Consider the following 91882-nt stretch of genomic DNA (forward strand, 5'->3'; position numbering starts at 1 on the left):
ACCGCGATCTGGCACAACTGGCACACCGGAGCCACAGTCAAACGCTCACTCATCGCCTACGACCACTGAAAACATCGGACTCATTCATCTAGGGGACAGCGGCGCCACCCTGAGCGTCCCGATCCATGTCAGGGGCAAGGAATTCGGCCACCTCCACCTGACCGGCAAGGAGCAGCGGGAGACGCAGGAGCAGCAGGGGAAGCAGGGGAAGCGGGCCGGGAAGAGGAACGACGGGAGGGGGAACGGCGTGGTGGGCGCCGAACGTTTCACCGCCGAGGACGCGCAGGTGCTGCACGTGCTCGCCGCCCAGGCCGGTATCGCCATCGGCAACGCCCGCCTGTACGAGGCGGCCCGGCAGCGGGAGCGCTGGATCGAGGGCGCCGCCGCCGTCACCAACGCGCTGTTGACCGGCGAGCGTGCCGCCGACGCCCTGACGACGGTCGCCGAACAGGCCCGCATCCTCGCCGACGCGGCGGCGGGCGTCATCCTCCAGCCCACCCCCGAGGGCGGCATGGAGATCGTGACCGCGTCCACGCCCGACGACCCGGACACCGTCGTCGGCGCGACCATCCGGCCCGGCAGCCCGGTGCTCGTCCAACTCCTGGGCGGCGAAGCGGTGTTCATCGACGACTCGGCGACCGACCCCCGGATGACCACCCCGGTACGGCACCGTTTCGGGCCGAGCATGATGCTGCCGTTGCAGACGGAGGGCCGGCTCATCGGCACCCTCGCCCTGCCCCGCCGTCGCGGCGACCGCCCCTACACCGACGTCGAACGGCTGCTGGCGGCGCAGTTCGCCTCGCAAGCCGCGCTCGCCCTGGTGCTGGCGGACGCGCAGCGCGGCCGGGAACGGCTCGCGGTGTTCGAGGACCGCGACCGCATCGCCCGCGACCTGCACGATCTGGTCATCCAACGGCTGTTCGCCACCGGGATGATGCTGGAGTCGACGCGGCGCGGGGCCCCCGTGGACGAGGTGCACGAGACGCTCGGCCGGGCCGTCGACGAACTCCAGTCGACGATCCAGGAGGTCCGCACCACGATCGTCGCCCTCCAGCAGCCGCCCGCCGAGGCGCCGACGACGTTCCGGGGCCGGGTGCTGCGGGAGGCGGCGGGCGCGGCCGCGCGGCTCGGTTTCGCGCCGTCGACCCACTTCACCGGCCCGCTCGAACACCGCGTCCCGGACCGCACCGCCGGTCATCTCCTGGCCGCCCTGCGCCGTGCCCTCGCCTCCACCACCCGTCGCCCGGGCGTCACCCGCGTCGAGATCACCGTCGACGCGACGGCCACCCTCCCCGACGGCCGCGCCGGCCTCCGCCTGACCGTCCACGACAACGGCCACACCACGGACGACGGCACTGGCGACGGCACTGGCGACGCCCCTGACGACGACGGGGCCGGGACCCCTAGGGGAAGCGGGAACGGGAGCGGGACAACGGTGGTGTGGCAGGCGCCCCTCCAGAGGTGACCCCCCGACCCGTAGGGGTAGCAGGGGCAGTTCCCCGGCAGGGACCGTCCCCCCTGAAGAGGTAGCCCTGCGGAAGTAGGCCAAGCAGCCGGAGTACCCCGGAGAAATCGCCGTTCCCCTCGGCGGCCGAAACGGCACCCCGGGGCGCCGCCTGGCCGAGGGGCGAGGTGTACCCGGGCGGGCGGCGGGCAACTGGAGGTCGAGGTCGCCAGGACCGGCGGGCGGGGGGACGTCCCGCGGAGTCCGGCGGGGCAGCCACGCGCCCTTCCTCCACCGCTCCCGTTCCTTCCGACCGCACCCTTCCTTTCCTTCCACTTCGCACTTCCGGGGACGCAACGTCATGACCACTGTCGGGCACCGACGAGAAGAGGACCCGCCCAGACCGTCCCGTACGTCCCTGGTGGGACGACTGGACACCCTGACCATCGAGGGCCGCAGCCATGCCGACCGAGCCGTGCTCATCCCGCGCGGTGAACTGGTCCAGGGCAGTACGGACACCGTCGCCAGAACCCTCGACGCGCTGCCGGACAGCACCGGCCGGGTCGATCTGGACATGGCGGGCGTGGTCTTCATGGACACGGCCGGGCTCCAGGTCCTCGACCTGCTGGACGCCTACGGGCGGCTGCGCCGCATCCCGGTGACGGCGACCCGCTGGAGCGGACAGCCGCGCCGGGTACTGGAGTTGACGGGCCTGGACACGACGGACCCGCTCCGTACGCAGGCCCACCGGCTGAGCGAGGCGGCGACGTCGACGGTGCCGGTCCCGTCCCCGGTCTCCAGGGAGCGGGCGGAGGAGTTGAGCCTCCTGCGGGCGGAGGTCGAGCAGTTGCGCAGGGCGATCACCACGCGCCCGGTGATCGACCAGGCGCGCGGGGTCCTGATGGCCACGCACTCCTGCACGTCCGAGCAGGCGTGGGAGATCCTGCGGGAGGCCTCACAGCGCTCGAACACGAAGCTGCACACGCTCGCCGCGGTCGTCACGGCGGGCGTCGAGACGGACGGCCCGACGCCGCCACCGGAACTCCGCCAGGCCTTGCGCACAGCGGTCGAACACTGCCTGCGCTGAGCGGACACCCCGCCGGGCCGGAAAAGCCCATCAGGGAAACCCCTGTCAGGGATACCCGCCCAGGGATGCCCCCTACGGACGCCCGTCTACGAACGCCGATCAGGGGTACCCGTAGGTCTCAGTAAGGGAGCATCAGTAAGGGAGCAGACGCCCCGAAGGGGTCCTGCGGTCGATGCCGGTGTCCCGCGTGTCGCGGGACACGGTGGTGGGCCGACGGGTGACACGGACGCGGGTCTGGCGGTTCATGGCGCCCTCCTCGGGTCTCGGGCCGGCTGGGCCGGTGTGAGCCGGTTGGCCGGGATGAACCAGCCTGGTCCACGCCCTGCTCAGCGACATCGTGCCCACGGAGGGTCCCGCCATGCCTCCACAGCAGGTTCTTGCACACACGTTCTCCTACGGGAGACCTACCCTTGGCGACGGACAGACGACGCTCACGTGTCCGAAGAGACGGCCCGAGGTCGGATCTAGGACGGCCCGAGGACGGCCGAAGGACGGCCTGCGGGACGGCCGCGTGTCACGTCAGGTCGTAGCTGAACTCCGATTCCCCGTCGCCCAGCGCCCGGTGATCGGCCCCAAGTCCCCGCATCAGCTTGCACATCCGGGTGTTGGTCACCCCGACCCACGCGAAGACGGTGTCCAGCCCGTCCGCCCTGCACCATTCCAGCGTCTGCCGCGCGAGCCCCGTGCCCACTCCCCGGGACTGCCAGGCGTCCTCCACGAGAAAGGCGATCTCGGCGTGGCCCGCGGTGTCGAGGTAGAGGATGTTCGCCATGGCCACGATGGCATCGCCGTCCTGCGCGACGACGGTGACGCCGCGTTCCGGTTCGGCGAGGGCATGCCAGTTGGTGCGGGAGAATTCCGGCTGGCTGGTCCAGTAACGCCGGGTACGGCTCTCGGCACTGCACCTGCCGTGCATGTCCCGCACCGCCTCAAAATCCTCAACGTCGGCGGCGCGCATGCGAAGTTCCGGAATCGGGAAAGAGTCGTTTCTCACGACAGGAGAAGATAGCGACGCTCCCGGTGAGAAACATATTCGTGACACGAGCCGGTGCCGGCCACGCCAGAACGGCATGACCGGCACCGGCATATCAGCGAGGCCTCAGAGCCTCGTCGTCCGACGCCGCTCGGCGTCAGAGGATCTCGATGTCCTTGATCTTCGGCGGGCGGTTCGGGTACTTGATGTCGGTCCACCGGGGGATCTTCACCGAGTCGCCGTTGGCGTCGTAATAGATGAGGTCATTGTTGCCGGTGGAGATCCGGTCGACCCACCAGCCGCCGAAGGAGGTCCGCCCACGGTTCGCGTAGCAGTCCACGCTCTGCCGCGAACCGCTGTGCGACCAGATCTTCAGGAAGCTCTCGCCGCCACGGCATTCGACATGGTCGATGGCGAAAGCGGGGCTGGTCGACGCGACCATCGTGAACGCGGCGGCAGCGGCGAACGTCACGGCCGCGGCTCGCGCCACCTTCTTCGTTTTCGAGAGCACAAGTTTCCCCTTACTGCGCATACCGAATGGGACGTCACTTCGCAACCACCGCAGGCGGTGTCGCGCCGACCAACCATATCGACGCCCCTCAAAATCCGGCACCCGTTTTCACCGCATCTCACACGTACGATGACAATCCACTAAAACCACTTCAGGAGATAATCCGCTTACCATTCATTGGCCGAAATTCTCCACCCCTGAAAGGGAGTCACAGACATGGCACCTCGACAAGTGACACGGAACCAACTGGCCGACGAGCGAGAGCGACGACGACATCAGGTGTCCCTTGTCCCCCGGCGTCGGCCTCGACCTCTTCGAGGCCGCTCACGCCCGGCTGGGCGCGCTGGGCCTGCGGGAACGCGACCCGCACGGGGCGGCGGCGTCGGTGGTACGCCTCGCCGACGCCCTCACGGCGATGGCGGGGCACCGGGGGCCGACGTTCGGCAAGGTCGCCCTGGTCGACGGCGGCGGAACCTCGCGGGGAACGTCCTGCGAGGCAGCGGCGTTCGACTTCGCTCGGCGGTGCCTGACGGAGGCGGCTGCCCGGGACCGGCGGATCGCGGACGCCCACGACCGCCTGGACCAACGGCTGCGCGAACTCCTCGCGGCCGTCCGGCCTCGTGCCGAATACGCCGTTGTGCACGGGGAGTTGGGGTTCGATCATGTCCTGCTGGACCGGGACGGCAACCCCGTGCTGATCGACGTCGAGGACCTGATGTGCTTCGACGTCGAGTGGGAGCACGTCTTCCTGCGGCTGCGTCATCCCGCCGAGTACTACCGGCCGTTGGCGGTCGAGGGTCTCGACGAGGACCGGCTCGCGCTCTACACCCTCACGCAGCGGCTGTCGTTGACGGCAGGACCGCTCCGGCTGCTCGAAGGGGACTTCGCCGACCGGGAGTTCATGCGGGCCGTCGCCGCGCACCACTCGGCCGAGGCGCTGACCCTGGTCGCGACGGACTGACGCCCGCCCGCCGCGACCCACGGGAACCGAGGCAGACGGCTCAGCAACCGCCCGCGATCTCACGGAAGTTGGTGTAGTGGTCGTCGGAGTACCACATCCGGTCGTCGGCCTGGTCGCGGACGAGGCGTTCCGCGTCCCGGTGCGTGGAGGCGGTGGGGCGGGGGTTGACGTCGTACTCGCGGTAGGTGTCCTGGTGCGGCAGATCCCCGCTGCGGTTGCCGTACGGGTTGCCGCCCCGGATGTACTGGGCGTCGGGGGCCCGGTAGTCCTTCGCCTTGCGCGATCCCGGCCAGCCGAGCCCGTCCCAGATCTCACAGGCCCGGGCGACCTGCGCCGGGAACTTCTCCAACGGCCAGGCAGGCGTGAGCACATCGGCCGGAACGGCGGCGGCACGCGAGGGCGCCCCATGGACGGGCGCGGCTGCGGCGGGCAGCGCCGCAGCCGTCAGACAGGCGGCGAGCGACCCGGCGGCGAGCCAGCGCGCCGCGCGCCGACCGTGGGAACCCCAGCTCATGACGGTGGAAACTCCGGTGCGCACAGCGCCTCCCAGACGGTGAGTACGGACGGACCAACTACCCGCCCATGACACCCACCCCCGCCGCCCGTCCCCGGGTATTCACCCCACCGACGGCGCGCCCCCCTCCCCAACCTCACCGACGGTCACCGAGGCACTCCGGTGAAGCCCACGGCAGTCCAAGGAAGCCCTGGCCGGACACCGTTGGACCGCCCCGCCCTCGCCCGGCGCCGGTGTCACGACAGCTCGCTCCGGGCCCGGGACGCCGCGCCCACCGCCACCGCGTGGGGGCCCAGTTGGGAGCGGAGGACCTTCAACTCGCGGCCGGAGACGGGGGGTTCGGCGGACAGGGCTGAGGTGATCGCCGGTTGGAGCAGGTGCCAGGCGCGGCTGACCCCGCCGCCGATCACGGTCGTCGTGATGTCCAGGACACCTGCCGTGATCAGCAGCGCGCGGGCGATCGCCGTGCCCGCGGCCCGGAACACCTCGACGGCGTCCAGGTCGCCGCCATCGGCCGCCTCGGCGACCTCAAGTGCCGTGCGGACACGGCCCGTTCGCTCCGTATAGCGGGCGGCGACGGAGCGGCCCGACGCGACCGTCTCCAGGTGGCCCCGGCCGCCGCAGGTGCACGGGAGCGAGCCGAAGCCGGGGACGTGGCCGATCTCGCCCGCCGCGCCGTGCGGGCCGTCGAACAGCGCGCCGTCCAGCCACAGCGCCCCGCCCACACCGGTGCCCAACGTCATGCCGAGCACGTACGGTTCGCCCGTGACGGCGCCGCCGGTCACCTCGCCGCGCAGGAACGCGTTGACGTCGTTGTCCAGGAAGACCGGCACGTCGAGCGCGGCCCGCAGGGTCGCCGTGACCGGGAAGCCCGCCCAGTCGGTGAACGAGTCGCTGGCCACGAGTATCCGGCCCGTGTCCGTGTCCACCAGGCCGGCCGCCCCCACGCCCACCCCGAGCAGGCGGGGCGTGTCCGGTGCGAGCAGGGCGGCCAGCGCGCCCAGCGCCGCCCGCACCATCGCCGTTCCGCCTGCGGCCGCCGGTGTGGGCACCTCCAGGGCGGCGACGACGGTGAGTCGGGCCGGGTCGCAGAGGACGACCTGGGTGGTGGTGCCGCCGATGTCGACCCCGGCGTAGACCGCCGGGGCCTGGTCGGGTGTGCTCACGCGGCGCCCTCCGCCGTCGCGGGCGTCGCGGTCCGGTCGGCACGGCGGCGGCGTTGCAGGACCGGGTCCGGCACGGGGACTGCGGCGATGAGCCGACGGGTGTACTCGGTCTCCGGGTGCAGCAGGGTCGTCGCGGTGGCGCCCTCCTCCTCGATCCGTCCGGCCCGCATGACGACCACCCGCTGGGCGAACCGCTGGACCACGGCGAGGTCGTGGGAGACGAACAGGCAGGCGAAGCCCAGCTCGTCCTGGAGTTCGCCGATCACCTCCAACACCGTCTGCTGCACGCTGACATCGAGTGCGCTGGTCGGCTCGTCCGCCACCAGCAGCCGGGGCTGGAGCACCAGGGCACGCGCGAGGCTCACCCGTTGGCGCTGCCCGCCGGACAGTTCACGCGGGCCGCGGTTCGCCAACTCCCTCGGCAGCCGCACCCGTTCGAGCAACTCGGCGACCCGCTCCCGGCGTTCGGCCGCCGTCATGGACCGGCGGTGCACCCGCAGCGGCTCGGCGACGCACTCGGCGACGCTCATCCGCGCGTCCAGCGAGGCCACCGGGTCCTGGAGCACCACACCGATCCCGGCGAGGAGTTCGCGCCGGGACCGGCCGCGCGCCGTGCGCAGATCGGTGCCGAAGAGCGACACCGATCCGGTGGTGGGCGCGATCAGCCCGAGGGCGACCCGGGCCGCCGTCGACTTGCCCGACCCCGACTCCCCCACCAGGCCCAGGGTTTCACCGGGCCGCAGCGAGAACGACACCTCGTCCAGCGCGTGGACGGAACGGCGGCCGCGCCCGAAGTGGACGGCCACGTCCCGGAGTTCGACCACCGGGGCCACCTCGGCCGCGGCCGGGGTGAGGTCGGTCTCCGTCACCGTGGACGGCGTGCCCGGCGTCGGAGCCGTTGCCCCGGCCTGCGCGACCGCGAGCCGGGGAACGGCAGCCAACAGCCTTCTGGTGTACGCGTGTTGGGGGCGCAGCAGGACGTCTTCCACGGTCCCCGTCTCCACGATCTCCCCCTGGAACATCACCGCGACCCGGTCCGCGAAGTCGGCCACGACGCCCATGTTGTGGGTCACGAGCAGGACGCCGGTGCCGGAGTCGGCCGCCAACGCCCGCAGCAGGTCGAGGATGTCGGCCTGCACGGTGACGTCGAGGGCGGTGGTCGGCTCGTCCGCGATCAGCAGGCCGGGCGCGTTGGCGATGGCCATGGCGATGACCACCCGTTGCCGTTGCCCGCCGGACAGCTGGAACGGGAACGCCGACGCCCGCTTCTCCGGCTCCGGAATGCCCACCCTGCGCAGGAGTTGGACCGCTTCCTCGGCGGCCTGCGCGCGGGACAGCGGGCGGTGGTTGCGGATGACCTCGCTGATCTGCGCGCCGACCCGGGTGAGCGGGTCGAGGGCGGTCGCGGGCTCCTGGAACACCATGGACGCCGTCCGGCCGCGCAGCGAGGCGAGGTGCGGTTCGGTGGCGCCGGTGATCTCGGTGCCGTCGATCGAAACCCGGCCCGTGGTACGGGCGTTGCCCGGCAGCAGGCCCAACGCGGCAAGGGCCACGGTGGACTTGCCGGAGCCGGACTCACCGACCAGGGCCAGGGTCTCGCCGGGGCGGACGCGCAGGGACACGCCCCGCACGGCGGCCACGTCACCGTTCTCGGTGCCGAACGCCACGCCCAGGGCGTCGACGTGGAGGACGTTCCGCTGATCGTCGTTCGCCCCGGAGCCGGTCGCCCCGGGGTGTGTCGCGTTGCTCATCCTCGTCCCTTCACGTCGAACGCGTCCCGCAGCCCGTCACCGATCGCGTTGAACGCGCAGACGACGAGGATGATCGCGAGGCCCGGCGGCGCGATCAGCCACCAGCGGTCGGAGTACGCGGCCGTGAGCCCGGCCGAGAGCATGCCGCCCCAGTCGGTGGCCGGCGGCTGCACGCCGAGGCCGAGGTACGACACGTACGCGACGAGCAGGATCGCGTCGGCGACCTGGAAGGTGGCCGCGACCACGATCGTGGACACCGAGTTGGGCAGGATGTGCCGGGCGATGGCCCGGCCGTGGCCGCCGCCGATGGCGCGCAGGGTGAGTACGTAGTCGCGGTTCTTGAGGGTGAGGGTCTCCGCCCGCACCAGGCGGGACGGCACCAGCCACGACACCAGGCCGAGGATCATGATGAGTCCGGCCAGGCCCGGGGTGGTGATCGCGGAGACGACGAGCAGGATGAACAGGGCGGGGATGGCGATGCCCGCGTCCACCACCCGCATCATCCCCGCGTCGACCCAGCCCCCGGCGTATCCGGCGACCGCGCCCCACGCCGTGCCGATGACGGTGGCGAGCAGCCCGGCGCAGAGCCCGACGAGCAGCGACACCTTGCCGCCGTACATCAGCCGCCCCAGCTCGTCGTGGCCGACGGCGTCGGTGCCCAGCCAGTGGGAGCCGTTCGGCGCGAGGTTCACCTCGGTGAGGTGGGTGTGGGTCTGGTCGGTGGCGTACAGGAGCGGTCCCGCGAAGCAGAACAGCAGGAACACGACGACCAGGACGAGCCCGGCGACCGCGAGCCGATTGCGGCGGAAGCGCCGCAGGGCCAGCCGGTAGCCGGTGACTTCCTTGCGCGGTACGGGAGTTGAGGAGAGTTCTGCGGTGGTCATGCGGTCTCACCGGCCTTCACCCGGGGGTCGACGAGCCGTTGGACGACGTCCGCGAGCAGGGTGCCGATCACGGTCGCCACCGAGATGACGAGCACGCAGCCGAGCAGCACCGGATAGTCGGACGACTGTGCGGCGGACCAGAACAACAGCCCCATCCCCGGGAAGTTGAAGAGTTGCTCGACGACGATCGCGCCGCCGAAGAGCACCGGCACGTAGTAGCCGAGCATGGCGATCACCGAGGTCAGCGAGTTGCGGAAGACGTGCCGGAACAGGATCGCCGTGGGCCGTGAGCCGCCCGCCCGCGCGGTGCGGACGTAGTCCTCGGAGAGGTTCTCCAGGGTGGCGGCCCGCATGTAGCGGCTGAACACGGCGACCATGGTGGCCGCGCCTGCCACCACCGGCAGCACCAGGGCGTTCGGCTGGGCGAAGACCTGGCCGAGGGTGTCGCCCTGGGGTGCCTGCGAGGGGAACCAGGGCAGCCACTGGGTGAACACCAGCACCAGCACAAGTCCCAAGAAATACACGGGAGTCGAGTACGCCACGAAGCTCAGCGCGGTGATGACGTAGTCGGCGGGCCGGTTGCGCCGCACCGCCTGCCACATGCCCAGCGGGATCGCGAGAAACAGTCCCACGAGCGCGGAGAGCAGACTCAACACCAGGGTTTTCGGGAGGCGTTGGCCGATCAGCGAGGAGACGGACTCGTTCAGCGTGTACGAGGTGCCGAGGTCGCCGTGCAGCAGGGTGTTCAGGTAGTGCAGGTACTGCACGGGCAACGGGCGGTCCAGGCCCTGTTCGTGGTTGAAGTCGGCGATCTGCTGGGCGCTGGCCTGCGGTCCGAGGATGCCGCGTGCGGGCCCCCCGGGCAGGGCGTGCAGCAGACCGAAGACGACGACCGTCACGAGCAGGACGACGATCAGGGCCTGGAGGGTCCGCCGGGCCAGGTAGGCGAAGGTGTCCATGAGTTGGCCTCAGCCGGTCCTCGGTCGGGGGTGGCGTGCGGGTGCCGGGCGGGTCATCAGCTGGTCCACTTCCACTGGGCCGGGTGGAAGTTGGCGAGGGAGTCCTGCGAGAAGCCGCCGAGGCCCTTCTTGATGACGGAGATCTGGTAGTCGGGCTCCGGCAGCCAGATCACCGGCAGGTCCTTGGCGAGGGCCGCGCTGTAGTCCTGGATGGCCTGCGTCGACTTCGACGTGGTGGACGCGGAGATCAGCCGGTCGACGCCCGCGTCGGAGTAACTCCCGAAGTTCGAGCCGCCGTTGCTCTGGAAGAGCGAGTCGCCGGTCGGGAAGGCGGAGAAGTACCAGCTGCCCATGGTGCCGAAGAAGGACAGCTGCCACTGGCAGACCGACTGTCCGGCCTTGCACTGCGGGGTCTGCGAGAGCACCGAGTTGACGGGCGCGGTCTTGATGGAGAACTTGATGCCGGTCTGCCCGAAGGACGACTGGAGCGCGCTCATCAGGTTGTCCGTCACGGTCGACCCGGACTGCGAGAGGACCTTCATCTCGAACTTCGTGCCCTTGGCGACGCCCGCGCCGCACTGGGCCGCGCCGGTCCCGGCGTCCGTGCAGACCATGACGCCGTTCTGCTCGCTCCAGCCGTGCCCGGTCAGCAACGTACGGGCGGCCGAGGTGGAGAACGGGTACGGGTTGTGGGCCTGCGTCGACGACACGAAGTCGGAGGTCTGGGCCTGCGGGACGGGGCCGTAGCCGGGCACCGCGGTGCCGTTGAAGATGACCTTGGAGAGGCTGGCCTGGTCGACGCTGCGCTGGATCGCCTGGCGGGCGTAGAGCTGCTTGAACACCGCGCCCATCGCCGGGTTGTCGAAGTTGTAGGGCATGTAGGTGATGGCCCAGCCGGTCCACGGCTTCACGGTGTAGCCCTGGTTGGTGAAGCTGGCCTTCTGGTCGAGGTCGGTGGCCTCGATGTAGCCGTAGTCGACGCTCCCTGAGCGCAGCGCGTTCTTCTCCGCGTCCGCCGTGGTGAACGGCAGCAGGTTCACCGTGGGGATGCCGGGCTTCTCGCCGCCGTCGTACTTCTTGTTGGCGGCGAGGACGACCTTGCCGGAGGTGGAGAACGACTTGATCGCGTACGGGCCGCTGATCGTCTTCCACATCGCGTCCGACTGGTAGCCGGAGATGTCGCGGGCGGCGGTGTTGAGGTACGTCCACACCTTCTTGGCGCCCGCCGTCGTGCGGTCCGCGTCGGACACGGGCGCCGAGGCGCCGGTCCTGTCCCACACGTGCTGCGGCAGCGGCGTGATGGAGCTCAGCTCATTGGCCAGCATCCACTGGGAGTTGTAGGCCTTGTCGAAGGTGATCGTGAAGTGGGTGGCGTCGACCGTCTTGAACGACGTCCAGTTGTCCGGCGCCTTGCCGGGGCTGTACCCCGCCCACAGGGACTTGTTGGCCTTGATCACGTCGAACCAGAACTCGACGTCCCGGGAGGTGACCGGCTTGCCGTCGCTCCAGTGCCGGTTGCCGAGTGTGATCGTCACGCTCTTGTCGTCGGCGGCGAAGTCGGCGGCGGTGGCGACCGAACCCGCCTTGTTCCAGGCGACCTTGCCGGTGGAACCGTCGTAGGCGATGAGGGGTTCCCACAGCGTGTTGGCTATGGAGATGTTGTTGGAGTTCAGGTGCGCCGCCGTGCCGATGGGCAGAATCCAGTTCGGCGTGAAGTTCGCGGGCAGCGCGTAGTTGATCGCGTCGTGCGACGCGGCCGACGAACCGCCCGAGGACCCGGAGCAGCCCGCGAGCAGCAACGTGCCCGCCGAGACCACGGCACCGGCGACCAGCGTCGTGCGTGCAAGGGACATGACTCTCTTCTCCTCAAGGAGTGATTTCCGGCCAGCGCTCCGCAGGGGGGCGCTCCGTGGTGGAGCGGAAAGCGGTGACTTCAGCCAGTGAACGTCCGGAAAGTTCGAAGAAACAGACGGTTGGCTGTAAAAAGACTGTTTCTGCCGATCTGAAAAAAGTACAGAGCGGGCGTCTGGGGCATACTGTCGAGCCCTCAAGCCCTCACTCCTTGCTGCGAAAGCCTTTTTCGCCCATGACCGAAAAAAGTCCAGGCCCGCACCGGCGGACCGCCCCCGGCGGCTCCGAGCTGGCCGAACGCGTCCTCGAACTCCTCGCCTCCGGACAGGCCACGACCCGTACCGAGCTGGCCGGGCTGCTCGGCGCCGCGCCCTCCACGATCTCCTCCACGGTGAGCCGGCTGGTCGCCGACGGCCTGGTGGCCGAGCACGGCACCCGGTCCTCCAGCGGCGGCCGCCCGCGCAAGGTGCTGCGGCTCGGCGGCACCGAGGGCTTCGCGGTCGCGGCGGACATAGGCGGCCGGCACGTCCGGGTCGGCGTCGTCCACCCCGGCGGCGCCCTCACCGACGTCACCACGGTCCCGTTCGCCACCGCCGACGGCCCCGACGCCGCCCTGCCCGCACTGGCGCGCACGGTGGAGGAGCTGGCCGAACGGCACGGGCGGGCGCAGCTGCGCGGGGTGGGCCTGTGTCTGCCGGGCCCGGTCGACGTCGACTCCGGCGTGGTCACGCTGCCGTCCCGGATGCCCGGCTGGAACCGCTTCCCGGTCCGGGGCTGGCTGGAGGAACGGTTCGCGCTCCCGGCGGCGATCGAGAACGACGCCAACTGCATGGCCGTCGGCGAGCACAGCGTGCGGCCCACCGAGCACCGGCAGTCGATCATGGTGAAGGTGGGCTCCGCGATCGGCGCCGGGGTCATCGCCGACGGGCGGCTCTACCGGGGCGCCGGCGGAGCGGCCGGCGAGATCACCCACGTCCGGGTCGAGGCCGCCCAGGAGATCCCGTGCTCCTGCGGCAACACCGGCTGTCTGGAGACCGTCGCCTCCGGTGCCGCGCTGGTGCGCATCCTGAGCGAGCGGGGGCTCGCCGTCTCCTCGGTCGACGACGTCGTACGGCTGGCGGTCGACGCGGACCCGGAGGCCACCCGGGCGGTCCGGCAGGCCGGGCGGTATCTGGGCATGGTGCTTTCGGCCAACGTCAACTTCTTCAACCCGGACGCCGTCTACCTCGGCGGGAGCCTGTCCACCCTGGAGCCGTTCGTGGCGGCGGTGCGCAGCCAGCTGTACGAGGGCTGCCATCCCCTGGTCACCCGGGGTCTGGTGATCGAGCGGGCGTCCCTGGGCGCCGACGCGGGTGTGGTCGGCGCCGGCCTGTTCGCCCTGCAACGGGCCGTCGCCCTCAGCCTGGAGGGCCGCAGGTAGCTTTCCGGCCACGTCCCGCGCGCCGGGAGGAAGAGGTGGCCATCCGCAGAAATGTGTCAGCAGGACCCTCTGGAGAGTCACCGTGTCCAAGAACCGTTCCCCGATCCCCCGCCCGCGCATCGCCATCGCGGGCCTGGGCATCGAGTCGTCCACCTTCTCGCCCGCCCGCACCGAGGCCCCCGCCTTCCACCCGCTGCGCGGCGCCGACGTGCTGTCCCGCTACGCCTTCCTCGCCCCCGGCACGGACCTCGCGGACGCCGCCGACTGGCTCGGCACCCTGGTCGGCAAGGCGCTGCCCGGCGGCACGGTGACCGCCCGCGCCTTCGCCGAACTCTCCGACGACCTGATCGCCCGGCTGACCGCCCTGGGCCCCGTCGACGGGCTCTGGTACGACATCCACGGCGCCATGACCGTCGAGGGCCTCGACGACGCGGAGGCCGTCCTGCTCGGGCGCATCCGGGACGTCGTCGGACCCGATGTGCTCGTCTCCACCTCCATGGACCTGCACGGCAACGTCTCCCGCGAACTGGCCCACCTCAGCGACCTGATCACCTGCTACCGCACCGCCCCGCACATCGACGTGGCCGAGACCAAGGAACGCGCCGTGCGCAACCTCCTCGACCTCCTCGTCAACGGGGCTCCCCGGCCGTTCAAGGCCTGGGTCCCGGTCCCGGTACTGCTGGCCGGGGAGCAGACGTCGACCCGTATCGAACCGGCTCGCGGGGTGTACGCCGCCGTGGACGAGGTGGTGGCGGTGGACGGGGTCACCGACGCCGCGATCTGGGTCGGCTACGCGTGGGCCGACGAGCCGCGCAACCGGGCCGCCGTGGTGGTCACCGGGCCGGACCGGGACGCGGTGGGGGCCGGTGCCGAGCGGCTGGCCCGGGGGTTCTGGGAGGCCCGGCACGACTTCGACTTCGTCGCGCCGACCGACACCCTGGACGCCTGCCTCGACGAGGCGCTCGCCTCGCCCCTGCGCCCCTACTTCATCAGCGACACCGGGGACAACCCGACGGCGGGCGCGTCGGGCGACATGACGTGGGGCCTCCAACAGGTCCTGGCCCGCCCCGAGTTCAGGTGTGCGGACGGCCCGACCGTCATCTACGCCTCCGTGCCGGGTCCCGCCGCCGTCGACACGGCCGTGGCCGCGGGTGTCGGGGCCGTCGTCACCGTCACCGCGGGCGCGGAGGTCGACGACCGGCACGCCGGGCCGCTCACCCTCACCGGGGAGGTGCGGGCGATCCGGCACGGCGACCGGGACGCCGGCACCGAGGTGGTCCTGCGGGTCGGGAGCGTGCACGTGATCCTCACCCGGCTGCGCAAGCCGTACCACCACGAACACGACTTCACCGACCTGGAGTTGAGGCCTCGCGCCGCCGATGTCGTCGTCGTCAAGATCGGCTATCTGGAGCCGGAGCTGTTCGACATGGCCGCCGACTGGAAGATGGCGCTCACCCCCGGCGGCGTCGACCAGAACCTGATCCGCCTCGGCCACCGCCGGGTCCGCCGCCCCCTGTTCCCCTTCGACCCCACCATGCCCACCCCGAACCTCACCCCCCGCTTCCTCCCCACCCCGACCGAGCCCCTGACCGGGCGGGACGAGTAGCGGGGCCACCTCGCAGAGCCCACCCAGGCACGGCTGTTGCCTGGGACGTGGCGGCCGGACAGACCCTGGGCGCGTCGAGATCCAGGACCAGCAGGTCGACATCCTGGGAGAACTCGGCCACGGTGGCAGCGTCGATGACAGGTCGATGACAGAGGGCCCTTCACAGTGAGGTGCTCCTCTGCTCGTCCTGGCGGCTCGGGGCCTCGGGGCGGCGAGGCAGCGCGACGTAGGTCACCACGGCGACGACCAGGAACCCGACGGCCGCCACGTCCAGCGCGAGACCGTAGCCCGCCACGCGCCCCGCACCCGTGTCGGTGGCATCACCGCCCAGCGCGGTCGTCCGCGACGAGGCGATCGAGACGAGGGCGACGAACCCGGCCGTCGGGCCCAGTTCCGTCGCGGCGCCGAGCAGGCCACCGGCGATCCCGGCGCGTTCCCGGGGAACCCCGGACAGTGCCACCACCGCAGCTCCGGCGAACGTCAGGAGGGCCCCGGAGGGGAAGACCACCATCCCCGGCAGGATCGGGCTGAGGTACGGGCGGTCGTCCCCGAGCCGGCCGAGGAAGTACGGCCGACCGTGCCGAGGACCAGACCGGACAGCATCGTGGTGCGTGGCCCCCACCGAGGGGCGAAGAGCCGGCGCCAGGAGGCCAGTTCGACGAGCGGCCCGGCGAGCAGCAGTCCCCGCGTGCCCCCGGTCATCGGCAGCCCGCCCCACAGCGCCGGCGCTCGGTCGTGGCGGGAGCGCTCGGTGAACGGGGTGCCGGTGCCGTTCCCCTGCGCCGTCCGAACCCGTCGGTAGATCCCTCGCCTGCCTCGCATCCGACGCGGCACCGCGAGCACGGCCCCCCGCCCGACCACCTGCGACCCCCGACGCCGGACCCTGGACACAGCGCCCTTCCCCGGACGCCGTCACACCTCACGTAGCAGGGCGACCGTCGCCGCCTACGCCCGAGCAGCCGCAGCCGCAGCCGCCGTCTCCGCCGCCGTCTCCGCCGCCGTCTCCGCCTCCGTCGCCGGGGCGTCGCGCAGGCCGAGGCGTAGGTGTTCGACGTGGTAGAGGGCCTGGTCCAGGAGTTCGGCGACGTGGTTGTCGTAGAGGGCGTAGACGATGGAACGGCCCCGGCGTTCCCCGGTGACGAGCCCGAGGTTGCGCAGCAGGCGGAGTTGGTGGGAGCAGGCGGAGGGCTCCATGCCCACGGCTTCGGCGAGGTCGCCGACCGCGCAGGGGCCTTCCTGGAGGCGGGCCAGGATGTACAGCCGCGACGGGGTCGCCAGGGCCTGGAGGGTGGCGGCGACATCGGTGGCCCCCGCCGCGTCCAGACGTTCGCGGGAGGTGGCGTGGTTCCTGCCGTCGGCTCCGTGACCCATGCCGCCCATCCTATCCACCACACATGAATACCTGTTCAGATGTTCCTGTACGGTGGAGATGTCGCCGTTCTCCGCCCTGAAGGGGTTGCCCCGTCATGCCCTCCGACCTGCTCCAACGGCCCGAACGGGCAGCTCAGGCCGCCTCGCGCACGGCACCGAGGCGACGCACCCGGGTGTTCGCCCTGACCGAGGCGCGCTGGGCCGCCGTTGCGCTGCTGCTGTTCCTGACCGCGCTGCCGCTCCAGTTGACCGGCGTCGGCGCCTGGTCGTGGGGCCCGCTCTACGCCGCCGCCTATGTCACCGGCGGCTGGGAACCGGCCTGGGCGGGGCTGACGGCGCTGCGGGAGAAGACCCTGGACGTCGACCTGCTGATGATCGTGGCCGCGATCGGGGCGGCGTCGATCGGACAGGTGATGGACGGCGCCCTGCTGATCGTCATCTTCGCGACCTCCGGCGCCCTGGAGGCGCTGGCGACCGCCCGCACCCAGGACGCGGTGCGCGGCCTGCTCGACCTGGCCCCCACCACGGCCACCCAACTGGCCGACGACGGGAGCGAGTTGACGGTCCCCACCGAGGAACTGGTCGTCGGCGACACGATCCTGGTCCGCCCCGGCGAGCGGGTCGGCGCGGACGGCCGTGTCCTGACCGGGGCGAGCGAGGTCGACCAGGCCACCATCACCGGCGAGCCGCTGCCGGTCGCGAAGGAACCCGGGGACGAGGTCTTCGCCGGCACCCTCAACGGCACCGGCGCGCTGCGGGTGAGGGTCGAGCGGGACGCCTCGGACTCGGTGATCGCCCGGATCGTGGCCATGGTCGAGGAGGCTTCGGGGACGAAGGCGCCGACCCAGCTGTTCATCGAGAAGGTCGAGCAGCGCTACAGCCTGGGCATGGTCGCCGCGACCCTGGCGGTCTTCCTGGTCCCCCTCGCGTTCGGCGCGGACCTGACCGGGGCGCTGCTGCGGGCGATGACCTTCATGATCGTGGCCTCGCCGTGCGCGGTCGTCCTGGCGACGATGCCCCCGCTGCTCTCCGCGATCGCCAACGCCGGGCGGCACGGCGTCCTGGTGAAGTCCGCCGTGGTCATGGAGCGGCTCGGGCAGGTCGACGCGGTCGCCCTCGACAAGACCGGCACCCTCACCGAGGGCACCCCCCGCGTCACCGACGTCCGCCCCCTGGACGGCTCCGGCCTGGGCGAGGACGCCCTGCTGGCGCTGGCGGCCGCCGCCGAGCACCCCAGCGAACACCCCCTCGCCCGCGCCGTCGTCGACGCCGCCCGCACCCGCCGCCTGACCGTCGCCGGCACCCGGGACTTCGCCTCGGCTCCCGGCGTCGGCGTCACCGCCACCGTCGACGGCCGCACGGTCGCGGTCGGCGCACCGGCCCGCCTCCTCAACGGCGTCGACGCCACCGGCGCGGCGCGCGCGGCCGAGGTCGCGGCCGACCTGGAGAACGGCGGCCGCACCGCCGTCGTGATCCTGCGCGACGGCGTCCCCGTCGGGGTGCTGGGCATCGCCGACCGGCCGCGCCCCGACGCCGCCGCGACCGTCGCCGCCCTGACCGCCCTCACCGGCGCCGCCCCGACGCTGCTGACCGGGGACAACCCGCGCGCCGCCGCCCACCTGGCCGCCGAGGCCGGCCTCAACGGCGACGACGTCCACGCCGGCCTGCTGCCCCAGGACAAGGTCGACGCCGTTCGGCGCCTTCAGGCCCGGGGCCGCAAGGTGCTGGTGATCGGCGACGGTGTCAACGACGCCCCCGCCCTGGCCGCCGCCCACACCGGCATCGCGATGGGCCGCGCGGGTTCCGACCTCGCCCTGGAGACCGCCGACGCCGTCATCGTCCGCGACGAACTCGCCACCGTCCCCGCCGTGATCGCCCTGTCGCGGACGGCCCGGCGCCTGGTGGTGCAGAACCTGATCGTCGCCGCCGTGTTCATCTCCGGCCTGGTCGTCTGGGACCTGGCGGGCACCCTGCCGCTGCCGCTCGGCGTCCTCGGCCACGAGGGCTCGACCGTCATCGTCGGCCTCAACGGACTGCGGCTGCTGCGCGACGCCGCCTGGAACCGCGCCGCACAGGACGTGCGCTGAGTTGAGCCGCCGCACCGAACAAGGCCCCCGCACCGGGCGCACCAGATACTAAGGCAGGTTGATAAGGTAGCCTTAGTATATGCATGACGACCCCGACCCCGACGAAGTCGCCTCGGTCCTGCTGGCAGGTATCGGCACGCTGATACGACGGGTGCGTCACGTACCCGTCGACGGCGGACTCACCATGCCCGAGCGGACCGCGCTGTCGCACCTGGAACGCTCGGGCCCCACCACCTCCTCGGAGTTGGCCCGCCAGGTGCAGATCTCGGCGCAGGCCATGGGGGCGACCCTCAGCGCGCTGAGGGCCCGCGGGCTGGCCGAACGCCGCCCGGACCCGAACGACGGCAGACGCATGGTGCTGTCCGTGACCGACGCCGGTCTACAGGCGCTGAAGGACAAGCGCAGCGCGCGCGCCGAACTCATCGCCCGGTCCCTGACCAGCGGCGCGTTCACCCCTGCCGAACTGGAACAACTCGCCACGGCCGCACCGCTCCTCGAACGGCTGGCCCAGCACATCTGACGGCTCCCCCCAGACGACCCTGACCGGACGTCAACTCACTCCACGATCCCGGCAACTGGCCGATATCCGCAGGAGAAACCCCCATGGCTCTGACCACCGTCGACCCCACACCCGCACTCGTCGTGATCGACCTGCAAAAGGGCATCGTCGCCGCCCACCCCGACAGCCGGACGGCCGCCGCCGTCGAGCAGGCGACGCGTCTGACGACCGAGTTCCGCAGGCACGGCCTGACCGTGGTCCTGGTCAACGTCACCGGCCGCGCCCCGGGACGCACCGAGACCCAGCGCTTCGCGAGCAGCGCCGCGCCGCCACCCGGCTGGGCCGACCTCATCGACGAACTCGACGTCCGGCCGACCGACCACCTGATCACCAAACGACGGCGCAGCGCGTTCCACGACACCGGGCTCGACACCCTCCTGCGGGACGTGGGCGTCACCCAAGTCGTGCTCGCCGGAATCGCGACCAGTTCGGGCGTGGAATCGACCGCGCGCTCGGCCGCCGACCACGGCTACCACGTCGTCCTGGCCACCGACGCCATGAACGACCCTGACGCCGATGCCCACCGCCACAGCACCGAACGCGTCTTCCCGAAACTCGGCGAGACCGCCACCGTCCCTGAAATCATCGACATGATCGAGGCAACGCGATGACCCTGCTCGGCCGCATCCTCCACAACCGCAGAGCGGGCGAGGCCCACACGGCGTGGAATCTGCCCTCTCTGCACAGTGCCGAGGCGCTGACCCTCACCAGTCGGGACTTCGGCGACGGAGAGCCCATGCCGTTGGAGCACTGCCTGAAGAACATCGGCGGCGCCAACCTCTCCCCCCACCTCGCCTGGACCCCGCCGCCGGCCGGTACCGCCCAACTCCTCCTGGTCATGGAGGACATCGACGTCCCCCTGGCCAAGCCCGCCGTGCACTGCGTCGCCCTGATCGACCCGGCAGCCCGGCACCTGGAACCCGGTGCCCTGGACGCACGGCAGCCGGCCGCCGGGGTGCAGGTGCTGCGCTCCACCATCGGTCGCGGGTACCACGGCCCCGGCCCCATCAAAGGCCACGGGCCGCACCACTACGTCTTCCAGCTGTTCGCCCTCGCCGCCCGCCTGGACAGCACCCCCGGCACCGCGCGACCGGACCGGGCCCGCCCCCGCGCCCTCCTGTCCGCCATCACCACACCCGTCCTCGCCCGCGCCCGCCTAACCGCCACCTTCGAACGCTGACCCCGCCCCGGCCCACACCCCAACGGACCCCCACACTCACGCCCACCCCGACGCCCGTTACCACCCATGGCCGTTGACGAGGTCGCGGAGACGTTCGCCGTCACTTCGTCGTCGTAGGTGTCTCGTGACGAGCGCCCCGCCAGGCAGCCGTCAGCCCGCCACGAGACGGAGTAGGAGGAGTTTCAGGAGAGGCGTGGGTTCGCTCTTGGTGTACGCGATAGGGCGTCGTTTCATTGAGGCCGGTGGCGATCGCAGTGAAGGCGGCGAGCCAGGACCTGGAAGTGCAGCCCGCGCTGCCGGGTGTAGCCGAAGGCGGCACCCGGCTCGGCGTAGCCGTGGACCTGTTTCACCTTCGAGTCGATGTCCAGGAACACCAGCTGGTCCGCGCCGGACCAGGTTCGCCGTGAACGCCCCGGTGGTGGACTCCAGTTGACGCACGTGGCCCCAGGTGAAGGCGTGCAGGAACGTGCCGAGCGTGGAGCGGGCGCATATCCCGGAGAACGCGCGGGACATCGCTCCGTGCCGCAGCACATCCACATCGTCGATACTGTCCGCGCCGGCGAGCATGCCCGCCACCAGCGACATCACCTTCGTGTCCAGCGCTGTGCCCGCACCGTTCGCGGCTCCGGTGAGGCGGACCCTGTCATGGACCAGCCCGGGCAGGCCTCACCGCTCAGCCAGCCTCACCCCGGCCGACAGGCCGCCGTACGCGATCAGATTCGAGTCGTCGGCCGCCGCGAACGTCGCCGCGGCCGCGTGGGAGGATTTCACTTACGAAGTGCCTTGCTGATCGTGCGTGCTGGAAGCCTGAAGAACTCCCATCATCACAGGTCACAAGGAACTTCCCCGTTCTGGACCCCAGTCGCAGACGGCGATAACGCGGCAGATCCAGGCTCAGACCATCTCCGAACCCGAAGAGGAATGCACGGAGGGCGTGGAACCCCCGCACCTCAAAAGTCCGGAATCAGGGTCACTTTTGGCCACGCCCGACAAGAAATCCTTATTCTGGCCCGCACGGCATGATTCTGTGGCGCTGGACATCGAGGGCGTGCCACCCAGCAAAGCCACGGCGTCGCGACGCGCCGGGAGCGTCACAGCGGAAGGCGACGTGTGCAGGGCGGACAGAAGAACCGGATCATCCGAGGAGGCGTCGCGGCTTTCCTCCCGGAGGAGGGCGATCAGCCGCGCCTCCGCACGACGCCGGACTTTGCAGGCCGCATTCGGAGTGATCCGGCACTGAGCGGCCCATTCGGCGATCGAGACGTCTTCGAGGCGGGTCGTGCCGATCAGGTCCGCCTCCACCCGGGCCAGGACCGACTCCCGCACCGTATCCAGAGGGAGATCACTGTTCGGACCAGGAGCGGCACGGTCCCACCCGCGACGATGGGCAACCATGACCAGACGCCTCCTCGGGCACATCTGACCGTCAAATGCCCAATCCGGGCGGGGTGGTTGATCCATGTACACCTCTTGGAGTAGTTCATGCACGCCAGCGGCGAGTGGCACGGGCGGGAACTTCGTTCCGTTCGCGTCACCCACGACCCTGGTCGACACCGCTACCGGTGTCGGTCTGGGAACCTCCCTCGCGGGAGGCACCACATACGGCTTCCATGTGCTCGGGCTGGACGGTGTCCCCTCATCGGGGGGGGGCAGCGCAGTCTCGGTCGACGTGCAGGCGGTCAAACCCGAGTGCCGCCACCTGGCTGGAGCTGTGGCCGAGCGGTACGGCCCAGCCCTCGCCGGGCTTGGTTCTGGACGTCTCCGCCGGTCAGAACGCGGACAACTCCCAGATCGTCGCGGTGGGCGCGGGCAGCAAGATCGACGCCTTCAACCACGCCGGGGCCAGCGGCCTCAAGATCACGGTGAACGGTTACTTCACCACCGGCTACGTGCCGATCGCCCCGGCCCGCGTCCTCGACACGCGGACCGGCAGCCCGCTCACAGCCTCGGGCGGTCACACCTCCGTCTCCTCGGGCACCGTGGGTGTCTCGGTGAGCGGAACCCTGGAGGTCTCCACCCACGCCCTCTTCATCTACAGCAACTGCCAGACCACCCCGCACAAGAACGTGGTGAGCGATCAGCCCTTCCAGGTCGGCTGGTTCACATCGGCCAGCTGACACCCCACCACGTCCCGGCCGCCTGTCTCATCGCAGCCGTGACTGTGCTGAGCCTCAGCGCCTGCTCCGGCTCCCACCCGGCACCGTGGCCGTCCAGGCCGCCCGCAAAGGGACCGGAACCCTCAAGGTCTCGATCGGTTCGCTGACCGAGTACACCCTCCAGTGCCACCCGGTACCGGACGGCAGCTACAACGAGATCGCGATCGCCTCTCCCAAGCCCCGGGTCCTGATCAAGGCCGAGATCACGGGTTCCGTCCGATGGTCCCTCGCCGTCGGCTGGAAAGCGGGCATCGACAAACAGCCGTAGTCCCTGCCCCTCAACGCACGGCGGTTGTGGTCCCGGATCACCGGGACCGCAGCCGCCGTCGCAGTCCTACTTCAGGTAGACGATTCCGTCGGTGGTGACGGCGGGCCGCCCGGCGGTCCCCTTCACCACGATTTTGAGGGTGTGCTTCGCGCTGGTCGTCCAGGTCTTGGTCCAGATCGCGTTGCGGTAGGCGGTGGTGGCGGACTTGAGGTCGACGGTGGTGACCTTCTTGCCGTCGATGTAGATGTCGGCCTGCCCGGAGGTCGCAGCGCGGGAGACGACCCAGGCGACGGAGCGGCCGGTGAAGGTCCAGGTCAGCGAGGCGTTCTTGGCGCTGCTGGAGAGGGACTTGCCGCCGAGGTAACTGGTGGACGACTTCGCCGTCCAGGTCCCGGCCTTCGCGGCGGAGGTCTCCTGAAGGATCACCGGAGTGCCCGCGACCGAGGCGGCGGCGGAGTTGCCGACGGTGTCGTACGCGCGCAGCGACCAGGCCGTTGCGACACCGGACTTCGCGGTGTGCGCGGCGGTGGTGACCGCCGGCCCGTACGTCTTCGCGAGCGGGGCGGTGAGGCGGGCCTCCTTCAGGGAGACGTTGTCGGTGGCCTTCCAGCCGAGGGTCAGCGGGACGGCCGCGGTGGCGACGGTGCCGGTGCGCAGCGCGAGGTTCGGCTTCGTGGTGAACGTCGGTGCCGTGGTCTCGGCGACGACGGTCCGCGCCGCGCTGGTGACGGTCTTCCTGGACTGGTGGACGGCCTTGACCTGGACCTGGTGCGTGCCCGGGGCCAGGGTCAGCTTCGCGGACGTCGCCGTGCCCGAGGCGGTGGCGGCCGTCTTGCCGTCGACGAGGACCTCGTACGACGAGATGAGGGACGTCGGGGTCATGGCGGACCAGGTCACGGTGAGCGGGCCGTTGGTGTACGGGGTGGTGCCGACCACGCTCGTGCCGGTGACCGTGCCCAGCGTGAGGCCGGTGACCGGACCGGCCGCGAGAGCGCGGACGGTGGCGAGCGCGGGGTAGAAGGCGTCACCGGGGCACAGAGTGTTGTAGCCGTCGCGGTGGCCGTGGATCGCGGAGACCGTCATCTGCTCACCGGGACCCCAGCTCTTGCCGGCGAGGTTCTGGCCGCTGACGGCGGTGGTGAGGGTGACGTTCGAGTCGGGATCGACGCCGTACTGGCCCAGCTTCCACGCGGCGAGGCGGGCGACCGAGGTCATCGCCTCAGTAGAGGGTGCGGCGTCCATATAGGTGCCGATGACCGCGATTCCGGTGGTCTGCGAGTTGAAGCCGTACGCGTGCGCGCCGACGACCGGGAGTCCGACGCCGCCCTTGCGACCCTCGTAGATCGTCCCGCACTTGTCGACGAGGAAGTTGTAGCCGATGTCCTTCCAGCCCAGCGTCCTCACATCGTACGTGTAGATCGCGTTGATCATCGAGGGGGCTTCGGCGCAGGTGTAGTCGTTGACCGAGGCCGTGTGGTGGACGACGGTCGCCCTGACCTTCCCCGCGATGTACGACGGCTCCTCCGGGCTGATCGATTCGTCCGCGCCCCACCCCGAGCGGGCGGTGATCGGCGGCTGGGGAACCGTGGACGACAGAGGCGTGGGCGTGGTCCCCGAGGGAGACGGCGACGCCGAATCGGACGGGAACTCGCTGGATGTGGCGCTCTCGGAGACCGAGGGCGACGCCGGAACGGACTCCGACTCCGAGGGCGACGGCTCGGTGGTGCCGGGATCAGTCGGCGACGGTTCCGCCGTCGTGCCGTCGGTCGCATCCGACGACGGGGACTCGGAGGCCGCCGGCGGCTCCGGCCCGTCCATACGGAACGCCGCGGGCTCGATGTCGTTCCCTGTACCCGTGCGCTTCCCGCCGGAGGCGACCATGTCCAGGCGCAGCCCCTCGGGCAGCGCCGACGTCACCTTCCCGTCGATCCGCGCCTCGACCCCGTCGGACAGCCCGACCCACGCCGGCTCGGTACCGCCCCGGGATGCGTTCTGCTCACCTGTCCCCGGGTCACTGTCCAGGGTCAGCCACCCCGACCACTTCCCTGACGCGACGGCCCGGGTCCGCACCTCCACCTTGCCCGCCAACCTGGAGAAAGGTTTCTCCCAGGTGACTCCGACCAGGCTGAACGGCTCGACATCCTGCCGGGCGAAGGACGCGGACTTCCCGTCGCCGCCGACCTTCAACGCTGCCGACCGCACCTGATCGCGGACAGGCGCAGCCTTGCCCTCAGTCTTCTTGTCACCGTCGGAGCCCCCACCGACTGCCTGTACCACCAACGTCCCGCACACGGCCGCCGCAACGACCGCGCCCGTCCCCCACCAACGATGTGCTCTCATACCGGACCGCACGCCCCCTGCCCTGCATCCCAGGGCCTCCATCACTCCCCCGCTCACGTAAGGGAGTTGTAAGGAAAAAGCCAAGATCGAGCCAACTGTATCTGAGGTGATCGCGTCACTTGATAAGTGGACCGTGTGGGCTTGCATACTTTCCGTCACATCGGATCGAGTCGCCCGATGCCGATGACGGGTTCCAGTCATGACCGGCAGCAAATTTTTCGGGAGGGTCCAGCAAAGGTCGATCGAACGCGAGAGTCCGGTCGCCGATCCTCGGCGGCCGGACTCTTTTGCGTGTTTTACCTACTTCTTCCTGACCTTGGCCAGCGATCTACCCGCACCGGCCAGCGCCAGGACTATGCCTGTTGCGGTCAACACGATGGGAAAGCCGCCGTGGGTGTAAGCGAGTGAAGCCGCCATCACCCCAGCTATGAGCAGGAAAAGAATTGCACCCGCTATCTCACGTTCACGCACTCACTTGCACCCTTGCTTCTTCTTGCTGTACTGGCCCGGGATCAGGCCAGGGAAGGCAATAGGCCACTTCAGCTGCACGCAGCGTCCGTAGTCGTACGCCTGCTTGGCGTGCCAGGCAATGGTCGCGGCGTTGAGGGCAACCCACTTGACCACGATGGAGCCGACTCCGAGAACTGCAAGCCCTCCGGCTATAACGGCGGGCGCCTCGGCAGCGGACTTCATCTTCTTCGTTTCCCGCTTGTTGAAGTAGATGGTTCCGCTGACAATGCCCCATGTGACCCGGTACATGCCGTTCAGGTCATACATGTTGACCGGATCGGCCGGATAAATATAACCGTTGTCATTGCCCCCCGGAACAGGGTCGATGGACAGGAATCGCCCGGTTTCGGGGTTGTAGAGGCGAACGCCCATCAGCACGGCTCCCGAGGGGGTCTCCGCAGAGCGTTGCTTGTTCCCGAGCCAGCCGTAACGGGTCTTCGTCGTCTTGGGATTGCCGTACTCGTCGGCGTCAAGGACAACGGGCGCCTGGGACTGGTCCAGTGGCAGGGTCAGCGCGGTGTCGCCATGGCGGTTGGTGACTTGAAGGACAACGCCGCCGTCCTTGCCCGTCACCGCTGCCAGATTGCCGCTGGCCGATTGCACGTTCCGGCTGATCGCCCCTGTCGTGGTGTTGTCCACGATCCACCGAGGGCTGTCACAGGAGCAGCTGTAGTGGTTGACGGCAGTGATGGTAGCGGTCCAGCTGCCGGAGACATTCCGCTCGGACGTCCAGTTGCGGAAGCGGAGCGACGAGTCCAGACCCCAGGTCTGCCGTTCAGTTCCCGTCGTCTGCTGACGCACCAGGTCGTTGGCGTAGTAGGACATGCTGCTGCCGGGAAGAGCAGTGGTCCGGCCGAAAGCGTCGTAGGTGTAACCGGATGCGATCAGCCGGTCGGCGCTGTCGTAGGAGTAGGACGTGTTCGTGGCTCCGTCAGAAGAGCACTCTGCGCCTGGAACAACTGTGGCGGTCGTCAGCGAGCTCCTGTTCGAACGCTGGTCGAGGCCGTAAACGCGACGGGTGCAGGTGTTTGCCGTGGTGTCGTCCACGCCGGTGAGACGGCCGGTGTCGTCGTAGCTGTACCGGTGCTCGGACCAGCTGGAGTTGCCGCTGATCTGTCCGTGCACAGTCTCAGTGTTCGTGTCGGAGTAGACGACGGCACTGTCGCTGTTGCGGGTGTAGATGCGATCGATGACGGAACCGGCACTGTTGGACTTCTGCGTCACGGTGTAGCCGCCGGGCAGGCCCTCCTTCGCGACGGTTCCGTTCTCGTCGTAGGAGGCGGTGAACGCACCCGCGACGGAGTCGGTGATTTTTGTGGCGAGACCCCGAGGTTCGGCGGCGTCATCGTAGGTGTAGGTCACCGAGGACGGGACGTTGTCCTTGACCTGGACCGGCCGGTCCAGGTAGTCGTACGTCGTGGTGGTCGTACCTCCGTCGGCATCCGTGTAGGAGATGACCCGACCGAGCTTGTCGTACGAGGCGACGATAGTGCCTCCCGTGGAGGAAGCGGTCTTCACCAGCTGCCCCGTCGTGGAGTCGTAAGTGGTTGTGACCTCCGGAACTGCGGTTCCTACGCCACCGGTCACGGTGGTCACCGTGGGCCGGCCGGCCGCGTCGAACTGGTAGGAGGTCGTGCGGGTCGAACCGTTGGCCGTGTCGGTCTTCTTCGCGACCTGGCCGAGGTACCCGTACTCGCTCGTCGAACCAGGCAACTCGGACGGCTGGCTTCCGCCTCCCGTGATCGTTCCACCGGGGCCGGACCAGCATTCGAGACCAGCCCACTCCGGACGGCCCTTGCACTGGCCACTGCCGTCAGCCGCCCAGTACCTAGTGGTGCGCGTGGCGGCCTCAGACCCAGTACCGCCGGGCGGGACCACGCTGGTGATGCGTCCTTGAGCGTCGTAGCCGTACTTCGTGGTCAGGTCAAGGCCGCCCGAATCCTTGGTCTCGGCCCTGGGCATGCCCTTGACCCAGTCGTATTGGGTTTCGACACGCCGCTCGTCACCGGCCGCCACAGAATGATCACGAACGAGGGCACCGACAACTGCGGAGGTCACCTGGTTCTTGATACCTGCGGTGCCGTCCGTAGGACGGCCCTTGTCGTACTCGAAGACCGTCCACTGGCGGGCGGGTACCGAAGTGCCCGCGGAGACCAGGGTGGTGGTCCCGTTCTTAAGGTCCTTCGCCAGATCGATGCGACGGATCGGCCCGAAGGTTTCCAACTGTCGCTGACCCTGGGAATCGAAGGCCGCCTCGTTGGAGAGCATCCGGGCTCGTTCCCCAGACGCAAGGCCGTCGATACCCAGGGTGGCCAGTTCCGTGCGCTGAGCCGCGGTCGTGCCCAGGGCGAGCGCGCGGTTGCTCGCGGTGAGACTTCGGATGACGTTGCCGAAGCGGTCGTAGTCGGTGCTGTTGATGTGGGCGCCCGGTGCCGCGGTGTTGACGAGACGGCCAGAGGCGTCCAGGTACTGCACGGCGGCACGACGGTAGTCGGCAGCCGCCAGGGTTGAACCGGAATGTGACGACGGGACGGAATCAGCCGGAAGGATCGCGGTGGCGTCGGTGGGCTGGCTCTCCTGCCCCCAGCCGGATACGTCGGAGGCACCCATGGCGTACGGAGCTCGCGTGCCGGTCAGCGGCACACCGTAGACCACGGAGGTGACAGCCTGTCCGTCCGTCTCGGAGGCGCTGCCTTCCTTGAGCCTCGGCCGGGAGACCTTCAGAAGCATCCCTTCACCGGAAGCGGAGCCTGCGCTGGGGTTGCCGTAGGTGAACGTGTACGGCAGTTGTCCCGCCGGTTCGTAACTGACGATCCGGCCCGCGTCGTAGGAGTACTGGACCTGGGCCTGACGGCCTACTCGCGGATTCCAGGACTGCCGGAGGCTGCCGTTGTCGTCGTAGCGGTAACCCGCTACTGCGGTAGAGGTGGCAGCAGTCGCTCCGGGCGCGGTCGCCCAGAGACGGATCTCCTTGACCTGGCCTTCGAAGTCACCGAATTCCGCGTCGGTGCCGGTCCCCGTGGCCGTGGTCGAAGTCGCGTAGATGAACTCCAGCGTCCGGCATCCCCGAGTCGCCGGAGTCGTCCGGCAGGTAGCTGTCGAGACCGCTTCGTTGGGCGCGACCAGCAGCTTCGGGCGAGCCAGTACCTTGCCTGACACCGTGACGGTGTCGGAGACGACCGTGGAGGTGGAGTCCGCAGTACCGCTCTTCTCGATCGTGCTCGTCTGCCAGGTGGTGGCTGTCGCCGTAGGCTTTGCGAAGGTGGTCTTGGTGCCCTCGGTGTCGACGAGGGTGAAGGTCCCGGAGAACGCACCGGTCAGGGTGAGGTCTTCGAAGCCCGGAGCCGGAATCCAGCCGGTCCGGTCGGAGTTGGCGGTGAAGCTGATCGCCGTTCCGTCGTCCTGGACCACGTCGAGCGCGGTGTCGGACACCTTTCGGATGTTGCTGAAGCTGACTTGCAGCGCCTCCGCGACCGTGCCGGAGACCCATTCCTTACCGAAGATCGGGAACTGCCCTGCTTGCGTGCTGCCGGCGTTCGGCTTACGCGAGGAGGCGGTACGAGACACCGTCAGCCCGAAGAAGGAAGCATCGGTGGTGTTCAGCGTGAAATCGCCTGTCAGAAGGTTCACAGAGCCCGGCCCGACGTTCTCGGTGCTGGCTCCGTCCGCATTGCGGTCCACCACGGCGATCAGCGGTTCCGTACTCCCCGACGCGTTGTTCGGGCCGGTGAAGTCAGCCTTGATCTGAATGGCGCCATCGGGGTTGACGGTGTCCGTGGCATTCCACGTCAACGCGGCGTTCTTGCCGTTGGCCAGCCCGACGGGCCACGCCGTGAGCGCGGTACCGCCGACGCTGACGTCTGCTACGGGAATCGCAGTCCAGCTGTCAGCCTCGGAACGCCTCCAGAGGAAGGATGCCTTGTCGTACTTCCCCGCCTCGACCTCTACCTGGAGAGCCAGACGTCGGGCCGTGCGAGCACCGTCGAGCGGCTGGAGGAAGCCACCTGGTCCGGCGTGGAAGGTGTACTGCGTGGCCTCGGACTTGTTGTCCGCCTTGTCCGCGGACCGCACCGACAGGGAGTGGGTGCCGTTCTTCGGCGGGGTGACGTTGATGGTCTTGTTCGTGCCTGCTCCACCGGTCTCCACCTTGTTCCAGGTGACGCCGTCCAGTGACCACTCCAGCCATTGGTGGTCCATGCCGGACGGAGGTGTGATGGTGAACGTGCCGGCCTGGCCCTCGCCCTTGACCCACTTGTCGCTCGGGTAGTCCGTCGAGACGATCTTCGACGGGGCCGATGGCGCGGTGGTGTCGACGGTGAACGTCTTCCATGCCGACCAGGCGAGGTTGAAGTCCGCCCCGTCGTACGGCGAGGTACGGAACTTGTAGGTCTTGCCGTTGGTCAGCAGACCCGACGGCACCTTCACCGACGCGGGGGAACCGGACGCCGTGAACTCGGAGGTGAGGATCTCACCGACCTGAGAACCGGTGGCGGAGTCAGCAATCTGGAACGTGCCGATCACGGAGTCGCCGTTGACGTCGACGAAGGTGTCCCGCAGCGTCGGCGTCACGGTGTTGACCGTGTAGTCACCCCCGTAGGAGAAGAACGGCGGGCCGGCCTCACGGTTCGTGCCTGTCTTCGGGCGGAAGTTGTACGTCACCGTCAGCTTCGGCGGGTTGGCCGCCGCGTTCGCAGAGTTGACCTGCTTCCACTGGGTCGTGGAAGCCGACGGGGCGCGCAGGCCCATGTGGGAGCGGGTGTTCTTCGCCGACGCCCAGACCTGGACCAGGCTGGTGACGTCCGCGTTGATCCAGCCGTCGCCGCCGCAGTTGTCACGACCCGCGGTCTCCGTGGAGGAGGCATACTGCTCCACCCACTCCGGCTGGTTGGACCACCGCGACGCGGTCGATGCCGCACCCGTCGCCCATACCGTCCATTCCGCCGGCGCGCAGTCGGCGTTGCCGGAGTGGAAGTTGTACAGGCTGAGCTTCGCATTCTTCACCAAGGAGTCCCGTACGGGAGTGGTGTCCCAGGTGATGAAGGAGCGTGCGGAGCGCGGCGTACCGTCGGCGTTGAGCGTGCCGGGGTTGCCGAGGTCCAGTTCGGTGTCGTTGGACCAGTCGACCGTCTCGCCCTGCTGGACGTAGGTGTCGAAGACGTTGGCCAGTGCGGAGGTGGACGGGTCGACGGTGACGGGGTACTTGGTCTTCGCGTCCGTGAGGAACTTCGCGTCCGGAGTGACTACCAGGTCGACCGAGGAGGAGCCCTTCTTCACCACCTTCATTGCCACCGGCACCCGGCGCGTGTGCTCACCGGAGACCGGATCGACTGTCGCATCCCACATGACTGGCGCGGGCATGACAGCCTGTTTCTTGTTCTTCTTGTCGGTGAACTGCACACTGCCGCCCGGCAGTTGCTTCACCGACAGCCCCTCAGCCTGGAGAGGCAGAGTGTAGGAGAAACCTTTCTTCTCCTGCGGTTGCTGCTTGATCTCGACGTACTGCTCGAAGCCGGTACGCGTCGCCTCGACGACCACATCAGCGCCCGGCACGGCGTTGACGTACTCCGCCCGGGTCCCGTCCAGCTTCGGCGCGGGCAGCCCGCCCTTCCACTGGAGGGTGATCCGCTGGTACCCCTCGCCCAGCGTCACCAGGTCGACGGCCTTCGACTCCTGCGCTGCCTCCAGTGACTTCGCCGGCGTACCCGTCTTGCCGGCCAGCATCAGGCCGGCGGGGTGTGCGACCGGTTCAACACCGCTTCCGGACACCCGCAGGTTCACATCGACGTCGACCCACGCGCCGTCGCGCTCGAAACGGACCGGTCCTGCCGACAGTTCAGTCGTGAGACTGCCGTCCTTGTTGACCCAGGTCGTCGATGTTTCCGTGCGCTCCGACAGAGCCTCCACCCGCTTGCCTGACAGGCGGGCCGCCACCGTCGCCGACGCGATGTCCGCGGCCTGGGTGACAGTCGGCTTCTTGGGGGCATCGACCGCCCCAGGTGAAGCGGCGATCGCCGCGCTCGCGCCGTCGACAAGGCTGATGGCCATAGCCAGAGCGAGCCCGCCGGCGACATACCGGAGCCGCCGGTCTTGCCAGGGTCTTCTGTGTTGACTTTTTGGAGATGTGCGAGCTGTTGCCACTGTTCTCCCCCCTCGACATTCAGTGGATCACTTATGTGATCTTCAAGTGAAGGTATCGCGCTAGTAAAGGGGAGGAAGGAGGCGGTAATGGACAAATAAGGTCACGTGCGAGGTAAACATTCAGTGGCGTATGTCATGGTGGAGCTTTTGGCGCATACCGTTGATTGCGCACAGTTCGCAACTGGTCCACGTTTCGTCACTCTCCGAATCCGGCCGGGGAGGCGAGGTGCACTTCTGCTGCGTGCCGCCTTGTTGAAGGCGGCTCAGCCAGTGCCGGTGTTCCGCCGTTGGCGATCGAGGGGATGCCGCCGCTGGTTCCAGCATTGGTCAGGAGAAATTTCCGCGCCTGGTGGGTGAGAGGAAGCGCAGGGCACCTCTTATTCACTCGTCCGCTTCTCCCTCTTCATGTGAGACCGCTTGGTTCGAGGGACCTTCCTCCTCAGTGGGAATGCGGCCCTTCCACCGCGTGAATCCTGATCGGGTTTGCTGGTCAGTTTTCGGAGGGTTGTCCGGTTTCAGGTGGGGGTGGGTGTCGGATGGCCGGTCCGGTGACGGGGTCTCCGTGGTCCTTCGGGTCGTGGGTGGGCAGTCGGTCCGACGGGTCAGGTGCGCAGGCGGAGACCGACGGCCGTCCACAAGTGCTCCAGTGCCTCCAGCCAGGGCCATCGGTTCGGGAAGTGCCAGGTCAGGGTGCGTGCACCCGTGGCAAGGCGGGCGGGGACGGCACTCAGGTGGCGGCGGACGGTGCCGGGCGGGCTCTGGCGTGGAAGGCGGAGGCCAGGGTGCCGAGCGCGCGGGTGAGATTGTGGGCGAGGGCGGCGAGGGTAAGCCATGCGGCGTTCGCGGTGAACAACTCGCCCTGTCCCTAGGGGATACGGGTCTGGCCGAGGCGTCTGACGCGGCGGACTAGGCACTGTCCGGCGGATCATGCTTCAGGGTCAAGGATCGATCCGGAGGTCGTAGAGGTAGGAGCGATCGCCTTTGAAGCTGCGCCAGACGGTGGCCGGGAGTTCGGGTTCGTCAGCGTGGCTATTGAGGGGATGGGCGGTGACGAGGCCGTCAGCGATCTCGCAGTGCCAGCCGTCGGTCGGCGACCAGACACACCGCACGTTCCCGTCCGTTCGGCGGTAGGCAGGACGGCCATTGTGCTCGCCGTCGCGTTCGAAGTGGTAACGGAGCCCGTCTATGTGGCGCACGAAGGTGAAGGATGAAAGTGCCGTCATACCTTCGGCATTGTATGAGCAACGCTGCTGGCGGCTAAGCAGTTCTGGGCGTAACCAGATGCAGGGCGCATCTCACGGGCGGAGCCAGAGCCGGATTGCGGCGACGGTGAGGGTGCCCTGGAAGACGTAGACCCTCTTGTCGTAGCGGGTGGCGACAGCCCGGGAGTTCTTGAGCCGATTGATCATTCGCTCGGCCTCGTTGCGGCGCTTGCAGATCTCGCTGTTGAAGCCGGCGGGCCGACCGCCACTGCTTCCGCGTCTTGTGCGATTGGCCCGCTGCTCCTTCGGTTCGGGGATGGTGTGTTTGATCTGGCGTCTTCGCAGGTAACGGCGGTTGCGGCGTGAGCTGTATGCCTTGTCACCGCCGAGGTGGTCCGGCCGGGTGCGCGGCCGTCCGCCCTGCGGTCGGGGAACGGCGACGCGTTCGAGGACCTCAATCATCTGCGGCGCGTCGCCCCACTGGCCCGGCGTGAGCAGGAAGGCCATGGGCCGGCATCCGCCCTCACCGGCGAGGTGGATCTTGCAGGTCAAACCGCCCCGGGACCGTCCGAGTCCTTCGCCGGGGCGGTGGTGCCGGGGCGTCCTCCTTTTTTGGGACGCGCGGCTTCTCCTTCCGGGCTCCGGCCGCATGCTGATGAGCATGGCATGACGTCGAATCGACGCTGACCATGCTCCAGTCGACCCGGCCCGTGAGGTCGGCGTCCGCCTGGACAGCACGCAGAATCCGGTCCCATGTGCCGTCCGCCGACCAACGCCGGTGCCGCTCGCAGACGGTCTTCCAGGTGCCGAAACGCTCCGGAAGATCCCGCCATGGTACGCCCGTTCACACCCGGAACAAGATCCCGTTGATCACCCTGCGGTGATCGCTCCCTCGGCCACCACGCCGCCCCGACGCCGGCAAGTGCGGCTCCAACCGGCCCCACTCGGTATTCGTCAGATCACCCCGCCCCATGCCGGGAACAACGAGCCACCAATCCGACAGTCACATGATCCGCCGGACAGTGCCTAGGAGCCGGACTGTGGCGTAGTACTTCTTCGACTTGCCGGTGAAGGCGGTGTATTAAGGTCTCGGCGACCTCGGCGTCGGAGACCCACCGCTGCTCGTCCTCGTCGAAGACCGCGTCCGTGTACTTGATCGCCTTCGATGCGGTGTCGTCGATGGCGGCGATGCGCTCACGGATCTTCTTGCCCTGGGCGATCGTGAAGGAGAAGCGCACCCCCAGGCGGCGGCAGGCGGTCACGGTCTTGTGCGAGCAGAACGCGGAGTCGCCGCGCGATGATCTGGCCCGTCGCGCCCATGGCGCGGACCGTGTTCACGGCCTCGGCGATCAGATGGGCGGCGCCCTTGGCGGAGCCGGCCGAGACCTTGCGCAGCCGCGAGGCCACGATGACCGGCGGAGCGATCGGGGTGGAGGCGGTCACGATCTGGAAGTGCAGCCCGCGCTGCCGGGTGTAGCCGAAGGCGGCACCCTGCTCGGCGTAGCCGTGGACCTGCACGCCCGGTTCCCCGCCGGGGACCGTGACAGGCTCAGCGCCTCGATCACCGCCGGCCTCGGACGCACCGGGCCACGCCCCGAGCGCCGGATCGTGGTCGCGACCCAGGTCGTCGAGCAATCCCTCGACCTGGATGCCGACATCGTGATCAGCGACCTGGCGCCGCCGGCCCTGCTCCTCCAGTGGGCGGGCCGTTGCTGGCGGCACGAGACGTGGTGGGCGGCCGCCTTCGCCCACACGCTCACGCACCTCCGGCCTGGGCGAAACAGGCCCGGCTCGTCGTACTCGACCCGCTGGCCGAAGGCGGGACCGTGCCGGTGCAGTGAGGTGAGGTGTACGCGCCGTCCCCACTGTCCGCGACCTCCGAGGTCCCGGATCGGCAGGGCGGTACACCGATCGCCGTTCCCGAAGACGTCCAGCCCCTGGTCGAGGAGGTCACAGGGACCCCGCGGACCGGTTCGACTGGAACGACCCGGCCAGGTCCGCCGCCTACACCGCCTACCGCGGCAAGGAACTCGCCGAACGCAGCGTCGGCGACATCATGGTCACCCCCACGCGGGCAGCGTGGCCGGGCTGCACAACCTCCTTCACCTCAGTGGGGCCGAGGACGGGCTCACGGCCGCTGACGTCCGGGCCGTGATGGCACGGACCAGCCCGGTCAACGCCACCTGGTTCAAAGGGGAGTTGGAACACCATCGAGTCCCCGACGCGTGGGCCGAGCATCCGCTCCTCGGGGACCTGGTGACGCTGCGGCAGCCCCCGGCCGACGGACAGGCTCAGGCCGTGCACGTCGGCGGCACGATCCTGTACCTGTACCCGGAACTCGGACTCGTGCGCACCTGACGGCACGGTCACCGGACCAACCACTTCTTCGTCCCACATCGAGACGCACGGGTCCGCCTCGACGACGAGGGACCTGTCCCTGCTCGCAGGCCACGACATCAAGGTGGTCCAGGAGAAGTTGGGGCTCCTCGCGCCAGATCACCTCCGACACCTACACCAGCGTGCTCCCCGAGATGATGCGGGCCGAGGCCGAGTCGGTCATGGCCGTCGTTCCCCGCGACATCCCCTTCGAGGTGCGCACCCCACTGGAACTCCCCGGCACCATCTGGCAGGACGGCCCACTGTCCTCTTCGCCCACGGCGCACGACAGCCCGACGACACCTGGGCCGTCGGCACACACCCCCGGCCGGACATCGACCTCCTGGGCACGGTCACGCTCGTCGGCCGGGGCCAGGAGGACGCCGCCAACACAGCCGTGCGACCTGGAGTTGGTCCGGGTCGAGAACTTCAACGACCTCTATACAGAGCAACAGCGGTCGGACTTCTCGTTCACGCGATTCACCGTCAGCCGTGCGGAGAACCCGGGCCCGGACGGCTGGGAGCTGCCAACAGGCCTGCCAACCAGGGCGGCCGAGCCCGCCCGCACGGTCCCCGACAGGCGCTGGAAGGCCACCTGACGACCCCTGCGTCCCCTGATCCGTCCCCGTGTCCACTGCGTGTCCACTGGATCTTGGTCTCAACAGCTGAACGGGCGTCAGCACGTTCGAGTGATGGCACTCGTCCCGACGTTTCCGCAGGTGGAAACGGTTCTGCTGGAGGAAACAAGGGTGGGGCGGGTGGGACTCGAACCCACGGCCGACGGATTATGAGTCCGCTGCTCTAACCGGCTGAGCTACCGCCCCATAGCGGCGTGTCGCGTACACGTGTGCGCGCCGTCTGCCGCAGCATAGCCGCTCATACGATCTCCTGCCTCGTACGGTCGACTTCGCATGCCCTTGAGGACTCCGCCGTGACCTGCGCGGTTCCCCGGCACATGAAAAAGGACCCCATCGGGGCCCTCGTTCAGCATGCTCCCCCGACTGGACTCGAACCAGTAACCTGCCGGTTAACAGCCGGCTGCTCTGCCAATTGAGCTACAGGGGACCGAGCTCCCCCGACTGGACTCGAACCAGTAACCTGCCGGTTAACAGCCGGCTGCTCTGCCAATTGAGCTACAGGGGAATGCCTCGTTTGCTTCGAACGTAGCCCCCTGGGTATTCGCCGGGAAGCGGTCGTTCGCTGCGACACATACATTAGCGCAAGCAGGGGGGTGCTCCGCCAATCGGTTCTCCCCGGCACCGACACGAGGGAAGGGCAGCCACCATGCGGTACAAGCTCACGTTCGTCTCCGGCCTGGCGTTGGGCTACGTGCTGGGCAGTCGTGCCGGGCGCGAGCGGTACGAGCAGTTGAAGAAGTCGGCGCGGCAGGTCGCGCAGAACCCGGCGGTCCGCAACACCGCGGAGTCGGCGGCGCTCCAGGGCCGTCAGTTCGCCGGGAAGGCGTGCCACGCGCTGAGCGAGAAGGTCGGCGACCGGCTGCCCGACTCGGTCGCCCAGCGGGTCCGCTCGCTGCGCGGCACGAACACCGCGACCGGGGACGACTGGGGCACCAGCAACACGTGACATCAGTTGTTCACACCCCGCGTCCCGCTGTCCTGGGGGCGCGGGGGCCGTCGCGACCAGCCACAACGCGCCCGCGCACGCTCCGCCGCCGGTGCCTGAGCACCGTTCGTGGCCCGAGCAGGCGTGGCGGTACGGCAGAATTTTGGACATGGGGATAGTCGCCGGGCTGGACAGTTCACCGGATTTCACGCGCATCGTCGTCTGCGACACGGACACCGGTGCCGTACTCAGGCAGGGCTATGCGCCGCATCCGGTCGAGGGCGCCGAGGGGCGGCCCTCCGACCTCGACCCGCAGGCCTGGCTGCTGTCCCTCGGTGAGGCCGCCGGGGGCGGGCTCCTTGAGGGCGTGCAGGCGATCGGGGTGTCGGCGCAGCAGAACGCGCTCGTGCCGTTGGACGCGCAGGGCAACACCGTGCGCCCGGCGATGGTCGGCGGTGACAAGCGGGCGCAGGTCGCGGCGGCCGATCTGATCGACGCGATCGGCGGCCGCGAGGCGTGGGCGCAGGCCGTGGGGAGTGTGCCGCAGGCCGCGCATCCGGTGACGAAGCTGCGCTGGCTGGCGAAGAGCGAACCGGACGCGGCCCAGCGCACCGCCGTTCTGTTGCAGGCGCACGACTGGCTGGTGTGGCAGCTGCTGGGGCGTCCGGCGCGCCGGACGACGGACCGGGGCGGTGCGTCGGGGACCGGCTACTGGTCGGCGGCGACCGGCGCCTACCGGCCCGATCTGGTGGAGCTGGCACTCGGTCACCAGGCGCTGCTGCCCGACGTGATCGGTCCAGCCGAGGCGGCGGGAACGACGCCGGAGGGGCTGTTGATCTCGGCGGGCACCGGCGAGACCATGGCCGCCGCGTTCGGGCTCGGGATCGGGCTCGGGGACGCGGTGGTGTCGCTCGGCGCCTCCGGGTCCGTGATGGCCGTGCACCCCGAGGCGCTGGTCGACCAGAGCGGGATGATCACGTCCCTGGCCGACGCGACCGGCATGCATCTGCCCGTCGTCACCACTCTGAACGCCGTGCGGACCCTGCGCGGGGCCGCGGAGTTGCTCGGGGTCGGGGATCTGGAGGGGCTCTCCGAGCTGGCGATGAAGTCGACGCCGGGGTCGCACGGGCTGGTGATGCTGCCCTACCTGGAGGGTGAGCGGACGCCGAATCTGCCGCACACCGCGGGCACGCTGGCCGGGCTGCGCCGGGAGTCGATGCGGCCCGAGCATCTGGCGCGGGCGGCGTTCGAGGGGATGCTGTGCGGGCTCGGCGACGCGCTGGACGTGCTGCGCGGCCGGGGTGTCGACGTGCGGCGGATCTTCCTGCTGGGGGCGGCGGCCGAACTGCCCGCCGTGCAGGCGGCGGCGCCGGCGCTCTTCGGCGTCCAGGTCGTCGTACCGCAGCCCGCGGACTACGCGGCGATCGGGGCCGCCCGGCAGGCCGCGTGGGCGCTCGGGACGTCGCAGGGGACGCTGGACGCCCACAATCCGCCGGCCTGGCAGGGGGCTGCGGCCCAGGTGCTTGAGCCCGGTGACGAGCTGGCCGTCGGGCAGGCGGTGCGGCAGCAGTACGTGTCGGTGCGGGAGCAGACGCATCCCGGGGCGTTCCGGGGCTGACCCCCATGGAAGGGCATGTTCCGCCCATAAGGTCGTATGAAGAAGCGCCGTCGGCTTAATCGGTTGGGGTAACGCGGGGGGAGTGCCCGACGATAGGAGCCTCGGGCACCAAAGCCCGTCCTGCCGACGACTGCGAGAGACGTAGCGTGCTCATACGACTACTGCGGACCTATCTCAGGCCCTACCGAAAACCCATCGCGCTCCTGGTGCTGCTCCAGCTTCTCCAGACCTGCGCCACCCTCTGGCTGCCCACCCTGAACGCCGACATCATCGACAACGGCGTCGTCAAGGGCGACACCGGCTACATCTTCTCCTTCGGCGCCCTGATGATCGGCATCTCGCTGGTCCAGGTCGCGTGCAACATCGGCGCCGTCTACCACGGCGCCCGTACCGCGTCCGCGCTGGGCCGGGACGTGCGGGCGGCCGTCTTCGACCGGGTGCAGTCCTTCTCTGCCCGGGAGGTCGGCCAGTTCGGGGCGCCCTCCCTGATCACGCGCACCACCAACGACGTGCAGCAGGTCCAGATGCTGGCCCTGATGACGTTCACGCTGATGGTGTCGGCGCCGATCATGTGTGTCGGCGGGGTCGTGCTGGCGCTCGGCCTCGACGTGCCGCTGTCGGGCGTGCTGGTGGCGGTGGTGCCGACGCTGGGTGTCTGCGTGACGTTGATCGTGCGCCGGTTGCGGCCGTTGTTCCGGTCGATGCAGGGCCGGCTGGACACCGTGAACCGGGTGCTGCGTGAGCAGATCACCGGCAACCGCGTCATCCGGGCGTTCGTCCGCGACGCGTACGAGGCCGAGCGGTTCCAGAAGGCCAACGCCGACCTCACCGAGATGTCGTTGAAGACCGGCAATCTGCTCGCGCTGATGTTCCCGGTGGTGATGACGACGGTGAACCTGTCGTCGATCGCGGTGGTCTGGTTCGGCGCCCACCGGATCGACAGCGGGGGCATGCAGATCGGTGATCTGACCGCGTTCCTCGCCTATCTCATGCAGATCGTCATGTCCGTGATGATGGCCACCTTCATGTTCATGATGGTGCCGCGCGCGGAGGTGTGCGCCGAGCGCATCCAGGAGGTCCTGGGCACCTCCTCCAGCGTGGTGCCGCCGACCGACCCGGTGACCGAGCTGCCCCGGCACGGGCATCTGGAGCTTCGGGGTGCCGGGTTCCGTTATCCGGGGGCGGAGGAGTCGGTGCTGAAGTCGGTCGATCTGGTGGCGAGGCCGGGTGAGACGACCGCTGTGATCGGTTCGACGGGCAGTGGCAAGTCCACGCTGCTGGGGCTGATCCCTCGGCTGTTCGACGCGACCGACGGCGAGATCCTCGTCGACGGCACCGAGGTCGCGGCCATCGAGCCGAGGCTCCTCGCGCAGACGGTGAGTCTGGTGCCGCAGAAGCCGTACCTGTTCGCCGGAACCGTCGCCACCAACCTGCGCTACGGCAAGCCGGACGCGAGCGACGAGGAGCTGTGGCACGCGCTGAAGGTGGCGCAGGCCGAGGACTTCGTACGGAAGCTGGAGGGCGGCCTGGAGGCGCCGATCGCGCAGGGCGGCACCAACGTCTCCGGCGGCCAGCGCCAGCGTCTGGCCATCGCGCGCACGCTGGTGCAGCGCCCGGAGATCTACCTGTTCGACGACTCGTTCTCCGCGCTGGACTACGCGACGGACGCGGCGTTGCGGGCGGCGCTGGGGCGGGAGACCGCCGGGGCGACCGTCGTCATCGTCGCGCAGCGGGTGGCGACCATCCGCGACGCCGACCAGATCGTCGTCCTCGACGAGGGCCGGGTCGTCGGCGCCGGCCGCCATCACGAACTGATGGCCGGCAACGACACCTACCGGGAGATCGTCCTCTCCCAGCTCACGGAAGCGGAGGCTGCCTGATGGCCGGTCCGATGGGGCGGATGATGGCCGGGGCGGGACCCGACCAGCACTCGATGAACTTCAAGGTGTCGGTCAAGCGCCTGCTGGGGCACTTCAAACCGGAACGGCTGACCATCTCCGCGCTGCTGCTCTGTGTGGTCGTCAGCGTGGGCCTGAACGTCGTCGGCCCGAAGATCCTCGGCAACGCCACCGACCTGGTGTTCGCCGGGATCGTCGGCAAGCAGCTGCCGGCCGGGGCGACCAAGGCGGAGGTCCTCGCGTCGATGCGGGCGCGCGGTGAGGGCGCGCTGGCCGACGTGCTGCGCTCCACCGACTTCACGCCGGGCAAGGGCATCGACTTCGGTGCGGTGGGGAACGTTCTCCTGCTGGCCCTCGGTGTGTTCCTGGTCGCCGGGCTGCTGATGGCGGTCGCGACGAGGCTGGTCAACCGGGCCGTCAACCGGACGATGTACCGGCTGCGCGAGTCCGTGCAGGGCAAGCTGTCGCGGCTGCCGCTGTCCTACTTCGACCGGCGTCAGCGCGGTGAGGTGCTGAGCCGGGCGACCAACGACATCGACAACATCGGCCAGACCCTCCAGCAGTCCATGGGCCAGCTGATCAACTCGCTGCTCACCATCATCGGGGTGCTCGCGATGATGTTCTGGGTGTCGTGGATTCTGGCGCTGGTGGCGTTGGTGACGGTGCCGTTGTCGTTCCTCATCGCGACCCGGGTGGGCAAGCGGTCGCAGCCGCACTTCGTCCAGCAGTGGCGCTCCACCGGCAAGCTGAACGCCCACGTCGAGGAGATGTACACCGGGCACACCCTGGTCAAGGTGTTCGGGCGGCACGAGGAGTCCGCCAAGCAGTTCGCCGAGCAGAACGACGCCCTGTACGAGGCGGGATTCCGCGCCCAGTTCAACAGCGGGATCATGCAGCCGCTGATGATGTTCGTGTCCAACCTGAACTATGTGCTGGTCGCCGTCGTCGGCGGGCTGCGGGTGGCCTCCGGGTCCCTGTCCATCGGGGATGTGCAGGCGTTCATCCAGTACTCGCGGCAGTTCTCCATGCCGTTGACGCAGGTCGCGTCGATGGCGAACCTGGTCCAGTCCGGCGTCGCCTCCGCCGAGCGGATCTTCGAACTCCTCGACGCCGACGAACAGGACGCCGACCCGGTCCCCGGCGTACGCCCCGACGAACTGCGCGGACGCGTCGCCCTGGAGAACGTCTCCTTCCGCTACGACCCCGACAAACCCCTCATCGAAGACCTCTCCCTGAAGGTCGAGCCGGGCCAGACCGTCGCCATCGTCGGGCCGACCGGGGCGGGGAAGACCACCCTGGTCAACCTTTTGATGCGGTTCTACGAGGTCTCCGGCGGACGCATCACCCTCGACGGCGTCGACATCGCCCGGATGTCCCGCGACGAACTCCGCGCCGGCATCGGCATGGTCCTCCAGGACACCTGGCTCTTCGGCGGCACCATCGCCGAGAACATCGCCTACGGAGCCTCCCGCGACGTCACCCAGGGCGAGATCGAAGAAGCCGCCCGCGCCGCACACGCCGACCGGTTCGTACGCACCCTGCCCGACGGCTACGACACCGTCATCGACGACGAAGGCACCGGCGTCAGCGCCGGAGAGAAACAACTCATCACCATCGCCCGCGCCTTCCTCTCCGACCCCGTCATCCTCGTCCTCGACGAAGCCACCAGCTCCGTCGACACCCGCACCGAAGTACTCATCCAGAAGGCCATGGCCAAACTCGCCGACGGACGCACCTCGTTCGTCATCGCCCACCGCCTCTCCACCATCCGCGACGCGGACACCATCCTCGTCATGGAGAACGGCTCCCTCGTCGAACAAGGCACCCACAGCGAACTGTTGGGAGCCGAGGGAGCATATGCCCGGCTGTACCAGGCACAGTTCGCACAGGCCGTCGCCGAGGTGGACTAGAGGGGGCGCCGTCGGACGGGGGGCGTGGCGTCAAGTGGGGTGACGTCAGGGGGAGTTGCCGTCGGAGGGGGTGCCGCCGCACCCCCTCCCCCCGTCGCCCCCGCTGCCCGAGCCGCCCCCAACTGGGCCCGAACGGCGGTCAGTCCAGGTAGCCGCGCAGTTGGTCGGCGAAGGCGTGGTCGCGGAGTTTGTTGAGGGTCTTGGACTCGATCTGGCGTATGCGTTCCCGGGTGACGCCGAAGATGCGGCCGATCTCCTCCAGGGTGCGGGGGCGGCCGTCGGCCAGGCCGTAGCGGAGCTGGACGACCTTGCGTTCCCGCTCCCCCAGCGTCGACAGCACCGCCTCCAGGTGCTCGCGCAGCAGCAGGAACGCGGCCGACTCGACGGGTGAGGCGGCGTCGCCGTCCTCGATGAGGTCGCCGAGCGCGACGTCGTCCTCCTCGCCCACCGGCGCGTGCAGCGACACCGGTTCCTGGGCCAACCGCAGGACCTCGCCGACCCGTTCGGGCGCCAGGTCGAGGTGGGCGGCGACCTCCTCGGCGGTGGGTTCGCAGCCGCGTTCCTGGAGCATGCGGCGCTGGACACGGACGACGCGGTTGATGAGTTCGACGACGTGGACGGGGACCCGGATGGTGCGGGCCTGGTCGGCGAGGGCGCGGGACATGGCCTGCCGAATCCACCAGGTCGCGTACGTCGAGAACTTGTAGCCACGGGCGTAGTCGAACTTCTCGACCGCCCTGATCAGCCCGAGGTTGCCCTCCTGGACCAGGTCGAGCATGGTCAGGCCGCGGCCGACGTACCGCTTGGCGACGGAGACCACCAGACGCAGGTTCGCCTCGATCAGCCGGCGTTTGGCCATCCGGCCCATGACGACCAACCGGTCGAGATCCAGGGTGAGTTGGTCATCCAGGACGGTGCCGGTGCCGAGCCGTTCCTCGGCGAACAGACCGGCCTCGACGCGGCGCGCGAGGTCGACCTCCTCGGCCGCCGTGAGCAGCGGAATCCGGCCGATCTCCCGCAGGTACTGACGGAACAGGTCGGAGGAAGGGCCACTGGTGTCGGCGCGGGCGCGCGGCGGCTCGGGCGCGTCGTCGGCCGGTTCGGTGGCCACCTCCAGCGCCTCGGCGGGCGGCTCCGCGGGCTCGGACTCGGGGTGGTGCGCGGCGAGGCCCTGCGGGGGGACCGCGACGAGCACGCCGGTCTCCCCGTCGGGCGGCGTGCCGTCCACCGCGACGTCGGTCTGGGTGAGGGTCTGGGTCTGCACGCGGGCGACCTCCAGGATGATCGCTGCCGACGTGGGCGACAGCGGTACTTCGGGGGCGGAGTCGACGGCCACGCCGCGGTCCGTCCCGTACGCGAGGGGCGTGGCCGAAGGGGTGGGTCACCCCGCTGGGACGGTTCGGTCGCGCTCCGAGGACTCAGGCACCGGACCCCAGTGTGGGGGACGACACATCGCCGCCACGAGGGGCGTGCGATGACTTTTTGCGTCCGGTCCGTGACCGCACGGTGACCCGCACGCGGGCCCACGCCCGGCGCACCCACCCCGAGCTGCCGCGATCCTCGCCCTTCGAGGGGGCGTCGCAGGAGGTCAGAGGGCGGTGGGGCCGTGCTCTCTGAGGGCCTGGTCGTACTGCTGGAGCACCCACAGTTCGTTCTGAACGGCGGCGAGCTGGGCGGGGTCGCCGCCCGAGGAGAGCCGGGTCATCTGGGACTGGACGTCGCGCACCCGGCGTTCCACCGCGCGGCGGCGGACCTGGACCAGGACGTTGCCCGCGTAGATCTCGTCGACGGCGCGGCGCATGATCGGCTCGACGGCCAGCTCGGTGACCATCGCGCGGACGCTGTCGTCGGGGGCGGCCTCGCGGACCCGCAGCACGTACTCGTGGCCGTCCTTGACGCCGTACTCGGCGCCGCCCGCGTCCATGATCGCCTGGCGGACGGCGGCGTAGGGGGCGGCGGTGAACTCGTCGACGCCGTACGCGTCGACCGCCGGGGAGACCAGCTCGGGGCGCTGGAGGGCGAGCTTCAGCAGCTCGCGTTCGGTGGCGTAGACGGGGTTGCGCAGGGTGAGGGCGGGGCCTGAGACGGTCGGGTGGGCGGCGGCCTCGTACTGCTGGGGGCCGCGTCCGGGGGCGGGCGCCGGGCCGCGGCCACCCCGGTCCCGGGCCCAACGGGCCAGCTGGGCAACGCGTTTGACCACGAACTGGGTGTCGAGGATGCCGAGCATCCCGGCGAGCTGGACGGCGACCTCGTGCTGGGCGCCGGTGTTCTTGATGCGGGCGACGATGGGCGCCGCCTCGTCCAGGGCGCCCGCGCGGCCGGCCGGGGTGTCGAGGTCGTAGCGGACGACGATCTGGCGCAGCGCGAATTCGAACAGCGGGGTGCGGGGTTCGGCGAGGTCGGCGACCGCCTCGTCGCCCTTGGCGAGCCGCAGCTCACAGGGGTCCATGCCGTCGGGCGCGATGGCGATATAGGTCTCGGCGGCGAACTTCTGGTCGTCCTCGAAGGCCCGCAGGGCCGCCTTCTGGCCGGCCGCGTCGCCGTCGAAGGTGAAGATCACGCGGGCCGAGCCGTTGTCCATGAGGAGGCGGCGCAGGATCTTGATGTGGTCGCCGCCGAACGCGGTGCCGCAGGTGGCGATGGCCGTGGTCACCCCGGCGAGGTGGCAGGCCATGACGTCGGTGTAGCCCTCGACCACGACCGCGCGGCTGACCTTGGCGATGTCCTTCTTCGCGAGGTCGATGCCGTAGAGGACCTGGGACTTCTTGTAGATCGCGGTGTCGGGGGTGTTGAGGTACTTCGGGCCGTTGTCCGCCTCGTAGAGCTTGCGGGCGCCGAAGCCGACGACCTCGCCGCCGATGTCCCGGATGGGCCACATCAGGCGCCCCCGGAACCGGTCGATGGGCCCCCGGCGCCCCTCCTGGGAGAGGCCCGACAGCAGCAGCTCCTTGTCGGTGAAGCCCTTGCCGCGCAGATAGCGGGTGAGGTGGTCCCAGCCCTGGGGGCTGTAGCCGACGCCGAAGTGGGCGGCGGCGGCCTGGTCGAAGCCGCGCTCCGCGAGGAACGTCCGGCCCGTGTCCGCCTCGGGGTGGGTGTCGAGCTGCTCCTTGTACCACTGGGCGGCGATCTTGTGGGCCTCGACCAGCCTGATCCGCTCGCCGCGCTGGTGGGCCGGGTTGTAGCCGCCCTCCTCGTAGCGCAGCGTGATGCCGGCCTGGGCGGCGAGCCGCTCGACGGCCTCCGAGAAGGAGAGGTGGTCGACCTTCATGACGAAGGTGAGGGTGTCGCCGCCCTCCTGGCAGCCGAAGCAGTGGAAGAGCCCCTTGCTCGGGCTGACCTGGAAGGACGGCGACTTCTCGTCGTGGAAGGGGCACAGGCCCTTGAGGTTGCCGCCGCCCGCGTTGCGCAGCTGGAGGTACTCGGACACCACGGCGTCGATCGGGACCGCGTCCCGAACCGCCTTCACGTCCTCGTCGTTGATCCGTCCAGCCACACACGAATTCTACGGTGGCCCACCGACACTATGAGCCGAGGCTTTCCAGCGGCACCTGCGGGTTCGCCAACGCCTCGGTGTCCACCGGGGACTTCGAGCGGATCAACCGCTGGATCGGCTCTGTGACATCCCACACGTTGACGTTCATCCCGGCCAGCACGCGGCCCTCCGTCACCCAGAAGGCGATGAACTCGCGCTTGCCCGCGTCGCCCCTGATCACCACCTGGTCGTAGGTGCCCGGCGGCGCCCAGCCGGAGTACTCCATCCCGAGGTCGTACTGGTCGGAGAAGAAGTAGGGCACCCGGTCGTAGGTGACGTCCTGGCCGAGCATGGCGCGGGCCGCCGCCGGGCCGCCGTCCAGGGCGTTGGCCCAGTGCTCCACGCGCAGCCGGGTGTCGAAGAGCGCGTGGTGGAACGCCGCCACGTCACCGGCCGCGTAGATGTCGGGGTCGGAGGTGCACAGGCGGCCGTCGACGGCGATCCCGGCGCCGTGTTCGCGGTCGGTCAGCTCCAGTCCCGCCGCCTCGGCGAGGCCGGTGCGCGGGGCCGCGCCGATCGCCGCGAGCACCGCGTGCGCCGGGTGCTCCTCGCCGTCGTCGGTGCGGGCGGCGAGGACGACGCCGTCCTGGCCGACGATCTCGGCGAGGCTCGCGCCGAAGTGGAAGCGGACGCCGTGCTCGCGGTGCAGGTCGGCGAAGAGGCCGCCCAGTTCGGGGCCGAGCACGCCGTGCAGGGGGGTCGGGTCGGGTTCGACGACGGTGACCTCGGCGCCGTACTCGCGGGCCGCCGCCGCGACCTCCAGGCCGATCCAGCCGGCGCCGGCCACCACGAGGTGTCCGTTGTCCCGGCCGAGGGAGGCGAGGACGCCCTTGAGGCGTTCGGCGTGGGCGAGGCGGCGCAGATGGTGGACGCCGGCCAGGTCGGTGCCCGGGATGTCCAGGCGGCGGGGTTCGGCGCCGGTGGCCAGGAGCAGCTTGTCGTAACGGACCACGGTGCCGTCCTCGCCGAAGCGGACGGTCTTCGCGGTGCGGTCGACGGCGTCGACGGTCTGGCCGAGGTGCAGCTCGATGTCGTGCTGCGCGTACCAGGCGGGTTCGTGCACGAAGACGGTGCCGCGCTCGTCCTTGCCGAGCAGATAGCCCTTGGAGAGCGGGGGACGCTCGTAAGGGTGGTCACGTTCGTCGCAGATCAGTATCACGCGGCCGGTGAAGCCCTCCGCTCGGAGCGTCTCGGCCGCCTTCGCGCCGGCGAGTCCGCCACCGACGATGACGAATGTCTGGTCCGCGTCGACCACTTGATGCCTCCTCGTAAGGGTGCCGCCACATGCGAGCGTCCCGCACGGAGCGTGATGGGGGAAGAGGGAGTGGCCCGATCAGGCCACGGAGGGTCACCTTCGGGCGCGTCTCCCGTCACGCCCGCACCCGTCGTCTCATGCGTACCCGGTCAGACTCGTGTGCAACGAACGCGCCGACGCGTCCGTCAGCGAGGCGATCTGATCGACGATCACCCGCTTGCGGGCGCGGTCGTCGCCCGCCTCGTCGAACAGTGCCCGGAACTGTGGGTCGAGGCCGTCCGGCGCGCGCACGGTGAGCGCCCGCGCCAGCTCGGCGACGACGACCCGCTGGTCGGCTCTCAGCAGTTCCTGCTCGACCCGCTGCATCACGTACCGGTCGGCGACGGCCTTGAGGACCGCGCACTCCATGCGCGTGGGCCGCGGAACGACGAGTTCGGCGCCGTAGCGCGTGAGTATGCCGGTGCCGTAGGTCGCGCGCGTGGCGGTCTCGGCGGCCGTGCAGAAGCGGCCGATGAGCTGGCTGGTGGCGTCCTTGAGGCGGGACTGTGCCACCGCCGTGCCGTCGTAGCCGTGCGGCCACCACTCCTCGTCGAGCAGCCGGTCGAGCGCCTCGGCCAGCTCGGCGGGGTCGGTGTCCACGGGCACGTACCGGCCGACGGCGACCGCGAACACCGCGTCCCGTTCGGGCTCGGCGTGCAGGCAGTTGGGGTCGATGTGACCGGCGTGCAGGCCGTCCTCGACGTCGTGCACCGAGTAGGCGACGTCGTCCGCCCAGTCCATGACCTGCGTCTCGAAGGTGGTCCGGGTGCCCGGGGCGCCCTCGCGGACCCACTCGAAGACCGGCTGGTCGTCCTCGTAGACGCCGAACTTCGGGGACGCGGGGTCGGTGGGGTGGGCGCCGCGCGGCCACGGGTACTTGGTGGCCGCGTCCAGGGTGGCGCGGGTGAGGTTGAGGCCGACGGAGCCCTCGGGGGTGAAGCGTTTGGGCTCGATGCGGGTGAGCAGGCGCAGCGACTGGGCGTTGCCCTCGAAGCCGCCGCAGTCCTCCGCGAATTCGTTGAGCGCCTGTTCGCCGTTGTGCCCGAAGGGCGGGTGGCCGAGGTCGTGGGCGAGGCAGGCGGCCTCCACGAGGTCCGGGTCGCAGCCCAGGGCCGCGCCCAGTTCGCGGCCGACCTGGGCGCACTCCAGGGAGTGGGTCAGTCGGGTGCGGGGGCTGGCGTCCCACACCCGGTTGCGGGTGCCCGGGGTGACGACCTGGGTCTTGCCCGCGAGCCTGCGCAGCGCGGAGCTGTGCAGGATGCGGGCGCGGTCGCGTTGGAACGCGGTGCGGCCGGGGCGTTTGTCGGGCTCGGGAGCCCAGCGCTCGGTGGCGGAGGGGTCGTATCCGGCGGGGGGTGCGGGTGCCATGGTTCGACAGTAAGCGGCGGGACTGACAATGCGGGCGTTTGGGGTGTGGGGCGGCCCGGTGGGGCGGGGGGGTCGTTGGTCCAGTGCGGCCCGGTGGGGGCTGGTCGCGCCGTTCCCCGCGCCCCTTTTGCGGCGTTGCCGGGGCGTTGGTCAGGACGTGCCCGGGGTGGAGACAGGTTGTCGGGCCAGTGCGGCCCGGTGGGGGCTGGTCGCGCAGTTCCCCGCGCCCCTTTTGCGGCGATGCCCAGCCGTTGGTCAGGACGTGCCCGGGGTGGAGACAGGTTGTCGGGCCAGTGCGGCCCGGTGGGGGCTGGTCGCGCCCGCGCGGCGGAGCCGCAGATTGATACAGCCCCGCGCCCCTTTTGCGGCGATGCCCAGGCGGTGGCCAGGACGTGCCCGGGGTGGGAATGGGTTGTTGGGGCTTGGTGTGGTGTTTTCTGCGTTCCCGTTGGTCAGGGGGTTTTGGGGTGGGGTGCGTTGTAGTGGTGTAGGAGGAGGTGGGCTATGGATGGGTGGTTGCCCAGGGGGGACGAGGCGAGCCAAGGGGTGTGGGTGGCTGATTCTGTGGCGAAGCGGCCTGGGGCTGTGAAGTAGGACGCGACCGCGACCCGGTGCCGGCCTCGGGACGTCAACGCGCGGACGGCGTCCGGGACCGTGGGGCTCGCGGTGGTGGCGTAGCCGGGCAGCACCGGGACGCCGAGGCGGGCGGCGAGGAGGCGGGCCGTGCGCTCGGTGTCGACGCGGGAGTCCGGGTCGCGGGAACCGGCGGCGGCCAGCACGATCGCGCCGGTGCGGCGCAGGGTCGCGTCCGGCTCGCGGGGCCAGCCCGCCTGGAGGAGACGGTCGTGCAGGGCGTCGACGAGGAGCGGGTGCGGGCCGAGGGCTGCGGCCACGCGCGCGTGCCCGGGAGCGGCGGCGGCCATCTCGGGGAGGTCGCGCTTGACGTGGTAGCCACGGCTGAGCAGCAGCGGGACCAGCACGGCGGTCCGGTCGCCGAGGGCGGCGAGGGTCTCCGGGAGCAGGGGCTCGTTCAGTTCGATGTGGCCCAGGTGGACGGGCAGGTCGGGGCGCAGGGCGCGGACGCGGTGCAGGAGGGCCTGAACGGTGCTCAACGCGCGCGGGTCGCGGCTGCCGTGGGCGACGACGACCAGCGCGGGCGGCCGTGGGTGGAGTCCGGCGGCGCGTTCGACGCTGGTCCGGTTCATGAGGTGCGCCGTCCTGTCGAGGGGGAAGTGCGGGGCTCGTCGCGCGGGGGTTCTACGGCGTCATGGGGTGAGGGTGGCGGGTCCGGGTTGCCGCGCTGTTGCCCAAGGATGACGGGGTTTTTCGGGGGATTCACCTAGGGGCCCTGGGGCGTGTGAGCCGACGTGACCTGCGTTTTCACTCACGGGAGTGAAGCTGCTCACGTGCCGGTTGACGAACCGTACGGCCCGGCGGGACGTCTCTGACTGTCACCAGGGGGCCGAGGGGCCGACCAGGAGGGGGACCGTCCGATGCGTCGACCGAGGCTGCCCAAGACGAGGTCGCGCGCGGCGGCGTGGTGGCCGCCGCGACCTCCCCGCACGCGGGCGGGTCAACGGCGGCTGGTGCGGGCCGTGATGGCGGTGTGCGTGCTGGCGTTGCTGCCGTCGACGTGGATGTACGTCGTCACCGGAGACCGGCTGCGGACCACGGCGGACGTGCCGCGCACCGACGTCGCCGTGGTCTTCGGGGCGGGGCTGTGGGACGGGGAGCCGTCGCCGTATCTCGCCCATCGCCTCGACGCGGCGGCCGAGTTGTACCGGGCGGGGCGGATCAAGGTGGTGCTGGTCACCGGCGACAACAGCCGCGAGGACTACGACGAGCCCGACGCCATGCGCGCGTATCTGACCCGGCACGGCGTGCCGGGCGCGCGGATCGTCAGCGACTACGCCGGTTTTGACACCTGGGACTCCTGCGTCCGCGCCAAGAAGGTCTTCGGCGTCGATCGCGCGGTCCTGATCAGCCAGGGGTTCCACATCCGGCGCGCGGTCGCCCTGTGCCAGGCGGCGGGCGTCACGTCGTACGGCGTCGGCGTGGCCGCCACACATGACGTGACCTGGTACTACGGGGGTACCCGCGAGGTCTTCGCGGCGGGCAAGGCGGCCCTGGACGCGGCGTTCCAGCCGGACCCGCACTTCCTGGGGCGGAAGGAGACGGGGGTACGGCAGGCGTTGGCGGGGGCGGGGGTGGGGAGCAGAGCAGGGGGGAGGTGAGTGTGAGGGGGCTGGGGCGCGGGGCGGCCAGGGAGGGCACTCCGTAACGTTCCGGGGTGGTCACGGGTACTACGGGGGCTACGGGTACCGGCCCCCGGCTCGGCTTCGACGTGGGCTGTGCTTGTTCTCGCCGTCAGCGGGGGCGGACCTCACCTCTTTCGCCAATCGCCGCTCTCGATCAACTTCCCCCGGGTGCGCAGCCGTTGGGCTACTCGTGGCGCTGCCAGGTAGACCCACGCGCGGATCAGCTCCCCGTCGGTGTCGCGGATCACCTCGCGTTGGACGCGTTCGTAGAGGCTGGCGGAGTCGCCCGGGGTGAACACCTCCAGGTGGTCCAGGGCGGCGAGGAGGGCGTCGTGCTCGGTGGGTCGGGGGGTCATCAACTCGCCCTGGATCACGCCCTGTCGGGCCTCGACGGCGTACGGGTAGCCGGGGCCGTCGTAGAGAACGGCGCCGACCAGGCGGGCCGGTTCTTCGGCGGACGTGCGGCCGCGCAGGAACACGTCGTGGTTGGGCCCGCCGGGGCGGAGGGTGCCGTAGACGAAGAACGGGAGGGAGGGGGACGGGAGTTGGGGCGGGCGTGGGTGTGAGGGTGGGGGTGGGCCGAGGGTCACGTCCGTGATTCTCTCCCCCGCGCCCCGCAGTCGCCCCATGCCCCCGCCCCTCGGCCCCATGCCCCTCGCCCCCTCGGCCGCCCGTGTCCGAACTGCCCGCACCGCCACCGAGGCGGTATGGACATGACACAACGGGCCCCCTTAAATCTCAGGGAACATCCGCGCCGCCCCGCGTCTTGAGGCGACTCCCCTAGGAGACCCATGAGCCGGACGACCCCGCATTCCCGCGCTTCCCGTCTCGCCACGGCCGGCATCGCCGCCACCACCGCCACCCTGCTGGCGGTCGCCCTCTCCCCCGCCGCCCACGCCGACCCCAGACCCACCCGCGCCGGTGCCGTCGAGAACGCGGCCTCGGCGCTCGTGGCGCATGCCGCGGCCCTGGGACTCACCTCGGCGCAGGACACCGAGGTCCGTGACGTCATCGTCGACAACGACGGTACCCAGCACGTCCGTTACGACCGCACCTACCGCCAACTCCCGTTGCTGGGGGGTGACTTCGTCGTCCACCTCGCGTCCGACGGCGACTATCGCGGCGCCGACCGCGCCACGCGCAAGGCGATATCCCTGGCGACGGTCACGCCCTCGGTGTCCGCGCCCAGGGCCGCCGACCTCGCCTCGAACGCGCTGCGCGCCGCCCACCCGGGCACGACCCTGAAGAAGGTCACCGCCAAGCCCCAGCTGGTGGTCGACGCCCTGCACGGCACGCCCCAACTGGCCTGGCGGACCAACGCCGTTGCCCTGGACTCGCTCGGCAACCCGGTCGCCCGCACGGTGCTGACGAACGCGCGGACCGGCGCGCAGATCGACGCGTGGGACACCATCGAGACGGTGACCGGTGACGGGCAGTCGCTGTACAGCGGGACGGTCGCGTTGGAGTCGACGGCGTCGGGATCGACGTTCCAGCTCACGGACCCGACGCGCGGGAACACGTACACCGGTGACGCGGCGAACCAGACCGACCTGTGCATCTTCGGCATCTGCATCATCCGGGCGCCCTCGACGGTGTTCACGGACACCGACAACCACTGGGGAACGGGGGCGACTTCGGACCGCGCGTCGGCGGCGGTGGACGCGCAGTACGGCACCAACGAGACGTGGGACTACTACAAGAACGTCCACGGCCGCAACGGCATCGGCAACGACGGCAAGGGCTCCTACAACCGCGTCCACTACGGCAACAGCTACAACAACGCCTTCTGGGACGACAGTTGCTTCTGCATGACGTACGGCGACGGTGACGGGACGACGTTCGGGCCGCTGGTGGCGTTGGACGTGGCGGGCCATGAGATGACGCACGGGGTGACGTCGAAGACGGCCGCGCTGACGTACTCGGGCGAGTCCGGCGGGCTGAACGAGGCCACCTCCGACATCCTCGGCACGATGGTCGAGTGGTACGCGAACAACTCCGCCGACCAGGGCGACTACCTGATCGGCGAGAAGATCGTGCGGCCGGGCTTCGGCAAGGCGACCCTGCGGTTCATGGACAAGCCGTCGCGGGACGGCAACTCCGCCGACTCCTGGAGCAGTTCGGTCGGCAACCTCGATGTCCACTACTCGTCGGGCGTCGCCAACCACTTCGCCTATCTGCTCGCCGAGGGCAGCGGCGCGAAGACCATCAACGGCGTCTCCTACGACTCCCCGACCTCCAACGGCTCGACGGTGACGGGCATCGGCCGCGACAAGGTCGGCACGATCTGGTACCGGGCCCTGACGGTCTACATGACGTCGTCGACGAAGTACGCCGGTGCCCGGACCGCCACCCTCAACGCGGCGAGGGACCTGTACGGCGCGAGCAGCGCGGAGTACGGCGCGGTGGCGGCGGCCTGGAGCGCCGTGAACGTCAACTGACCAACTAGCCTGCGTACGGCCGTCGTTGCCTTGCCTCCTTCAACGCACGTCCCCACCAGACCAGTTGATCCAGCATCGTCTTCGCCGCCGCGTCCGGGGCGGTCGGGTCGATGAGGTGGCCGTCGGTGAAGGAGGCTCCCGCGTTGTGGAAGGAGACGGTGTCCCGGACGGTGACGGCGTGCAGTTCGGCGAAGATCTGACGGAGGTGTTCGACCGCGCGCAGGCCGCCCGCGAGGCCGCCGTAGGAGACGAGGGCGACGGGCTTGGCGCGCCACTCGGCGTAGTGCCAGTCGATGAGGTTCTTCAGCCCCGCCGGGACCGAGTGGTTGTACTCGGGGGTGAGGACGACGAACGCGTCCGCCGCCGCCAGTCCCGGGGTCACGGTGGCCAGCGTCGCCCGCGTCTCAGGGTTCTGTTCGAGCGTCATGGGCAGCGGCGTCTCCGCCACGTCCACCACCTCCACCGTCAGGTCAGGGTGGCCGCGCAGGTGGGTGAGGAGCCAGTCGGCGACCACCGGGCCGAAGCGGCCGTGCCGGTTGCTGCCGATGACGAGGGTGACGGCGAGGGGGGTGCCGGCGGCCGGGGCGGCCTCGGCTCGGGTGTCGTTGGTTCGGATGCCATCGGTTCGGATGGCCTCGGTTCGGATGGCGTCGGTCCGGATGGTGTCGGTTCGGGTGTCGTTGGTCTGCATGCGCCCACTCTCGTACCTGGACTTTGGTTGAGGTCAAGCCCGTCGACGGGGGTGCGGGTCACCCGTTCACACGTGTGCCGCAGGCGATTCCGGTTCTCTTCCGGGGGACCCGGTCGCGCGTCTCTGACCTGCTGAAACTTTCCCCTCCCGGGTTATCTGGACGCTCCGCTGACACCCATTCACCGTATTTCTGACGTGCGCTCAGGAAGCGCGTTCGCGTCCGTGGCCCTTTCCTCGGAGAGGCAGGAGACACCGAAGCTCAGAGGGAGCACTGATGCGACGTTCAGCCCGTGTGCTGACCGGTACCGCGCTGGCCGTCGCCACCGCCGCGCTGGCCGCCGCGCCCGCCTTCGCGGCCGACGGCGGCGGCCTGGAGGTGTACCCCTCGGCGGTGACGCCGGGCGCGCAGGTCACCGTCAACACGGCGACCTGTCGCGACGGCGGGGCCGCCGAGGGTGACGCCAGTGCGGTGGGCGCGGGCCGGTTCACGCTGGCACCGAGTGCCCACAAGGGTGACGCGATCGGGCAGTTCCGGGTGCCGCCGAGTGCGCAGCCGGGGACCTACGAGATCGTCGCCAGGTGCGCCGTCGGCGGCAAACGGATCTCCGGCGACCTGGTGGTGGACCTGACCGTGCCTCGCGGACAGGAACCCCGGGGCAGTGTGAAGACGGGGGTCGGCGGTGCCCTGGGCCCCGACCCCGTGCAGACCGCGGCCGGCGTGGCGGCTCTCGCCGTCGCCGCCGCGGGCGGTACCTGGCTCCTGCATCGCCGGGCGAGAGGCGACGGGATCTGACGGACACCCTCCGCTGTCCGTCCGCCGGTACCGCATGTCCCACCCCCTCCGGGCCCGACGCCCCTCGCGGCCCGGAGGGGGGCCGGGTCCCGCTGGCAGGAGGTTCGCGTGCGCAGGATCAGCAACGTCGCGATAGGGGCCGTCACCGCCGTCGCGCTCTGTACCGGAACGTGGCTGCTGGCCGGGGCGGGGGCACAGGCGCCGCCTCAGCCGTCGGCTGCGCAGGCGGGTGCGGGTATTACGGGTACTACGGGTTCCGGTGATCTGCCGGGTGCGGCCGCTCTGGCGCCCTCCCCTCCCGACCGGATCGTCGTGCCGTCCATCAAGGTCGACGCGCCGCTCATGGGGCTCGGGCTCACCTCCTCCGGCAGCCTCGATGTGCCGCCTGCCACGAAGAAGAATCTCGCCGGGTGGTACGAGTCCGGGACCACGCCCGGGGAACGGGGGACCGCCATCGTCGCCGGGCATGTCGACAACTCCGAGGGGCCTGCGGTGTTCTACGACCTCGGGGCGGTGAAGAAGGGTGCCTCCATCGACGTCGAGCGGCGGGACGGGAGTGTCGCCGAGTTCACCGTGGACGCGGTGGAGGTGTATCGGGCGGCGGATTTTCCCGACGCGAAGGTGTACGGGGCGGGTGAGCGGGCCGAGCTGCGGGTCATCACCTGCGGTGGGGGCTACTCCCGGGGTACGGGTTACCAGGGCAACGTCGTCGTCTTCGCCCACTTGACGGGAAGCAGGTGAGGCGGGGTGCCGGGCGGGTGGGGGGTCGTTGGTCGGGTGCGGCCCGGTGGGGCGGGGACGGTTGTCGGTCGGGTGCGGCCCGGTGGGGGCTTGGCGCGCAGTTCCCCGCGCCCCTTAGCGGCGATGCCGAGCCGTCGGCCAGGAGGAACCCGGGGCGGGAACAGGTCGCCGGGCGGGTGCGGGCCGGTGGGGGCTTGGCGCGCAGTTCCCCGCGCCCCTTAAGGGCGTTGCCCAGCCGTGTGGTCAGTAGTGACGCGCCTGTGCTGCTGACGCCGGGGAGCCGCCCCACCCCAGGGGCGCGGGGAACTGCGCGACCAGCCACCACGGCGCCGCACCCGAACACGCGAGCTGGCCCACCCCAGGGGCGCGGGGAACTGCGCGAACGGCCACGACGGTGCCGCACCCGACGACGAACCCCCAAGGCACGGAGCCCCTCCCGGTACGCGAGCTGGTCCGCCCAAGGGCGCGGGGAACTGGGCGAGCGGGTGTGACGGCGGCGTAGGTGTTCTCAGCTCAGCCATTGTTGGTAGGCCAGGTTGGCTATGAGGGCGAAGACCACGGTGAGGAGGATTGCTCGGACGAAACCGCTGCCTCGTTTCAGGGCCGTCCGGGCCCCCAGCGTGCCGCCGGTGAAGTTGAAGACGGCCAGCAGCGCGGCGAGTTGCCACAGCACCGTGCCCTGCCAGGCGAACATCGCGAGCGCACCGGCGTTGGTGCAGCAGTTCACGATCTTTGCGGTAGCGGAGGCGGTCACGAGGTCGAGGTGGAGCACCGCGGTGAGCGCGAGCACCAGGAACGTCCCGGTGCCGGGGCCGATGAGACCGTCGTAGAAGCCGATGCCCAGGCCGGCGAGGCCGATCGCGGCGAGGACGCGGCGGGGCCCCGCCGGGCCGGTGGCGGGGGCGGTGCCGAAGGACGGGCGCAGGATCACGAACCCGGCGACCGCGAGCAGCACCACCATGATCACCGGCTTCAGCACCTCGGTGCTCATGCCCGCCGCGAAGAACGCGCCCGCCGACGACCCCGCGAGGGCGGCGAGGCCGATGCGAACGGCGGTGGCCACGTCCACGGGTGCCCGGCGGGCGTACGTCACCGCGGCGGCCGACGTCCCGACGATCGCGACGGCCTTGTTGGTGCCGAGCGCGAACGCCGCCGGTGTTCCGGCGGGCAGGCCGAGCAGCAGGGCCGGCAGGAGCAGCAGCCCGCCGCCGCCCACGACCGCGTCGATCCAGCCGGCCGCGAGCGAGGCCACGCAGAGGAGCGCGAGGACGGCCAGGGGGATGTCGGGCATATGCAGATCCGCGGGTATGGATAGGGACATGGACATGGACGTGGACGTGGGCATGCGCATGACCTTATGACAGGGGTCTGTCCAGGTGATCACCCCTGGGGGCACCTAGGGGAGCACCCCTGGGGAACGTCCCCTCACACTTGCCCTTCTCCCCCGCTGAGGGCAGCGTTCCGGGTGGGTAACCGGTGGGATGTCGGGGGGTAACACCGGCGGCGGAGGGTCGTCGGTATGACCTCCACCGTGTCTTCCGTCGGTTCCGGACCGCTGCTTCCGACCCTGGTGCTCGTCGGCCACGGGATGGTCGGGCAGCGGTTCCTGGAGGCGCTCGCCGAGCGCGGGGTGACCGCGACGCACCGGATCGTCGTGCTGTGCGAGGAGCCGCGTCCCGCCTACGACCGGGTCCACCTCACCTCGTACTTCTCTGGCCGTACCCCCGAGGAACTGTCCCTGACCGACCCGGCGTTCCTCGCCGGGCACGGCATCGAACTGCGGGTCGGCGACCCGGCCGAGTCGATCGACCGCAACGCCCGTACCGTGACCGCCCGTTCGGGGCTGGTCGTCGGGTACGACGTGCTGGTGCTGGCGACCGGGTCGGCGCCGTTCGTGCCGCCGGTGCCGCACCGGGACGCCGAGGGCTGTTTCGTGTACCGGACGATCGAGGACCTCCTCGCGATCGAGGCGTACGCGAAAGCGGGCGCGCGCACGGGCGCCGTGGTCGGCGGCGGACTGCTCGGCCTGGAGGCGGCGGGTGCGCTGAAGGGGCTCGGACTCGCCCCGCACATCGTGGAGTTCGCGCCCCGGCTGATGCCCGCGCAGGTCGACGAGGGGGGCGGCGCGGCGCTGCTGCGCACCGTCGAGGAGCTGGGCCTGACCGTGCACACGGGCGTCGGCACCCAGGAGATCACCGTCGACGCGGCCGGGGCCGTCACCGGCATGAAACTGTCCGACGGCCGTGAACTCGCCGCCGATCTCGTGGTGTTCAGCGCCGGTGTCCGCCCGCGCGACCAACTCGCCCGGGACTGTGGCCTGGTGGTGGGTGAGCGCGGCGGCGTCGCGGTGGACGAGCGGTGCCGGAGCGTCGAGGACCCGCAGGTGTTCGCGATCGGGGAGTGCGCGCTCGCGGCGGACGGCCGGGTGTACGGGCTGGTGGCGCCGGGGTACGAGCAGGCGGAGACGGCGGCGGCGACCATCGCCGCCGCCGAAGCCGCCTTCACCGGCGCCGACCTGTCGACGAAGCTGAAGCTGCTCGGCGTGGACGTGGCGTCGTTCGGCGACGCGCACGGCAGCGCCGGGGACTGTCTCGACGTCGTCTACTCGGACGCCCGCGCGGGCCTCTACAAGAAGCTGGTGATCGGCCGGGACGGCACGCTGCTCGGCGGCATCCTGGTCGGCGACGCGGAGGCCTACGGCACGCTGCGCGCGTTCACCGGCTCGGTCCCGCCGGTGGCGCCGGAGTCGTTGGTGCTGCCCGCCGGGGCGTCGGTGCGGCTCGGCCCGGGCGCGCTGCCCGACGAGGCGGTGATCTGCTCCTGCCACCACGTCACCAAGGACGCGATCCGGGACGCCGTGACCGCGCACGCCTGTGCCACCGTGCCGGAGGTGAAGAAGTGCACCAAGGCCGGTTCCGGGTGCGGGAGTTGCGTCAAGGTGCTGGGCCAGCTGGTCAGCGCCGAACTGACGGCGAACGGCGTCGAGGTCGACCCGGGCCTGTGCGGCTGCTTCGCGCGAACCCGCGAGGAGCTGTACGAGATCGTCCGCGCCCTGCGCCTGACCACCTACCAGGATCTCCTGGACCGCTACGGCCGCGAGGGCGCCCGGGGCGGCGACGGCTGCGAGATCTGCAAGCCGACCGTCGGCTCGATCATCGCCTCCCTCGCCCCGGTGATCGGCGCCAGCGGCTATGTCCTGGACGACGAGCAGGCCGCCCTCCAGGACAGCAACGACCATTTCCTCGCCAACATCCAGAAGAACGGCTCCTATTCGGTGGTCCCGCGCATCCCGGGCGGCGAGATCACCCCCGAGGGTCTCATCGTGATCGGCGAGATCGCCCGGGACTTCGGCCTCTACACGAAGATCACCGGCGCCCAGCGCATCGACATGTTCGGCGCCCGCGTCGAGCAACTCCCGCTGATCTGGACCCGGTTGGTGGACGCCGGTTTTGAGTCCGGGCACGCGTACGGCAAGGCGCTGCGCACGGTGAAGTCCTGCGTGGGCCAGACCTGGTGCCGCTACGGCGTCCAGGACTCGGTCCGGATGGCGATCGAACTGGAGCTGCGCTACCGGGGGTTGAGGTCGCCGCACAAGCTCAAGTCGGCGGTCTCCGGGTGTGCCCGCGAGTGCGCCGAGGCCCGGTCGAAGGACTTCGGCGTGATCGCCACGGCCACCGGCTGGAACCTGTACGTGGGCGGCAACGGCGGCGCCACCCCGCGCCACGCCGACCTCCTCGCGCAGGATCTCTCCGACGCCGAACTGGTCCGGCTCATCGACCGGTTCCTGATGTTCTACATCCGCACCGCCGACCGGCTGGAACGCACCTCGACCTGGCTGGAGCGGCTGCCCGGCGGCCTGGACCACGTCCGGGACGTCGTCGTGGACAACTCCCTGGGAATCGCCGAGGAGTTGGAGGAGCTGATGGCCGCGCACGTCGCCCACTACCGGGACGAGTGGGCGACCACCCTCGACGATCCGGAGAAGCTGGCCCGCTTCGTGTCGTTCGTGAACGCCCCCGACACCCCCGACCCGGTCGTCGGGTTCGTTCCCGAGCGCGACCAGATCAAGCCCGATCTGCCGCTGCTGACCATCGGCCACCGCCCCCTGGAAGGAAGCGCGCGATGACCCTGGCCCCCGGGACCACCGGCCTCAAGGTCCAACTCGCCCTGGACGACGGCTGGTTCACCGTCTGCGAGCTGCGCGTGCTGCTGCCCGGGCGGGGTGTCGCCGCCCTGCTGCCCGACGGCCGTCAGGTGGCCCTGTTCCGGGACCGCGCGGGCGCGCTGTACGCGGTCGACAACCGTGACCCGTTCACCGGGGCCGCGGTCCTCTCGCGCGGTCTCACCGGCACCCACCAGGGCCGCCCGTTCGTGGCGTCACCGCTCCTGAAGCAGCGGTTCGACCTGCTCACCGGGGTATGCCTGGACGACCGTTCGGTGCGGGTGGCGACGTATTCCGTGCGGGCCCGCTGACCCGTCGGCACGGGGCGTCTCCGCACGGGGCGTCTCGGCGCGGGCCGACGGCAGCCGGACGATCGCGTCGAGGCCACCGAGCGGCGCGACGCCGAGCCGTGCCTCGCCGCCGCTCGCGTGGGCGAGCCGCTGCACCAGGGCGAGGCCGAGACCGGTGCCGCCCTTGGGGGCGTCCGGGGCGCGCCAGAACCGGTCGAAGGCGCGCCGGCGCTGCTCCTCGGTCATGCCGGGGCCCTCGTCCATGACGTGCAGTTCGGCGAAGGCGGGCGTCACGGGGCGGTGCGCGAAGCGGCGTTCGTGCGGCAGCCGCAGGCGTACGTCCATGGTGACGGTGGTGCCCGGGGGTGCCACCCGCAGGGCGTTGGAGAGCAGGTTGTCCAGGATCTGTTCGAGGGCGCCGGGCAGCGCGAGCACCTCGCCCGCGTAGTCGCCGACCAGCGTGAGCCGCACCCGGTACTGGTCGAACAACGGCCCCCAGGCGTGGTGCCGTTCGGCGCACACCTGGTCCAGGTCGATCCGCTCGCGGGCGGCGGCGCTCTCGTCGAGGCGGGCCATCGCGAGCAGCCCCTCGACCATCCGGGCCAGCCGGTCGGTCTCGGTCATCGCCGCGTCCAGGCTGCCGCGGGCGTGCAGCGCGATGTCGTTCTCCAGGTTCTCAAGTCGCAGGCGCAGCGCGGACAGTGGCGTCTTCAGCTGGTGCGAGGCCTCTCCGGCGAACGCCCGCTGGGCGGCGAGGAGATGTTCCAGGCGGGCGGCGGTGCGGTTGAACGTGTCGGCGAGGCTGCGCACTTCGGGCGGGCCCTCGGTGATCGCGACCGGGGTGGTGCTGCCCGCTTCCGCCAACTCCTTGGTGGCCTGCTCCAGTTCGCGGATCGGGCGGCCGGTCCAGCGGGCGATGGCGAACCCGAGGACGGCCACCGCGGCGAGCACGGCGAGGCCGCCGAGCGCGAGCAACGCCCAGACGTGGTGCACCCGTTCATGGACGGTCCGGGTCGGCAGGGTGAGCCGGACCGCGCCCTGCCGTTCGGCGCCGTGCAGGATCGGGGCGGCCACCGCGAGGGACTGCACCCCGCCGATCGTGGAGGTGCGGACGTCGGTGGTGGCGGTGCCGCGCAGGGCGTCGGCGACCCCGGACTCGGCGGTGAGGCCGCGCTGTTCGTCCTCGGACAGCGCGCGCGAGGAGGCCAGCAGGTCACCGGCCGCGTCGACGATCACCACCTCGCCGCCGATGCGGGCGGCGCAGTGGGCCACCCGGTCGGGCAGGTCCCGGGCCGCGCGCCCGGCGGAGAGGGAGAGCGAGGCGTACGCGGACACCGACTCCGCCTCGTCCTTGGCCGCGTTGATCACCCGGTCCCGTTCGCCCCGCGAGTAGACGAAGCCGAGCGGGATCTCCAGGCAGAGCAGGACCAGCGTGGCGAGCGTGAGGTAGCTGAGCAGCAGCCGTCGGGTCATCGCCGGTCCGCCGACCAGTCGGCGGCGGGCGCGGCGTACGCCGGGGGCGCGGGCGTCGGCCGGGTGTGTACGGCGAGCCGGAAACCGACGCCGCGCAGCGTCTGAATCCAGGCCGGGTTGCCCAACTTCCGTCGCAGGGTGGCCACATGGACGTCGAGTGTCTTGGTCGGCCCCTCGTAGTGCGGGTCCCAGACCCGGTCGAGGATCTGTTGCCGTGAGTACACCGCGCCCGGGTCCTCGCAGAGCAGCGCCAGCAGGTCGAACTCCTTCGGCGTCAGCGCCACGGCCCCCTCCCCCACCCACACCTGCCGGGTCCGCCGGTCCACGACCAGCGGCGGAACGGCACCGCCCCGCGGCTCACCCCGCCCCTGACCGGCGTAGGCGTCGGCGTAGGGACCGGCGTAGGGATCGGCACGGGCATCGTCATAGGCGTCGGGAACGGCGGTCCCGGCGCCGGACGGCTGCTGGAAGTAACCGCCGGATTCGGCACCCACCGGCTCACGGGGCGGTGCGCCGAACTCCCGTTCCGCCGGGGCCTGTTGCTGCGGCCGGGGAGGCGCGTACCGCTGGTCCGGGTGCTGGTGGTCCGGGTGCTGGTGGTCCGAGTACGGGGGGTACGGGTGGTCCGGGTGCTGCTGGCCTGGGTGCGGCCGGCCCCTATCGGGTGCGGCGCCGAACTCCCCTGCCCCGCCCCCGCGTTGAGACCTGCGGGTCACCGCCCTTACCCGGGCGACGAGTTCACGCATGCTGAACGGCTTGGCGAGGTAGTCGTCCGCGCCCAGCTCCAGACCCAGGACCCGGTCGGCCTCCTCGCCCCGGGCGCTGAGGATGATGATGGGCACCTCGGAGGTCTGCCGGATGCCGCGGCACACGTCGATCCCGTCCACGTCGGGCAGCCCCAGATCGAGCAGGACGACATCGCCGTAGGGCCCTCTGAGCCCCTCCGTGCCGGTGCGGACATGGTCGACGACCAGCCCGAAGTGCCGCAGACCCTCGACGAGCGGTTCGGCGATGGTCTGATCGTCCTCGATGAGCAGCGCTCGTACGCCCATGCGTTCTCGTCACTCCTGTGTCTGCCGTGCACCGAATTCGCGCATTCCGCGTTCCGTCACGCTACAAGAACAGTCAACGTCATGTCACTCGCCCGTCGAAAATGTGAGCCGAGGCGCGCAACAGGCCAAGAAATTCCCTTCGACTATCCGGGCATTAGTGTTCCTCTAACCTTCCACTAGCCCCGCCACGGTTACGGTTTGAGCAGGTCAGAAGCTTCCCCTCGGGAGGAAACATGAAGGCACTGCTGGACCGCGCCCGCGCTTTCAAGCGGCACTGCGAGTTCGAGAGCGACGCATATCGGAAATTGGCCGACGGCCAATATCCCGAGGTCCTGTTCATCACCTGCTCGGACTCCCGGGTGATTCCCGCACTGATCACCGGAGCGCGCCCCGGCGAGATATTCGAGCTGCGGAACGCGGGCAATATCGTCCCGCCGCACGGGCAGCAGGGCGCCTCGGGCGAGGCCGCCACCATCGAATACGCGCTGGAGGTGCTCGGCGTTCAGGACATCGTCGTGTGCGGTCACTCGTACTGCGGCGCGATGGGTGCCCTGAAGTCCGGGGACGACCTGTCCGGGCTGCCGGGGGTCGACGCGTGGCTCGGGCTGGCCCGGCCGCGCCTCGCACCCGTCCTCGGCGCCGGTGCCGACGCCCCGCCGCTGTCGGACATCGTGCAGCTGAACGTCGTCAACCAGCTTGCGGTGCTGCGGAGTTACCCGGTGGCGCGGCGGCGGCTCGACGAGGGGCGGCTGCGGCTGCACGGCTGGTACTACGAGGTGGACACCGGTCAGGTGCAGGAGTTGGACGCGGACGGTTCGTTCCGGGTGCACGCGGCATGAGCGGCACCCACGCCCGGCACGCGCGGGCCCGCGAGGAGGCGCCGGGGGTGGACTGGACGGAGAGCGGGCGGTGGCTGTTCGACGAGCCCGCGCCCGCGCCGCCCCCGATGCCGCCGATGCCACCTAGGCCGCCGGAGCCGCCCAGGGCCGCGTCATCGCCGTTCCGCCCCCTGGCCTCCAAGAACCTCAAGGGTCCCAAGGGTCCCAAGGCCGATCTGGCCACCGAGATCACCGCGTCCCTCGTCGTCTTCCTGGTCGCGCTGCCGCTGTGCATCGGCGTGGCCGTGGCGTCCGGGGTGCCGGCCGAACTCGGCATCATCTCGGGCGTGATCGGCGGCCTCGTCGTCGGCGCGGCCCGGGGTTCCACGCTCCAGGTCAGCGGTCCGGCCGCCGGGCTCGCGGCGCTGGTGGCGGAGACGGTGGTGGAGCACGGCGTGGCGATGCTCGGGATCGTCGTGCTCTTCTCGGGGCTGTTGCAGATCGTGCTCGGGCTGATCCGGTTCGGCCGGTTCTTCCAGGCGATCTCGCTGGCCGTGGTGCAGGGCATGCTGGCCGGGATCGGGCTGCCGTTGATGTTCAGCCAGGCCTACCCGGCGGCGGACGCGAAGGCGCCGGGCACGCCGTTGGAGAACATGGCCGGTTTCCCCGGGCTGCTCGCGGACACGTTCGCCGATCCGCAGGCGCTGATCGCGGCCGGGCTCGGCACGGCCACCGTCGTGCTGAGCTTCCTGTGGAAGAAGGTGCCCGCGCCGCTGAACAAGGCGCCGGCCGCGCTGGTCGCCGTGGTGATCGGCATGGCCGTCGCCGCGCTGCCCGGCGTCGAGGTGCGCACCCTCCAGGTCGGCAACCTCCTCGCGTCGGTGTCGTTGCCGGGTCCCGCGCAGTTCGCGGGGCTCGCGGACGCCGGCATCATCACCGCGATCCTCACGTTCACGGTGATCGCGTCCGCCGAGTCGCTGTTCACCGCGGCCGCCGTGGACCGGATGCACGACGGCCCGCGCACCCGCTACAACCCCGAACTCGTCGCGCAGGGCGCCGGGAACGCCCTCGCCGGACTGCTCGGCGCGCTGCCCATCACCGCGGTGGTGGCCCGCAGTTCGGCCAACGTCCAGGCGGGCGCGAAGACGCGGCTCTCGCGCACCCTGCACGGGCTGTGGCTGCTGGCGTTCGCGATGCTGCTCCCCCAGGTGCTGGCGCTCATCCCGATCTCGGTGCTCGCGGGTGTGCTGGTGCACAGCGGCTGGAAGCTGTTCGCGCCGGGCGAGTTCCCGAAGATGTGGCGGCAGGACCGGGGCGAGTTCGCGGTGATGGCCCTCACCACGGGGGTGATCGTGGCGACCGCGCTCCTGGAGGGCGTGCTGGTCGGGCTCGCGGCGGGCATCGTGCTCGCGGCCCTGCGCATGTCCCGGACCGTGGTGCGCCAGCACCTCGACGACGACACCGCGAAAGTCGTGATGGCCGGGAACGCCACCTTCCTGCGACTGCCGCAGCTCATCGAGGCGTTGGAGGCCGCCGCCGAGTCGGGGCGCCCGCGCATCCGCCTCGACCTCACCGGCGTCACCCACCTAGACCACGCCTGCCGCACCCAGGTCGACGAGTTCGTCGCCCAGCAACGCGCCAAGGACATCCGCGTGGAGCTGCTGATGCCGCTCCCGGCCCGACCGGAGGACGCCCCCGCGTCCGAGGGCGCGCGCTTCGAGAACGGCGGGAACGGCGAGGCCATCGAGTACGGCGAGGCCATCGAGTACGGGGCGAACGGTGAGCACGTCACCCACGCCGCCGACGGGACGCCGTTGCCCCGCCGGGGCGGGCCGCGTCCCCGGCCCGAGGCCTCCCCCGGGCCCACCGCCGAGTGGTTCTATCTGGACACCCGCCCGGTACCGGACGACTTCTTCGCGAAAGCTCCACAAAATACGATATGAATCACACACCGGGCCGCTATCACGACAATGTCGTACACGGCACTCTGTTCGAGAGAAGCGGAAGATCTTTCCCGCGGCGTGAACGGCAGAACAGAGAGGCAGTTCGGCACGTGAAGCTCGACATGTTCAGCGAGATCCAGGACCCGCGCCCGTGGGCGACCGAGGACCACGAACACCGGCGGATCACGGAGACGCTGGAACAGGCCGCGTTGGCGGACGAGTTGGGGTACGACTGCTGGTGGCAGGTGGAGCACCACGGCGCCGAGGAGTTCAGCCTCAGTTCGGCACCCGAGCTGCTGCTCGCGGCGTTGTCGCAGCGTACCTCCCGCATCCGGCTCGGCCACGCCGCGGTGCTGGCCCCGGCCGAGATCAACCACCCGCGCCGGGTCGCCGAACGCGCCGCGTGGCTCGACCAGTTGAGCGGCGGCCGGGTCGAACTGGGCCTGACCCGCTCGACCGCGCCCGAGTGGCGGATGTTCGGCGTCGACCCGGCGACCGCGCGGGCGCAGACGCAGCACGCCTTCGACGAGATACCCCGCCTGTGGGCGGGCGAGGGTGAACGGCCCGTCGTGCCGGGCCCGTTGCAGCAGCCGCACCCCGCGCTGTGGCAGGCGGCCTCCAGTCCGGCGTCGTTCGAGGAGGCCGGGCGGCGCGGGGTGGGTGTGCTCGGCACCACGCTGTGGGAGCCGCTCACCCGGGTGGCCCGGCTGGTGGAGCTGTACCGGGAGGCGGCGGCGAACTGTCAGAAGCCGGCCGGGGCGTTCGTCAACGACCAGGTCGCGTTCTTCACGTTCGTGCACTGTGCGGAGACCGACGAGGAGGCGTTGCGGTCGGGCGCGGCGACCGCTGCCGCGTGGTACACGGCTCGGGCGCTGACCTTCTTCGAGGCGGCCGAGGCGTTCGTCGAGAACATGAAGATCGAGCAGGGGATTCTCGCCGATCCGGCGGGTGGGGGGTTGACCGGGGCGTTCCTTCGGGGCGAGTCGGGGGCGGCGCCCAATGCCGCGCAGATCGCCATCGGGCGGATTCTTCAGGGGGAGACGGTTCCCGAGGACGAGTTGTTCGAGGCGCTGATGGCTCAGGACTCGTTGATCGTCGGTAGTCCCGAGACGTGCCGGCGCAAGTTGCGGGCGTATGCGGACGCGGGGATCGATCGGTTGATGTGCTTCCAGCAGGTCGGGGGGATTTCGCATCCGCGGGTCATGGAGAGTATTCGGCGGGTCGGGGAGCTGATACCCGAGTTCGCGTGAGGCGGGATGGGGCGGGGAGTGCGGATGTGGCTGACGGCGCGTCGTAGCTGGTCGCGCCCACGCGACGGAGCCACACATCGACACAGCCCTGCGCCCCCAAATGCCTTGAGGGAGCGGGGCGTTGGCTCAGTTGCCGCTCACGTTGCCCTTGTTGCCGTCCACTTGGTCGCTGTCAGTTGTTCTGAGGTGTGCCAGAGGTGGTGGGCTGTTGTGTCGTTCCTGGTTCGGGCGGCTTGCCAGGAGGGGGCTGGGGCTCCTCGCCACATGAGGAAGGAGGGGCCCCAGAAGGTGCCGGGGCGGATGTCGGGGGCCGTGGCCGCGTAGAGGGTGGGGAGGGCACCGGCCTCCGCCGACTGGGCCACCACCCGGTTGCCGATCTCCACCACGCGTTCGACCGCTCGGCGTCCCTCCGCCCGGGGGCCCGCCGTCTGGAGGTTGGTGGCCGCGTAACCGGGGTGCGCGGCGACCGCGATCGGGCCGTCCGTGCCGGCCTGACGGGCCAACTCGTGGGTGAACAGCAGGTTGGCGGTCTTGGAGCGGCCGTAGGCGATCCAACGCCGGTAGCCGCGCTCGCTGTTGAGGTCGGCGAAGTCCAGGTCGGCCAGCGCGTGCATCATGCTGGACACGGTCACCACCCGGGCGCCGGGCGCGGCCCGCAGGTGGGGCAGGAGCAGCCCGGTGAGGGCGAAGTGGCCCAGATGGTTGACGCCGAACTGCGTCTCGAACCCGTCCGCCGTGGTGCCGTACGGCGGGGCCATCACCCCGGCGTTGTTGACGAGCAGGTCGAGCCGCTCGGGCCCGAACCCGGCGGCGAACTCCCTTACGGATCGCAGGTTCCCGAGGTCGAGGTGGCCGAACTCGACGTGCGCGTCCGGGACTTCGTCGCGGAGGCGGCCGACAGCGTCGTTGCCCCGGGTCTCGTCGCGGCAGGCGAGGATCACGTGGGCGCCCTTGCGGGCCAACTCCCGTGCGGTGACGTATCCGAGGCCGCTGTTGGCGCCGGTGACGACGGCGGTGCGGCCGGTCTGGTCGGGGATGTCGCCGACGTTCCAACGGCTCATGAGGGGGGGCGCCCTTCTGGTGGGGGTGGGGCGGCCAGGCTACGGGCGGGCGCAGGACGCCGGAAGGGCGACACCCCCGCACAGGGTGCCGCCCCTCGGCGTTTCCGGTGGAGTGTCTAGCGGTGGTCGCTGCCCGTCGACACCGTCGCCGCCCGGCCCGCCTCCAGGCGCGCGACCGGGATGCGGAACGGGGAGCAGGAGACGTAGTCGAGGCCCACCTCGTGGAAGAAGTGGACGGACTCGGGGTCGCCGCCGTGCTCGCCGCAGACGCCGAGTTTGAGGTCGGGGCGGGTCGCGCGACCCGCCTCCACCGCCAGCTTGACGAGCGCGCCGACGCCGTCCCGGTCGATGGTCTCGAACGGGCTGACGCCGAAGATGCCCTTCTCCAGGTAGGCGGTGAAGAAGCTGGCCTCGACGTCGTCGCGGCTGAAGCCCCACACCGTCTGGGTGAGGTCGTTCGTGCCGAACGAGAAGAACTCCGCCGCCTCCGCGATCTGGCCGGCGGTGAGCGCGGCGCGCGGCAGCTCGATCATCGTGCCGATGGCCAGCGTGAGTTCGCTGCCGGTGGCCTCGCTGACCTCGGCGACGACGCGGTCGGCCTCCTCGCGGACGATCTCCAGTTCCTGGACCGTGCCGACGAGCGGGATCATGATCTCGGCGCGCGGGTCGCCCTTGGCCTCGCGGCGTTCGGCCACCGCCTCCGCGATCGCCCGCACCTGCATGGTGAACAGGCCCGGGATCACCAGTCCGAGGCGGACCCCGCGCAGGCCGAGCATCGGGTTCTGCTCGTGCAGGCGGTGCACGGCCTGGAGGAGCCGCAGGTCGTTCTCGTGCGACTCCTGGCGGGACTCCGCGAGGGCGACCCGGACGGAGAGTTCGGTGATGTCGGGCAGGAACTCGTGCAGCGGCGGGTCGAGGAGGCGGACGGTGACGGGCAGGCCGTCCATCGCCTCGAACAGTTCGACGAAGTCCTTCTTCTGGAGCGGCAGCAGCGCCTTGAGGGACTCCTCGCGCTCGGTGTCGGTGTCCGCGAGGATCAGCCGTTCGACCAGTTCACGGCGGTCGCCGAGGAACATGTGCTCGGTGCGGCACAGGCCGATGCCCTGGGCACCGAAACGGCGGGCGCGCAACGCGTCCTCGGCGTTGTCGGCGTTGGCCCGCACCCGCAGCCGGCGCTTGCGGTCGGCGAACGCCATGATCCGGTGGACGGCCTCGACGAGTTCGTCGGCGTCGTCCGCGCCGGCGTGCATGCGGCCCTCGAAGTACTCGACGACCGGCGACGGCACGACCGGCACCTCACCGAGGTAGACCTTGCCGCTGGAGCCGTCGATGGAGATGAGGTCGCCCTCCTCGACGAGCTGCCCGCCCGGCACGGTCATCCGCCGCCGCTTGGTGTCGACCTCCAGCTCCTCCGCGCCGCACACACAGGTCTTGCCCATGCCGCGCGCGACGACGGCCGCGTGGGAGGTCTTGCCGCCCCGGCTGGTGAGGATGCCCTCGGCGGCGATCATGCCGTCGAGGTCGTCGGGGTTGGTCTCCCGTCGCACCAGGATGACCTTCTCGCCGGAGCGGGACCATTTGACGGCGGTGTAGGAGTCGAACACCGCCTTGCCGACGGCCGCTCCCGGGGAGGCCGCGATGCCGCGTCCGACCGGCTTCGTCTTGGCGTGCTCGTCGAAGCGCGGGAACATCAGCTGGGCGAGCTGGGCGCCGGTGACGCGTTGCAGGGCCTCGGTCTCGTCGATGAGGCCCTGGTCCACCAGTTGGGTGGCGATGCGGAAGGCGGCCCCCGCGGTGCGCTTGCCGACCCGGGTCTGGAGCATCCACAACTGGCCGCGCTCGATGGTGAATTCGATGTCGCAGAGGTCCTTGTAGTGGTTCTCCAGGGTCGCCATGATCTGCATCAGTTCGGCGTACGACTTCTGGTCGAGCCGTTCCAGTTCGGCGAGCGGAACGGTGTTGCGGATGCCGGCGACGACGTCCTCGCCCTGCGCGTTCTGGAGGTAGTCGCCGTAGACGCCCTGGTGGCCGGAGGCGGGGTCGCGGGTGAAGGCGACGCCGGTGCCGGAGTCGGGGCCGAGGTTGCCGAAGACCATCGAGCAGACGTTGACGGCGGTGCCGAGGTCGTGCGGGATGCGTTCCTGACGGCGGTAGAGCTTGGCGCGGTCGGTGTTCCAGGAGTCGAAGACCGCGTGGATCGCGAGGTCCATCTGCTCACGCGGGTCCTGCGGGAAGTCCCGGCCGGCCTCCTTCTTCACGATCTTCTTGAAGGCGGTGACCAGTTTCTTGAGGTCGGCCGCCTCCAACTCGGTGTCGACCGCGACCTTCTTGGCCGACTTGGCCTTCTCCAACGCCTCCTCGAACAGCTCGCCGTCGACGCCGAGGACCGTCTTGCCGAACATCTGGATGAGGCGGCGGTAGGAGTCCCACGCGAACCGGTCGTCGCCGGCCTGCCGGGCCAGGCCCTGCACGGACTGGTCGGACAGACCGATGTTGAGAACGGTGTCCATCATGCCCGGCATCGAAAACTTCGCCCCCGACCGCACCGACACCAGCAGCGGGTCGTCGGCCTGGCCGAGCTTCTTGGCCATCCTGGCCTCAAGGGCGTCGAGGTGCGCACTCACCTCGGCACGCAGTGCCGCCGGCTCCTGGCCGCTGTCGAGGTACACCTTGCAGGCGTCGGTGGTGATCGTGAACCCCGGCGGGACGGGGAGGCCCAGGTTGGTCATCTCGGCGAGGTTGGCGCCCTTGCCACCCAGGAGGTCCTTGAGGTCCTTGTTGCCTTCGGTGAAGTCATAAACGAACTTCGGCCCCTGGGGCGCCGCTGTCGTTACGGGACTGACCGGGGGTTCTTTGATTTCCGACACGGGTCTCGACTCCTCGGGACGCGGTGGGCTGCCCTGACGGCGAGGAACATACCCAGATCGAAGGCGTCTGGGTACGGCCACTTGCGTGTCATACGCCTGTAACCCGCCCTCCGCCAGCGGATCGAAAGTCACGGGGCGGGGGGTGGGGGGCCGCCGTTGCGTTCACCTCTTGAACGCGAGATCGGGTGCGGGCGGGCACAGGTCGGACTTTCCGCTCAGTTGAGCATCTTCACCGCCCGTTTGATTTTGATCGATGAACGATCACCCGATGGCACCGAGTGCCACCCCTTGGAGAAGTGCAGCCGCCTCAAGATCGCTCACATGAGCGCCACCCCCATCAGGGGTGCTCCCAAGGTGGCGAGAATCACGCTAGTAGGGGGAGCCGGATTTCACCATGCGAACGGGCCCCTGCGCGGGGTGGTGGGCGGCTGGGGGTGAGGTGAGGTGGGGTTGCCTGCCGGGTGCGGGTGCGTGGGGGCTGGCCGCGCAGTTCCCCGCGCCCGTGGCGGCGTTGGGGCTCGGGGCGTCCAGCGACGGGCGTGGGCCAACCGGCGTTGGCAAAGTGCCGCCGGCCATCAGCCGAGGTCGGGGCGGCAGGCCGGGCTGTTCTCACACCCCCAGTGCGACCAAGCGTTCCTCTGCTCGTTCTGGGGTGTAGAGGTATTCGACCACCTGGGCTGCTGCTCCTATGAGGGCTGCTCGTTCGCCTAGGTGGGCTGTTACTACGTCCAGGTGGGCTGTGGAGCGGGGGAGGGCTCGTTGGTAGAGGAGTTCTCGGACGCCGGTGAGGAAGGGGGTGCCGGCCAGGTCGCCGGCGATCATCAGGACGCCGGGGTTCAAGAGGGTCACCACCGTGGCCAGGACGTCGCCCACCTGACGGCCCGCCTCGCGGGCCAGGGCGAGCGCCTCCGGGTGTCCCGCGGCCAGCAGCTCCCGTACGTCGGAGCCCGACCCGGCCGGAACCCCCGCCTCCGTCAGCCGTCGGGCGACGGCGCCACCGCTCGCGACGGCGGCGAGGCAGCCGTGGGAGCCGCACCGGCACAGCGCGTCGGCGCCGACCCGGATGTGGCCGATGTCGCCGGCGCCGCCGTCGATGCCGCGGTAGACGCTGCCGTCGACGACGACCCCGGCGCCGATGCCGGTGGAGACCTTGACGAGGACGAACGCCGAGCAGTCGGGGTGGCCCACGCGCTGCTCGCCGTAGGCCATGAGGTTGGCGTCGTTGTCGACGAGGACCGGGACGGTCGGGGCGCCGGCGCGTTCGGTGAAGGCGCGGGCCAGGCGGCCCCTTATGTCGTAGCCGTCCCAGCCCGGCATCATCGGGGGCTGCACGACCCGGCCGGTCTCGCTGTCGACGGGGCCCGGCACGGCGAGGCCGATGCCGCAGACCGCGCGGGCGGGGCGGCCGGCCTCCTTCAGCAGGTCGGCGAACCAGTCACCGAGGGTGCCGAGCACCACCTCGGGGCCGTCGTCGACGGCGAGCGGACCGGAGCGCTCCGCGTGTATCTCGCCGGTGAGGGAGAGCAGGGCGGCGCGGGCGTGCCGGGTGTCGAGGTCGGCGGCGAGGACGACGGCGTGTTCGTCGTCGAACTCCAGGGTGATGGAGGGGCGCCCGCCCAGGGGTGAGTCGACCGGGCCGCCGGCGCCCTCGCGCAGCCAGCCCGCACGGAACAGCCGTTCGAGACGTTGGCCGACGGTGGCGCGGGACAGTCCGGTGGCCTGCTGGAGGGCACCGCGTGTGGTGGCTCGCCCGCTTCGCACCAGTTCGAGCAGGTCTCCGGCGCTCGTCTGTCCCCGACCGGTCATGCGCACCCCCTTGTGTTTCTCAACTCTGCATTACATATTGAGTTGTGCGTGTTAAATAGACGTAACCCTACGGTAGCCAAGACCGAACCCGGTCGGCAGGACGTCTTTCGGGGAGCCCCGAGTGGATCGCACCGCACTCTTCACCAGCCGTTTCACGGAACACGCCGTTGCATACGATCCGCCGCCCGCGGACCCGCTGCACGTCGGAGCCGTCCGCGTGCTGGAGGCGAACTGGACGGGCACCTCCACGGTGCCCTCGCGCGGGCTGTATCCGCACCAGTGGTCATGGGACTCGGCGTTCATCGCGATCGGCCTGCGGCATCTGTCGCCGCTGCGGGCGCAGACGGAGCTGGAGACGCTGCTGACCGCGCAGTGGGCGGACGGGCGGATTCCGCACATCGTGTTCAACCCCTCCGTCCCGCTCGACGCGTACTTCCCGAGCCCCGACTTCTGGCGCTCCTCCACCGCCGGGCGCGCCGCGGGCGCCCCGCGCACGGTACAGACCTCGGGCATCGTGCAGCCACCGGTGCACGCGCTGGCCGCGTGGCTGGTGCACCAGGCCGACCCCGGGCTGTCGCGGGCGCGCGGCTTCCTCACCCGCATCTACCCGCGCCTGGCGGCCTGGCACCGCTATCTGCTGCACCGGCGTGACCTCGGCGGCGCCGGGCTCGCGTCCGTCGTGCACCCCTGGGAACAGGGCATGGACAACAGCCCCTGCTGGGACGCCCCGCTCGCCCGTATCACCCCGGCCCCGGCCCGCTCCTTCCGCCGCGCCGACCTCGACCACGGCGCCCCCGAGGACCGCCCGACGGACACGGACTACGGCCGGTACGTGCGGCTCGCGACGGAGTACCGGGACGGCGGGTACAACGACGGTGACGGCGCCCAATTCGCCGTCGAGGACCCGGCGTTCAACGCCCTGCTGATCGCCTCCGAGCACGCCCTCGCCCGGATCGCGGCGGAGTTGGGGGCCACCGGCACGGCGCGGCACGCGCGGGCCGAACGGCTGACCCGGGTGCTGCGGGAGCGGCTGTGGGACCCGGCGGCCGGGATGTTCCTGTGCCGGGACGTGCGCGGCGGCGGGCTGATCCCCGAGCGCAGCGTGTCGGGGCTGGTGCCGCTGCTCCTGCCCGACCTGCCCCGGGAGACGGTCGCCGCGCTGGTCCGCACGGCGTACGGGCCGCACTTCGGGCTCGGCGGTGCCACCCGGCTGGCGCCCAGTTACGACCTGCTCGGTGAGGAGTTCGACCCGCACCGGTACTGGCGGGGCCCGGCCTGGTTCAACACCAGCTGGCTGCTGGAACGGGGCCTGCGCACGCACGGCGAACTGGACCGGGCCGACGCCCTGCGCCGCGCCTTCCTCGACATCGCCCAAACGTCCCGATTCGCCGAGTACGTCGACCCGTTCACCGGCGAGGCCTGCGGGGCCACCGGCTTCGGCTGGACGGCCGCGCTCACGCTGGACCTGCTCCACACCCGCCCCGGCGACCAGGTGTCGACGGCGGGCTCGCGCACGTTCGAGATGAGTGACAAGGGAGGGGACGACGCATGACGGACCGGCATCATCTGCTCGTGCACGGCGGGACGTTCGCGTGTGTGGGTGACGGCGGAGACATCAGCGGCGTGCGCAACTCCGGTTCGCCGGACGGGTTGTTCGTGCGGGACGCCCGGCATCTGAGCCGTTGGCAGCTGACGGCCGACGGCGCGGTGCCGGAGTCGCTCACGCCGGTCGCGGACGGGGAGACGGCGCGCTGTGTGCTGGTGCCGCGCGGGGGTCGGCAGGAGCCGCCCGCGTACACGATCTTCCGTGAACAGGCCGTCGGCGAAGGGGCGTTCGTCGAGACGCTGCGGCTGACCAGCAACCGTCCGGTGCCGACGACGGTGCGGCTCGCGCTCACCGTGGACGCCGACTTCACCGACCAGTTCGAGCTGCGCTCCGACCACCGCACCTATGTCAAGGTCGGCGCCACCCGCTCCCGTCAAGTCCTCGACGACGGCGTGGAGTTCAGCTACCAGCGGGGTGACTGGCGCTCTTCGACGACGGTGACGGCCGCGCCCGCGCCGGACGGCGTCGAGGAGACCGGTACCGGGGCCCGTCGGCTGGTCTGGAGCCTCGACCTCGCCGCGCACGGCGCCGCCGAACTGTCGTTGCGGGTCGCCGCCCGTCCGCACGGCGCGGCCCAGGAACCCCGGGTGCCCGCCTCGCCGGTCGCCGCGGGTGAGCAACTGCGGGCGTTGGAGGCGGAGTTCGTGGAGGGCGTGGCCTTCCCGACCGGCTGGCCCGAGCTGTCGACGGCGTGTGCGCGCGGCCTCGCCGACCTCGCCGCGCTCCAGGTGCCGGCGACCGGGCCGGACGGTGAGGAGCTGCGGGTGCCGGCCGGGGGCGCGCCCTGGTTCCTGACGCTGCTCGGCCGGGACGCGCTGCTGACCTCGTTGTTCGCGCTCCCCTACCTTCCGCAGCTGGCGGCGGCGACGTTGCCCGCGCTCGCCGCCGTCCAGGCCACCGAGACCGGGCCTGCGGCCGTCTCGCAGCCGGGGAAGATCGTGCACGAGGTGCGGCACGGGGAGTTGGCGCACTTCGGGCAGGTGCCGTTCGGGCGGTACTACGGGTCGGTGGACGCGACACCGTTGTTCCTGGTGCTGCTGGGGGCGTACGTCGAGCGGACCGGGGACACGGGGCTGGCCCGGCGTCTTGAGCCGCACGCGCGGGCGGCGATCGGCTGGATGCTCGACCACGGCGGGCTCACCTCGCGCGGGTACCTGGTCTACCGCGCCGACCAGGGCGGCCTCGCCAACCAGAACTGGAAGGACTCCCCCGGCGCGATCTGCTCCGCCGACGGCACCCGGACGAGCGGGCCGGTGCTGGCGGCGGGGGCGCAGGGGTACGCGTACGACGCGCTGCGCCGCACCGCGCACCTCGCGCGCACGGTCTGGGACGACGAGGTGTACGCGGCGCTCCTCGAACAGGCGGCGGGGGATCTCCGGGACCGTTTCCAACGGGACTTCTGGATGCGGGAGCAGGAGTTTCCGGCGCTCGCGCTGGACGGGGAGGGGCGGCAGGTGGACGCGCTCGCCTCCGACGCGGGGCATCTGCTGTGGTCGGGGCTGCTGGACAAGGAGTACGGGGAGGCGGTCGGGCGGCGGCTGCTCGCGCCGGACTTCTTCTCCGGGTGGGGGGTGCGGACGGTGGCCTCCGGGCAGGGGGCGTATCACCCGTTGTCGTATCACCGGGGGTCGGTGTGGCCTCATGACAACGCGTTGATCGCGCTCGGGTTGGCTCGGTACGGGTTGCATGACGAGGCTCGGTCCGTGGCCCACGCGTTGGTGGACGCGGCGTCCGCGACGGGGCATCGGTTGCCGGAGGTTCTCGCCGGCTACGACAGGGGGGCCTGTCCGACGCCGGTCCCGTATCCCCACGCGTGCGTACGGGAGTCCCGGTCGGCGGCGGCCCCCCTGGCCCTGCTCACAGCAGTAGGCGGCGTCTGAGGGCCCCCTCGGGGGGGCGGTTGTTCGACGGGCGCGGGTGCGCGGGGGCTGGCCGCGCAGTTCCCCGCGCCCCTTTAACGACGTCCAGTCCCGCCGACCAGAAAGTTGGCCGGGGCCAATCAACCGACGGCGGGTGCGGCGCCATCGTGGCTGAGCGCGCAGTTCCCCGCGCCCCTTTAGCGGCATACGGTCACGCCAACCAGGCAACCTCCGGGGAGGGCCGAGCCGTTCTCGGGTGCGGCGCCGTGGGGGCAGGCCGCGCAGTTCCCCGCGCCCCCTCACCGGCATCCAGTCCCGCCAACCAGGCAGCCGCCCCGCGTCGCGGGGGGACCTGCCCGGCCAAGGCCACCACACACCCCCCAGGGGCGCGGGGAACTGCGCGACCAGCCACGACGCACCCGCACCCGAAAACCGTCCAGGGCCCCCCGGCCAGCCACCCGGCCAAGGTGGCCGCACACCCCCCAGGGGCGCGGGGAACTGCGCGGCCAGCCCCCACGTACCCGCGCCCGAGGCCCCTTCAGGGATTTGCTCGGTGTTTAGGTCGGGTTTCTGAACGGCCCCGGGTGGGGTCGCGTACGTGTGGGCGGACGGGCTCGGGCCCGTTTGTCGCACGTACGGAAGGACCAACGGGTGCCTGAGTCCACGCGCATTCGCCAGCAACCCGCCCCCCACGCGCCGGCTTGGCGACTCGGCGTCAAGTGGGCGCTCAGCACGCTCGCCGCCACCCTCGTGCTGGCCGCGCTCCTGCTGCCGGACACGGGCGGCGCGTTGCAGCCGGACCGGTTCAGCAGGCTGCCGGTGGAGGCGATCGTCGGAGCCGCGCTGGTACTGGCGTTGCCGCGCCGGGGCCGGATCGTGGCCGGGGCGGCGGGCGGGCTGGTCCTCGGCACCCTGACCGTGCTGAACCTGCTGGACATGGGGTTCACGGAGTATCTGGGGCGGCCGTTCAACCCGGTGCTGGACTGGGGCCTGCTGCCCGACGCCCAGGCGTACGTCGCGGACGCGATGGGCAAGCCGGTGGCCATCGGCGCGACCCTCGCCGCCGCCGCCCTGATCGCCGCCCTGCTCGGCGTGATGGCCCTGGCCGTCGTCCACCTCGCGCACCTCCTCGCCCGGCACCGGCGTGCCGCGACCCGGGGCACGCTGGGCGCCACCGTCGTCTGGGTGCTGTGCTCGGCGTTGAGCCTCCAGATCTCCGGCGTGCCGATCGCCGCCGACCGGGCCGCGTCGGCGCTGGCGATCCAGACCCGGGGCGTGCGGGACACCCTGCGCGACGAGGCGGACTTCCGGAAGATCGCCAAGGTCGACGCGTTCGGGAACACCCCGGCCGACCAGTTGGTGCCCGATCTGCGGGGCAAGGACATGGTGTTCACGTTCATCGAGAGCTACGGGCGCAGCGCGATCGAGGACCCGATCATGGCCCCCGGCGTCGACAGGACGCTGGACGCCCGCACCAAGGCCCTGGCCAAGTCCGGCTTCCACGCGAAGAGCGGCTGGCTGACGTCGGCGACGTACGGCGGCAGCAGTTGGCTCGGCCACTCGACGACGTTGTCGGGGCTGTGGATCGACAACCAGCAGCGGTACCGGACGGCGATGGCGAGCGACCATCTGAGTCTGACCAAGGCGTTCCAGAAGACGGGTGCCTGGGACACCGTCGGGATCATGCCGGGTGTGCAGAAGGCGTGGCCCGAGCAGAGGTTCTACGGCCTGGACAGCGTCCGCAACGCCTTCCAACTCGGGTACAAGGGACCGAAGTTCAGCTGGTCGACGATGCCGGACCAGTACGCCCTGGAGGCGTTCCAGCGGCTGGAGCACGGCAAGAAGCGCACGAAGCCGCTGATGTCGGAGGTCATCCTCACCTCAAGTCACCAGCCGTGGGCGCCGATCCCGACGATGGTCGACTGGGACCGGGTGGGCGACGGCTCGGTCTTCGACGCCGTGGAGAAGTCCGGCAAGAAGGCCTCGGACATCATCACCAGCCCGTCCAGGTCCCGTGCGGAGTACGGCAGGTCGATCCAGTACTCGGTGACCGCGCTGACGGAGTGGCTCCAGCGCTACGGCACCGACGACACCGTTCTCGTCTTCCTCGGCGACCATCAGCCGATCGCCCGGGTCAGCGGCGAGCACGCCAGCCGTGACGTCCCGATCTCGATCGTCGCCAAGGACCCCAAGGTTCTTGAGAAGGTGGCGAGTTGGGGATGGACGGACGGACTGCGGCCCGCCCACGACGCACCGGTGTGGAACATGAGCGCCTTCCGCGACCGCTTCCTGACCGCCTACGGATCGACTCCCCACCCCAAGAAGGGATGACCCCAGGACGGGGTGAGTTCAGGACGGGCTGAAGCACCCCGGCCCCCGGACTGATCCCCCTCAGCCCCCCGACGTGTCCAGTTCCGCGTCCTCCGTCACGCCCGCGCAGTCGTACGGGTCCTTCAGCCAACCGTCCGGCAGGACCACCCTGTTGTTGCCCGACGTGCGGCCGCGCGGACCGTCGGCGCCGGTCGGCCAGGACTGGTCGAGGTCCAACTCGTCGAGCCCTGAACGGAGTTCGGCCAGGGACGAGGTGATGGCGAGCCGCTTGCGCATCTCCGAGCCGACCGCGAAGCCCTTGAGGTACCAGGCGACGTGCTTGCGGAAGTCGATGACGCCCCGCGACTCGTCGCCGATCCACTCGCCGAGCAGCGTGGCGTGCCGGACCATCACGTCGGCGACCTCCCGCAGCGACGGCCGGGCGACGGCCTCGGGGCGCCCCTCGAACGCGGCGACCAGGTCCGCGAAGAGCCACGGGCGGCCCAGGCAGCCCCGGCCGACGACGACGCCGTCGCAGCCGGTCTCGCGGACCATCCGCAGCGCGTCGTCGGCCGACCAGATGTCGCCGTTGCCGAGCACCGGGATCTCCGGGACGTGTTCCTTGAGGCGGGCGATGGCCTCCCAGTCGGCAGTGCCGCCGTAGTGCTGGGCGGCGGTGCGGCCGTGCAGGGCGATGGCGGTGACGCCCTCCTCGACGGCGATGCGGCCCGCGTCGAGGTAGGTGAGGTGGTCGTCGTTGATGCCCTTGCGCATTTTCATGGTGACCGGCAGGTCGCCCGCGCCGGTCACCGCCTCGCGCAGGATCGCGCGCAGCAGGGGCCGCTTGTAGGGGAGGGCGGAGCCGCCGCCCTTACGGGTCACCTTGGGGACGGGGCAGCCGAAGTTCAGGTCGATGTGGTCGGCGAGGCCCTCCTCCGCGATCATGCGGACGGCCTTGCCGACGGTGGCCGGGTCGACGCCGTACAGCTGGATCGAGCGCGGCTTCTCGGTCGCGTCGAAGTGGATCAGCTGCATCGTCTTCTCGTTGCGCTCGACCAGCGCCCTGGTCGTGATCATCTCGCTGACGAACAGGCCCTTGCCGCCGCTGAACTCCCTGCACAACGTGCGGAAAGGGGCGTTGGTGATCCCGGCCATCGGGGCCAGGACGACGGGCGGCACCACGGTGTGCGGGCCGATCTGCAAGGGGGCGGCGGCTGAGGGCACGGACTCGGACATGGCCCCATTGTCGCGCACCGGCCACCTCCCCCGGTCCCGGGCCGGATATCGGCGCCGCCCCGCACGGCCATCTCCGTGTAGGGGTAATTAGTTAGACACACTATTGAACGACAGCGTACGATTATCGGCATGCCCGAGCTCACCGCGCGCCGCCGCATGCTGGTTCTCGCCATCTGCTGCATGAGCCTCCTGATCGTCAGCCTCGACGTCACCGTCCTGAACGTCGCCCTCCCCTCGATGCAGAGAGAACTCCACGCGAGCACCTCCGGGCTCCAGTGGACGATCGACGCCTACACCCTCGTTCTCGCCTCGTTGCTGATGCTCGCGGGCTCCACCGCCGACCGGATCGGCCGCAAACGGGTCTTCCTGGCCGGACTCGTGGTGTTCGGCGTCGGCTCGCTGCTGTGCTCGCTGGCGCCGAATCTCGACGCGTTGATCGCGTTCCGCATGATCCAGGCGGTCGGCGGTTCGATGCTCAACCCGGTCGCCATGTCGATCATCACCAACACCTTCACCGACCCGCGCGAACGGGCCCGGGCGATCGGTGTGTGGGGCGCGGTCGTCGGCATATCCATGGCGGCGGGTCCGCTGGTCGGCGGGTTGCTGGTGGACTCGGTCGGCTGGCGCTCGATCTTCTGGATCAACCTCCCGGTCGCCCTCGCGGCCCTGCTGCTGACCCTGCGCCACGTCCCCGAGTCCCGCGCCCCCAGGGCCCGCCGCCCCGACCCGGTCGGCCAGGCCCTGGTGATCGCCCTGTTCGGTTCGCTGACGTACGCGATCATCGAGGCGCCGGACAAGGGCCTGACCACGGTGCTGCCCTTCGGGACCGTCGCGTTGGCGGCCCTGATCGCCCTCCTGTGGTACGAGCCCCGGCGCGACGAACCCCTCATCGACCTGCGGTTCTTCCGCTCGGTGCCGTTCAGCGGGGCGACGGTGATCGCGATCGCGGCGTTCGCCGGGCTCGGCGGCTTCCTGTTCCTGTCGACGCTGTACCTCCAGAACGTCCGGGGCCTGGACGCCCTGCACGCCGGGCTGTGGATGCTGCCGCTGGCGGTGCCGACGTTCCTGTTCGCGCCCGTCTCCGGACGGCTGGTCGGCAGCCGGGGGCCCCGGCCGTCGTTGCTGATCGCGGGAACGGCGATGACGGCAAGCGCGCTGCTGTTCGCCGCGTTCGACGCGGAGACGAACGACGTGCTGCTCATGCTGGGCTACGCCCTGTTCGGCATCGGCTTCGGGTTCGTGAACGCGCCGATCACCAACACGGCCGTGTCCGGGATGCCGAGGACCCAGGCGGGCGTCGCGGCGGCCGTCGCCTCCACCAGCCGCCAACTCGGGCAGACGCTGGGCGTCGCGGTGGTCGGCGCGATCCTCGCGTCGGGCGTGGGCGCGTCGTCGTACAGGGACACGTTCGTCGCGGCGGCGAATCCGGGCTGGTGGATTCTGACCGGCTGCGGTGTGCTGGTGCTGGTCCTCGGCGCCCTGACCAGCGGGCGCTGGGCGCGCGGCACGGCGGAGCGGACGGCCAGGCGCCTGGAGTCGCCCGAGGTGCGCGAGGCGGCGAGCGTCGGAGGCATCGGCGGGAGGTGACCGGGCACGTTCACGTCGACGACATTCCCCGGGCGGCCACCGGCGGATTGCCCAACGGGCCGTGCGCACCTCCCCGTTGGTGCCGTTCGTGCCGCACACTCCTGGCCGGAGGCGATCCATATGACGGACATCAGCACGAGCAAGGTGAGCCGCTGGGACCAGCACGGGCAACAGCACGTCGTCCAGGTCCGGCGCCACGGCCCGCAGCGCACGATCCACTGCGACACCTGCGGCTGGCAGAAGGGGGCGCAGTTCCTGCCCTGGCTGAAGGCAGAGGAACATCTGGCGCGGGAGCATCAGGCGACGGTGGACCCGTCGGCACCGGAGTGAGGGGGCGGCGGGGCACGCGATGACTTACGGGGCGCCGGGGAGTCGTATGAGTGACACGCCCTGCTCCCCCGGAGGCCGCCATGACCACTCAGCCCACTCCCCTGCGCACCACGCTGCAACGACATGTCGACAACGGCGCTGTGCCCGGCGCGGTCGGCCTGGTCGCCCGGGGTGCGGAGTCCGAGGTGGTGGCCGTCGGCTCGATGGACGTCGAGGGCACCGCCCCGATGACCCCGGACACGATTTTCCGGATCGCCTCGCTGACCAAACCGATCACGGCGGCGGCGGTCCTGGCGCTGGTGGAGGACGGCCGTGTCGCCCTGGACGCGCCGGTGTCCCGGTGGCTGCCGGAGCTGGCGGCGCCGGTCGTGGTCCGCACCCCGGACAGCCCCGTCGACGACGTCGTCCCGGCCGAGCGCCCGATCACCGTCGAGGACCTGCTGACGTTCCGGGTCGGCTGGGGCTTCCCGGCGGACTTCCGACTCCCCGCTGTCCAGGCCCTGTTCCATGTCCACGCCAACGGCCTCGCCCCCTACGCCATGCCCGACGCGGACGCCTGGCTGGCCCGCCTCGCCGAGGTGCCGTTGCTGCGGCAGCCGGGCTCGGCGTGGCTCTACAACACCGGCTCCGACCTCCAGGGCGTCCTGGTGGCCCGCGCCTCGGGCCGGAGCCTCCCCGACTTCCTGGCCGAACGGATCTTCGAGCCGCTGGGCATGACGGACACGGCCTTCGAGGTGCCGGTCGCGAAACGGGACCGGTTCCCCAGCTCCTACGCGCCGGACGCGCAGGGCGGCCTGCGGCTCCTGGACACCCCGGACGGCGGTTTCGGCCGGGCTCCGGTCTTCGCCTCGGGCGCGGGCGGCCTCGTCTCGACGGCGGCGGACTGGCTGTCGTTCGCCCGGATGCTCCTGAACGGCGGCGGGGCCCCGGACGGCCGCCGCGTGCTGTCCCCCGAGTCGGTGACCCGCATGACCACCGACCACCTCACCGCCGCCGAACGCGACGCCTCCACCCTGTTCCTGGAGGGGCAGGGCTGGGGCTACGGCGGTCAGGTCGACGTCGTCCGGGTCGCGCCCTGGAACATCCCCGGCCGCTACGGCTGGACCGGCGGTTCCGGCACGGCGGCCCATCTCGTCCCGTCGACCGGTCTGGTCACGATCCTGCTCACCCAGGTGGCCATGACCGGCCCGACCCCTACGGGTCTGATGCGGGAGTTCTGGGGGGTGGCGGGGGTGTGAGGAGAGAGACCTCGGACAAGCCGGCGACGGAGCTGGTGCTGGGGTTCGTCAACACCCGGCCGACCGGCAACGGCGATCCCGAGCGCCTGGGCGACGCGCGGGCGCTGCGGCTGTGGGCCGAGGCGGCCGGACTCGGGGCGGTGAGGAGCTGCGGGTCACCGACGCGGACGCGGCCGTCGCCCGGGAGCCGCGCGACGCGCTGGCGGTGCTGCTGCTCTCCCACGTGGGCGTCGAGGAGGACCCGGGGCGCGCCGGCCGACGCAGAGGACCGTCTGAGGCGGGTCGCGGAGCTGTATCCGCTGGTCACGGTCGTCACCGCGAGCGGCTGCGCCCTGGTGCCCTCGCAGCGCGGGATGCCCGGCGTGTTCGGTTCGCTCTTCCGCTCGCGTTCGCGGCGTGGGGGGCCGAGGCTGGCGGGAGAGCGGTGCCGCCCTCGGCGCCGTCCGCGCCGCAGCCCAGGAAGCAGAGTCGAGGAGACGTCATGAGTGCCACGATGAAGGCCGTCCGCATCCCGGAGATCAACGGTTCGCTGAGCGTGGTGGACCTGCCCGTGCCGCAGCCGGGCCCCGGCCAGGTCCGTATCGCGGTCGAGGCGTGCGGGGTGTGCCACACCGACCACAACATCGTGCGCGGCGACATGGGCGACGGCCCGTTCCCGCTCACGCCCGGGCACGAGGTCGCCGGGCGGATCAGCGCCGTCGGCGAGGGCGTGGCCGACTGGTCCGTGGGCGACCGGGTGGCGGTGGGCTGGTTCGGCGGCAACTGCGGCCACTGCCTGGCATGCCGTGAGGGCGACGCGATCAACTGCGCCAACGGCCAGGTCCCCGGCGTCGCCTACCCCGGCGGCTACGCCGAGGCCCTGGTGGTCCCGGTCAGCGCGCTGGCCCGCATCCCCGACACCCTGACGGCGGCGGAGGCCGCGCCGATGGGCTGCGCCGGGGTGACCGTGTTCAACGCCCTGCGCCGCAGCTCCGCGCTCCCCGGCGACCTGGTCGCGATCCTGGGGCTCGGCGGCCTCGGGCACCTCGGGGTGCAGTTCGCGCGGGCGATGGGCTTCGAGACCGTGGCCGTCGCCCGGGGCTCCGAAAAGGCGCCCCTGGCCAAGGAGTTGGGCGCCCACCACTACATCGACAGCACCGCGGGTGACGTCGCCCAGGCACTCCGGGCGCTGGGCGGCGCCAAGGTGGTGCTGGCCACCGTCACCGTGCCGAGTGCGATGACGGCGGCCATCGACGGACTGCGCGCCCGGGGCGAGTTGGTCGTCGTCGGCGCCTCTCCGGAGAAGATCGAGGTGAGCCCCTACCAGCTCATCTCGGGGCAGAAGAAGGTGCAGGGCCACGCCTCGGGCACCTCCCGCGAGGTCGAGGAGACCTTGCGTTTCGCGGCCCTGTCCGGGGTACGCGCGATGATCGAGGAGGTCCCCCTCGACGAGGCCCCCGCCGCCTACGCCAAGATGCTCGCCGGAGACGCCCGCTTCCGCATGGTCCTGACCACAAGCGGCTGAGCCGAGCCAACGCCTCTTCGCCTCTTCGCCCCTTCGCCTCTTCAACGGCCTTGAGGTGCTGGCCAGTTGCCCCGCCGACCCCGGCCGCCGCGACCGTCGACGGCCACCCGGCAGGGAGGCTCGCGACTGCCGCCCCCCCTTGCCGCATACGGGAGTTGTCCGCAGCGCTGCCCGAACTCCTCCCGCCTCTCCAGGAGTCGGTCAGGCCCGTAGGCCCCTCAGCAGCAGATCCAGTACCGCGTCCAACTCGGCCCGTACTCCCGGGTTCGCCCACTCCCGCACATGGCCCGGGTCATGGAAGGCGCCGGTGGCCAGGAAGAGGACGTGGGCGGTACCGGCCGGGTCCCCGGTGACGAAGACGCCCGCCTCGACCCCGGCGCGGACAACGTCCGTGAGCTGGCCATTGAGTTCGGCGAGATGGGCGCTGACGGCGTCGTCGGCGTCGGTCAACTCCATGTAGGTGGCGAAGAGTTCGGGATCGGCGCCCGCCTTGTCGCGCTTGACCTCGAAGAGGGTGACGAACCACTCCCGCAGTCGCGCCTCCGGATCACCGCCGCGCGCCACGATCCCGGCGAGCAACCGCTCCGTCGGGTCCAGCCAGCGCCGGGTCACCGCCTGCCGCAGCGCCGCCTTGGTGCGGAAGTGGCGGTACACGCTGCCGTGGCTGACACCGAGCGCACGGGCCACGTCGACCACGGTGGCCTTGGCGGGGCCATGGCGGCGCAACACCTCCTCGGTCGCTTCGAGGATGCGCTCGGCGGTCAGGGGCGGAGAACTCGGGGCCATGCCCAAAACCGTACCCGGCGTGGTCAGCGTTCCAGGTCGGCCATCATGGCCGTCGGATAACGGTCACCGGCGGCCGCGCCCTCGGGGATCGCCGCCTCGATCGCCGCGAGGTCGGCCGCGTCCAGGGTGACGTCCAGCGCGCCCAGCGACTCGGTGAGTCGCTCGCGGGTGCGGGCGCCGATCACCGGCACGATGTCCGCGCCGCGCGAGAGGGCCCAGGCGATGGCGGTCTGGGCGAGGGTGATGCCCTTGTCGGCGGCGATGGCGCGCAGGGCGCCCGCGAGGTCGAGGTTGCGCCGCAGGTTGTCGCCCTGGAAACGGGGCGTGTGGGCGCGGAAGTCGTCCGGCGTCAGGGTGCGGCCGGGGCCGAAGTGGTCGGAGATCAGACCGTGGGCGAGGACACCGTAGGCCGTGACGGCGATGCCCAACTCCCGGACGGTGGGCAGGATCTCGGCCTCGATGGAGCGCGAGAGCAGCGAGTACTCGAATTGCAGGTCCGCGATGGGCGCGGTGGCGGCGGCCCGCCTGATCGTCCCGGCGCCGACCTCGCTGAGGCCGATGTGCCGGACGTAGCCCTGCTCGACGAGTTCCGCGACGGCGCCGACCGTCTCCTCGATCGGGACCTGCGGGTCGAGGCGGGAGATGCGGTAGACGTCGATGTGGTCGACGCCGAGGCGCTGGAGGGAGTAGGCGGCGAAGTTCTTGACGGCGGCCGGGCGGCCGTCCTGGCCCGAGAAGGCGCCGTCCGGGCCGCGCATGCTGCCGAACTTCACGCTGAGCAGGGCCTGTTCGCGGCGGGCGGCGGGGGCGGTGCGCAGGGCCTCACCGATCAGCAGCTCGTTGTGGCCCATGCCGTAGAAGTCGCCGGTGTCGAGGAGGGTGACGCCCGCTTCCAGGGCGGCGTGGAGGGTGGCGATCGACTCGGCACGGTCACCTGCGGCGCCGTACGCCGGGGACATGCCCATACAGCCGAGGCCGAGGGCACCGACCTCGGGCCCGGTGGCACCGAGGCGGCGGGTGGGAGTGGGGGTGGCCGGGGACGTCGGGTGCGTCTGCGCGGCCGTCTGTGTCTGCGGGTGATGGGTCATGCCTCCACCTTCGCATGACGACTGACAGATTTCAATATCTGTCACCCCATCTTCCAACCTTCCAACCCTCCCCTGACCCCCAACCCCCCTGACCTCCAGCCCTCGCCCCAGCCCCAGCCCTCGCCCCCCCCCAGCCCCAGCCCCAGGGCAGCAAAAACGCCCGCCCCCCGCCGACCGGAGTCGGTGAGGGGCGGGCGTTCTGGTGCGGGTGGCCGCTGGGGCCGGGGATCAGCTGCCGATCAGGCGGCTGGCGAGGTAGCCCTCGATCTGGTCCAGCGAGATGCGCTCCTGCTTCATGGTGTCGCGCTCACGCACCGTGACGGCGTTGTCCTCAAGGGTGTCGAAGTCGACGGTGACGCAGTACGGGGTGCCGATCTCGTCCTGGCGGCGGTAACGGCGGCCGATGGCGCCGGCGTCGTCGAACTCGATGTTCCAGTTCTGCCGCAGGGCCTGGGCGAGACCCTTGGCCTTCGGGGACAGCTCGGGGTTGCGGGAGAGCGGCAGCACCGCGACCTTGACCGGGGCGAGCCGGTGGTCGAGGCGCAGCACCGTGCGCTTCTCCAGCTTGCCCTTGGCGTTGGGCGCCTCGTCCTCGACGTAGGCGTCCAGGAGGAACGCCAGCATCGCGCGGCCGACACCGGCGGCCGGCTCGATGACGTACGGCGTCCAGCGCTCCTGGGCCTCCTGGTCGAAGTAGGAGAGGTCCTGGCCGGAGGCCTTGGCGTGGGCGCCGAGGTCGTAGTCGGTGCGGTTGGCGACGCCCTCCAGCTCACCCCACTCGTTGCCGCCGAACTGGAAGCGGTACTCGATGTCGGCGGTGCGCTTGGAGTAGTGGGAGAGCTTCTCCTTGGGGTGGTCGTACCACCGCATGTTCTCCTCGCGCATGCCCAGGCCGGTGTACCAGTTCCAGCGCTGCTCCATCCAGTACTCCTGCCACTTCTCGTCCTCGCCCGGCTTGACGAAGAACTCCATCTCCATCTGCTCGAACTCGCGGGTGCGGAAGATGAAGTTGCCGGGCGTGATCTCGTTGCGGAAGGACTTGCCCATCTGCGCGATGCCGAACGGCGGCTTGCGGCGCGAAGTGGTCTGCACCTGGGCGAAGTTGGTGAAGATGCCCTGCGCGGTCTCGGGGCGCAGATAGGCGACCGAGCCGGTGTCCTGGGTGGGACCGAGGTGCGTGGAGAGCAGGCCGGAGAACTGCTTGGGCTCGGTGAACTGGCCCTTGTTGCCGCAGTTGGGGCAGTTGACGTCGGCCAGGCCGTTCTCCGGGAGGCGCTTGTGCTTGGCCTCGTAGGCCTCCTCCAGGTGGTCAGCGCGGAACCGCTTGTGACAGGCGGTGCACTCGGTCAACGGGTCCGAGAACGTGGCGACATGGCCGGAGGCGACCCACACCTCGGGGGCCAGGATGACGGACGAGTCGATGCCGACCACGTCCTCGCGCGACGTCACCATGTAACGCCACCACTGGCGCTTCAGGTTCTCCTTCAGCTCGACACCAAGGGGTCCGTAGTCCCAGGCGGCCTTCTGGCCTCCGTAGATCTCACTACAGGGGAATACGAAGCCACGGCGCTTGCTCAGGCTGACGATGGTGTCGATCTTGTCGGCGGCCACGGTGCTCTCTTCATTACGACGACGGGCGACGAAGCGAGTTGCTTCAGAGCGAATGCTTCAGGTTACCGGCGGGGCCTCCCCCTCAATCAAATCGGTTCGGTCTTCGGCCAGCTCAGCGGGCTTGTTGACAATCGTTTCCAGATTTGTTGAAAATGACTGTCATGAACGAACGACGACGTCGCCCCCTGATACCCGTGGTACCCGTGATACCCGTGCTGGCGACGACCGCGGCCACCGCCCTCGCGCTCGCCACCCTCTCCGCCTGCTCGACCAGCACGGCGGCCGACGGCGCCGCGGGGAAGTTCGACGTCGTCGCGTCGTTCTACCCGATGGCGTTCCTCGCCGAGCAGATCGGCGGCTCCCATGTCCACGTCACCAGCCTCACCACCCCGGGTCAGGAACCGCACGACCTGGAGATCAGCGCCAAGCAGATCGTCGACATCGAGAAGTCCGACGCGGTGCTCTACCTCAAGAACCTCCAGCCCTCCGTCGACACCGCCGTGAGCCAGTCCGGGGTCAGGACGAAGATCGACGCGGCCTCCCTGACGTCGATGGAGGAGCACGGCAACGAGGTCGGCGGTCACGCGGCCACCCACGACACCTCGAAGAACACCGAGTCCACCGGTCTCGACCCGCACATCTGGCTCGACCCGGTGCGCTACGCGCAGGTCGCCGCGGGCGTCGGCAAGGCCTTCGAGAAGGCCGACCCGGACCACGCGGCCGACTACAAGAAGAACACCGCCGCCCTGGTCAAGAGGCTCGGCGCGTTGAACACCCAGTTCAAGGAGGGGCTCGCGGACACCAGGACCAAGGTGTTCATCACCACGCACGCCGCCTTCGGCTACCTCGCCGAGCGCTACGGCCTCACCGAGGAGGCCATCAACGGCCTCGACCCCGAGTCGGAGCCGAGTGCCGCCCGCGTCAAGGAACTTGAGACGATGGCGAAGGCCGACGGCGTCTCCACGGTGTTCTACGAGACCCTCGTCAGCGACAAGACCGCGAAGACCATCGCCGGGGACGCGGGCCTGAAGACCGACGTCCTGGACCCGATCGAGGGCATCACCAAGAAGTCCCGGGGCACCGACTACTTCGCCGTCCAGGAAGCCAACCTCAAGGCCCTGCGCACGGCTCTGGGCAGCAAGTGACCGACACGGAGGACGACATGGGCGAGCCCGTCATATCACTGCGCGGTGTCGATGCCGAGCTGGGCTCACGCCCCGTCCTGCGCGGCATCGACCTCACCGTGCGGCGCGGCGAGGTCGTCGCGCTGCTCGGCGCCAACGGCTCGGGCAAGTCCACCGCGATCCGCGCGATCATCGGCCAGGTGCCGGTCGGCGCGGGCGCGATCGAGCTGTTCGGCACGCCCCGCGCGCGGTTCCGGCAGTGGGCGCGGGTCGGCTATGTGCCGCAGCGCACCACGGCGGCCGGCGGGGTGCCCGCCACCGTCACCGAGATCGTCTCCTCCGGACGGCTGTCCCGGGCCCGTTTCGGCGTGCTGCGCAAGGCCGACCACGCGGCCGTGCGGCGCGCCCTGGAGCACGTCGGCATGGCCGACCGCGCCAAGGACTCCGTGGACGCCCTCTCCGGCGGCCAGCATCAACGAGTGCTGATAGCCCGCGCGTTGGCGGCCGAACCCGAGCTGCTGATCATGGACGAGCCGATGGCGGGTGTCGACCTCGCCAGCCAGGAGGTACTGGCCGCCACCCTGCGCGAGCAGGTCGCCGCCGGCGCCACCGTCCTGCTCGTCCTGCACGAGCTGGGCCCGCTCGAACCCCTCATCGACCGGGCGGTCGTCCTGCGCGACGGCCGCGTCCTGCACGACGGCCCACCCCCGCGCACCCCGGCCGGCACTCCCCCGGTCTCGGCTTCGCTCGACCACGTCCACCCGCACGCCCCCACGGGCGCCGGACCGATCCGTACGGGACTGCTGAGCTGATGGACATCCTCGACTACGCCTTCATGCAGCGGGCGCTGCTCGCCGCCGTCCTGGTCGGCATCACCGCGCCCGCCATCGGCATCTACCTCGTCCAGCGCCGCCAGGCCCTGCTGGGCGACGGCATCGGCCATGTCGCGATGACCGGCGTCGGCCTCGGCTTCCTGCTGAACAGTTCGCCGGTGTGGATGGCCACCGTCGTCTCCGTGCTCGGCGCGGTCCTCATGGAGCTGATCCGCTGGTACGGCCGCACCCGTGGCGACATCGCCCTCTCCATGCTCTTCTACGGCGGTATGGCCGGCGGTGTGATGCTCATCAGCCTCGCGCCGGGCGGTTCCAACGCCAACCTGATGTCGTACCTGTTCGGCTCGCTGTCGACGGTGTCGCCCTCCGATGTGACGGCGATCTGTCTGCTGGCCGGCTTCGTGGTGCTGGTCACCCTCGGCCTACGCCGCCAGCTCTTCGCCGTCAGCCAGGACGAGGAGTTCGCCCGGGTCACGGGCCTGCCGGTACGCGCGCTGAACCTGCTCACGGCGGTCACGGCGGCCGTCACGGTGACCGTCGCGATGCGCGTGGTGGGCCTGCTTCTGGTGTCCGCGCTGATGGTCGTGCCGGTCGCGGCGGCCCAGCAGCTGACCCGGAGCTTCGCGGCGACGTTCGCCCTCGCGGTCGCGATCGGCGTGACGGTGACGATCGGGGGGACGGCCACGTCGTTCTACCGGGACGTGCCGCCCGGCGCGACGATCGTGCTGCTGGCCATCGCCGCGTTCCTCGCGCTGACCGCGCTCGCGGCGCCGCTGGCCCGTCGGCGCGCCCGCGCGGCGGATGAAGCGCGCCCTGCCGGGGAAGCTACGGAGTGTGTGATTCCGGCCGGGCGGGCGGCCGGGGACGAAGTCGGCGTCTGACTCCGGTCGGGCCGGGCTGGCACAATGGCCCCGCAGGCCGCAGACGTGAAGGAGGCAACCGTGGTGACCGCTGGACCGCCGGTGAAGGGTCGCGCCACCCGGCAGCGTGCCGCCGTGGCGGCGGCGCTCGACGAGGTCGACGAGTTCCGCAGTGCGCAGGACCTCCACGACATGCTCAAGCACAAAGGTGACTCGGTCGGCCTCACCACGGTGTACCGGACCCTCCAGAACCTCGCCGACGCCGGTGAGGTCGACGTTCTGCGCACCTCCGACGGCGAGTCGGTGTACCGGCGGTGCTCCACCGGTGAGCACCACCATCACCTGGTGTGCCGGGTGTGCGGCAAGGCCGTCGAGGTGGAGGGGCCCGCGGTGGAGTCGTGGGCGGAGGCGATCGCGGCGGAGCACGGGTATGTGAACGTGGCGCATACGGTGGAGATCTTCGGCACCTGCGCGGAATGCTCCGCAGGTTGAACGGCTCCCCCCACCTCGGCTGAGCCGAAGCCCCTCGGGCCACCCCCGTCCCCGCCCCCTGGGGCCGGGGCGGCAGCACGTTCCGGGATCACGTAGGGCACATCGCCCGTGCGGGAACTCTCCGGCTCCGGTCGGGCGTGAATCCTAGGAGTGCCGGGGTGAGCGATCCCACACGCTATGACGAGTTGGCCGAACGGGCGGGTCTGGGCAGCCGCGAGACCCTCTACCGATGCCATCGCCCCTGGAAACAGAGCGAGTTGATGCTCGCACCGCCTGTCCGTAGGCAAGTTCGAGGACGCCCCCCGTCACCCCGCCGGGTCCCGGCCGGGCCGTTTCCGGCGGGGAACGTCCCAGTCGTCGAGGCGTTCGGTGATCCAGACGGGGTTGACCTGGTATTCGCGGGCGAGGGTGGTGATGGAGGTTCCGGCGAGGTAGCGGGCGGTGACGTCGGCACGGTCGCCGGTGAACTGGGCCTGGGCTGCCCGTACTTCGGCGGTGGAACGGCGCCGGGTGCGGCCTCGGAAGACGTGCCCGGCGGGTCGGCGCAGTGCGTGGGCCTCGTGCCGGTGACGCCGGGGCACGCCCCACTCGGCGAGGCGCAGGCCGAGCCAGTTGGGGGTGACGTGGTAGTCGGCGGCGATGCGGGAGACGGGTTCGTGGGCCTGGTAGCGCCGGATGATGGTGTCGCTGTCGGCGCGGGCGGCGTCGCGGGCGGCGGTCTTTTCGGCGGGAGTGACGGGGGCAACGGCCTTGGGGCGGGCGGGAGTTGTCACGGTGACGTCCATGGGTCCTCCGGCGCGAGGACGTAGAGGGGGTGGGCGAGCCCCCCGACCCGATGCCACACCGGCAACGGGGCGGGCGCGGGGGCGGGGGTGTAACTGTCGTGCGGGGCACGGGAGTTCACCGGCCACACCGTGAGGGTGTAGGTGCAGTCGTCGTCGTCCGTGAAGGTCACGTAGAGCGGGTAGCCGCGTTTGATGTGGGTGCGGGCGGCGCGCAGTTCGTCGGTGTCGGCGGCCCAGGCGCGGAGTTCGCCGGAACAGCCGGGGTCGGGCAGCCGGAAGGCGTGCATCAGCGGGGACACCCACGGGGTGCCGGTCGGGCGGGGGGTCAGCCGGTCCGCGACCCGCACCGCCTCTCCGGCCAGCCAGCGCAGTATCAGCTTCGGGGAGATCGACTGGACCGTCCCGAGCACCAGCCACTTCGGTTCACCGGTGCCGGGGGCGGACCACTCGGCGCGGACCTCGGCCCGGTAGCTCGACGGCTCCAGGGCCGGGC

General features: G+C 70.7%; 71 protein-coding genes, 3 tRNA genes and 3 pseudogenes. 39 read left to right on the forward strand and 38 right to left on the reverse strand.

Going from position 1 to position 91882, the window contains the following annotated elements; all coding sequences use genetic code 11:
- Nucleotides 1-1465: GAF domain-containing protein (locus ACIQOU_RS35220; protein ID WP_401544174.1), on the forward strand; the 1465-nt coding region annotated here is incomplete at its 5' end.
- Nucleotides 1466-1805: 340 nt separating this feature from the next.
- Nucleotides 1806-2531, forward strand: a complete 726-nt coding sequence (locus ACIQOU_RS35225) for an ANTAR domain-containing protein (RefSeq protein WP_401544177.1) — start codon at nucleotides 1806-1808, stop codon at nucleotides 2529-2531.
- A 514-nt stretch (nucleotides 2532-3045) separates the two neighbouring features.
- Here the strand turns inward: ACIQOU_RS35225 and ACIQOU_RS35230 are convergent.
- The gene (locus tag ACIQOU_RS35230; RefSeq protein ID WP_401544180.1) at nucleotides 3046-3489 is read right to left on the reverse strand and encodes a GNAT family N-acetyltransferase; all 444 of its coding nucleotides are present in this window, start codon (nucleotides 3487-3489) and stop codon (nucleotides 3046-3048) included.
- 172 nt (nucleotides 3490-3661) lie between these two features.
- The gene (locus ACIQOU_RS35235; protein WP_401544182.1) at nucleotides 3662-4015 is read right to left on the reverse strand and encodes a beta/gamma crystallin domain-containing protein; all 354 of its coding nucleotides are present in this window, start codon (nucleotides 4013-4015) and stop codon (nucleotides 3662-3664) included.
- 286 nt (nucleotides 4016-4301) lie between these two features.
- On the opposite strand from ACIQOU_RS35235, the gene ACIQOU_RS35240 reads away from it, so the two are divergent.
- On the forward strand, nucleotides 4302-4976 hold the full coding sequence (locus tag ACIQOU_RS35240; RefSeq protein ID WP_401544184.1) for a phosphotransferase: 675 nt from the start codon (nucleotides 4302-4304) through the stop codon (nucleotides 4974-4976).
- A 40-nt stretch (nucleotides 4977-5016) separates the two neighbouring features.
- On the opposite strand, the gene ACIQOU_RS35245 is transcribed toward ACIQOU_RS35240, so the two are convergent.
- From ACIQOU_RS35245 to ACIQOU_RS35270, 6 genes are all read right to left on the reverse strand, one after another.
- Nucleotides 5017-5490, reverse strand: coding sequence for a ribonuclease domain-containing protein (locus ACIQOU_RS35245; RefSeq protein WP_401544187.1), 474 nt, complete (start codon nucleotides 5488-5490; stop codon nucleotides 5017-5019).
- Between the two features lie 236 nt (nucleotides 5491-5726).
- Nucleotides 5727-6656, reverse strand: coding sequence for an ROK family protein (locus tag ACIQOU_RS35250; protein ID WP_401544189.1), 930 nt, complete (start codon nucleotides 6654-6656; stop codon nucleotides 5727-5729).
- Nucleotides 6653-8407 (reverse strand): dipeptide ABC transporter ATP-binding protein, encoded by a 1755-nt coding sequence (locus tag ACIQOU_RS35255; protein WP_401544192.1) that lies wholly within the window; start codon nucleotides 8405-8407, stop codon nucleotides 6653-6655. The genes ACIQOU_RS35250 and ACIQOU_RS35255 overlap by 4 nt, the downstream gene beginning before the upstream one ends.
- Nucleotides 8404-9291 carry an ABC transporter permease gene (locus ACIQOU_RS35260; RefSeq protein ID WP_401544195.1) on the reverse strand — a complete coding sequence of 296 codons (888 nt, stop codon included), beginning with the start codon at nucleotides 9289-9291 and terminating at the stop codon, nucleotides 8404-8406. The genes ACIQOU_RS35255 and ACIQOU_RS35260 overlap by 4 nt, the downstream gene beginning before the upstream one ends.
- Complete coding sequence (locus tag ACIQOU_RS35265) at nucleotides 9288-10250, reverse strand: ABC transporter permease (RefSeq protein ID WP_401544197.1); 963 nt, start codon at nucleotides 10248-10250, stop codon at nucleotides 9288-9290. The genes ACIQOU_RS35260 and ACIQOU_RS35265 overlap by 4 nt, the downstream gene beginning before the upstream one ends.
- Nucleotides 10251-10306: 56 nt before the next feature.
- Nucleotides 10307-12103, reverse strand: coding sequence for a peptide ABC transporter substrate-binding protein (locus ACIQOU_RS35270; RefSeq protein ID WP_401544200.1), 1797 nt, complete (start codon nucleotides 12101-12103; stop codon nucleotides 10307-10309).
- Nucleotides 12104-12336: 233 nt separating this feature from the next.
- On the opposite strand from ACIQOU_RS35270, the gene ACIQOU_RS35275 reads away from it, so the two are divergent.
- Entirely contained in the window at nucleotides 12337-13521 is a 1185-nt protein-coding gene (locus tag ACIQOU_RS35275) for an ROK family protein (RefSeq protein ID WP_401544203.1), read from the forward strand.
- Nucleotides 13522-13603: 82 nt separating this feature from the next.
- Nucleotides 13604-15127: a M81 family metallopeptidase gene (locus tag ACIQOU_RS35280; protein ID WP_401544206.1), complete on the forward strand. Its 1524-nt coding sequence runs from the start codon at nucleotides 13604-13606 to the stop codon at nucleotides 15125-15127.
- Nucleotides 15128-15287: 160 nt separating this feature from the next.
- Here ACIQOU_RS35280 and ACIQOU_RS35285 read toward each other — a convergent pair whose 3' ends face one another.
- On the reverse strand, nucleotides 15288-15638 hold the full coding sequence (locus ACIQOU_RS35285) for a hypothetical protein (protein ID WP_401544209.1): 351 nt from the start codon (nucleotides 15636-15638) through the stop codon (nucleotides 15288-15290).
- 434 nt (nucleotides 15639-16072) lie between these two features.
- Nucleotides 16073-16498 carry an ArsR/SmtB family transcription factor gene (locus ACIQOU_RS35290; protein WP_401544212.1) on the reverse strand — a complete coding sequence of 142 codons (426 nt, stop codon included), beginning with the start codon at nucleotides 16496-16498 and terminating at the stop codon, nucleotides 16073-16075.
- A gap of 95 nt (nucleotides 16499-16593) precedes the next feature.
- Between ACIQOU_RS35290 and ACIQOU_RS35295 the strand changes: the two genes are divergently transcribed.
- The 5 genes from ACIQOU_RS35295 to ACIQOU_RS35315 all read left to right on the forward strand — a co-directional run bounded on the left by ACIQOU_RS35295 (nucleotide 16594) and on the right by ACIQOU_RS35315 (nucleotide 20731).
- Nucleotides 16594-18585 (forward strand): heavy metal translocating P-type ATPase, encoded by a 1992-nt coding sequence (locus ACIQOU_RS35295; protein WP_401544214.1) that lies wholly within the window; start codon nucleotides 16594-16596, stop codon nucleotides 18583-18585.
- Between the two features lie 79 nt (nucleotides 18586-18664).
- Nucleotides 18665-19105 (forward strand): MarR family winged helix-turn-helix transcriptional regulator, encoded by a 441-nt coding sequence (locus ACIQOU_RS35300; protein WP_401544217.1) that lies wholly within the window; start codon nucleotides 18665-18667, stop codon nucleotides 19103-19105.
- 83 nt (nucleotides 19106-19188) lie between these two features.
- A complete protein-coding gene (locus ACIQOU_RS35305; RefSeq protein WP_401544219.1) occupies nucleotides 19189-19755 on the forward strand; it encodes a cysteine hydrolase family protein in 567 nt (188 codons plus the stop codon).
- Nucleotides 19752-20324 (forward strand): YbhB/YbcL family Raf kinase inhibitor-like protein, encoded by a 573-nt coding sequence (locus tag ACIQOU_RS35310; protein ID WP_401544221.1) that lies wholly within the window; start codon nucleotides 19752-19754, stop codon nucleotides 20322-20324. Before ACIQOU_RS35305 ends, ACIQOU_RS35310 begins: the two co-directional genes overlap by 4 nt.
- 242 nt (nucleotides 20325-20566) lie before the next feature.
- Nucleotides 20567-20731 carry a hypothetical protein gene (locus ACIQOU_RS35315; protein ID WP_401544224.1) on the forward strand — a complete coding sequence of 55 codons (165 nt, stop codon included), beginning with the start codon at nucleotides 20567-20569 and terminating at the stop codon, nucleotides 20729-20731.
- Nucleotides 20732-21218: 487 nt separating this feature from the next.
- Here ACIQOU_RS35315 and ACIQOU_RS35320 read toward each other — a convergent pair whose 3' ends face one another.
- A complete protein-coding gene (locus ACIQOU_RS35320; protein WP_401544226.1) occupies nucleotides 21219-21719 on the reverse strand; it encodes a hypothetical protein in 501 nt (166 codons plus the stop codon).
- A gap of 350 nt (nucleotides 21720-22069) precedes the next feature.
- Between ACIQOU_RS35320 and ACIQOU_RS35325 the strand changes: the two genes are divergently transcribed.
- Complete coding sequence (locus ACIQOU_RS35325) at nucleotides 22070-22441, forward strand: hypothetical protein (RefSeq protein ID WP_401544228.1); 372 nt, start codon at nucleotides 22070-22072, stop codon at nucleotides 22439-22441.
- Between the two features lie 85 nt (nucleotides 22442-22526).
- Complete coding sequence (locus ACIQOU_RS35330) at nucleotides 22527-22748, forward strand: hypothetical protein (RefSeq protein ID WP_401544231.1); 222 nt, start codon at nucleotides 22527-22529, stop codon at nucleotides 22746-22748.
- Nucleotides 22749-22814: 66 nt separating this feature from the next.
- Here the strand turns inward: ACIQOU_RS35330 and ACIQOU_RS35335 are convergent, their stop codons facing one another.
- From ACIQOU_RS35335 to ACIQOU_RS35355, 5 genes and pseudogenes are all read right to left on the reverse strand, one after another.
- The gene (locus tag ACIQOU_RS35335) at nucleotides 22815-25088 is read right to left on the reverse strand and encodes an N-acetylmuramoyl-L-alanine amidase (protein WP_401544233.1); all 2274 of its coding nucleotides are present in this window, start codon (nucleotides 25086-25088) and stop codon (nucleotides 22815-22817) included.
- A 471-nt stretch (nucleotides 25089-25559) separates the two neighbouring features.
- On the reverse strand, nucleotides 25560-31643 hold the full coding sequence (locus ACIQOU_RS35340) for a DNRLRE domain-containing protein (RefSeq protein WP_401544236.1): 6084 nt from the start codon (nucleotides 31641-31643) through the stop codon (nucleotides 25560-25562).
- 820 nt (nucleotides 31644-32463) lie between these two features.
- Complete coding sequence (locus ACIQOU_RS35345) at nucleotides 32464-32589, reverse strand: hypothetical protein (protein ID WP_401544238.1); 126 nt, start codon at nucleotides 32587-32589, stop codon at nucleotides 32464-32466.
- A gap of 85 nt (nucleotides 32590-32674) precedes the next feature.
- On the reverse strand, nucleotides 32675-32959 hold the full coding sequence (locus ACIQOU_RS35350) for a hypothetical protein (RefSeq protein ID WP_401544240.1): 285 nt from the start codon (nucleotides 32957-32959) through the stop codon (nucleotides 32675-32677).
- Nucleotides 32960-33031: 72 nt separating this feature from the next.
- Nucleotides 33032-33911 (reverse strand): annotated as a pseudogene (locus ACIQOU_RS35355) (IS5 family transposase).
- Nucleotides 33912-34291: 380 nt separating this feature from the next.
- Between ACIQOU_RS35355 and ACIQOU_RS35360 the strand changes: the two are divergent.
- The 3 genes and pseudogenes from ACIQOU_RS35360 to ACIQOU_RS35370 all read left to right on the forward strand — a co-directional run.
- Nucleotides 34292-34603: pseudogene (locus tag ACIQOU_RS35360) on the forward strand (hypothetical protein); the annotation flags it as partial.
- 414 nt (nucleotides 34604-35017) lie between these two features.
- A complete protein-coding gene (locus ACIQOU_RS35365; protein ID WP_401544351.1) occupies nucleotides 35018-35296 on the forward strand; it encodes a hypothetical protein in 279 nt (92 codons plus the stop codon).
- 161 nt (nucleotides 35297-35457) lie between these two features.
- Nucleotides 35458-35913, forward strand: coding sequence for a hypothetical protein (locus ACIQOU_RS35370; RefSeq protein WP_401544242.1), 456 nt, complete (start codon nucleotides 35458-35460; stop codon nucleotides 35911-35913).
- Nucleotides 35914-36064: 151 nt separating this feature from the next.
- Here ACIQOU_RS35370 and ACIQOU_RS35375 read toward each other — a convergent pair.
- The 3 genes from ACIQOU_RS35375 to ACIQOU_RS35385 form a co-directional block, all read right to left on the reverse strand.
- A tRNA-Ile gene (locus ACIQOU_RS35375) sits at nucleotides 36065-36138 on the reverse strand.
- A gap of 168 nt (nucleotides 36139-36306) precedes the next feature.
- A tRNA-Asn gene (locus ACIQOU_RS35380) sits at nucleotides 36307-36379 on the reverse strand.
- Between the two features lie 5 nt (nucleotides 36380-36384).
- A tRNA-Asn gene (locus ACIQOU_RS35385) sits at nucleotides 36385-36457 on the reverse strand.
- 141 nt (nucleotides 36458-36598) lie between these two features.
- Between ACIQOU_RS35385 and ACIQOU_RS35390 the strand changes: the two genes are divergently transcribed.
- The 4 genes from ACIQOU_RS35390 to ACIQOU_RS35405 all read left to right on the forward strand — a co-directional run bounded on the left by ACIQOU_RS35390 (nucleotide 36599) and on the right by ACIQOU_RS35405 (nucleotide 42303).
- On the forward strand, nucleotides 36599-36898 hold the full coding sequence (locus ACIQOU_RS35390; protein WP_401544244.1) for a YtxH domain-containing protein: 300 nt from the start codon (nucleotides 36599-36601) through the stop codon (nucleotides 36896-36898).
- 148 nt (nucleotides 36899-37046) lie between these two features.
- Nucleotides 37047-38495, forward strand: coding sequence for an FGGY family carbohydrate kinase (locus ACIQOU_RS35395; RefSeq protein ID WP_401544247.1), 1449 nt, complete (start codon nucleotides 37047-37049; stop codon nucleotides 38493-38495).
- Nucleotides 38496-38641: 146 nt separating this feature from the next.
- Nucleotides 38642-40375, forward strand: coding sequence for an ABC transporter ATP-binding protein (locus ACIQOU_RS35400; RefSeq protein ID WP_401544250.1), 1734 nt, complete (start codon nucleotides 38642-38644; stop codon nucleotides 40373-40375).
- Nucleotides 40375-42303 (forward strand): ABC transporter ATP-binding protein, encoded by a 1929-nt coding sequence (locus ACIQOU_RS35405; protein WP_401544252.1) that lies wholly within the window; start codon nucleotides 40375-40377, stop codon nucleotides 42301-42303. Before ACIQOU_RS35400 ends, ACIQOU_RS35405 begins: the two co-directional genes overlap by 1 nt.
- Nucleotides 42304-42442: 139 nt before the next feature.
- Here the strand turns inward: ACIQOU_RS35405 and ACIQOU_RS35410 are convergent.
- From ACIQOU_RS35410 to ACIQOU_RS35430, 5 genes and pseudogenes are all read right to left on the reverse strand, one after another.
- A pseudogene (locus ACIQOU_RS35410) lies at nucleotides 42443-43729 on the reverse strand (sigma-70 family RNA polymerase sigma factor).
- A gap of 162 nt (nucleotides 43730-43891) precedes the next feature.
- Nucleotides 43892-45796, reverse strand: a complete 1905-nt coding sequence (dnaG, locus tag ACIQOU_RS35415) for a DNA primase (RefSeq protein ID WP_401544255.1) — start codon at nucleotides 45794-45796, stop codon at nucleotides 43892-43894.
- 28 nt (nucleotides 45797-45824) lie between these two features.
- Entirely contained in the window at nucleotides 45825-47090 is a 1266-nt protein-coding gene (locus ACIQOU_RS35420) for an NAD(P)/FAD-dependent oxidoreductase (protein ID WP_401544258.1), read from the reverse strand.
- Nucleotides 47091-47225: 135 nt separating this feature from the next.
- Nucleotides 47226-48497: a deoxyguanosinetriphosphate triphosphohydrolase gene (locus ACIQOU_RS35425; RefSeq protein ID WP_401544261.1), complete on the reverse strand. Its 1272-nt coding sequence runs from the start codon at nucleotides 48495-48497 to the stop codon at nucleotides 47226-47228.
- A gap of 452 nt (nucleotides 48498-48949) precedes the next feature.
- The gene (locus ACIQOU_RS35430) at nucleotides 48950-49702 is read right to left on the reverse strand and encodes a sirohydrochlorin chelatase (RefSeq protein WP_401544264.1); all 753 of its coding nucleotides are present in this window, start codon (nucleotides 49700-49702) and stop codon (nucleotides 48950-48952) included.
- A gap of 288 nt (nucleotides 49703-49990) precedes the next feature.
- Between ACIQOU_RS35430 and ACIQOU_RS35435 the strand changes: the two genes are divergently transcribed.
- Complete coding sequence (locus tag ACIQOU_RS35435; RefSeq protein WP_401544266.1) at nucleotides 49991-50731, forward strand: vancomycin high temperature exclusion protein; 741 nt, start codon at nucleotides 49991-49993, stop codon at nucleotides 50729-50731.
- 149 nt (nucleotides 50732-50880) lie between these two features.
- Here the strand turns inward: ACIQOU_RS35435 and ACIQOU_RS35440 are convergent, their stop codons facing one another.
- Nucleotides 50881-51345, reverse strand: coding sequence for a gamma-glutamylcyclotransferase family protein (locus ACIQOU_RS35440; RefSeq protein ID WP_401544269.1), 465 nt, complete (start codon nucleotides 51343-51345; stop codon nucleotides 50881-50883).
- Between the two features lie 201 nt (nucleotides 51346-51546).
- On the opposite strand from ACIQOU_RS35440, the gene ACIQOU_RS35445 reads away from it, so the two are divergent.
- A complete protein-coding gene (locus ACIQOU_RS35445; RefSeq protein WP_401544271.1) occupies nucleotides 51547-53193 on the forward strand; it encodes a M4 family metallopeptidase in 1647 nt (548 codons plus the stop codon).
- Between the two features lie 4 nt (nucleotides 53194-53197).
- Here ACIQOU_RS35445 and ACIQOU_RS35450 read toward each other — a convergent pair whose 3' ends face one another.
- Nucleotides 53198-53884, reverse strand: a complete 687-nt coding sequence (locus ACIQOU_RS35450; RefSeq protein WP_401544273.1) for an NADPH-dependent FMN reductase — start codon at nucleotides 53882-53884, stop codon at nucleotides 53198-53200.
- Between the two features lie 274 nt (nucleotides 53885-54158).
- On the opposite strand from ACIQOU_RS35450, the gene ACIQOU_RS35455 reads away from it, so the two are divergent.
- Both ACIQOU_RS35455 and ACIQOU_RS35460 read left to right on the forward strand, forming a co-directional pair.
- A complete protein-coding gene (locus ACIQOU_RS35455) occupies nucleotides 54159-54677 on the forward strand; it encodes a hypothetical protein (protein ID WP_401544276.1) in 519 nt (172 codons plus the stop codon).
- Between the two features lie 108 nt (nucleotides 54678-54785).
- Complete coding sequence (locus tag ACIQOU_RS35460) at nucleotides 54786-55418, forward strand: class F sortase (RefSeq protein ID WP_401544279.1); 633 nt, start codon at nucleotides 54786-54788, stop codon at nucleotides 55416-55418.
- 508 nt (nucleotides 55419-55926) lie between these two features.
- Here the strand turns inward: ACIQOU_RS35460 and ACIQOU_RS35465 are convergent.
- On the reverse strand, nucleotides 55927-56709 hold the full coding sequence (locus tag ACIQOU_RS35465) for a sulfite exporter TauE/SafE family protein (RefSeq protein ID WP_401544349.1): 783 nt from the start codon (nucleotides 56707-56709) through the stop codon (nucleotides 55927-55929).
- Between the two features lie 228 nt (nucleotides 56710-56937).
- Here ACIQOU_RS35465 and nirB point away from each other — a divergent pair, with 228 nt between their 5' ends.
- The gene (gene nirB, locus ACIQOU_RS35470) at nucleotides 56938-59544 is read left to right on the forward strand and encodes a nitrite reductase large subunit NirB (RefSeq protein WP_401544282.1); all 2607 of its coding nucleotides are present in this window, start codon (nucleotides 56938-56940) and stop codon (nucleotides 59542-59544) included.
- On the forward strand, nucleotides 59541-59891 hold the full coding sequence (gene nirD / locus ACIQOU_RS35475) for a nitrite reductase small subunit NirD (RefSeq protein ID WP_401544284.1): 351 nt from the start codon (nucleotides 59541-59543) through the stop codon (nucleotides 59889-59891). Before nirB ends, nirD begins: the two co-directional genes overlap by 4 nt.
- On the opposite strand, the gene ACIQOU_RS35480 is transcribed toward nirD, so the two are convergent.
- Together ACIQOU_RS35480 and ACIQOU_RS35485 are read right to left on the reverse strand one after the other, a co-directional pair.
- A complete protein-coding gene (locus ACIQOU_RS35480; RefSeq protein ID WP_401544287.1) occupies nucleotides 59796-61343 on the reverse strand; it encodes an ATP-binding protein in 1548 nt (515 codons plus the stop codon). The two genes, nirD and ACIQOU_RS35480, sit on opposite strands and share 96 nt — an antisense overlap.
- Entirely contained in the window at nucleotides 61340-62395 is a 1056-nt protein-coding gene (locus tag ACIQOU_RS35485; protein WP_401544290.1) for a winged helix-turn-helix domain-containing protein, read from the reverse strand. Before ACIQOU_RS35485 ends, ACIQOU_RS35480 begins: the two co-directional genes overlap by 4 nt.
- Nucleotides 62396-62628: 233 nt before the next feature.
- Here ACIQOU_RS35485 and ACIQOU_RS35490 point away from each other — a divergent pair, with 233 nt between their 5' ends.
- The 3 genes from ACIQOU_RS35490 to ACIQOU_RS35500 all read left to right on the forward strand — a co-directional run bounded on the left by ACIQOU_RS35490 (nucleotide 62629) and on the right by ACIQOU_RS35500 (nucleotide 66406).
- Nucleotides 62629-63234, forward strand: coding sequence for a carbonic anhydrase (locus tag ACIQOU_RS35490; protein ID WP_401544293.1), 606 nt, complete (start codon nucleotides 62629-62631; stop codon nucleotides 63232-63234).
- Nucleotides 63231-65156 (forward strand): SulP family inorganic anion transporter, encoded by a 1926-nt coding sequence (locus ACIQOU_RS35495; RefSeq protein ID WP_401544295.1) that lies wholly within the window; start codon nucleotides 63231-63233, stop codon nucleotides 65154-65156. The genes ACIQOU_RS35490 and ACIQOU_RS35495 overlap by 4 nt, the downstream gene beginning before the upstream one ends.
- A gap of 110 nt (nucleotides 65157-65266) precedes the next feature.
- Entirely contained in the window at nucleotides 65267-66406 is a 1140-nt protein-coding gene (locus ACIQOU_RS35500; protein WP_401544297.1) for an LLM class flavin-dependent oxidoreductase, read from the forward strand.
- Between the two features lie 137 nt (nucleotides 66407-66543).
- On the opposite strand, the gene ACIQOU_RS35505 is transcribed toward ACIQOU_RS35500, so the two are convergent.
- From ACIQOU_RS35505 to ACIQOU_RS35515, 3 genes are all read right to left on the reverse strand, one after another.
- Nucleotides 66544-67467: an oxidoreductase gene (locus ACIQOU_RS35505; RefSeq protein ID WP_401544300.1), complete on the reverse strand. Its 924-nt coding sequence runs from the start codon at nucleotides 67465-67467 to the stop codon at nucleotides 66544-66546.
- A 116-nt stretch (nucleotides 67468-67583) separates the two neighbouring features.
- Nucleotides 67584-70334, reverse strand: coding sequence for a pyruvate, phosphate dikinase (gene ppdK / locus ACIQOU_RS35510; RefSeq protein WP_401544301.1), 2751 nt, complete (start codon nucleotides 70332-70334; stop codon nucleotides 67584-67586).
- A gap of 609 nt (nucleotides 70335-70943) precedes the next feature.
- Nucleotides 70944-72140, reverse strand: a complete 1197-nt coding sequence (locus ACIQOU_RS35515; protein WP_401544304.1) for an ROK family protein — start codon at nucleotides 72138-72140, stop codon at nucleotides 70944-70946.
- Between the two features lie 121 nt (nucleotides 72141-72261).
- Here ACIQOU_RS35515 and ACIQOU_RS35520 point away from each other — a divergent pair, with 121 nt between their 5' ends.
- From ACIQOU_RS35520 to ACIQOU_RS35530, 3 genes are all read left to right on the forward strand, one after another.
- Nucleotides 72262-73692, forward strand: a complete 1431-nt coding sequence (locus tag ACIQOU_RS35520; protein WP_401544307.1) for an MGH1-like glycoside hydrolase domain-containing protein — start codon at nucleotides 72262-72264, stop codon at nucleotides 73690-73692.
- The gene (locus ACIQOU_RS35525; RefSeq protein WP_401544309.1) at nucleotides 73689-75626 is read left to right on the forward strand and encodes a glycogen debranching N-terminal domain-containing protein; all 1938 of its coding nucleotides are present in this window, start codon (nucleotides 73689-73691) and stop codon (nucleotides 75624-75626) included. Before ACIQOU_RS35520 ends, ACIQOU_RS35525 begins: the two co-directional genes overlap by 4 nt.
- Before the next feature lie 630 nt (nucleotides 75627-76256).
- A complete protein-coding gene (locus ACIQOU_RS35530; RefSeq protein ID WP_401544311.1) occupies nucleotides 76257-77936 on the forward strand; it encodes a CDP-alcohol phosphatidyltransferase in 1680 nt (559 codons plus the stop codon).
- A gap of 60 nt (nucleotides 77937-77996) precedes the next feature.
- On the opposite strand, the gene dusB is transcribed toward ACIQOU_RS35530, so the two are convergent.
- Nucleotides 77997-79151 carry a tRNA dihydrouridine synthase DusB gene (gene dusB, locus ACIQOU_RS35535; RefSeq protein WP_401544313.1) on the reverse strand — a complete coding sequence of 385 codons (1155 nt, stop codon included), beginning with the start codon at nucleotides 79149-79151 and terminating at the stop codon, nucleotides 77997-77999.
- Between the two features lie 129 nt (nucleotides 79152-79280).
- Here dusB and ACIQOU_RS35540 point away from each other — a divergent pair, with 129 nt between their 5' ends.
- The 4 genes from ACIQOU_RS35540 to ACIQOU_RS35555 all read left to right on the forward strand — a co-directional run bounded on the left by ACIQOU_RS35540 (nucleotide 79281) and on the right by ACIQOU_RS35555 (nucleotide 83810).
- Nucleotides 79281-80738 carry an MFS transporter gene (locus tag ACIQOU_RS35540; RefSeq protein ID WP_401544315.1) on the forward strand — a complete coding sequence of 486 codons (1458 nt, stop codon included), beginning with the start codon at nucleotides 79281-79283 and terminating at the stop codon, nucleotides 80736-80738.
- Nucleotides 80739-80858: 120 nt separating this feature from the next.
- Nucleotides 80859-81068: a hypothetical protein gene (locus ACIQOU_RS35545; protein ID WP_401544318.1), complete on the forward strand. Its 210-nt coding sequence runs from the start codon at nucleotides 80859-80861 to the stop codon at nucleotides 81066-81068.
- Between the two features lie 80 nt (nucleotides 81069-81148).
- Nucleotides 81149-82306, forward strand: a complete 1158-nt coding sequence (locus tag ACIQOU_RS35550; RefSeq protein WP_401544321.1) for a serine hydrolase domain-containing protein — start codon at nucleotides 81149-81151, stop codon at nucleotides 82304-82306.
- 481 nt (nucleotides 82307-82787) lie between these two features.
- On the forward strand, nucleotides 82788-83810 hold the full coding sequence (locus ACIQOU_RS35555) for an alcohol dehydrogenase (protein WP_401544323.1): 1023 nt from the start codon (nucleotides 82788-82790) through the stop codon (nucleotides 83808-83810).
- Between the two features lie 201 nt (nucleotides 83811-84011).
- Here the strand turns inward: ACIQOU_RS35555 and ACIQOU_RS35560 are convergent, their stop codons facing one another.
- From ACIQOU_RS35560 to ACIQOU_RS35570, 3 genes are all read right to left on the reverse strand, one after another.
- The gene (locus ACIQOU_RS35560; protein WP_401544326.1) at nucleotides 84012-84596 is read right to left on the reverse strand and encodes a TetR family transcriptional regulator; all 585 of its coding nucleotides are present in this window, start codon (nucleotides 84594-84596) and stop codon (nucleotides 84012-84014) included.
- A 23-nt stretch (nucleotides 84597-84619) separates the two neighbouring features.
- Nucleotides 84620-85684 carry an aldo/keto reductase gene (locus ACIQOU_RS35565; protein WP_401544328.1) on the reverse strand — a complete coding sequence of 355 codons (1065 nt, stop codon included), beginning with the start codon at nucleotides 85682-85684 and terminating at the stop codon, nucleotides 84620-84622.
- A 228-nt stretch (nucleotides 85685-85912) separates the two neighbouring features.
- Nucleotides 85913-87295 carry a glycine--tRNA ligase gene (locus tag ACIQOU_RS35570; RefSeq protein ID WP_401544331.1) on the reverse strand — a complete coding sequence of 461 codons (1383 nt, stop codon included), beginning with the start codon at nucleotides 87293-87295 and terminating at the stop codon, nucleotides 85913-85915.
- A gap of 161 nt (nucleotides 87296-87456) precedes the next feature.
- Here ACIQOU_RS35570 and ACIQOU_RS35575 point away from each other — a divergent pair, with 161 nt between their 5' ends.
- The 4 genes from ACIQOU_RS35575 to ACIQOU_RS35590 are packed head-to-tail and all read left to right on the forward strand — an operon-like array spanning nucleotide 87457 to nucleotide 90604.
- Nucleotides 87457-88440 carry a metal ABC transporter substrate-binding protein gene (locus tag ACIQOU_RS35575; protein ID WP_401544334.1) on the forward strand — a complete coding sequence of 328 codons (984 nt, stop codon included), beginning with the start codon at nucleotides 87457-87459 and terminating at the stop codon, nucleotides 88438-88440.
- Between the two features lie 17 nt (nucleotides 88441-88457).
- Nucleotides 88458-89231, forward strand: a complete 774-nt coding sequence (locus ACIQOU_RS35580; RefSeq protein ID WP_401544336.1) for a metal ABC transporter ATP-binding protein — start codon at nucleotides 88458-88460, stop codon at nucleotides 89229-89231.
- Entirely contained in the window at nucleotides 89231-90133 is a 903-nt protein-coding gene (locus ACIQOU_RS35585; protein ID WP_401544339.1) for a metal ABC transporter permease, read from the forward strand. The genes ACIQOU_RS35580 and ACIQOU_RS35585 overlap by 1 nt, the downstream gene beginning before the upstream one ends.
- A 60-nt stretch (nucleotides 90134-90193) precedes the next feature.
- Nucleotides 90194-90604 carry a Fur family transcriptional regulator gene (locus ACIQOU_RS35590; RefSeq protein WP_401544342.1) on the forward strand — a complete coding sequence of 137 codons (411 nt, stop codon included), beginning with the start codon at nucleotides 90194-90196 and terminating at the stop codon, nucleotides 90602-90604.
- Nucleotides 90605-90909: 305 nt separating this feature from the next.
- On the opposite strand, the gene ACIQOU_RS35595 is transcribed toward ACIQOU_RS35590, so the two are convergent.
- Both ACIQOU_RS35595 and ACIQOU_RS35600 read right to left on the reverse strand, forming a co-directional pair.
- Nucleotides 90910-91389 carry a hypothetical protein gene (locus ACIQOU_RS35595; RefSeq protein WP_401544344.1) on the reverse strand — a complete coding sequence of 160 codons (480 nt, stop codon included), beginning with the start codon at nucleotides 91387-91389 and terminating at the stop codon, nucleotides 90910-90912.
- Nucleotides 91374-91882 (reverse strand): hypothetical protein (locus tag ACIQOU_RS35600; RefSeq protein WP_401544347.1); only part of this gene is annotated, 509 nt, incomplete at its 5' end. The genes ACIQOU_RS35595 and ACIQOU_RS35600, both read right to left, overlap by 16 nt.

Origin of the sequence: Streptomyces sp. NPDC091279, from assembly GCF_044757465.1 — a bacterium.
GTDB lineage: Bacteria > Actinomycetota > Actinomycetes > Streptomycetales > Streptomycetaceae > Streptomyces.

What these genes read in the sequence shown, in the direction of transcription:
- ACIQOU_RS35305 (WP_401544219.1), top strand. Translation starts at nt 19,189, where the DNA reads ATGGCTCTGACCACCGTCGACCCCACACCCGCACTCGTCGTGATCGAC.
- ACIQOU_RS35430 (WP_401544264.1), bottom strand. Translation starts at nt 49,702, where the DNA reads ATGAACCGGACCAGCGTCGAACGCGCCGCCGGACTCCACCCACGGCCG.
- ACIQOU_RS35545 (WP_401544318.1), top strand. Translation starts at nt 80,859, where the DNA reads ATGACGGACATCAGCACGAGCAAGGTGAGCCGCTGGGACCAGCACGGG.
- ACIQOU_RS35585 (WP_401544339.1), top strand. Translation starts at nt 89,231, where the DNA reads ATGGACATCCTCGACTACGCCTTCATGCAGCGGGCGCTGCTCGCCGCC.
- ACIQOU_RS35245 (WP_401544187.1), bottom strand. Translation starts at nt 5,490, where the DNA reads ATGAGCTGGGGTTCCCACGGTCGGCGCGCGGCGCGCTGGCTCGCCGCC.
- ACIQOU_RS35490 (WP_401544293.1), top strand. Translation starts at nt 62,629, where the DNA reads ATGAAGGCACTGCTGGACCGCGCCCGCGCTTTCAAGCGGCACTGCGAG.
- ACIQOU_RS35265 (WP_401544197.1), bottom strand. Translation starts at nt 10,250, where the DNA reads ATGGACACCTTCGCCTACCTGGCCCGGCGGACCCTCCAGGCCCTGATC.
- ACIQOU_RS35395 (WP_401544247.1), top strand. Translation starts at nt 37,047, where the DNA reads ATGGGGATAGTCGCCGGGCTGGACAGTTCACCGGATTTCACGCGCATC.
- ACIQOU_RS35340 (WP_401544236.1), bottom strand. Translation starts at nt 31,643, where the DNA reads ATGGCCATCAGCCTTGTCGACGGCGCGAGCGCGGCGATCGCCGCTTCA.
- ACIQOU_RS35455 (WP_401544276.1), top strand. Translation starts at nt 54,159, where the DNA reads ATGCGACGTTCAGCCCGTGTGCTGACCGGTACCGCGCTGGCCGTCGCC.
- ACIQOU_RS35540 (WP_401544315.1), top strand. Translation starts at nt 79,281, where the DNA reads ATGCCCGAGCTCACCGCGCGCCGCCGCATGCTGGTTCTCGCCATCTGC.
- ACIQOU_RS35525 (WP_401544309.1), top strand. Translation starts at nt 73,689, where the DNA reads ATGACGGACCGGCATCATCTGCTCGTGCACGGCGGGACGTTCGCGTGT.
- ACIQOU_RS35225 (WP_401544177.1), top strand. Translation starts at nt 1,806, where the DNA reads ATGACCACTGTCGGGCACCGACGAGAAGAGGACCCGCCCAGACCGTCC.
- ACIQOU_RS35405 (WP_401544252.1), top strand. Translation starts at nt 40,375, where the DNA reads ATGGCCGGTCCGATGGGGCGGATGATGGCCGGGGCGGGACCCGACCAG.
- ACIQOU_RS35515 (WP_401544304.1), bottom strand. Translation starts at nt 72,140, where the DNA reads ATGACCGGTCGGGGACAGACGAGCGCCGGAGACCTGCTCGAACTGGTG.
- ACIQOU_RS35595 (WP_401544344.1), bottom strand. Translation starts at nt 91,389, where the DNA reads ATGGACGTCACCGTGACAACTCCCGCCCGCCCCAAGGCCGTTGCCCCC.
- ACIQOU_RS35320 (WP_401544226.1), bottom strand. Translation starts at nt 21,719, where the DNA reads ATGGTTGCCCATCGTCGCGGGTGGGACCGTGCCGCTCCTGGTCCGAAC.
- ACIQOU_RS35335 (WP_401544233.1), bottom strand. Translation starts at nt 25,088, where the DNA reads ATGAGAGCACATCGTTGGTGGGGGACGGGCGCGGTCGTTGCGGCGGCC.
- ACIQOU_RS35230 (WP_401544180.1), bottom strand. Translation starts at nt 3,489, where the DNA reads ATGCGCGCCGCCGACGTTGAGGATTTTGAGGCGGTGCGGGACATGCAC.
- ACIQOU_RS35485 (WP_401544290.1), bottom strand. Translation starts at nt 62,395, where the DNA reads ATGGGCGTACGAGCGCTGCTCATCGAGGACGATCAGACCATCGCCGAA.
- ACIQOU_RS35435 (WP_401544266.1), top strand. Translation starts at nt 49,991, where the DNA reads ATGCGTCGACCGAGGCTGCCCAAGACGAGGTCGCGCGCGGCGGCGTGG.
- ACIQOU_RS35270 (WP_401544200.1), bottom strand. Translation starts at nt 12,103, where the DNA reads ATGTCCCTTGCACGCACGACGCTGGTCGCCGGTGCCGTGGTCTCGGCG.
- ACIQOU_RS35390 (WP_401544244.1), top strand. Translation starts at nt 36,599, where the DNA reads ATGCGGTACAAGCTCACGTTCGTCTCCGGCCTGGCGTTGGGCTACGTG.
- ACIQOU_RS35300 (WP_401544217.1), top strand. Translation starts at nt 18,665, where the DNA reads ATGCATGACGACCCCGACCCCGACGAAGTCGCCTCGGTCCTGCTGGCA.
- nirD (WP_401544284.1), top strand. Translation starts at nt 59,541, where the DNA reads ATGACCCTGGCCCCCGGGACCACCGGCCTCAAGGTCCAACTCGCCCTG.
- dusB (WP_401544313.1), bottom strand. Translation starts at nt 79,151, where the DNA reads ATGTCCGAGTCCGTGCCCTCAGCCGCCGCCCCCTTGCAGATCGGCCCG.
- ACIQOU_RS35275 (WP_401544203.1), top strand. Translation starts at nt 12,337, where the DNA reads ATGACCGAAAAAAGTCCAGGCCCGCACCGGCGGACCGCCCCCGGCGGC.
- ACIQOU_RS35560 (WP_401544326.1), bottom strand. Translation starts at nt 84,596, where the DNA reads ATGGCCCCGAGTTCTCCGCCCCTGACCGCCGAGCGCATCCTCGAAGCG.
- ACIQOU_RS35310 (WP_401544221.1), top strand. Translation starts at nt 19,752, where the DNA reads ATGACCCTGCTCGGCCGCATCCTCCACAACCGCAGAGCGGGCGAGGCC.
- ACIQOU_RS35575 (WP_401544334.1), top strand. Translation starts at nt 87,457, where the DNA reads ATGAACGAACGACGACGTCGCCCCCTGATACCCGTGGTACCCGTGATA.
- ACIQOU_RS35550 (WP_401544321.1), top strand. Translation starts at nt 81,149, where the DNA reads ATGACCACTCAGCCCACTCCCCTGCGCACCACGCTGCAACGACATGTC.
- ACIQOU_RS35290 (WP_401544212.1), bottom strand. Translation starts at nt 16,498, where the DNA reads ATGGGTCACGGAGCCGACGGCAGGAACCACGCCACCTCCCGCGAACGT.
- ACIQOU_RS35555 (WP_401544323.1), top strand. Translation starts at nt 82,788, where the DNA reads ATGAGTGCCACGATGAAGGCCGTCCGCATCCCGGAGATCAACGGTTCG.
- ACIQOU_RS35480 (WP_401544287.1), bottom strand. Translation starts at nt 61,343, where the DNA reads ATGACCCGACGGCTGCTGCTCAGCTACCTCACGCTCGCCACGCTGGTC.
- ACIQOU_RS35255 (WP_401544192.1), bottom strand. Translation starts at nt 8,407, where the DNA reads ATGAGCAACGCGACACACCCCGGGGCGACCGGCTCCGGGGCGAACGAC.
- ACIQOU_RS35295 (WP_401544214.1), top strand. Translation starts at nt 16,594, where the DNA reads ATGCCCTCCGACCTGCTCCAACGGCCCGAACGGGCAGCTCAGGCCGCC.
- ACIQOU_RS35350 (WP_401544240.1), bottom strand. Translation starts at nt 32,959, where the DNA reads ATGACGGCACTTTCATCCTTCACCTTCGTGCGCCACATAGACGGGCTC.
- nirB (WP_401544282.1), top strand. Translation starts at nt 56,938, where the DNA reads ATGACCTCCACCGTGTCTTCCGTCGGTTCCGGACCGCTGCTTCCGACC.
- ACIQOU_RS35505 (WP_401544300.1), bottom strand. Translation starts at nt 67,467, where the DNA reads ATGAGCCGTTGGAACGTCGGCGACATCCCCGACCAGACCGGCCGCACC.
- ACIQOU_RS35565 (WP_401544328.1), bottom strand. Translation starts at nt 85,684, where the DNA reads ATGACCCATCACCCGCAGACACAGACGGCCGCGCAGACGCACCCGACG.
- ACIQOU_RS35465 (WP_401544349.1), bottom strand. Translation starts at nt 56,709, where the DNA reads ATGCCCGACATCCCCCTGGCCGTCCTCGCGCTCCTCTGCGTGGCCTCG.
- ACIQOU_RS35285 (WP_401544209.1), bottom strand. Translation starts at nt 15,638, where the DNA reads ATGGTGGTCTTCCCCTCCGGGGCCCTCCTGACGTTCGCCGGAGCTGCG.
- ACIQOU_RS35450 (WP_401544273.1), bottom strand. Translation starts at nt 53,884, where the DNA reads ATGCAGACCAACGACACCCGAACCGACACCATCCGGACCGACGCCATC.
- ACIQOU_RS35260 (WP_401544195.1), bottom strand. Translation starts at nt 9,291, where the DNA reads ATGACCACCGCAGAACTCTCCTCAACTCCCGTACCGCGCAAGGAAGTC.
- ACIQOU_RS35580 (WP_401544336.1), top strand. Translation starts at nt 88,458, where the DNA reads ATGGGCGAGCCCGTCATATCACTGCGCGGTGTCGATGCCGAGCTGGGC.
- ACIQOU_RS35495 (WP_401544295.1), top strand. Translation starts at nt 63,231, where the DNA reads ATGAGCGGCACCCACGCCCGGCACGCGCGGGCCCGCGAGGAGGCGCCG.
- ACIQOU_RS35445 (WP_401544271.1), top strand. Translation starts at nt 51,547, where the DNA reads ATGAGCCGGACGACCCCGCATTCCCGCGCTTCCCGTCTCGCCACGGCC.
- ACIQOU_RS35425 (WP_401544261.1), bottom strand. Translation starts at nt 48,497, where the DNA reads ATGGCACCCGCACCCCCCGCCGGATACGACCCCTCCGCCACCGAGCGC.